This window comes from Shewanella sp. S1-49-MNA-CIBAN-0167 (assembly GCF_040310145.1).
Classification (GTDB): Bacteria; Pseudomonadota; Gammaproteobacteria; order Enterobacterales; family Shewanellaceae; genus Shewanella; species Shewanella psychromarinicola.
Map to the genome: position 1 here is coordinate 1 of NZ_JBEOPO010000017.1, position 97,104 is coordinate 97,104.

82 protein-coding genes, 1 tRNA gene, 2 pseudogenes and 1 riboswitch are annotated in these 97,104 nt (G+C 42.4%); of the genes and pseudogenes, 60 read left to right on the forward strand and 25 right to left on the reverse strand.

Going from position 1 to position 97,104, the window contains the following annotated elements; translation table 11 throughout:
• Positions 1–102: 102 nt before the first annotated feature.
• Positions 103–194, forward strand: a tRNA-Lys gene (locus AAEZ00_RS09590).
• A 502-nt stretch (positions 195–696) separates the two neighbouring features.
• On the forward strand, positions 697–1,848 hold the full coding sequence (locus AAEZ00_RS09595; protein ID WP_351074292.1) for a DcaP family trimeric outer membrane transporter: 1,152 nt from the start codon (positions 697–699) through the stop codon (positions 1,846–1,848).
• A gap of 69 nt (positions 1,849–1,917) precedes the next feature.
• Here the strand turns inward: AAEZ00_RS09595 and AAEZ00_RS09600 are convergent, their stop codons facing one another.
• From AAEZ00_RS09600 to acs, 3 genes are all read right to left on the reverse strand, one after another.
• Positions 1,918–2,178 (reverse strand): GrxA family glutaredoxin, encoded by a 261-nt coding sequence (locus AAEZ00_RS09600; RefSeq protein WP_101030581.1) that lies wholly within the window; start codon positions 2,176–2,178, stop codon positions 1,918–1,920.
• A gap of 79 nt (positions 2,179–2,257) precedes the next feature.
• Complete coding sequence (radD, locus tag AAEZ00_RS09605) at positions 2,258–3,991, reverse strand: DNA repair helicase RadD (RefSeq protein WP_124013793.1); 1,734 nt, start codon at positions 3,989–3,991, stop codon at positions 2,258–2,260.
• 286 nt (positions 3,992–4,277) lie between these two features.
• Positions 4,278–6,230: an acetate--CoA ligase gene (gene acs / locus AAEZ00_RS09610; RefSeq protein WP_124013792.1), complete on the reverse strand. Its 1,953-nt coding sequence runs from the start codon at positions 6,228–6,230 to the stop codon at positions 4,278–4,280.
• A 256-nt stretch (positions 6,231–6,486) separates the two neighbouring features.
• On the opposite strand from acs, the gene AAEZ00_RS09615 reads away from it, so the two are divergent.
• Together AAEZ00_RS09615 and AAEZ00_RS09620 are read left to right on the forward strand one after the other, a co-directional pair.
• Positions 6,487–9,909 (forward strand): hybrid sensor histidine kinase/response regulator, encoded by a 3,423-nt coding sequence (locus AAEZ00_RS09615; RefSeq protein WP_124013791.1) that lies wholly within the window; start codon positions 6,487–6,489, stop codon positions 9,907–9,909.
• Between the two features lie 281 nt (positions 9,910–10,190).
• The gene (locus AAEZ00_RS09620; protein WP_351088606.1) at positions 10,191–10,448 is read left to right on the forward strand and encodes a hypothetical protein; all 258 of its coding nucleotides are present in this window, start codon (positions 10,191–10,193) and stop codon (positions 10,446–10,448) included.
• 61 nt (positions 10,449–10,509) lie between these two features.
• Here AAEZ00_RS09620 and bioA read toward each other — a convergent pair whose 3' ends face one another.
• A complete protein-coding gene (bioA, locus tag AAEZ00_RS09625; protein ID WP_124013790.1) occupies positions 10,510–11,844 on the reverse strand; it encodes an adenosylmethionine--8-amino-7-oxononanoate transaminase in 1,335 nt (444 codons plus the stop codon).
• 114 nt (positions 11,845–11,958) lie between these two features.
• On the opposite strand from bioA, the gene bioB reads away from it, so the two are divergent.
• From bioB to bioD, 4 genes are read left to right on the forward strand one after another with little or no spacing between them, the layout of a single operon-like run.
• Positions 11,959–13,011, forward strand: a complete 1,053-nt coding sequence (gene bioB, locus AAEZ00_RS09630; protein WP_124013789.1) for a biotin synthase BioB — start codon at positions 11,959–11,961, stop codon at positions 13,009–13,011.
• 6 nt (positions 13,012–13,017) lie between these two features.
• Positions 13,018–14,214, forward strand: a complete 1,197-nt coding sequence (locus tag AAEZ00_RS09635; RefSeq protein WP_233768504.1) for an aminotransferase class I/II-fold pyridoxal phosphate-dependent enzyme — start codon at positions 13,018–13,020, stop codon at positions 14,212–14,214.
• A gap of 21 nt (positions 14,215–14,235) precedes the next feature.
• Positions 14,236–14,994 (forward strand): methyltransferase domain-containing protein, encoded by a 759-nt coding sequence (locus tag AAEZ00_RS09640; RefSeq protein WP_124013788.1) that lies wholly within the window; start codon positions 14,236–14,238, stop codon positions 14,992–14,994.
• Positions 14,995–15,001: 7 nt separating this feature from the next.
• Positions 15,002–15,706: a dethiobiotin synthase gene (bioD, locus tag AAEZ00_RS09645; protein ID WP_351074492.1), complete on the forward strand. Its 705-nt coding sequence runs from the start codon at positions 15,002–15,004 to the stop codon at positions 15,704–15,706.
• A gap of 233 nt (positions 15,707–15,939) precedes the next feature.
• On the opposite strand, the gene AAEZ00_RS09650 is transcribed toward bioD, so the two are convergent.
• The 3 genes from AAEZ00_RS09650 to AAEZ00_RS09660 all read right to left on the reverse strand — a co-directional run bounded on the left by AAEZ00_RS09650 (position 15,940) and on the right by AAEZ00_RS09660 (position 18,898).
• Positions 15,940–16,965 carry a GGDEF domain-containing protein gene (locus AAEZ00_RS09650; protein WP_351074299.1) on the reverse strand — a complete coding sequence of 342 codons (1,026 nt, stop codon included), beginning with the start codon at positions 16,963–16,965 and terminating at the stop codon, positions 15,940–15,942.
• Positions 16,966–17,119: 154 nt separating this feature from the next.
• The gene (locus AAEZ00_RS09655; protein WP_124013785.1) at positions 17,120–18,025 is read right to left on the reverse strand and encodes a hypothetical protein; all 906 of its coding nucleotides are present in this window, start codon (positions 18,023–18,025) and stop codon (positions 17,120–17,122) included.
• Between the two features lie 438 nt (positions 18,026–18,463).
• A complete protein-coding gene (locus AAEZ00_RS09660; protein ID WP_124013784.1) occupies positions 18,464–18,898 on the reverse strand; it encodes a MaoP family protein in 435 nt (144 codons plus the stop codon).
• Positions 18,899–19,006: 108 nt separating this feature from the next.
• Here AAEZ00_RS09660 and AAEZ00_RS09665 point away from each other — a divergent pair, with 108 nt between their 5' ends.
• Positions 19,007–19,861 carry a LysR family transcriptional regulator gene (locus tag AAEZ00_RS09665; RefSeq protein WP_124013783.1) on the forward strand — a complete coding sequence of 285 codons (855 nt, stop codon included), beginning with the start codon at positions 19,007–19,009 and terminating at the stop codon, positions 19,859–19,861.
• Between the two features lie 17 nt (positions 19,862–19,878).
• On the opposite strand, the gene AAEZ00_RS09670 is transcribed toward AAEZ00_RS09665, so the two are convergent.
• Positions 19,879–20,250: a diacylglycerol kinase gene (locus tag AAEZ00_RS09670; RefSeq protein ID WP_101030617.1), complete on the reverse strand. Its 372-nt coding sequence runs from the start codon at positions 20,248–20,250 to the stop codon at positions 19,879–19,881.
• 612 nt (positions 20,251–20,862) lie between these two features.
• On the opposite strand from AAEZ00_RS09670, the gene AAEZ00_RS09675 reads away from it, so the two are divergent.
• A complete protein-coding gene (locus AAEZ00_RS09675) occupies positions 20,863–21,711 on the forward strand; it encodes a DNA ligase (RefSeq protein ID WP_124013782.1) in 849 nt (282 codons plus the stop codon).
• A 148-nt stretch (positions 21,712–21,859) separates the two neighbouring features.
• Positions 21,860–22,345, forward strand: coding sequence for a low molecular weight protein-tyrosine-phosphatase (locus tag AAEZ00_RS09680; protein WP_124013781.1), 486 nt, complete (start codon positions 21,860–21,862; stop codon positions 22,343–22,345).
• Positions 22,346–22,421: 76 nt separating this feature from the next.
• Here AAEZ00_RS09680 and ylqF read toward each other — a convergent pair whose 3' ends face one another.
• Positions 22,422–23,363, reverse strand: a complete 942-nt coding sequence (gene ylqF, locus AAEZ00_RS09685) for a ribosome biogenesis GTPase YlqF (RefSeq protein WP_124013780.1) — start codon at positions 23,361–23,363, stop codon at positions 22,422–22,424.
• A 130-nt stretch (positions 23,364–23,493) separates the two neighbouring features.
• Positions 23,494–24,333 (reverse strand): isopenicillin N synthase family dioxygenase, encoded by an 840-nt coding sequence (locus AAEZ00_RS09690; protein WP_351088607.1) that lies wholly within the window; start codon positions 24,331–24,333, stop codon positions 23,494–23,496.
• 159 nt (positions 24,334–24,492) lie between these two features.
• On the opposite strand from AAEZ00_RS09690, the gene AAEZ00_RS09695 reads away from it, so the two are divergent.
• On the forward strand, positions 24,493–25,410 hold the full coding sequence (locus AAEZ00_RS09695; protein ID WP_124013778.1) for a bifunctional methionine sulfoxide reductase B/A protein: 918 nt from the start codon (positions 24,493–24,495) through the stop codon (positions 25,408–25,410).
• Between the two features lie 199 nt (positions 25,411–25,609).
• Here the strand turns inward: AAEZ00_RS09695 and rne are convergent, their stop codons facing one another.
• Entirely contained in the window at positions 25,610–28,990 is a 3,381-nt protein-coding gene (rne, locus tag AAEZ00_RS09700) for a ribonuclease E (protein WP_351074307.1), read from the reverse strand.
• Positions 28,991–29,618: 628 nt separating this feature from the next.
• On the opposite strand from rne, the gene rluC reads away from it, so the two are divergent.
• Together rluC and AAEZ00_RS09710 are read left to right on the forward strand one after the other, a co-directional pair.
• On the forward strand, positions 29,619–30,575 hold the full coding sequence (rluC, locus tag AAEZ00_RS09705) for a 23S rRNA pseudouridine(955/2504/2580) synthase RluC (RefSeq protein WP_101030639.1): 957 nt from the start codon (positions 29,619–29,621) through the stop codon (positions 30,573–30,575).
• A 31-nt stretch (positions 30,576–30,606) separates the two neighbouring features.
• The gene (locus tag AAEZ00_RS09710) at positions 30,607–31,260 is read left to right on the forward strand and encodes an HAD-IA family hydrolase (RefSeq protein WP_198554720.1); all 654 of its coding nucleotides are present in this window, start codon (positions 30,607–30,609) and stop codon (positions 31,258–31,260) included.
• 211 nt (positions 31,261–31,471) lie between these two features.
• Here the strand turns inward: AAEZ00_RS09710 and AAEZ00_RS09715 are convergent, their stop codons facing one another.
• Positions 31,472–32,080: a Maf family protein gene (locus AAEZ00_RS09715; RefSeq protein WP_101030642.1), complete on the reverse strand. Its 609-nt coding sequence runs from the start codon at positions 32,078–32,080 to the stop codon at positions 31,472–31,474.
• Between the two features lie 247 nt (positions 32,081–32,327).
• Here AAEZ00_RS09715 and yceD point away from each other — a divergent pair, with 247 nt between their 5' ends.
• From yceD to AAEZ00_RS09815, 20 genes are all read left to right on the forward strand, one after another.
• Positions 32,328–32,852, forward strand: coding sequence for a 23S rRNA accumulation protein YceD (yceD, locus tag AAEZ00_RS09720; protein ID WP_101030645.1), 525 nt, complete (start codon positions 32,328–32,330; stop codon positions 32,850–32,852).
• Between the two features lie 18 nt (positions 32,853–32,870).
• Positions 32,871–33,041, forward strand: a complete 171-nt coding sequence (gene rpmF / locus AAEZ00_RS09725; protein ID WP_101030648.1) for a 50S ribosomal protein L32 — start codon at positions 32,871–32,873, stop codon at positions 33,039–33,041.
• Between the two features lie 15 nt (positions 33,042–33,056).
• Positions 33,057–34,085 carry a phosphate acyltransferase PlsX gene (plsX, locus tag AAEZ00_RS09730; RefSeq protein WP_101030652.1) on the forward strand — a complete coding sequence of 343 codons (1,029 nt, stop codon included), beginning with the start codon at positions 33,057–33,059 and terminating at the stop codon, positions 34,083–34,085.
• 8 nt (positions 34,086–34,093) lie between these two features.
• Entirely contained in the window at positions 34,094–35,053 is a 960-nt protein-coding gene (locus AAEZ00_RS09735; RefSeq protein WP_351074312.1) for a beta-ketoacyl-ACP synthase III, read from the forward strand.
• A 34-nt stretch (positions 35,054–35,087) separates the two neighbouring features.
• Positions 35,088–36,014, forward strand: a complete 927-nt coding sequence (gene fabD / locus AAEZ00_RS09740; protein ID WP_101030658.1) for an ACP S-malonyltransferase — start codon at positions 35,088–35,090, stop codon at positions 36,012–36,014.
• 10 nt (positions 36,015–36,024) lie between these two features.
• Positions 36,025–36,771, forward strand: a complete 747-nt coding sequence (fabG, locus tag AAEZ00_RS09745; protein WP_335686273.1) for a 3-oxoacyl-ACP reductase FabG — start codon at positions 36,025–36,027, stop codon at positions 36,769–36,771.
• Between the two features lie 163 nt (positions 36,772–36,934).
• Positions 36,935–37,168: an acyl carrier protein gene (acpP, locus tag AAEZ00_RS09750; RefSeq protein ID WP_011496723.1), complete on the forward strand. Its 234-nt coding sequence runs from the start codon at positions 36,935–36,937 to the stop codon at positions 37,166–37,168.
• A 162-nt stretch (positions 37,169–37,330) separates the two neighbouring features.
• On the forward strand, positions 37,331–38,572 hold the full coding sequence (gene fabF / locus AAEZ00_RS09755) for a beta-ketoacyl-ACP synthase II (RefSeq protein ID WP_351074315.1): 1,242 nt from the start codon (positions 37,331–37,333) through the stop codon (positions 38,570–38,572).
• 119 nt (positions 38,573–38,691) lie between these two features.
• On the forward strand, positions 38,692–39,180 hold the full coding sequence (locus tag AAEZ00_RS09760; RefSeq protein ID WP_351088608.1) for an acyl-CoA thioesterase: 489 nt from the start codon (positions 38,692–38,694) through the stop codon (positions 39,178–39,180).
• Between the two features lie 16 nt (positions 39,181–39,196).
• Entirely contained in the window at positions 39,197–40,072 is an 876-nt protein-coding gene (locus tag AAEZ00_RS09765) for an NAD(P)-dependent oxidoreductase (protein WP_335686270.1), read from the forward strand.
• A 407-nt stretch (positions 40,073–40,479) separates the two neighbouring features.
• On the forward strand, positions 40,480–40,815 hold the full coding sequence (gene cctA / locus AAEZ00_RS09770; RefSeq protein WP_101030672.1) for a tetraheme c-type cytochrome CctA: 336 nt from the start codon (positions 40,480–40,482) through the stop codon (positions 40,813–40,815).
• A 608-nt stretch (positions 40,816–41,423) separates the two neighbouring features.
• A complete protein-coding gene (locus tag AAEZ00_RS09775; RefSeq protein WP_351088609.1) occupies positions 41,424–44,213 on the forward strand; it encodes a nitrate reductase in 2,790 nt (929 codons plus the stop codon).
• Positions 44,213–45,124, forward strand: a complete 912-nt coding sequence (gene cobA, locus AAEZ00_RS09780; protein WP_124013770.1) for a uroporphyrinogen-III C-methyltransferase — start codon at positions 44,213–44,215, stop codon at positions 45,122–45,124. The genes AAEZ00_RS09775 and cobA overlap by 1 nt, the downstream gene beginning before the upstream one ends.
• Entirely contained in the window at positions 45,117–46,295 is a 1,179-nt protein-coding gene (locus AAEZ00_RS09785; protein ID WP_351088610.1) for a glycosyl transferase, read from the forward strand. Before cobA ends, AAEZ00_RS09785 begins: the two co-directional genes overlap by 8 nt.
• Positions 46,283–46,975 (forward strand): ANTAR domain-containing response regulator, encoded by a 693-nt coding sequence (locus AAEZ00_RS09790; protein ID WP_351088611.1) that lies wholly within the window; start codon positions 46,283–46,285, stop codon positions 46,973–46,975. The genes AAEZ00_RS09785 and AAEZ00_RS09790 overlap by 13 nt, the downstream gene beginning before the upstream one ends.
• 224 nt (positions 46,976–47,199) lie before the next feature.
• The gene (gene nirB, locus AAEZ00_RS09795) at positions 47,200–49,803 is read left to right on the forward strand and encodes a nitrite reductase large subunit NirB (protein WP_351088612.1); all 2,604 of its coding nucleotides are present in this window, start codon (positions 47,200–47,202) and stop codon (positions 49,801–49,803) included.
• Entirely contained in the window at positions 49,800–50,126 is a 327-nt protein-coding gene (gene nirD, locus AAEZ00_RS09800) for a nitrite reductase small subunit NirD (RefSeq protein WP_351074327.1), read from the forward strand. The genes nirB and nirD overlap by 4 nt, the downstream gene beginning before the upstream one ends.
• An 11-nt stretch (positions 50,127–50,137) precedes the next feature.
• Positions 50,138–51,604 carry a NarK family nitrate/nitrite MFS transporter gene (locus AAEZ00_RS09805; protein ID WP_335686264.1) on the forward strand — a complete coding sequence of 489 codons (1,467 nt, stop codon included), beginning with the start codon at positions 50,138–50,140 and terminating at the stop codon, positions 51,602–51,604.
• Between the two features lie 101 nt (positions 51,605–51,705).
• A complete protein-coding gene (locus tag AAEZ00_RS09810; protein WP_351074330.1) occupies positions 51,706–53,493 on the forward strand; it encodes a bifunctional protein-serine/threonine kinase/phosphatase in 1,788 nt (595 codons plus the stop codon).
• Between the two features lie 595 nt (positions 53,494–54,088).
• Entirely contained in the window at positions 54,089–54,721 is a 633-nt protein-coding gene (locus AAEZ00_RS09815; protein ID WP_124013764.1) for a LuxR C-terminal-related transcriptional regulator, read from the forward strand.
• Between the two features lie 208 nt (positions 54,722–54,929).
• Here AAEZ00_RS09815 and AAEZ00_RS09820 read toward each other — a convergent pair whose 3' ends face one another.
• Positions 54,930–56,687 (reverse strand): M61 family metallopeptidase, encoded by a 1,758-nt coding sequence (locus AAEZ00_RS09820; RefSeq protein ID WP_351088613.1) that lies wholly within the window; start codon positions 56,685–56,687, stop codon positions 54,930–54,932.
• 204 nt (positions 56,688–56,891) lie between these two features.
• Here AAEZ00_RS09820 and hinT point away from each other — a divergent pair, with 204 nt between their 5' ends.
• The 11 genes from hinT to AAEZ00_RS09875 all read left to right on the forward strand — a co-directional run bounded on the left by hinT (position 56,892) and on the right by AAEZ00_RS09875 (position 65,469).
• Positions 56,892–57,245 (forward strand): purine nucleoside phosphoramidase, encoded by a 354-nt coding sequence (gene hinT / locus AAEZ00_RS09825; protein WP_101034643.1) that lies wholly within the window; start codon positions 56,892–56,894, stop codon positions 57,243–57,245.
• Positions 57,245–57,754: a PaaI family thioesterase gene (locus tag AAEZ00_RS09830; RefSeq protein WP_335686261.1), complete on the forward strand. Its 510-nt coding sequence runs from the start codon at positions 57,245–57,247 to the stop codon at positions 57,752–57,754. The genes hinT and AAEZ00_RS09830 overlap by 1 nt, the downstream gene beginning before the upstream one ends.
• Positions 57,751–58,218: a PaaI family thioesterase gene (locus tag AAEZ00_RS09835; protein WP_101030705.1), complete on the forward strand. Its 468-nt coding sequence runs from the start codon at positions 57,751–57,753 to the stop codon at positions 58,216–58,218. The genes AAEZ00_RS09830 and AAEZ00_RS09835 overlap by 4 nt, the downstream gene beginning before the upstream one ends.
• A 62-nt stretch (positions 58,219–58,280) precedes the next feature.
• Positions 58,281–58,673, forward strand: coding sequence for a YcfL family putative periplasmic lipoprotein (locus AAEZ00_RS09840; RefSeq protein ID WP_101030709.1), 393 nt, complete (start codon positions 58,281–58,283; stop codon positions 58,671–58,673).
• Positions 58,674–58,798: 125 nt separating this feature from the next.
• Positions 58,799–58,906: riboswitch (TPP riboswitch) on the forward strand.
• Between the two features lie 57 nt (positions 58,907–58,963).
• On the forward strand, positions 58,964–61,165 hold the full coding sequence (locus AAEZ00_RS09845) for a TonB-dependent receptor (RefSeq protein WP_351088614.1): 2,202 nt from the start codon (positions 58,964–58,966) through the stop codon (positions 61,163–61,165).
• 53 nt (positions 61,166–61,218) lie between these two features.
• Entirely contained in the window at positions 61,219–61,479 is a 261-nt protein-coding gene (locus tag AAEZ00_RS09850; protein WP_101030715.1) for a hypothetical protein, read from the forward strand.
• A 5-nt stretch (positions 61,480–61,484) separates the two neighbouring features.
• On the forward strand, positions 61,485–62,180 hold the full coding sequence (gene pnuC, locus AAEZ00_RS09855) for a nicotinamide riboside transporter PnuC (protein WP_351088615.1): 696 nt from the start codon (positions 61,485–61,487) through the stop codon (positions 62,178–62,180).
• A 36-nt stretch (positions 62,181–62,216) separates the two neighbouring features.
• Positions 62,217–63,215 (forward strand): phosphotransferase, encoded by a 999-nt coding sequence (locus AAEZ00_RS09860; protein WP_351088616.1) that lies wholly within the window; start codon positions 62,217–62,219, stop codon positions 63,213–63,215.
• Between the two features lie 50 nt (positions 63,216–63,265).
• Complete coding sequence (locus AAEZ00_RS09865) at positions 63,266–64,111, forward strand: DUF6279 family lipoprotein (protein WP_351074341.1); 846 nt, start codon at positions 63,266–63,268, stop codon at positions 64,109–64,111.
• A gap of 92 nt (positions 64,112–64,203) precedes the next feature.
• Complete coding sequence (locus tag AAEZ00_RS09870; protein ID WP_101030729.1) at positions 64,204–64,803, forward strand: HvfX family Cu-binding RiPP maturation protein; 600 nt, start codon at positions 64,204–64,206, stop codon at positions 64,801–64,803.
• 117 nt (positions 64,804–64,920) lie between these two features.
• On the forward strand, positions 64,921–65,469 hold the full coding sequence (locus tag AAEZ00_RS09875) for an NAD(P)H nitroreductase (protein WP_351074343.1): 549 nt from the start codon (positions 64,921–64,923) through the stop codon (positions 65,467–65,469).
• An 80-nt stretch (positions 65,470–65,549) separates the two neighbouring features.
• Here AAEZ00_RS09875 and AAEZ00_RS09880 read toward each other — a convergent pair whose 3' ends face one another.
• Both AAEZ00_RS09880 and AAEZ00_RS09885 read right to left on the reverse strand, forming a co-directional pair.
• The gene (locus AAEZ00_RS09880) at positions 65,550–65,750 is read right to left on the reverse strand and encodes a hypothetical protein (protein WP_101030736.1); all 201 of its coding nucleotides are present in this window, start codon (positions 65,748–65,750) and stop codon (positions 65,550–65,552) included.
• Between the two features lie 175 nt (positions 65,751–65,925).
• The gene (locus tag AAEZ00_RS09885) at positions 65,926–66,642 is read right to left on the reverse strand and encodes a glutathione S-transferase (RefSeq protein WP_351074345.1); all 717 of its coding nucleotides are present in this window, start codon (positions 66,640–66,642) and stop codon (positions 65,926–65,928) included.
• Between the two features lie 248 nt (positions 66,643–66,890).
• Between AAEZ00_RS09885 and trhO the strand changes: the two genes are divergently transcribed.
• The 4 genes from trhO to AAEZ00_RS09905 all read left to right on the forward strand — a co-directional run bounded on the left by trhO (position 66,891) and on the right by AAEZ00_RS09905 (position 71,771).
• The gene (gene trhO, locus AAEZ00_RS09890; protein ID WP_335686373.1) at positions 66,891–67,898 is read left to right on the forward strand and encodes an oxygen-dependent tRNA uridine(34) hydroxylase TrhO; all 1,008 of its coding nucleotides are present in this window, start codon (positions 66,891–66,893) and stop codon (positions 67,896–67,898) included.
• A gap of 609 nt (positions 67,899–68,507) precedes the next feature.
• Positions 68,508–69,914 (forward strand): molecular chaperone, encoded by a 1,407-nt coding sequence (gene yegD / locus AAEZ00_RS09895; protein ID WP_351074347.1) that lies wholly within the window; start codon positions 68,508–68,510, stop codon positions 69,912–69,914.
• Between the two features lie 307 nt (positions 69,915–70,221).
• The gene (locus tag AAEZ00_RS09900) at positions 70,222–70,689 is read left to right on the forward strand and encodes a CreA family protein (RefSeq protein WP_101030745.1); all 468 of its coding nucleotides are present in this window, start codon (positions 70,222–70,224) and stop codon (positions 70,687–70,689) included.
• A gap of 542 nt (positions 70,690–71,231) precedes the next feature.
• Positions 71,232–71,771, forward strand: a complete 540-nt coding sequence (locus AAEZ00_RS09905) for an N-acetyltransferase (RefSeq protein WP_101030748.1) — start codon at positions 71,232–71,234, stop codon at positions 71,769–71,771.
• 431 nt (positions 71,772–72,202) lie between these two features.
• Here the strand turns inward: AAEZ00_RS09905 and AAEZ00_RS09910 are convergent, their stop codons facing one another.
• Positions 72,203–73,117, reverse strand: coding sequence for an alpha/beta fold hydrolase (locus AAEZ00_RS09910; RefSeq protein WP_124013757.1), 915 nt, complete (start codon positions 73,115–73,117; stop codon positions 72,203–72,205).
• A 33-nt stretch (positions 73,118–73,150) separates the two neighbouring features.
• Complete coding sequence (locus AAEZ00_RS09915) at positions 73,151–74,107, reverse strand: alpha/beta fold hydrolase (protein WP_351074350.1); 957 nt, start codon at positions 74,105–74,107, stop codon at positions 73,151–73,153.
• 177 nt (positions 74,108–74,284) lie between these two features.
• On the opposite strand from AAEZ00_RS09915, the pseudogene AAEZ00_RS09920 reads away from it, so the two are divergent.
• A pseudogene (locus AAEZ00_RS09920) lies at positions 74,285–74,656 on the forward strand (transposase); the annotation flags it as partial.
• Between the two features lie 449 nt (positions 74,657–75,105).
• On the opposite strand, the gene AAEZ00_RS09925 reads toward AAEZ00_RS09920, so the two are convergent.
• Positions 75,106–76,029, reverse strand: coding sequence for a LysR family transcriptional regulator (locus AAEZ00_RS09925; RefSeq protein ID WP_124014290.1), 924 nt, complete (start codon positions 76,027–76,029; stop codon positions 75,106–75,108).
• Positions 76,030–76,144: 115 nt separating this feature from the next.
• Here AAEZ00_RS09925 and AAEZ00_RS09930 point away from each other — a divergent pair, with 115 nt between their 5' ends.
• Positions 76,145–76,786, forward strand: coding sequence for a LysE family translocator (locus tag AAEZ00_RS09930; protein ID WP_124014289.1), 642 nt, complete (start codon positions 76,145–76,147; stop codon positions 76,784–76,786).
• Between the two features lie 703 nt (positions 76,787–77,489).
• Here AAEZ00_RS09930 and AAEZ00_RS09935 read toward each other — a convergent pair.
• On the reverse strand, positions 77,490–78,866 hold the full coding sequence (locus tag AAEZ00_RS09935; protein WP_101030751.1) for an L-serine ammonia-lyase: 1,377 nt from the start codon (positions 78,864–78,866) through the stop codon (positions 77,490–77,492).
• A gap of 233 nt (positions 78,867–79,099) precedes the next feature.
• Between AAEZ00_RS09935 and nagZ the strand changes: the two genes are divergently transcribed.
• Positions 79,100–80,125 (forward strand): beta-N-acetylhexosaminidase, encoded by a 1,026-nt coding sequence (nagZ, locus tag AAEZ00_RS09940; protein ID WP_124014288.1) that lies wholly within the window; start codon positions 79,100–79,102, stop codon positions 80,123–80,125.
• Between the two features lie 128 nt (positions 80,126–80,253).
• On the opposite strand, the gene AAEZ00_RS09945 is transcribed toward nagZ, so the two are convergent.
• From AAEZ00_RS09945 to AAEZ00_RS09955, 3 genes are read right to left on the reverse strand one after another with little or no spacing between them, the layout of a single operon-like run.
• Positions 80,254–81,246 (reverse strand): peptidoglycan binding protein CsiV, encoded by a 993-nt coding sequence (locus AAEZ00_RS09945; RefSeq protein ID WP_101030757.1) that lies wholly within the window; start codon positions 81,244–81,246, stop codon positions 80,254–80,256.
• Complete coding sequence (gene mfd / locus AAEZ00_RS09950) at positions 81,236–84,772, reverse strand: transcription-repair coupling factor (protein WP_124014287.1); 3,537 nt, start codon at positions 84,770–84,772, stop codon at positions 81,236–81,238. Before mfd ends, AAEZ00_RS09945 begins: the two co-directional genes overlap by 11 nt.
• A gap of 52 nt (positions 84,773–84,824) precedes the next feature.
• The gene (locus tag AAEZ00_RS09955; protein ID WP_124014286.1) at positions 84,825–85,421 is read right to left on the reverse strand and encodes a hypothetical protein; all 597 of its coding nucleotides are present in this window, start codon (positions 85,419–85,421) and stop codon (positions 84,825–84,827) included.
• Positions 85,422–85,578: 157 nt separating this feature from the next.
• Between AAEZ00_RS09955 and AAEZ00_RS09960 the strand changes: the two genes are divergently transcribed.
• The 4 genes from AAEZ00_RS09960 (at position 85,579) to AAEZ00_RS09975 (ending at position 89,117) form a co-directional block, all read left to right on the forward strand.
• Positions 85,579–86,823 carry a lipoprotein-releasing ABC transporter permease subunit gene (locus AAEZ00_RS09960; protein WP_124014285.1) on the forward strand — a complete coding sequence of 415 codons (1,245 nt, stop codon included), beginning with the start codon at positions 85,579–85,581 and terminating at the stop codon, positions 86,821–86,823.
• The gene (gene lolD, locus AAEZ00_RS09965) at positions 86,823–87,545 is read left to right on the forward strand and encodes a lipoprotein-releasing ABC transporter ATP-binding protein LolD (protein ID WP_124014284.1); all 723 of its coding nucleotides are present in this window, start codon (positions 86,823–86,825) and stop codon (positions 87,543–87,545) included. Before AAEZ00_RS09960 ends, lolD begins: the two co-directional genes overlap by 1 nt.
• A complete protein-coding gene (gene lolE, locus AAEZ00_RS09970) occupies positions 87,545–88,786 on the forward strand; it encodes a lipoprotein-releasing ABC transporter permease subunit LolE (RefSeq protein ID WP_124014283.1) in 1,242 nt (413 codons plus the stop codon). The genes lolD and lolE overlap by 1 nt, the downstream gene beginning before the upstream one ends.
• A gap of 88 nt (positions 88,787–88,874) precedes the next feature.
• Entirely contained in the window at positions 88,875–89,117 is a 243-nt protein-coding gene (locus tag AAEZ00_RS09975; protein ID WP_351088617.1) for a DUF3624 domain-containing protein, read from the forward strand.
• Here AAEZ00_RS09975 and AAEZ00_RS09980 read toward each other — a convergent pair.
• Both AAEZ00_RS09980 and AAEZ00_RS09985 read right to left on the reverse strand, forming a co-directional pair.
• Positions 89,058–89,297 carry a siderophore-interacting protein gene (locus tag AAEZ00_RS09980; RefSeq protein WP_101030780.1) on the reverse strand — a complete coding sequence of 80 codons (240 nt, stop codon included), beginning with the start codon at positions 89,295–89,297 and terminating at the stop codon, positions 89,058–89,060. The genes AAEZ00_RS09975 and AAEZ00_RS09980 overlap by 60 nt on opposite strands.
• Positions 89,298–89,583: 286 nt before the next feature.
• The gene (locus AAEZ00_RS09985; RefSeq protein WP_101030783.1) at positions 89,584–90,093 is read right to left on the reverse strand and encodes a DUF2062 domain-containing protein; all 510 of its coding nucleotides are present in this window, start codon (positions 90,091–90,093) and stop codon (positions 89,584–89,586) included.
• A 76-nt stretch (positions 90,094–90,169) separates the two neighbouring features.
• Between AAEZ00_RS09985 and AAEZ00_RS09990 the strand changes: the two are divergent.
• The 4 genes and pseudogenes from AAEZ00_RS09990 to AAEZ00_RS10005 all read left to right on the forward strand — a co-directional run bounded on the left by AAEZ00_RS09990 (position 90,170) and on the right by AAEZ00_RS10005 (position 95,650).
• Positions 90,170–92,620, forward strand: a pseudogene (locus AAEZ00_RS09990) (DNA internalization-related competence protein ComEC/Rec2).
• A gap of 37 nt (positions 92,621–92,657) precedes the next feature.
• Positions 92,658–94,460, forward strand: coding sequence for a lipid A export permease/ATP-binding protein MsbA (gene msbA, locus AAEZ00_RS09995; RefSeq protein WP_124013875.1), 1,803 nt, complete (start codon positions 92,658–92,660; stop codon positions 94,458–94,460).
• A gap of 16 nt (positions 94,461–94,476) precedes the next feature.
• Positions 94,477–95,484, forward strand: a complete 1,008-nt coding sequence (gene lpxK, locus AAEZ00_RS10000; RefSeq protein ID WP_124013883.1) for a tetraacyldisaccharide 4'-kinase — start codon at positions 94,477–94,479, stop codon at positions 95,482–95,484.
• Entirely contained in the window at positions 95,474–95,650 is a 177-nt protein-coding gene (locus AAEZ00_RS10005; protein ID WP_101030794.1) for a Trm112 family protein, read from the forward strand. Before lpxK ends, AAEZ00_RS10005 begins: the two co-directional genes overlap by 11 nt.
• Before the next feature lie 456 nt (positions 95,651–96,106).
• On the opposite strand, the gene AAEZ00_RS10010 is transcribed toward AAEZ00_RS10005, so the two are convergent.
• Positions 96,107–96,991 (reverse strand): MBL fold metallo-hydrolase, encoded by an 885-nt coding sequence (locus tag AAEZ00_RS10010; RefSeq protein WP_124013874.1) that lies wholly within the window; start codon positions 96,989–96,991, stop codon positions 96,107–96,109.
• Positions 96,992–97,104: the final 113 nt, after the last annotated feature.

Below are 97,104 nucleotides of genomic sequence, written 5' to 3' on the forward strand. Positions count from 1 at the left end.
ACATCTCTCATAGGCTAAAACTAGCCATTAGTTCTACAGGCTTTTAAACGCCGACAGTTGGCTTTGTTCCAGTAAGAATAGCGGTTATTGCAAAACCAAGATGGGTCGTTAGCTCAGTACCTCTTTGTTAAATCAATAGCTGCAGTTGGCTTTTAACCCATTGGTCGAAGGTTCGGATCCTTCACGACCCACCACTTTTTTATATCTCCCCAATTTAAACGTCCAGATAATCCAACCATTCAACATCTCTCATAGGCTAAAACTAGCCATTAGTTCTACAGGCTTTTAAACGCCGACAGTTGGCTTTGTTCCAGTAAGAATAGCGGTTATTGCAAAACCAAGATGGGTCGTTAGCTCAGTTCCTCTTTGTTAAATCAATAGATACAGTTGGCTTATAATCCATGAGTCGAAGTTTCGGCCCCTTCCTTCACTACCCGCTATTTATTATTACTTCTGAGTTAATTCCTAAATAGCTGATTAAATTCAAATAAAACACTTTACATAATCAGCTGACTTTCTATATCTCTTTGTTGCATTTTTATATGCTTTTATCACACGCATAATGCAAATGTGTGGGCTTTGATTGTTAAGGTAATACTTGTTTACTTTTGTCTCATAGACTTATTGCTAATGTTGCATGCTTGTTAATTAGCTCATATTAATTAGGATTAGAACAATATAAATAGGGAGATAATAATGAAAAAACAAAAGATAAGTCTTTATGTTGCTGGCGCTTTATTGACTATGAGTGGGAGTGCTCAGGCGGCTACTGAAATGACTTTTGGTGGTTATATTAAAGCAGATGTGATGTTTAGTGATTATGGCAACGGGGCGCCTGACTCAGGTTCATTGTCTCGTCAGTTTTATGTGCCAGGCACTATTTACGGGACAACTGGAAATGGTAAGCAAGTTGTCGATTTTCAAGCTCGTGAGTCACGTTTTAATTTTAAAACCGTTACCGATGTTGAAGGGCATAAACTAACTGGTTTTATTGAACTGGATTTTTTGACACATACTGATGGTAACGAACGAGTTTCTAACAGCTATTCTCCACGCATACGTCATGCATTTATGAGTTATGACAATTGGACTGTAGGACAAACGTGGACTACTTTTCAAAATCCAGGCGCTTTACCTGAGAACTTAGACTTTGTTGGTGCGGCTGAAGGAACACCGTTTGTTAGACAATCACTACTTAGATATACCAGTGGTAATTGGCAATTCTCGATTGAAAATCCCGAAACGACAGTCACGCCATTAGGTGGTGGTGGTCGAATTACCAGTGGTAGTGGGGTTGTACCTGATGTTGTCGGTCGTTATAACTTTAGTACTGCAAATGGTTCTGCACTTTCGCTTGCTGCGATTGTAAGGCAAATAGATTTAGAGCAAGTTGTCGGTACTACCGTATACGATACCTCTGAGCTGGGCTATGGCGTCAGTTTTGCTGGTGTTATCCCTGTTGGTAAAGATGATCTTAAGTTTACGGCTACTTACGGTGAGGGACTAGGTCGTTACATGGCGCTAAATTATGCCAATGCAGGCGTACTTGATTCAAACGGTGAAATTCAAGCGATTAAATCCTTTGGTGGATTTGTGTCGTATCGTCACTGGTGGTCAGAGCAATGGCGTTCTAGTGTGACATTCTCAGGTTTTAGCGCAGATAATGATGTAGCCCTTACTGGTGGCTCAGTTAACAAAGAGGCCTATTCTAGCTATGTTAACTTATTGTTCTCACCTTCAAAGCCAGTGACATTTGGGGTTGAATATATGTATGCTTTGAATGAGCGTGAAGACGGTTTCGATGGTGACTTAAATCGCATTCTGTTTTCAGCGAAATATGCCATTTAGATTTAGCATTAGAGCGAATAATAACAAGGCAACCAAATAGGTTGCCTTGTTACTTTTAAGAAATAAAACTTAATTGAGTAGATTGTTTTGACGAATATAAGCTTCGAATTCGGTGCAACCACCAATAGGCTTTTCATCAATAAAGATTTGTGGAACGGTTTCTACTGTTTTACCTACACTTTTTGATAAATCAGCTTTAGTGATACCTTCAGCATGAATATCGATATATTTAAATTTGAAATCTTCACTTTGTGCGGCTAACTTTTCTGATAGTTCCACAGCACGAACGCAAAATGGACAAGCTGGGCGGCCAAAAATAACTACAAACATGGTGACTCCTGTTTAATGATATGGGCATTTTATACCATAAGTATTTTTCAAATGGTAATTCAACCCAATTAATTTTGTTTTAACTCATATCGATTTTATATTTGCCTTGATAGTCAAAAAATGAGTCGACTAAATCCCAGCGATGTTTATTTTTCTTCAACAATAATAAATCAGGTTTTCTAAATCGAGTTTGATCCGCCAATACATCTACTACCTTGTTATATTGAGGATGACGCAGGCCTGGAGTGCGAGTATGACTGAGAACAAACACCGCATAAAAAGCTTTACGTTGCGCAGGTGTCTCAAAGCTAAAAGTTTGTTTAAAATCATTACCTTCAATATCAATATATTGAATAAGTAACTTACTATCGTGGTCGTGCAACAACATTTGCTGACATTTAAATAAATGATGATGCTGTGCGTTAAGGACCTGCTTTAACCGTTTATCAGGATCTATCAAGGTTGATTGGCAGCTGTGGCAAATACGTGCTGCAATATCGTTTTCAGCCCCACAGTCAGGACAGGATTTTGATCTAAATCTAAAATCACACTGCTGTTGATCATTGATTAATCCTTGGCAGCGTCTGCCATAATGTTCGACAATATCGCCATCGCCATCAACAATCCCCCAAAAGGTATTGGCAAATTGACACACAGGACAATGCACTTGAACTGGTACTGATTTGCTATTGGGTTTTACTTGACCGACTTCTGGATAAAATAAATCATAGCCATTAGCGGCATAATCAATGATTAAGCAGTCTGTTTTATCCGGCGCCAAACGTAAACCTCGGCCAATCATTTGCTGGAATAAGCTAACTGAAGCAGTAGGTCGTAATATGGCGATAAGGTCAACATGAGGTGCATCGAAGCCTGTGGTTAACACGGCAACGTTAACAATGTACTTGAGTTGTTGGGCCTTAAAGCGTTCAATGATGTCATCACGTTCGACATGAGGTGTTTGAGCGGTAATTAATGCGGCATCATTATCTAAAAGATCCATTACTTCATTGGCATGCCTGACTGTGGCAGCAAAAATCAACACTCCTTTGCGGAGTTCGGCAAGTTGTTTTACTTGTTTGATAATAGCGGTGGTTGCTCGTCCTTGATGATGAAGCAAGGAGTCTATTTCTATTTGCGGATATTCGCCGCTGTCATGGGGGGCTAGTGCGCTAAAGTCATATTGGGCACTCAGCCCATCGAAAATAATCGGTTTGGTGAGGTATCCTTGGTTAATTAATGGCCGCATTGGGAGTTCAAAGATACATTTATCAAAAACGGGGGTGTCTGTATTGCCCACTTTCCCGTGGTAGTGGAGTCGATAAATCCAGCCTACACCAAGGCGATAAGGCGTGGCGGTTAACCCAAGTAGTTTGATATCGGGATTACGTGCTTTAAGGTGTGTGAGCAGTTGTTGATATTGGCTAGTTGACTCGTTACTGACTCGGTGGCACTCATCTATAATGACTAATGAAAACGGTTGTGTAAATTTTGTCAAAGCCCGAGCGGCAGATTGGACGCTGGCAACCACCGTTTTGCCATTGGCTTTTTTTTGATTTAATCCAGCAGAGTAAATATTTGCTTGTTGTGTGAGTAAGCCCACTTTTTGTGCATTTTGAGCGACTAATTCCTTTACGTGAGTTAATACCAGTACGTTGCCATTGGCAATACGCGCTAATTCGGCAATCACGATACTTTTACCCGCGCCAGTGGGAAGAACCAACACCGCTGATTGCTGGCTTTGCTTGAAATGAGCAATTGCAGCGTCGACGGAGTGTTGTTGATAATCACGTAAAGTGATTTTAACGGGCATGGGGGATGAGTCTTTCAATTTATCGATAGTATTAATCTGGTTTTTATAAAGCTTAACATAGCCAATGGCTGATATAACTATATTACATAAAGTGAATTGACTTTGACTGAAGTCGATAAACATACAACGGTGTTATATTGTGAACAGAAGATCAGTTACTTAGGAGACAGTAACGCAGACGGGATCTCATATTAAGTTTAAAAAAAAGCCCCTCTAATGAGGGGCGAAACGAGAAATTGGTCAGGATTTCTCAGGGTGGATAGATCAATGACAATGGTTGAAGCAATTACTCCGTTTTGTTCAAACGATATTCAATTAGCGTATCTATGACTGCTGGATCTGCCAATGTTGAAGAATCACCTAAGTTGGTTACTTCGTTAGCCGCAATTTTACGTAAGAATCGACGCATAATTTTGCCCGAACGCGTTTTAGGTAAACCACTGGCCCATTGGATAAGATCCGGTGTGGCAAGGGCACCAATTTCTTTACGTACCCATTGGCGTAACTCTTGACGTAATTCTTCAGTCGGTTCAACACCACGAGTCAAAGTGACATAAGCATAAATACCTTGGCCTTTGATGTCATGGGGATAACCTACCACGGCAGCCTCAGCAACGAGTTCATGGGACACTAACGCACTTTCAACTTCTGCGGTGCCTAAGCGATGTCCTGAAACGTTAATCACATCATCTACACGGCCCGTGATCCAATAGTAGCCATCTTCATCACGACGAGCACCATCACCGGTAAAATACATACCACGAAAGGTTTTGAAGTAGGTGAGGGCGAATCTGTCGTGATCACCAAAAACGGTGCGCATTTGTCCTGGCCACGAATCTAGGATAACTAAGTTACCTTCACCCGTCCCTTCTACAAGATCACCCATGTTATCAACCAGTGCCGGTTGTACACCAAAAAAGGGTCGCGTTGCGGAGCCAGGTTTTGTATCTGTTGCACCTGGTAGTGGACTGATTAAAATGCCACCCGTTTCAGTTTGCCACCAAGTATCGACGATTGGGCAGTTTGCATGGCCAACCACTTCATGGTACCAACGCCATGCTTCTGGGTTTATTGGTTCACCAACAGAGCCCATAATCCGCAATGAGTCACCTTTGTAACTGTTAAACGGTTCTTTACCTTCAGCCATTAATGCCCGAATTAAGGTTGGCGCGGTATAAAGAATATTGACGTTATGGCGGTCGATCATTTCACCTAATCGAGCAGGTGTAGGATGATTAGGTACGCCCTCATGAATTAATACCGTGGCGGCATTAGCAAAAGGACCATATACCATATAAGAATGGCCGGTAATCCAACCCACATCAGCGGTACACCAATATACTTCGTCAGCTTTATAGTCAAACACGTATTCATGTGTCATTGAGGCATACACCATATAACCGCCAGTGGTATGCAGCACACCTTTAGGATTACCAGTAGAGCCAGAGGTATAAAGCAAAAACAGCGGGTCTTCGGCATTCATTTCAGCTGGTATGCAATACTCTGAAGCGACTTCCATGAGTGAATGCCACCAAACATCTCGGCCTTCAACCCAATCTACGTCACCACCAGTTCGCTTAAATACAATGACCTTCTCGACGCAAGTTACATCAGGATTTGATATCGCTTCATCAACACTGCGTTTTAAAGGGATTTTACGACCAGCACGAACACCTTCGTCAGCGGTAATCAAGACTTTTGATTTACCGTCAATCACCCTTGCTGCAATCGAGTCTGGTGAAAAGCCGCCAAATACCACTGAATGAACTGCACCAATGCGCGCGCAAGCCAGCATGGCAACTGCAGCTTCAGGCACCATAGGCATGTAGATAGTGACGATATCGCCTTTATTTACCCCTTGGCTGCGCAGCGCGTTAGCAAACTTACAGACTTCGTTATGCAGTTCTGCATAAGTCAATTTGCGCTGTTCGTTGGCGTCATCGCCCTCCCAAATAATGGCCAGCTTATCGCCGTATTCTTCGAGGTGACGATCTAAACAATTGGCAGAGGCATTGAGCGTACCGTCATAAAACCAATTTATGGATAGGTTATGATCATCAAATGACGTTTTCTTGATTTTAGTATAAGGTTTAATCCAATCAATGCGTTTGCCGTGCTCTCTCCAGAAACCTTCTGGATTAACAATGGACTCCTGGTACATTTTCTTATATTGATCGTTATTAACCAGTGCGTTGTTCGCTATGTCGCTAGGAACTTTGTAAAGAGACTGCGAGCTCATAGGGCTTCCCTTTCTAAAAATGGCGTAGTTAAAGTATCATCTGCAACGGGCTGTTTGCACTATTAGACCTTGGTCTATTTTTAAAATATCCTTAATATTTAGTCTGTTGCACGTGTTAATATAACAAGGAAAGCTGCAGAGTTAGTCTATCATTTATAACAATTCTCTTATGTAGGTTGTTTTATGTTCAATACATGATGTTTTAGATAAAAATAAAACAGATTTTTAATAACAATAAAGTGATATCGGACGTTTCATGAACTTAACCTTAATCGTTGCCGTGATTGCGGTGTGTTATGTGTCTCTACTGTTTATTTTGGCATGGGGCGCAGAGCGGTGGTTTAGTAAAATAAACCAAAAAGTCCAAGTATGGATTTATGGACTCAGTTTAGCTGTGTATTGCTCTTCATGGAGTTTTTTAGGCACAGTAGGCCAGTCTGCCAATGATTTGTGGTCTTTTTTACCTATTTTTGTTGGCCCAATATTGGTGTTCACCCTTGGGTTTGGCATGCTACGAAAAATGGTCGTGGTGTCTAAAGCACAAAACATCACTTCAGTTGCCGACTTTATTGCCGCTCGTTATGGAAAGTCGCAATTGTTGGCTGCATTAGTCACCCTTATTGCATTATTTGGCATCATGCCATATATCGCCTTACAGCTTAAAGCGATGGTATTTAGTCTTAATTTATTCCAACCCGATGATAACCCGCTGAGTCCAGTGGCGGTGCCATTATTGATCACCATGTTGTTAGCCATTTTTGCCATTTTATTTGGTACTCGTAAATTAGATGCTACCGAACATAATCCTGGGATGATGGTGGCGATTGCATTTGAGTCATTGGTTAAACTCGCCGCATTTATCTCTGTTGGTGTCGTCATTAGTTTCGGTGTTTTTGATGGTTTTGGTGATATTTGGCAACAGGCATCTGATAAAGCATTAATTGAAAATAGTCATATTCGTTTAGAGTCGTTTCTCCCTGAGCTTTTTGTCGGTATGGCGGCATTTATGTGTATGCCAAGACAGTTCCATGTGATGGTGGTTGAGTGTGGTGGCGAACATGTGCTGAAAAAAGCCCGTTGGATTTTTCCGATTTATTTGGCTTTGTTTGGTCTATTTGTTGCGCCATTGGCGTTAGCTGGCAAAGTGATATTGGGTGATACTGTGTCAGCAGATACCTATGTCATCAACTTACCTCTGGTGCTCGACCAACCGATCTTAGCCGTTGTTGCATTGTTAGGCAGCTTGTCTGCGGCAACCGGAATGGTCATTGTGGCAGTGGTTACCATCAGCGTGATGGTCAGTAATGAATGGCTGGTGCCATTTTTACTGCGAACTGGGCAAATTAGAGAAAAGAACTTTAGTCAGTTTTCTCAATTATTGTTAAATGTACGCCGTTTATCCATAGTAGTGATTCTAGGTTTTGGTTATTTGAGTTATTTACTGTTTACCGACAGAGATTCACTTTCACATTTGGGGATGATGTCATTTGGCGCTTTTTCTCAATTAGCGCCTGCATTAGTTGGCGGTTTATATTGGAAGCATGGTAATCGATCCGGCGTCTATCTTGGTCTTGCTGTGGGCTTTAGTCTGTGGTGTTTTATTTTACTTCAAGGTGCCGGTGAAGCTCGTTTGATTGGTGGCGAGTTTGGTTTACTTAATTCGATAACCCCAAATGTTAGTGATACGTTGATCGCCTTGTTAGCGAATATCTTTTGTTATGTACTGGGTTCTATTTGGTTTAGAGCCGGCGTTGCAGAGCGTATTCAAGCGAGTAATTTTGTAAAGCCTTGGTCATCAAAGCAAGATTCTAAAAAACGTCAAGGGCCTATTTCGCAACAAGATTTATTAATTTTGGCCAGCCGGTTTGTGAGTCCCACTCGTGCTTATGAGAGCTTTAGCCGTTTTTCGGCTGATGCGGTTAAAAGTGATAGTTGGTACAAAACGGCCCCTGAAGAATTAATCGCCCACACCGAACACATGTTGTCGGGTGTTTTGGGCGCATCAAGTGCTTCATTAGTGATGGATTCTGTGCTGCAAGGCCGAGATTTGGGCCTTGATGAAGTCTTTAGTTTAGTTGATGAAGCATCGTCGAAAATTATTTTAAGTCAGGATATGTTGCGAGGCGCTATTGAACACGCTTACGAAGGCATGAGTGTGGTTGATAAAGATCTTAATTTAGTTGCGTGGAATTATCGCTATATAGAATTATATCAGTATCCAGAAGGATTTTTACAACAAGGTATGCCTATTGCTGACATTGTGCGGTTTAATGCTTCGCGCGGTTTTTGTGGTACGGGAGATATTGAAGATCAAGTCGCAGTGCGAGTACAGCATATGCGTAATGGCACCCCTCACACTTCAGAGCGTGAACGCCAAGATGGTAAGGTGATTAAAATTCAAGGTAACCCTATGCCTGACGGCGGTTTTGTGATGACTTTTACTGATATTACTCAATATCGTTTACAAGAAAAAGCCTTGCTGGAAGCCAATGAAACATTAGAAAGCCGCGTGCAAGAGCGAACCTATGAGCTGGCGATGTCAAACAGCGAATTACTTGAAGCCAAAGCACAGGAAGAGCTGGCTAACGCGTCTAAAACACGCTTTTTAGCAGCTGTGGGCCACGACTTAATGCAGCCATTAAATGCGGCTAGATTATTTACCGCCTCATTATCACAATATCCTAATCTGGATCTCGAAGCCCGCACGACATTAACCCATGTGAATAGTTCGTTGAAAATAGCTGGCGAGTTATTGACCGATTTATTAGATATCTCTAAGCTCGACTCGGGCATGGTGGAAGTTAATCGCCGCGATTTTGCCATTGCGGAGGTGATTAACGGTTTGTCGGTTGAATTTGATGCGATGGCAAGTGACAGTCAGATCTCTTTTTCGATGGTGCCCTCTACGGCGACCGTAAACTCAGATCCATCATTATTACGGCGTGTTTTGCAGAATTTTTTAACCAATGCTTACCGTTATGCTCGTGGCGGTAAAGTCTTATTCGGTTGCCGTCATCGAGGTGACTTTATCGAGATCCAAGTGTTAGATACTGGCTGTGGGATTAATGAGTTTGATATACAAGAAATTTTTAAAGAGTTTAAACGTCTAAATCATCCCAGTAGCCGTAATGTCAGTGGCTTGGGATTAGGATTAGCGATTGCCGATCGGATTAGCAAGGTACTTGATCATCAAATTCATGTGAGTTCGACCTTAGGTCATGGTTCGATATTCTCGATTTCCGTGCCAATAGGCAAAACGATAAGTCAAATAAGCAGTAAGCCTTTACCGACATTATTGCAGCCTTTAGCGGGAATTAAAGTCTTATGTATCGACAATGAAGAGGCGATTCTCGCGGGGCTAGAGTCGTTATTAAGCCGTTGGCAATGTGAAGTTATTTGTGCCAAAGATCTTGCCGATGCACGGATTAAATTAGGCCTTAAAGGCGTTGCTCCAGACATCATGTTAGCTGATTATCACTTAGATGATGACCAAAATGGTATTGATGCGATGAATGGCATCCGCAGCCGATATGGTGAGCATTTACCCGGGATCTTGATTACCGCTAATACCAACAAAGATTTGGTTGATGATGTCGAAAGACGCGGTTATCACTATATGGCGAAAATGGTTAAACCAGCCGCATTGCGGGCGTTAATTTCTAGTCTAGTTAAAAAGTAAACATTAGAATTATTCAATTATTTAGGCGTATCGTTTAGGCTTGCTATGATGATGGTACAAGGTAATAGCGTGTAGCTATACTTTTTTGAACGTTATTTTTCGGCTGGCAGTAACGCGAAACATTACAGTGTGCACCCAGTAATCATTTGACTACACAGACAAGATGCAGACTCACTTTAGATACAGTCTTTTGGCCTAAAGCAGCCTATATCTGTTACATGCCGAGTGTCCATATCTGACGTTTTTGTCAACATGGTCAAATAGGGTGCGGATATTGATTAGTGTCGCAGTTGCAAGTAAAAGATGAATTAGCTAGTGGAGAACGGGTGCATGTTTTGCGCGACAACGTCATTAAAAAGCCCTTTATTGGCACGATTGGATTTTTCGCTAAGTGGGGCGTAACTCACCCAAGGTGGGATAGTAAACAGTTATCAAACAGATCGTTAGCAAAAAATGGCAAGTTTGATATTGCATACTTAACACAACGCCATTTTTATCGATTCATCCCATCTCTTATCCCTCCGATTATCCCGAGTTGAGGTTAACTCCTTCTCTGATACAAACGTGTCTCATTGACAAAAATAATTTAGCTGAATGTGATTAACCGTGACTAATAAATTGAGCGGTTACTGGCGTAGCATCAATGCCTTTTACGACGGTGATCATCGCCGAAGTCAGCTTGCTTAATTGCGCTGCATTGATGGTGTAGGGCGGCATCAGATAAATATATTTATTAAACGGTCTTACCCAGACGCCCAGCTCAACAAAGGCTTGCTGTAATTGGGCTGTATTGACCGTATTGATCATTTCAATAATGCCAACAGCACCGAGCACACGGACATCGTTCACTTGAGGTAAATCAATCGCACTTGCGAGTTCTTGCTTGAGTTGGGTTTCAATGGCGTTAACTTGTTGTTGCCAGTCACCTTGAAGCAGTAAATCTAAACTGGCTGTTGCCGCGGCGCACGCTAATGGATTACCCATAAATGTGGGGCCGTGCATAAACACACCCGCAGGTGAGTCACTAATACCATTGGCAACTTCGTCACTGCACAGGGTGGCAGCAAGGCTGATATAGCCGCCGGTTAAGGCTTTACCCACACACATGATATCCGCCTCAATATTGGCATGCTCATAAGCAAACAGTTTGCCTGTGCGTCCAAATCCGGTGGCAATTTCATCTAAGATCAGTAGTACATGGTATTGATCGCACAGTTGACGAAGTTTAGTTAGATAAGCCGGGGAGTAAAAACGCATTCCGCCAGCGCCTTGCATGATGGGTTCGATAATCACGGCGGCAATATCATGGTGATGTTGAGCAAATGCAGCATCTAAAGCGAGTGAATCCGTTTGATTAAGCGGTTCATTAAACTTAGACGTTGGCGCAGGGATAAATACTTGTTTAGTCACATTATTGCCAAACATGGTGTGCATGCCACCGTCTGGATCGCATACGCTCATTGCGGCAAAGGTATCACCGTGATAACCGTTTTTCACGGTCATGATCTGTTGTTTTTGTGGTTGGTTTCGACCTTGCCAATATTGCAGTGCCATTTTTAATGCGACTTCTACCGCAATTGAGCCTGAATCGGCTAAGAATACTTTGGTTAAATTTGCGCTGGTCATCTGCACTAAACGTTTTGATGCTTCAATGGCGGGTTGGTGGGTTATTCCGCCAAACATCACATGACTAAGCTGTGAAAGCTGTTGTTGCATTGCAGCGACAATGGTCGGATGACTATACCCGTGCACACATGACCACCACGAACTTGTGCCATCAATGAGCACTTTGCCATTGTCTAAAATCAGCTCACAACCTTGAGCTGAAACCACCCCATATACAGGTAAAGACTGGGTCATAGAGGTGTAAGGGTGCCAAATATGTTGTGCATCGAAAGCGTAATCGATAGTGCTGTTTACGTCGGAAAGTGCCATAGTTATATGTGCTCGTTTTTTAACCGCTAGTAAAGCGTGAAGTGGCTACTGCGTTGACAGTTTACGGGCTCAGGGTATCCTAGCCAACATAAAATAAAAATAAAGGAATGCTCCATGTCGTTAGCTGAAGTTCGTCAGGATTGGAAAAAAGCACAAATTGAAGCATTGTTTGCGTTGCCTATGAATGATTTATTATTTAAAGCACACAGCATTCATCGAGAGATGTTTGACCCTAACGAAGTGCAGATCAGTCGTCTTTTATCGATTAAAACTGGTGCATGCCCTGAGGACTGTAAATATTGTCCACAAAGCGCGCGTTACGATACTGGCCTTGAAAAAGAACGTTTACTTGAAATTGAAAAAGTATTAACTGAGGCTAAAAGCGCTAAAGCTGCTGGTGCATCACGCTTTTGCATGGGCGCCGCTTGGCGTAACCCGCGAGACAAAGACATGCCATATTTAACTCAAATGGTACAAGATGTCCGTGCCTTAGGCATGGAAACTTGCATGACATTAGGCATGTTGTCGCCAGAACAAGCCAGCAAATTAGCCGATGCCGGTTTAGATTATTACAACCATAACCTGGATACTTCACCAGAATATTATGGCGAAGTTATCACCACTCGCACTTATCAAAGCCGCTTAGATACGCTGACAAATGTGCGAGCATCAGGGATGAAAGTTTGTTCGGGCGGGATTGTTGGCATGGGCGAAGACGCCACTGACCGTGCAGGTTTACTACAACAACTGGCTAATTTAGAACAACATCCAGATTCAGTGCCTATTAACATGTTAGTTAAAGTGGCTGGAACGCCGTTTGAAAATATTGATGATCTTGACCCACTTGTGTTTGTCCGCACAATTGCAGTGGCCCGTATTCTTATGCCTAAGTCGCGGGTGCGCTTGTCTGCAGGTCGTGAAAGCATGAGTGATGAACTGCAATCAATGTGTTTCTTTGCCGGTGCTAATTCAATTTTCTACGGTTGCAAGTTGTTGACGACGTCTAATCCTGAAGAAAATGATGACATGAGTTTATTTCGTCGTTTAGGGTTACATCCCGAACAAGGCCCACAAGCCAACATCGAAACCGACAGTGCCTTATTAGCCAAAGCCAGTGCTAAACAAGATAAGTCGACCAAGCAGTTTTTTGATGCAGCGGCGTTGTGATCTAATATGACGTTAATAGGCCAAACTGGCATGGGACAACATCCATTAACCCAGCGGATAAGTGATAAGCTGGCTGAGCAGCAGGCCGCGGGCCTTTTACGCCAACGACATGTGTCGGCAACCAAGCCACATGCGACAATTGATTTTAGCCATAATGATTATTTAGGCTTAGCCCATGAACCCGCTTTAGCCCAAGCACTTTATGCTGGAGCACAAGAGTTTGGTGTCGGCAGTCGGGCATCACCTCTTGTGAGTGGTTATGGCCAAGCCCATTTGGCACTCGAGCAGCGCCTATGTGAGATTACTGGCCATCAAGCTTGTATGCTATTTAGCTCAGGTTTTAGCGCCAACAGCGCGTTAATGAAAACCCTGTTTAGTGCCGACGATACGGTTATTGCCGACAAGTTGGTTCATGCCTCAGTCATCGATGGCTTAAAAGACAGTGGCAGTAATATTCGGCGTTTTCTACATAATGATATTAGTAGTGCAGCGCGCATTATTGCACGTAACCCTCATAGCGCTGTTGTTACCGAAAGTGTGTTTAGTATGGATGGAGACATCGCCCCCATTGCTGAACTTTCATCCTTATGTCAACAACATAACTCTTGGTTGATTGTCGATGATGCTCATGGTTTTGGGGTATTACCAAGCTCGTTTGTTAATGCCGATAAGGTCGATATTCAAGTGGTCACCTTTGGTAAAGCGCTAGGGTGTCAAGGCGCGGCCATTTTAGCCTCACAAGATGTGATTGATTATTTGGTCGCGACTTCTCGTGAATATATTTATTCAACTGCGTTGTCTCCGGCTAATGCTCATCTGGCATTAACCGCCATAAATTGGCAACAAGATCACCCACAGTTATTGGCACAATTAACGGCTAACATCGCGCTTTTCAGAGATCTTGCACAGAAGCAACAATTAGCCATAACGTCTTCGACCACGGCTATTCAGCCGATTATGATCGGTGATAATCATCGCGTGATGACAATTGCTCAACAGTTAACACAACACGGTTTTTTGGTTGGTGCGATCCGCTCACCAACGGTGCCCAAAGATCAGGCGCGTTTGCGGATTACCTTAAATGTACTGCATCAAGCCAGTGATATTCGTGCGCTCGTGAGCGCAGTGGCTCAGCTTATTGATCAACATGATGATAATACCTCGCGGCAAGCAGTATTAGCACCACCATCAGTGACTAAATAAATCGTATCTTTGAGAAACTCCATGACGTTAGATAATCCGGTTGCAAAAAAGTTTTCAATAGCCGCATCTCATTACAAGCAACATGATGTGTTGCAGCGCATGAGTGCTCAGCAATTGTTACAACAAGCGCATTTATTTGGCACCTTGCTTGATGTTGGAGCCGGCCCTGGTACATGTTTTAAAGCTTTTAATGAGGTAAAACAGGTTGTCGCCGTTGATATTGCTCATGGCATGCTTGCTCAACTTGTGCAACAACACCCCGATTATTTACCCCTTTGCAGTGACGCACAAGCATTGGGTTTACAAAGCGGATCCATTGACAGCATCTATTCCAATTTAGCCTTGCAGTGGTGCCAAACATTACCCAATGCGTTTTCTGAGTTTCATCGAGTATTACGACCCGGCGGCGAATGTCATCTTAGTGTGGTTGTTGATGGCAGCTTGGCTGAGCTAAAGCACTTAGGTTTTAGAGTAAACCAATTTGATTCCATATCAGTGCTTAAGGCGGCATTTATCTCATCTCAAACCACCACGAATGACTGGTATAGCGTTAATATTCACGTTAATAGTATCAGCATTTATTTTGATGATTTACGCAGCTTACTATATTCAATAAAAGGTGTTGGGGCGTCATTTGACCAACAAAGTACTGGCAAAGAACGTCTCGCACTCACCAAGCAACAATGGCAGCAACGGGTGGCGTTAGCAGAAACCCTACGCACCAATAAAGGGTTACCATTAACTTATCAAATTGCGTATATTCACGCGAAACGAGGCTGAAGCTATGCTGTATTTTGTGACAGGCACCGACACCGACAGTGGTAAAACGCTAATTTCAGCGGCATTGTTATCTAAAGCCCAAGGCAATAAATGTGGTTTTAAACCTATAGCATCAGGATGTGAACACACTGAAAATGGCTTGCGTAACCCAGATGCGATGATGTTAATTGCACAATCGAATATGGATTTTTCCTATCAAGTGGTTAATCCTATTTGCTTTGAACCGGCTATTGCACCGCACATTGCTGCCAAGCAAGCTAAACAAACATTAAGTGCACAAAGTGTGCTAGAGACTATGTATCACCCAGCGATGCAAAGCGCTGATTTTGTATTAATTGAAGGTGCTGGTGGCTGGCGTTTACCCTTGGGCAATGGCGAGTATTTGTCTGACACGATCACGTTACTGCAAGCCAAGCTGCTACAAGCGAGATTGACTCCAAATTCAGAGGCCACATCAGCCGTCGAAATTATTTTAGTCGTAGGGATGAAACTAGGTTGTTTAAACCATGCGTTATTAACTCAAGAAGCTGTGCTAGCAGATGGGTTAACGATAGCAGGATGGGTGGCGAATCAAATCGATGCTGATATGGCTTTTATTGACGACAATCTCGACAGCTTACAACAAATGATGCGCGGTCCATTTTTGGGCTATGTGCCTTACTTAACCGATCCCACAGCCGAAAATGCGGCGCATTATCTTAAATTACCATAGTAACCTCAATTCTGGATAATAAACGGTTATCAAACAGTCCTTTGTTCCGCGATCAAACTTGTACCGACCTACCATTGGCCTACTATTGACGGCTATCCACACGTGAAGATGCCTTGTTAGCAAAACAAATGGCAAGTTTGATATGAAATAGGTCGTTACACAGAATCTGTTACAGGGTTAATATTTGGATTGTAACGTACTCAATTCATCTATTAACCCGAGTTGAGGTTGTGTTAGTTTGCGATTGGCATCACGCGGTTACGACCTAAGCGTTTTGCTTCGTAAAGTAACGTATCTGTCGCTTCAATCAATTGAGATACATTTTGTTTTGGTTTCCATTCAGCCACGCCAAAAGAGGCGGTTATTGAATCGATGACTTTGTCATTGCGTCGGTCTTTGACACTGAGCTTCTCGAGCGCTCTGCGAATGGCTTCGGCAAGTTGTCTGGCGACTCTAAACTGACTGCTTGGCACAATGATGGCAAACTCTTCACCACCAAAGCGGTACAATTTAATTCCGTCGCGGCACGCTTCTTGGGTCCGTTTCGCAACCGTTTTCAGGACTAAATCGCCGAGTTGATGACCAAAATTATCGTTGAATATTTTAAAGTGATCAATATCAATCAAAATCAAGCAGGTACCTGCAGGATCTGAACTAATTTGCGCTTCAATATCATCGTTAAATGCGCGGCGATTTAATACATTGGTTAAGGCATCAAATAGCATGTCTTTTTCTGATTCTGCTAAACGTGTTTTGAGCGTATCTATTTCAGACTGGGCTTTTTGTAGTTGTTCAGTAAAACTCACGGTACTAGAACGGATGCTGGAAGACTCTTTAACGATATTTCTGACAATGCCGATAACTTGTTCAAGCGAGAAGCCTTGGTTTTCAAGGTTGCTTAATTTTTTAAAATCTTTATCAATTTGGGTTTGAAAGGTTTCGGTGTCTGAATTAGTGTCTTTGAGTGACTGAGATAATTCACATACCATCGCATCAAGATTTTTACGCATTTCACGTACATTGAGCTCAACCGGGTCCGCCACATGCTTACGATATAATAATTCACTGGTTACTGGTGAACAGGTTTGATTCTGTTTGACCGCAATATCTAACTCTTGGTTGAGTAACGGGTTCTGTTCGCCCACGTAAGCATACCAAAGCGCGTAGTTTGTCGGCGTGGTGGGTATTCTATATTTTAACATTAACGGAACTGCTTTTTTCAAATTGGCTGCAGCGGTTTGCAGTAGAGTGTTCGACATTAAGTGCCTCATGAACCGGGCTAAGAAAAGACTTTGAAAAAATCTACAATTGAGTTGAATATAACAAGAATAACGTGGTTTGTACTATGGCATTATCACGAGAGATGTCACAAAAAAAGCATCCTAAGATGCTTTTGGGGGGACTCGAGTGATATTAAAACACGTAAGAGACCGCAAACATTGGGCCGGTAAAGCTGTAATTAATATTGTAATCAAAAGTACGTTGTTCAATATTACCGACATTACGTGTCTTTTTGATAGTGACATCGACATCATAATAGTTGTAAGCCAGTTTTATTGACCAGTTATCACAAAATTTAGCTTCAACACCTAAACGGACATCGACTAATGATCCATCGACATCATCATATTTGAGGGCAAAATACTGTGCGTGTGCATCAAATGTCCAGCCAGGATAAAACTCGTAAGAGCCGTAAACACCAATGTCTGGTAATGGCGCCGTGAGCGTTTCGTCTACAACTTCTGGCGTGGCTACCGCATTGGTGCATAAACTGCTTAAGCTTGAATCTGGGACGCAAATACCGATAGTGCCTTTAAAGGCTGTTTCGATAAACATGGCATGTAAACCGACTGACACCCCAACTGCGTAATGAGTACCTTGCCAGATGTCATAACCATAACCAATGCGTAGAATATCAATATTGAGTTCGGTACTCAGTTTCGAGCCAGTTTCAATGAGGTAATCTTTGCCGTCAATATCTTCAAGGATAAAATCTTGCGATACTGTTTCTGTGTCTGCTTTGCGATCCAACGATTTCCAATCAATATAAATGCTATGACGTTGGTTGAAAGAGAAAGTAAATTCAAAGTAGGGTAAATATTGTTCTTCAGCTAGTAGAAGTTCATCTTCAAAATCAATTGGGAATGTCCCGCCTGTTTTAGGGCTTGTTGCGATGAAGTTTGAATCAGAATTAGCATAGAATATACCGATATCGAGGGTATAATTGTCAGTTGAGCTATCAGTTGATAGATCCGTCTCTGCCAAAGCGGCACGAGTACCGAATATCAATAACACTATACAAAAAAAAGATCTTATCATTGAAACTCCGCATTTATTTTTCTATATCACAGGATATACGTCTCATATAATGCTGCTGTCGAATTTATGACTTAATCTAATCTGCGCCGATAACTAAAATCAGGGCATCAAATACAGAGTTATAAACATTAAGTTAAATAAATGGGACAAATTCTTCAGTGGGTATACTAGCACTTTGTTACTAAATGTGAAGTATTTGTATAAGATTATTGCGCTAAATCATGTTTTCGGACGTAGTTTGATCTTAAAGGCATAAAATAATCGTTTCGGCGACAGAGTGAGATGTAGCGAGGGCGCCAGAGCATTGACGTTAACTGCGGTGAGTGACAATTATGTGACAAAACAAAAAAAGTAGAGCAATATATTGACTCTACTTTTTTGCTATTGTAGCGCAAATGTTAAAACTGTGAGAGGTTGCTTTAACCGTTAAAATAGGATTTATTCTGGCTCATCGGTGTCAGAAACATCCTCTTCAACATCGTCAAATTCAACTTCAATTTCAACTTTAGCGCTGGCTGGCGTGTTAATAGTCCCTAAAACCGCATAAAACGGTTTCCCTTTTGCTAGACGACAATACTTAGACCACAATAACTCCATTGGTGTTGTTGCGGGTAAAGTACCTTGTATAACGCTAATAAATTGGTCTTCGTCGACATTACGAGGTAATTGTGATCCATCGACTAAATTTTTCATTGCTTGACCATGTTGTTCAAGCAAGTCAGCCTCCTTGCTGGTAAAATCACCACAACGCTTAAATCCTTTTGGAAAATTTGCATCATCATAGAAACGTTTAGTCGATTGGAAACTGTTGCTGTGACCATTGGTGTTAGCATCAATACCCTGTTTAGCATTGATAAATGATTGCTCAGACATGGCTAATACCTTCTAGATTATGAGATATAAAGATTTGCAACTGGAGTATTGGCTAGTATTATCATTTTTTAAATCAAAATATTTTGTCCCTAATGGTAAACAATTTTTATGGATACAGATTTATTAAAAACCTTCTTAGAAGTGTCTCGCACTCGGCATTTTGGTAAAGCGGCTGAAAATCTTTACCTAACCCGAAGCGCTGTCAGTTTTAGGATAAAACAGCTAGAAAATATTTTGGGGATAGCGCTATTTGAACGTTTGCGTAACAATATTCAGCCAACCCCCGCAGGCGAAAGAATGCTTGGCCATGCTGAAGCGGTGCTTAATGCTTGGGAAAGAGCAAAACAAGATATTATTTTAAATCAGCAGCACAGTGCCCAGTTGGCTTTGTCTGCTGGGGATAATATTTGGGATGCGTTTTTACAAGGTTTGTTACAACCATTACATTTACGCTTGGAAGGCGTGGCCTTAAGAACTGATGTCTTGCCGGCATTGGTAATGACTCGCCAACTTATTGAGCGCACCTTAGACATTGCGATTACTTTCGATCCGCCAAAGCTTGATGGGGTCACATTAGTTAAGCTTGCTCAAATCAAATTGTATTTAGTGTCCAAACAACAGGGGATCACGCTTGATCAAACACCTTCTTTACCTTATATAAAAGTAGACTGGGGTACCGCGTTTAATATTACTCATGCTCAAGATTTTACTATGTTGCCGTTACCGGTATTGCATACAAGTTCTGCCCGTATGGCATTGGATTTTATTCTCAATAATGGTGGGTGCGCTTTTTTACCTGAAGCTCTCATTCGACCTTTTTTAGACAATGGCACCTTATATAACGTGGATGATGCACCATGTATCTATCGACATGTGTATGCGGCTTATTGGGCCAAAAATGAAAGAATTTCTTATATTGAACAAGCCATTTCAATTTTGAAAACTGATAAATGCGCTGATTAATCTTTGCTTGGCTGTTATTAAAACAGTAATGGCCAAATAATGATGCTCCAGGTGAGCGCGCACAATACTAAACTGATAAATACTGCTGCAGAAGCGATGTCTTTTGCCTGACCACTGAGAGGGTGGATCTCATCACCAATACGATCAACAACGGCTTCAATAGCTGAGTTCAACAATTCGACAATCAATACAATTAACACGGTCATGATAAGCAAAATACGCTCAGGTGTGCTGATGTTGATCAACAGTACAATGGGTAACATTATGCAAGCAAGCACGGTTTCTTGCCTAAATGCCGCTTCATTTTTCCACGCGGACATCAGACCTTTCATTGAAAATCCCGTAGCCCGAAAAACGCGTTTTAGACCGTGATTATTCTCTGGTTTCATTTTGTTAATTATCTTTTGGGTTTTATTTGCGTAGATTGTAACATTCCGTTCATATGCTTCCAGTAGTAATTTAATCTCAGTTCGGAATAATAAAAGGTTATCAAACAGCTCTTTGTCCTGGTATCTGCGTTGCATTGACTTGCAATAGGTACACTATTATCGCGTCAATCCGTTTTGTTAGTAAAGCAAATGACAAGTTTGATATGAATTAGGTGAAAGAGTTTGCGCTTAGCTTACCAACCCCACGTCTTAGCCTGAGTTGAGGTTGATTTAACCTTAATGATGTGTCGCAGGGAAAAGAAAACACCTATTTTAGTAAGTTCATGATGGCCTCATCACGGGTCAATGGGTATCAGAGTAGGCTGTAGCATTGATTGGATAATTCTGCTGTTTGTACTAGGCTTTAATATATTCAATTTAACAACGATAGGATCTCGATAAGTACGAATTTGTGGTTTTATCAAAGGTACGATTATGTATTAAAAGGTTTTTATTGGTATGACTTGGAAAGCGCTTTGTGGCCAATAAGTACAACTTATCGAGGATCAACATAATTTTTCAACGAAAGCGAAATAAACATTATATGGATTTAATTAAAAGCAAGGATTGCATATGCGTAGGATACCCACTCTTTTATTTTCGCTGATTGTTGCACTGTATTGTTTACCTACAAACAGTGAAGTTTTATCCACACCGCCCATTCAGTTAGCAACTCAATATCAACAAGACACAGTGGTGGCTGAGTATTTAGTGAGTGAAAAACTAGATGGCGTTCGAGGCTATTGGGATGGTAGTAACATGCTGACTCGTAGCGGCAGAAAAGTGGCTTTACCTGCGTCGTTTACTCTTGGCTTTCCTCATGTGGCCATTGACGGTGAACTATGGTTAGGTCGAAATCGTTTCGAGCAGATTTCTGCGTTGGTTCGACGTCAACAAGTACCCGATCAAGAATGGCAGGAGGTAAGGTTTATGATGTTTGACTTACCACAGCATCCAGGGCCCTTTAGTGAACGTTATTCTGCGATGAAAATGATGGTAGAACAAACCGCTTCCACTCATCTACAGGTTATTAAGCAGGAAACTGTGGCTTCAACCGAAGCACTGTTTACGATACTAGATGGCGTTGTTAATGCTGGTGGGGAAGGGTTAATGTTACATTATCAGCAAGCTCATTATGTAGTGGGGCGCAGTGAGTATATTATTAAACTAAAGCCCAAGTATGATGCTGAAGCTGTGGTGATTGGCCATACTCAAGGAAAAGGTAAGTATCGAGGTAAGCTGGGCGCTCTGGTGGTAAAAACGCCCGCGGGATTGGTGTTTAATGTTGGCAGTGGTCTAAGCGATAAACAACGAGAAAATCCACCCTTGGTGGGGTCGATAATTACTTATCAGTATCTAGGGTTTACTCAAAAAGGGACGCCAAGATTTGCCTCCTTTTTACGAGAAAGGCCGTCACAATAACATGTCATATTCATTCAACCACTGTGACATGTTGAGCCGCGAGTTAATGTAAAGCTCAAATGAACAAGGCTAAGTGATGAAAAATGCGCTTAAGGTATAGGCCCCAGAGTCAGTGATGAATTGAAACTGGAGATAATGGCGGTTATAAATGATGGATGATAAAGATCTTTTAAATGTAAACTCCGTCCTCTTTGTATGTATGGGCAATATTTGCCGTTCACCGACGGCAGAGGCGGTATTTAGGCAGCAAATAAAACACTACCCACTTCAGCTGGAAATCGATTCTGCTGGTACTATTGCCTATCATCAAGGTCATTCTCCTGACCGGCGCAGTATTATTGCTGGTAATAAGCGCGGACTTGATTTTTCGGGAATGAAAGCACGACAGGTGATAGACACCGACTTTGAACGATTTGATTTAATTCTAGCAGCAGATTTTGTTAATCTAGCTGATTTGACCGAACGATGTCCTGCCCATTTGCGTTATAAATTACAGTTGATGTTAAGCTTTGGTGATTCGTTAGTCGAAGAAGTACCGGATCCATATTATGGTGGTGAAAGAGGGTTTGAGATGGTTATCGATTTGCTAGAAGCCAGTTTAATGGCATTGGCGATAAAGCTAGCTTCACGTTGAAATATTATTGCGTCAGCAACGTTCTCTTCAATGACGAGGTCGACATTCAGTTGACGACCTAGTCCATTTATTGTGCTTAATCGTTATAACGTTTACCGGAGCGTTTAAGTTTCTCTTGTTCTATTTTCTGCTGTTTAATGAGTTCTTTCTCCGCTAATTTACGTGCAACTTCCTCTTTTTCTACTTCAGCCATCGCTGGGGTTTCAAGGCTTAATAGGCCGATTTTCCCTGAGCGGTATTCATGTAGTAATAGTTCAGATACTTTATGGTAATCAACTCGTGCGCCAGGGCGAAGTGCTCCGCGAGAACGACTGATAGCTTCAAGTAATTCGATATCGCTGGCTGGTAGCGATTGAAGCTTATAACGTTCGCAAATTTCGTCAGGATAGGCTTTAAGGAAATAGCCTGCAGCAAACATGGCCACATCTTCGTATTCCATTGCGGTATCTTTAATTGCACCAGTGACAGCAAGGCGATAGCTACTGGCTTCATTGTCCACTTTTGGCCATAAAATGCCCGGAGTATCCGACAGTACGATTCCGTTACGCAAGTTAATACGTTGCTGACGTCTTGTGACTGCAGGTTCATTACCTGTTTTGGCTATAGTGCGACCCGCTAAGGTATTAATAATCGTTGATTTACCGACGTTAGGTATGCCCATGATCATGGTGCGGATGTCTTTTTCCATGATGTCACGGTGTGGCACCAGCTTACGGCAAAGATCTGGAATGCTTCTTACCATAGCGGGTTGTAACGTTGTGATTGCTGATGCCTGAACGCCTTGTTCACGTTCTAAGTATTCAATCCACTGAGCCGTGACCTCAGGATCCGCTAAATCAGACTTATTGAGTAATTTAATACAGGGTCTATCACCACGTAGTTGTGACACCATTGGGTTTTCACTGCTGTAGGGAATACGTGCATCGAGCACTTCAATAACGAGATCCACTTGAGGCATTGCCTCCTCGATCTCTTTACGTGCTTTGTGCATGTGTCCTGGATACCACTGAATTGCCATGATGTTGCCTTATAAATCGGAAAATAAATACAATATATACAAAAGTGATATTCTACCTCGTTAGCCGATTAAATACATAAAAAAAGCGCCGGAAGGCGCTTAGTATCGTCGTAAAATGAAGTCTTAATGCTTAAATAAGGCCTAATTCCCGTAATCTTTCCTTTAAATAGCTGTCAGCAGTATAACGGTCTGATAACACCACTTCTGGATTGGGGTGCAAAAACAGCGGTAATGAGATCCGCGATTTAGTTTTGTCAGTCCCTTCAGGGTTTATCACTCTATGGGATGTTGATGGAAAATAGCCGCCAGATGCTTCTTGGAGCATGTCACCGATATTAATGATAATACTACCAAAATCACTAGGTACATCTATCCATTCACCTTCTTTGGTGAGAACTTGTAAGCCTGGTTCATTGGCAGCTGGCAACAGAGTGATCAAATTTATGTCTTCATGTGCAGCCGCTCTAATTGCGCCCATTTCCTCATCTCCTTTCATCGGAGGATAATGCAGAATACGCAACAATGTTTGTTGGCTCTTTGCGATCATGTCGGGCAATGGAATGCTATATTTAGCGGCGACTTCAGCTGGGGTATATTGTTCAATCCAACTCAGTAGTTCAGTTGCTAATGTATTTGCGTGTTCGTAGTAGGCAAGAATATTTGCTTTTAACGACTCAGGAATACTTCCCCTAGGATAGACATGATAATATTCTTTGATATCTTTTACGTTGTTGCCTTTGGCGGTTTCAGAAATCGATGCGGGAAAGAATCCATCGTGTGTTTCTGGTGTAAACAAAAAGTCATGTTTTTGTTCAGACTGAAAAAAGTTGTACCATTCTTGATAAATATCTTCGACAAGTTGCTTTTGAATAGGGTGGTTAGATAATACACCAAAGCCTGTTTGTTGAAGCGATTCAACAAAACGCTCAGCACTATCAGGTGCTAGGTAATCAATTGTATTTAGTTTCATTTTGTATTTCTTATTAGTGTGTTGACCCACCGCTAATGGTAACCTTAGTCACACTTTGTCGCAATTATTTGCGTGTCATCATATTATTTGATTGAACTGATGCCGCGGATTTCACGTATTCTTTATTTAAGCGACAAGTAAACTCAATGAGAGCAGACAATGAATAAACTAACCGAATTTGAACAGTACGTTATCGAGCAAAAGGGCACTGAACGTCCCTTTAGTGGCGAATTTGTCGATCATGATGCTCAAGGTGTGTATTTGTGTAAAAAATGCGATGCACCACTTTATAATAGTGAATATAAATTTAATGCACATTGTGGCTGGCCCGCATTTGATGATGAGATTGAGGGAGCCGTAAAGCATACACTCGATGCTGATGGTCATCGAACCGAAATTACCTGTGCCCAATGTGGTGGCCATTTAGGCCATGTATTTGAAGGTGAACACCTAACGGATAACAATATTCGTCATTGTGTGAATTCTGTGTCGATGATTTTTAAATCCTCTGATGAGTTAACTCAATCAAGTTTGGCAACGCCTTCTTACGAAAAAGCGACTTTTGGCGCGGGTTGCTTTTGGTGTGTTGAAGCCATTTTTGCTCAGCTTAATGGCGTGCAAAGTGCGACTTCAGGTTATTGTGGCGGTGATGCTAAAGATGCCAATTATGATGCGGTGTGTTCTGGTAAAACAGCACATGCAGAAGTCATTCATATTGAGTTCGATTCGGCCGTTATTCAATATGAAACACTGCTTAGCGTGTTATTTGAAAGCCACGACCCCACCACACTTAACCAACAGGGTAATGATAAAGGCCCACAGTATCGGTCGGTAATTTTTACTCATAACAGTGCTCAAATAGATGCCGCCAACCGATTTATTAATCGGTTAACGGAACAACAAGTTTGGTCTAGGCCGATAGTGACCGAAATCAGTGCGTTCGACACGTTTTACCCCGCTGAAAGCTATCACGATGACTACTTTGCTAAAAATGGGCAACAGCCTTACTGTCAGTTAGTCGTTAAGCCTAAATTTGATAAAGTCATGAGTAAATTTGCTGATAAACGTAAAGTATAAACCAATGGGTTTGTTGTGCTGAAAGAACGGGATAAACAGATAAAAAAAGGGGGCATTGATTATTCAATGGCCCTTTTTTTGTATTACAGTTATGTCCGGAAATGTGTTTACACTTTTAGGTCGAGACAATTTTTTCAATAAAAAAGCCATGCTTAGCATGGCTTAATCAACAATAGGGCTTAGTTAGCCCTATTTAGCGTTACTCTCCAGGGCGAGTCATATCAGCTGATGCACTGTTATTCATTGCTACTTTCGGAGCATTGGTTTCAGTTGCTTGTGCTTGATAAGTACGTCCTTGAGGTACGGCCTTCTGTTCACGGACATCTACGGTAGGTTTAGTCGTGTCAGATGACACCATAGAACCAAAGCGACTTGTTTTCACCGGTGCTTTTGCTGCTGTGGCGACATCAGCAGAAACGATTGCTGGCGCAACTTCTTTTGCCGCTGCCGGCTTAGCTTGACGGACAATAGCCGCAGGCTTAGCCGTCGGGGCTGATGCATTGGCTGCAACCGCTTTATCTTGTTTGCTGCTCACTGCAGTTGTTTTCTCTGTTTCTGCAGTATCGGCGACTGGCGCTTGTACAGCTGGAACAGCAACAGGCGTTTTAGCAACTTCAACGGCCGCTTTATCTTCGGCTACTTCAGGAGCTTTTACTACCGGAGGTGTTTGAGGTGCTTCCTCTTTAGCCTCTGGCTTGTCAGCAACAACAATCGTTGGCTCGACATCAGCCTTGGTCACTTCAGCCTTGTTAGCGTCAGTCTTCACCATTTCCACAGCCGTACTAACTGTTTCAACAACAGCCTCAGTAACAGGGGCATTATCCTGGGTTTGATTTCTGCTTAGCTCAGCGTCTAATTGCTTCTCTAGCTCATCATTAGGAGTGAAAACGGCTTGCTGCGTTGAACCGGATTCATCATCACGACGACGACGTTGACCAGCAGCACGTAGATGACGAGGACTGCGACGGCTTCGACGTTGACCTTCACGACCTTCAGCTTTGGTGTCATCGGTTTCATTTTCTGATGCGGTATCTTCAGTGTCAGTGCTTGACTCATCCGTTTCATTGGCAACATCAGCGTTAGCAACGACAGTTTCACTGTTAGTGTTAACGTCGGCTTCAATTGCTTCCGCTTTACCTTCAGCGACATCAGTCGTGTCGGTGTTAACTGGCTCAGTAGTCGTAACGTTTGTTACTTCAGTCGCTTGAGTGATAACGCTCTCTGCTGGTGTTTCAGTCGTTTGTTCAGTTTTCTCTTTACGAGGTTGACGACGACTACGCGGCGGTCTCGTTTCTGATGTTTTATCCTCAGATACTTTTGACTCTACGGCTATAGCTTCAGATGTTACTACATCGACTGATTGGTCACTTGATTCATTAACATCGGTTGCTGATAATGCTTCATTCTGTTCGCTTTCAATACGCACTTTACGACGTAAGTTACGACGCTGGCGACGTTCACGAGCAGCTTCTTGCTTTGGAGACTTTTCTGTAGTGACTTTACTGTCTGTTGCTTTAGTTTCTGTTGCTTTTGATTCTGTTACTTTGGTTTCATTGACTTGTAATGGCTTGTCAACTTTTTCATTTCTCGGCTTGTTTTTTGCGTTGTCGTCTTGACCTGTGTTTCTGCTATTACGTTCATTACGCTTATTTTGAGGACGAGCCTCTGTGCCTTCTTTTGATTTGTCGCTGTCATTGCGCTGACGGCGGCTATCATTACGACTGTCATTACGCTTGTCATTACGGTTAGTACTGTCGTTACGTGTGTCATTACGACGAGTGTTACGACGGTTACTCGTCGGCGCATTTTCTTTGGTTTGCGGTACCGCTTTGGTGCCTTTGACCTCAGCTTCATTAGCAGAAAACAAGGCACTAACCGCTGAGGCCATCCGAGCGAATAATCCTGGCTGACTAGGTGCTGCAGCCACAGGGGCGGTATTTACAGGTGTTACTTTTACAGCCGGTTTTGCGGTGTCTTCTGCTGCTTTTTGAGGGGCGGTGAAGCCTTTTAATGCAGGCTCTGGAGACGCTGCGCGCTCAAGTTTACGAGGCTCATACAGATTTGCGGCAGGTTGCTCAACACGCTTGTAGCTTGACTCAATGACTTCATCATCACTTTTGCGACGAACCATTCGGTAATCCGGAGTCTGCATGTGTGCATCAGGGATAATGTACACTTCAACTTGGTGGCGCTCTTCAGTAATACGGATCGTTTTACGTTTTTCATTTAATAAGAATGCCGCCACATCAACAGGCACAATGGCTTCTATTTGTGTGGTGTTTTCTTTAATGGCTTCTTCTTCCATTAAACGCAAAATAGACAGTGCTAAAGATTCGGTACTGCGAATAGTGCCTTGGCCATGACAACGTGGGCATATATGTGCCGCGGACTCTTCAAGTGAAGGGCGCAAACGTTGGCGTGACATTTCCATCAAACCAAATCGTGAAATACGGCCTAACTGCACGCGAGCTCGGTCATGGTGTACTGCATCACGTAAACGGTTTTCAACTTCACGCTGATGGCGTACTGGTGTCATATCGATAAAGTCGATAACCACCAAACCACCTAAGTCACGAAGACGTAATTGACGTGCAATTTCATCTGCTGCTTCTAGGTTGGTGTTTAAAGCTGTTTCTTCGATATCGCCGCCTTTTGTTGCGCGGGCAGAGTTAATATCGATAGAAGTTAATGCTTCAGTTGGGTCGATAACAATTGAGCCACCAGAAGGCAAGCGCACCTCACGTTGGAAAGCTGATTCAATTTGAGATTCGATTTGGAAGTGAGTAAATAGTGGCACTTCAGAATCGTATTGTTTCACGCGTTCAACAAAATCTGGGCGAACCAAACCAATATGCAGTTTAGCTTCTTCGAAAATGCGCGGGTGGTCGATAAGAATTTCGCCTACATCGCGACGTAAATAATCGCGAATTGCACGAACAATCACATTACTTTCTTGGTGAATTAAGAATGGAGCCGTTTTACTTTGAGCGGCTTCTTGAATCGCATCCCAGTGATGTTGAAGTACTTTTAAGTCCCACTTTAACTCTGTGGACTCTTTGCCTACTCCAGCAGTACGGACGATTAACCCCATACCGTTAGGCACTTCAAGTTCCGACATCGCCTCTTTAAGCTCGGTACGCTCATCACCTTCAATACGTCGTGAAATACCGCCAGCACGAGGGTTGTTTGGCATTAACACCAAATAAGAACCAGCAAGACTGATAAACGTCGTCAGTGCAGCACCTTTATTGCCACGTTCTTCTTTGTCGATTTGAACGATGACTTCTTGGCCTTCATGCACCACTTCTTTGATGTTAGGACGACCTTGGAATGAATAACCTTTAGGGAAATATTCGCGACCAATTTCTTTCAGGGGTAAAAAGCCGTGCCGATCTGCGCCGTAGTCAACAAAGGCTGCTTCAAGAGAGGGTTCTACGCGGGTGATTTTACCTTTATAGATATTTGATTTTTTCTGTTCGTGACCAGGACTTTCAATGTCTAAATCATACAGTTCTTGCCCATCAACTAGGGCTACGCGCAACTCTTCTGATTGAGTTGCATTAATTAACATACGTTTCATGATGACGTGATTCTTCTAAATGAGGTCATCAAACAAGACGATTTTTCTGCATTACGGGCCTGAATTAATCGGTATAACCTCACGGTTAGATCCAGGCAATTTAGGTGCTCATTACTGTAAAACGCAGTCTCTGCGTGTCGCATCCTATTTATGGCTTATTTTCTAATGTTTACAAAAACAAGGAATTGGTTGAGTTACAACCAACCCCATAAATTATGGTATTTTAATCCGTTAATGCCCAAGTCGAATCGGTTTGTTTGATAACAAGCTAAAATGTTGTTCGAATTTGGGGCGATTTACCACAGTTAAATTAAAATATTTATTGATTACTTACGGTTTAATTGTACAAACGGGTTTTGCCGTTTTTTTAGTAAATACAATTTGCAAATCAATGAGTTGCTACCGGTTAAGTTCATTTTTTTAACTGTTAGTGTTTCGCATTTGGTGAAAGTTGTGAACACTTTATCCACTGTTTACTCTCAACCTGTGGGCAAATATAGCAACAATCGTTATTTTCAGCAATCAAAAGCCAATATTCTTTCGTGTATTTATTTCAAGTCCGATGTGGCAATAGCCAAGCATTTACCAGATAAGGTACACTATTGGGGTTCCCACTATATGGCGCATCATGAATACTGAAACCACCCCCCAAGTTGAATACGTGACTATCGACGAAGATAATTTTGAACAACGAATCGATAATTTTTTGCTAACTAAATTAAAAGGTGTTCCCAAAAGCATGATTTATAGGATCGTGCGTAAAGGGGAAGTGCGGGTGAATAAAAAACGCATCAAGCCAGAATACAAATTGCAAATCGATGACATCGTTCGCATACCGCCGGTTCGAGTTGCAGAAAAAGATAATCGCAAAGCACCTTCGCCTAATTTATCTCGAGTGTCACAGCTCGAAGATCGCATTATCCACGAAGATAATCATTTAATTGTATTAAATAAGCCTGCCGGCATTGCGGTACATGGTGGTAGTGGTGTTGATTATGGTGTGATTGAGGGCTTACGCTCACTTCGTCCACAACAAAAGTATTTAGAGTTGGTGCATCGTTTAGATAAAGATACTTCTGGCGTCTTGCTTGTTGCTAAAAAACGCAGTGCATTAAAGCATTTGCATGAACAGTTACGCAGTAAAACCATGCAGAAAGATTATTTAGCCTTGGTGCGTGGCCAATGGCAAGCAAGTGATAAATCGGTCAAAGCGCCGTTGTTAAAAATCACCTTAAAGTCTGGCGAGCGTATTGTTCGAGTTAATAAAGAAGGTAAAGAGTCGGAAACGCGTTTCAAAATCATGCAGCGATACCAAGGGTGTACCTTGGTCAAAGCCAGTCCTGTGACTGGGCGTACTCATCAGATTAGGGTACATTGTCAATATGCGGGTCATTCTATTGCCTGTGATGATAAATACAGCGAGCAACAATTTGACGACAGCATGCGCGCATTAGGCTTAGATCGTCTGTTTTTACATGCGGCTGAGCTTAAGTTTACTCATCCTGAGAATAATGAAGTCACGCAAGTTAAGGCGCCTTTAGACCCAGTGTTACTTAGCACACTTGAAAAATTAAAAAGAATATAACATCCACAGCGGTGTGAAAATGAAGTAAGGAATGGTATTGAATATTCAACATAAAGCTTATGAACTGGTCATTTTTGATTGGGATGGCACGCTAATGGACACGATTGGTAAAATAGTGTCTTGCATGCAAAATGTAGCACAAGAACTCATTTTGCCTATCCCGTCTGAACAGCAAATAAGAGATGTCATAGGCTTATCTTTACCTAAAATTATGCCGATTTTATTTGCCGATCATCAAAACCATGAGCAAATTATTGATTGTTATCGTCGTCATCATGTTGCCAATGTGCACCCTACGCCTTTATTTGAGGGCGTTGAATCACTTATTCGCAGTTTACATGCTGGCGGTTATCAATTAGCGGTAGCGACGGGTAAAGGGCGAGAGGGTCTTGATAACGTATTGGCACGTACAGGCTTAGGCCAGTACTTTCATGCGACGCGCTGTGCCGATGACGCTGAAAGCAAACCGCATCCTGAGATGTTGTTTTCGTTATTGACTCATTTTGATGTTGCCGCAGATAGAGCCATTATGATTGGCGATTCAATCCATGACTTAACCATGGCCAAAAATGCTGGTATGGCGAGTATTGGTGTGAGTTATGGCGCCCATAATCAATCAAAATTGCAAGCGCTAAATCCGCGTGCGATTGTCGATAAGCCACTTGCGATACGTGATTATCTTTAACTATCTTGTGTTTATGATGATTGATAATTGAAATGCAGCAGCGTCGCACATAAGTGTTGCCGACGCTGTATTTCATTAACTTAAATAATTTTTAATTACCTCTGCGTTTATGCCCTGTCATTTTGTTAATCACTTACCTAATCATCCATCCTTATGCACAGAAATGTTAAATAATGCCGGTCAATATTTTAGACCAATATTATTTGATTGATCATTGAGGGGCTTGGCTTAGTACATCAACACCATGCTGTGCCAGTAAATCGATAAGCCTAATTAATGGCAGACCAATTAAAGTATTAGGATCATCACCTTCTAAGCGGCTAAAGAGTGCGATTCCCAACCCCTCTACTTTAAAACTACCTGCGCAATATAATGGTTGTTCTTTGTCGATGTAGTAGCGAATTTGCGCTTCTGTTAACGATTTAAAGTGCACTGTAAAAGGTTCAACACACGACAACATGCGTTGATTATCACAATTAAATACAGCTAGACCGGTATAAAAAGTGATTGCTTGACCAGAAGCCGCGCTTAATTGAGCAATAGCATTTTCGATGTTATTTGGCTTACCGATAATCTGACCATTAATCATCGCGACTTGATCTGAGCCAATAATTAATTGTGGCACGGATGTTTGATCAATTAAGTTCGCTCCGGCTAATGCTTTTTGTTCAGCTAACCGTTTGACTAATGCTAATGCTGTTTCATCTTTTGCAGCAGTTTCATCAACATCAGGGTTAACGCAGTTAAAAGGCAGCATTAATGTTTGTAATAATTGCTGACGAAAAGGTGAGGTTGATGCAAGTACTAGGTTGAATTTCATTGGCTTTTCTTCATTATTTTTAGGCTAATAACAGAATATTTGTCAGTTTACTGTATTCATCTAGGCAAATGGATCATTTTTATCGAGTAATGCTTGTGTGATGGAGTTGGGTTCGGTAAAATTTGCCAACTTTCAAACCTAATGCCGGATTAAAGAGTACCTAAAGTTCATTGTTAGGTGAGATTACCGTATTTTTACGGAAATTTTCTTTGACTCCAGCGTTTTCAAACTATAATATGCGCGCCTTATGCAAACAGTAAAGATACCGGTTTCAATTGATCCTATACGCGCAGCCTCTAGCGGCCTTCGTTATGAAGGTACCATTTTAGGTAAGCAACTAAAGCGATTAAGCGAGTTATGTACCGGCGACTGTTCCGACGTAGTTGTGTCGTTGGAATGTGGCGTCGATATACAGGGGATAGTCTACCTTCGCGGGAAGGCTGTGACGGAGCTCACTCTGCTATGTCAACGTTGTATGACACAAGTTACTACTGAGGTTACGGTCGACTTTTGTTTTAGTCCTTGTAAGACTGAGGCAGAAATCGATGAGCTCCCGGATGCGTATGACCCAATTGAGTGTAATGAGATTGGTGAATTACGTCTGCATCAATTGATTGAAGATGAATTGATAGTCGCTATGCCTATCATCCCGATGCACGATGATAATAATTGTAAGTCTGGATCGAAAGATGTAGTTGTAGGCGAGATCGAACCCGCTCATGAGGAGCGTGCAAATCCATTTGCAGTGTTAGAAAAACTGAAGAGCAAGTAATCGTAGGAGACAGGTCCAATGGCTGTACAAAAGAATAAAAAATCACGTTCAAAGCGTGGTATGCGTCGTTCACATGATTCATTGAGCACAGCTCAATTATCAGTAGACGCAACCAGCGGTGAATTACATCTACGTCACAACGTGACTGCTGATGGTTTTTACCGCGGTGTAAAGGTTATCAACAAGTAATTTGTTGCTAATCTAATGATAAATCTGACGCTTGCGTTAGATGCGATGGGGGGCGATCACGGCCCCCACGTGACAGTGCCTGCAGCCTTGCAGGCATTGAAATTTCACACATCTTTAAATATTATTTTGGTTGGCAATCAAACCGAAATAGAAAAATATCTACCTCAAGCTCACTCAACAGATCTATCCCGTATTGAAATAATCCATACCACTGAAGTCGTGACAATGTGCGATAAGCCCATTCATGCTTTGCGTTCACGTAAAAACAGTTCTATGAGAATTGCCCTTGAGCTCGTGCGCGACGGCAAAGCCGCTGCTTGCGTTAGTGCCGGTAACACGGGCGCATTAATGGCGATGGCTAAGGTGTTATTAAAAACCTTACCGGGTATTGATCGACCTGCACTTGTGTCTTGCTTACCTGCAATGACCGGAAAACCGGTTTATTTATTGGATTTAGGGGCTAATGTATCTTGTGACTCAGATACCTTATTCCAGTTTGCTATTATGGGGTCTGTATTATGTGAAGCTGTCCATAAGAAATCCCGTCCCAAAGTCGCTTTGCTTAATGTTGGCATTGAAGCGATTAAGGGTAACGACCAAGTTCAACAGGCCGGTCAAATTTTACAACATACCGAGCAAATTAATTATATTGGCTTTGTAGAAGGCGATGAAATTTACACAGGTAATGTGGATGTGATTGTTTGCGACGGATTTGTCGGCAATATTACCTTAAAGACTTCAGAAGGCATTGCAAAACTGTTAGTACACCAATTAAAACGCGGCTTAAATGACGGTTTTTTTGTTCGTTTACTCTCCAAACTCATCGCTCCTCGTATACAAGCTGTTCTCAGTAAGATGAACCCCGACCACTATAACGGTGCAAGTCTGATAGGATTGCGCGGAATAGTAGTAAAGAGTCATGGTAACGCGGATGAAGCTGCATTTTTACAAGCATTAAATTTAGCAGCAACAGAAGCAAAACGTCGTCTTCCTGAAATGATTAAAGATCGTTTGGAGTCGATTCTTTTAGACATCAATAGCTGATCTCATATATGCAAACAAAAATTCTCGGAACAGGTAGCTATCTACCTGTGCAAGTTCGTAGCAATCAAGATCTCGAAAAAATGGTTGAAACCACTGACCAATGGATTGTTGATCGAACCGGTATTTCTGAGCGGCGTATTGCTGCAACAGACGAATCGGTTTCAACAATGGGTTATCAAGCGGCATTAAAAGCGCTTGAAATGGCGGGGCTCGAAGCAAGTGATCTTGATATGATTGTTTGTGGAACCACAAGTGCCTCAAACGCATTTCCTGCTGCGGCATGCGAAATTCAAGCCTCATTAGGCGTCAAAAATATCCCTGCCTTTGATATTGCTGCCGCGTGTTCTGGTTTTATTTATGCTTTATCGGTTGCAAATCAATTTGTTAAAACCGGTGCCGCTAAAAAAGTACTGGTTATTGGTTCCGATGTGTTGTCGCGAATGTGTGATCCTTCTGACCGCTCCACTGTGATTTTGTTTGGTGATGGTGCGGGCGCTGCGATTATTGGTGCCAGTGATACTCCCGGTATCATTGCGACACATATTTATGCTGATGGGAGCCAGGGGGACTTATTAAAATGTTCTTTCCCACCTCGAGCGAATGAAAGTTCTGAAGCTGTCGGTTTTATGACGATGAAAGGTAACGATGTGTTTAAAGTGGCGGTAACTCAGTTGTCTAATGTGGTCACCGAAACCTTGCTCCTTAATAATGTCGATAAATCAGAAATTGACTGGTTAGTGCCACATCAAGCTAATTTCCGCATTATCAAGGCAACAGCAAAGAAACTTAACATGAGTTTAGACAAAGTCATTCTCACATTAGCTAAACACGGCAATACCTCTGCGGCATCAGTACCGATAGCGCTTGACGAAGCCGTTAGAGATGGCCGAATCCAGCGTGGACATTTATTACTACTCGAAGCATTTGGGGGTGGTTTTGCTTGGGGCAGTGCACTAATCCGTTTTTAATTTTGAAATTTATTTTTTATACAGGTAACCGTTGATGGAAAATGTTGCTTTTGTATTTCCTGGCCAAGGTTCACAGGCCGTAGGAATGTTAGCTGAATTGGCTCAAAATCATGTCATTATTGGGCAAACCTTTGCCCAAGCAAGTGATGCGTTAGGTTATGATTTATGGGATCTTGTTGCCAATGGCCCAGCTGAAACCTTAAATGAAACAGATAAAACCCAGCCTGCATTGCTCACGGCAAGCGTGGCTATCTGGCGCGCATATCAGGCATCGAACAAGCCCATGCCCTCATTACTTGCAGGCCACAGTCTTGGTGAATACTCTGCGTTAGTGTGCGGTGGTGTGATTGAATTTACTGATGCAGTTAAATTAGTTGAGCTTCGTGGTAAATTAATGCAACAAGCCGTTCCTGCTGGGTCTGGCGCGATGTATGCCATTATTGGCCTTGATGATGATGCTATTGCCAAAGTGTGTGCAGAGTCTGCTGAAGGCGGTGTGGTGAGCCCTGTTAACTACAATAGTCCCGGTCAAGTGGTTATCGCGGGTGAAAAAGCTGCGGTTGAACGCGCTGCTGCTGCATGTAAAGCTGCTGGTGCTAAAATGACAGTGGCATTGCCAGTGAGTGTGCCATCACATTGTGCGTTGATGAAGCCAGCAGCTGATGAATTAGCCAAAGCCTTAATGGAAGTGACATTCTCTGAGCCTATAATTAATGTTGTTAACAATGTTGATGTGGCAATGCCGACAAATGCCCAGGCCATTAAAGATGCTTTAGTGCGTCAATTGTATTGTCCAGTGCGTTGGCGTGAGTCGGTTGAATTTATGGCGACACAAGGTGTTACAAAATTAATAGAGTGTGGACCAGGGAAAGTATTAACCGGTTTAACAAAAAGAATTAATAAATCGATATCCGCTCAAGCGGTCAATGATGTTGCTTCATTTGCAGCATTAGTCGAATAAAGGAGTTGATATGAGCTTTAGCATTAATTTAGACGGCAAAGTTGCCTTGGTGACGGGGGCCAGTCGTGGCATTGGCCGAGCGATTGCTGAATCGTTAGTACAAGCCGGCGCGATGGTTATCGGAACGGCAACCAGTGAAAAAGGCGCTGCGGCGATCCAAGCATACTTGGGTGACAAAGGCTTTGGGATGGTGTTAAATGTCACTGATACTCAGTCAGTGGCTGATTTATATAGCCAGATCAAAGAAAAAACCGGTGAAGTTGATATTCTCATCAACAACGCAGGTATTACCCGTGATAATTTATTGATGCGGATGAAAGATGATGAATGGCAAGATATTATTGACACTAATTTGACATCACTATTTAAATTGTCTAAACCAGTAATGCGATCTATGATGAAAAAGCGTTTCGGACGTATTATCAGCATCGGTTCTGTTGTGGGTACAATGGGCAATGCAGGCCAAGTAAATTACTCGGCTGCCAAAGCGGGTTTGATTGGATTTACAAAATCTCTTGCAAGAGAGGTTGCATCTCGTCAAATAACAGTGAATGCTGTTGCACCTGGATTTATTCAGACAGATATGACAGATGAGCTGACAGTAGAGCAGCAACAAGCTATCATGTCGCAAGTTCCGATGGAACGATTAGGGCAAGCACAAGAAATTGCCAATGCAGTATTGTTTTTGGCCTCGGATTCAGCCGCTTATATCACAGGCGAAACATTGCATGTGAATGGCGGCATGTACATGGTTTAAGAGCGATAGGTAGGCAACTACCTTCATTTGAGTCAGTGTTAGTGACAATTCAATGTTATTTTTTGTGGTTAGACCACAAAATCTAAGCTTGCATTGTTATCTAATTCGAATAAACTACTCGCAATCTTACGCAAGTGCGTAATTTGAATAGGAAAGAAAACTAATGAGCAACATCGAAGAACGTGTAAAGAAAATCATCATCGAGCAACTTGGCGTTAAAGAAGAAGACGTTAAATCAGCTGCTTCTTTTGTAGACGATTTAGGCGCAGATTCTCTAGACACTGTTGAATTGGTTATGGCTCTAGAAGAAGAGTTTGACACCGAGATCCCTGACGAAGAAGCTGAAAAGATCACTACTGTTCAAGCAGCGATCGATTACGTTTCTAAGAATCAGTAATCAAGAATTCACAAAAACAGGCGGCATTTATGCCGCCTGTTTTTGTTTAAAGCATTTGTAAACGCTCGTTCCATTTAATTGCATTAGAACATCCTTCCTTATACTTCTTTAGCTATATCGCAATAATGGCATCGTGGCAGATTTTATTTAAAGGTGAATATCATGTCTAAACGTCGTGTCGTCATCACAGGTCTTGGCCTCGTGACTCCAGTAGGTAATGATGTCGAGTCTTGTTGGAATGCCTTACTGGCTGGTAAGAGTGGTATTGCTCCCATTACCAAATTTGATGCCAGTGGTTTTAATACTCGTTTCAGTGGCTCAGTAAAAGATTTTGACGTCGAACAATATTTAACGAAAAAAGATGCCCGTAAAATGGATTTATTTATCCAATATGGCATGGCTGCAGGTATTCAAGCAGTAAAAGACTCTGGCCTAGATATGAGCCAAGAAAATCCTGCTCGTGTGGGTGTTGCTATTGGTGCCGGTATGGGCGGCATGTGGTTAATCGAGCAAGGCCATTCGGCATTACTCAATGGCGGACCACGTAAGGTGTCGCCTTTTTTTGTGCCGAGCACCATTATTAATATGATCGCCGGCCACTTGTCAATTATGTACGGTATGACAGGGCCCAATTTTGCGGTTACCACGGCTTGTACTACCGGTGTGCATAACATTGGTTTTGCCGCTCGGACTATTGCTTATGGTGATGCTGATGTTATGGTCGCCGGTGGTGCTGAAGATGTCACTAGCCCATTAGGGGTTGCTGGTTTTAGTTCAGCTAAAGCATTATCTACTCGTAATGACGACCCAACAGCAGCAAGTCGCCCATGGGACAAAGACCGTGATGGTTTTGTTATTGGCGACGGTGCAGGTGTCATTGTGATGGAAGAGTACGAGCGAGCTAAAGCACGTGGCGCTAAAATTTACGGCGAGCTGGTTGGTTTTGGCATGAGTGGTGATGCATTCCACATGACATCACCACCGAGTGACGGCGCTGGTGCTGCGGCGGCTATGGTCAATGCCATTAACGATGCACAAATTGAAAAAGAACTAGTGGGCTATATCAATGCCCATGGCACATCAACGAATGCAGGTGATAAAGCCGAAGTGGCTGCGGTGAAATCTGTGTTTGGGCCACATGCCTATGATGTATTGGTGAGCTCGACCAAATCAATGACCGGTCATTTACTCGGTGCTGCAGGTGCTGTTGAAGCAATCATTACTTTGTTGGCATTACGTGATCAGCATGTTCCTCCTACTATTAATTTAGACAATCCTGATGAAGGTTGTGATTTAGATTTTGTCGCACACACTTCTCGTCGTCATCAATTTGATTACGCATTATGTAATTCATTTGGTTTTGGTGGCACCAACGGTTCATTATTGTTTAAAAAAATCAATTAATGATAGTGACATAGATAAAAAGCGCCGATGGCGCTTTTTTTGTATGTTTAAGCTTTTTTTGGATTAAGACAAAGTGTATCGTTAAGTTCCGATACATCCTGCGATGACTTGGAGGCTTTATGGCCGGTATAGATAGAAAGCTCACGTTACGTTTTTTGGCTGAGCCCGCAGATGTCAATTTCGGCGGTAAAGTACACGGCGGCGCCGTAATGAAATGGATCGATTTAGCGGCTTACGCTACCGCTGCAGGTTGGAGTGGTAAGTATTGTATTACCGTCTATGCAGGGGGTATTCGTTTTGTTAAACCCATTCACGTTGGCCATATTGTTGAGGTGACGGGTAAAGTGATTTATACCGGCAGCACATCTATGCATGTCGCAATTGATGTTAAGGCTGGCGATCCTAAAGATTCAGAGCGTTATCTCACGACCCATTGTATTGTGATTATGGTGGCGGTTGATGATGAAGGCAAACCCACCTCGGTACCTGAATGGATCCCAACGACAGCCGACGATATTCATTTACGTGATACAGCATTACGTTTAATGGACATGCGTAAGCGTATTGGCGCCGAAATGGAAGCTCACGTTAAACCTTCAGTAGTATAAATAAAAGGGGAAAATCATGGCTAAGGTAGCATTTATTGGATTAGGCGTTATGGGGTATCCTATGGCGGGACATTTAGTTAAACAAGGTCACGATTTGACCGTGTATAACCGAACGGCCAGTAAAGCTCAACAATGGGTTGAGCAGCATGGCGGTCGACGCGCGGATACACCAAAAGACGCGGCTAAAGGACAAGACATTGTGTTTACCTGTGTCGGTAATGATGATGATTTACGTCAAGTGGTATTGGGGGATCAAGGCGCCATTCACGGTATGCATGCAGGTGCTATTTTGGTCGACCATACCACAGCTTCAGCCGATGTCGCGCGCGACATTGCCGCCCAATTGACCCCACAAAATATTGGCTTTTTAGATGCGCCTGTTTCAGGTGGCCAAGCGGGAGCTGAAAATGGTGTGTTAACCGTGATGATGGGCGGTGAACAGGCTGATTTTGATACGGTTAAACCCGTTATTGATGCATATAGTCGCTGTGCTGAATTGCTTGGACCTGCAGGTTCGGGTCAGTTGACTAAAATGGTCAATCAAATTTGTATTGCGGGTGTGGTTCAAGGCTTAGCTGAAGGACTTCATTTTGCAAAGAGTGCGGGTTTAGATGGCTTAAAAGTCATTGAGGTCATCAGTAAAGGTGCTGCACAAAGTTGGCAGATGGAGAATCGTTATCAGACTATGTGGCAAGGTCAATATGATTTCGGCTTTGCTATCGATTGGATGCGAAAAGACTTAGGCATTGCCCTAGATGAAGCTCGCCGAAATGGTAGCCATTTACCTGTCGCGGCATTAGTTGATCAGTTTTATTCTGAAGTTCAGGCGATGAAAGGCAACCGTTGGGATACTTCTAGTTTACTCGCTCGTTTAGAAAAATCTCGCAGTTAATATCAACAAATCATTGTTATAAATGCGATAGCTCAAAGATAGCCTCAACATTAGTCGGGGCTTTTTATTGGCGACAATTCAACTTAAATTAACCATGACTACATTAGCTATTATTGGTAGCAAGTCGGTTTGTTGACTAAAAACCATTGCGTTACATGATGTGGCGCACATATTCAAAATGTTAACGCTGCTATTATTACCTAATCTAAATTAATTTTGCTTAAAGTAGATTGATTAGCTACGTTTATATTATCAGTTAATTTGCGATTGTTTTATGAATTGTTTTAATGAATTGTTTATAAACAAAGTTGTTGAGTAAACCCTTAAGTAAAGTGTCGTACTGCAGTGTGATGATCCGCGTCAGATAAAAAGAATGCGGGCACACACTAAAATTGGAGGAATGAAAAGTGAGCAATAAATTACTAAGTACATTGTTTGCGGCCGGTTTCGCGGTAATGATGATGTCTTCTGCATCATTTGCTGCTGATGAGACCCTCGCTGAGTTTCATGTTGAAATGGGTGGCTGTGAAAACTGTCACGCTGATGGAGAGCCATCATCAGATGGTGTATATGAATTTGAACAATGTCAAAGTTGTCATGGTTCTCTTGCTGAAATGGATGATAACCATAAGCCGCATGATGGTATGTTAATGTGTGCAGATTGCCACGCACCACATGACGCAAAAGTAGGCGAAGTACCAACGTGTGATACATGTCATGACGATGGCCGTACTGCAAAATAAGCTATCTTGATAGCTGAAAAATACCGACTTTATGTCGGTATTTTTGTTTCTATTCTCCTAATAACTGACTAAAACCTTACATCTGCCTGCATAAATAAGCCTAACTTAACCTCAATCCGGGATACGGGGTGGGGGGTGGGGTAAACCGATCGGGATCAGTCTATTTCAAGTCATAGATATAACTTGCCATTATTTTGCTTAGCGAGGCGATGAGGGAGGCTTGTTTACCCGTTTGGGCTAAAGCCTGATGAATTTATTCAGCAAAAGATAGACAGTGTTGCCACTCGACTTGCAGGCATTCCCATTGGTTACGCGTCTGCGTTGTATCAACTGACTAGAAAAAACTATTCCTACCTCAATATGCCTTGAGTTGATCATTTGCTTATAAGGGATGAAACAACAAGGTTATACCTCTTTATAGGTATTAAAATCCCTTTATTTTCAGATAGATGCGCAACAAAAGTGCGCAGGCCTGCACTTTTGTTGCACAAATATTGCTGTTATCAATCTAGACGGTTTTTATTTCTATTGTAAATCAGTAAGTTAATTTTTTGGCACAGCTTTCGCAGTAGTTTACTATGAAATAATCCAGGTGAAAGGGTAGATGTATGTCAAAGATCCAATCGAGTTGTGCTTATTGTGGTGTCGGGTGTGGCGTAAGCGTGTCACCGAACAAAGCGGATTGGACTGATATAAATACAGCTGATTTATCATTAGTGGGTGATATCAATCATCCTGCAAATTACGGTCATTTATGTGCTAAAGGTGAACGCTTACTCGACAGTTTAGATCAGCCCAATGTGCTACGTTATCCAAAATATCGTTCAGGTAAACCCCTTGATTGGAATAGTGCGAGCACCTTAATTGCTGATACTTTTGCACAAACCATTGCTGAGCATGGCCCCGGCTCTGTTGCCCTTTATCTTTCAGGGCAATTACTCACTGAAGATTATTATGTCGCGAATAAGTTCGCCAAAGGTTTTTTAAAAACGGCTAACATCGATACTAACTCTCGTTTATGTATGTCGTCAGCGGTGAGTGCAATGCAACGCGCTTTTGGTGAAGACGTGGTGCCAGGTTGCTTTGATGACCTAGAGCAAGCAGAAGTCATCGTGCTGGTGGGTGCTAACACTGCTTGGACTCATCCGGTGCTTTTTCAACGAATATTAGCGGCTAAAAAAACCAATAATGCCCATTTAGTGGTTATCGACCCGCTATCAACCGCGACAGCTAAACAAGCGGATTTACATTTAGCGATTACACCAGGTGCCGATTTAGCATTATTTCATGGCTTACTGGGTTATTTAGCCGATCAAAATTGTGTTGATCACACTTACATTGCAGCACACACCGAGGGTTTTGATTCTGTTGTGTCCGAGGCGCAACAATTAAGTGCCAATTTAGCCGAACTCGCAAACCAAGTCGGAGTATCTGTTACTCGTCTTACTGAGTTTTATCAATTAGTGGCGGCTCATAAAAAAGTACTTACCGCATCTTGTCAGGGAGTGAATCAATCAACTATAGGCACAGATACCACCAATGCGATGATTAACTGTCATCTTGCCTTAGGTCAAATTGGACAAATAGGCAGTGGTTTCTTTTCGTTAACCGGACAACCTAATGCTATGGGCGGCCGTGAAGTCGGTGGTTTAGCGAGCCAGTTAGCCTGTCATATGGGATTTTCAGCACCTGAACGTCAGCTATTAGCTGATTTCTGGCAAACCGACAGCGTAGCCGAACAAAAAGGCTTAGCAGCAGTAGAGATGTTTGATGCCCTTGCCGATGGCAAAATTAAAGCGATTTGGATTATGGGTACCAACCCAGTGGTGTCGTTACCTAATAGTGAAAAAATCGCCAAAGCCTTAGCCGATTGCCCCTTTGTAGTGGTATCTGAAATTAGCCCAGACTCAGATACCGCCAAGCTTGCTGATGTGTTATTGCCAGCGCAAGGTTGGTCAGAAAAATGCGGTACTGTTACCAACAGTGAACGCACCATTACCCGCCAGCGTGGGTTTATTACCCCCAAAGGTCAAGCTAAAGCTGATTGGTGGGCTATGAGCCAAGTGGCCAAAAAAATGGGCTTTCACGGATTTGATTTTGATGATAACGCCAGTGTTTTCAACGAATTTGCCGCCATGTCTGCTCGAGTAAAACAGCAGTTTCCTAACAAAGTATTTGATTTAACTGGCTTAGCCGACTTATCAAAAAGGCAATATGATGCGTTACTGCCAACACAATGGCCTATTGCTTCTGCTACGCAAATAGGCCAGCGAGGCGGACGAGTTTTCAGTGATGGTGTGTTTGCCACTGCAAGTGGTAAAGCGCAATTTGTCGCGCCAGCGCCTGTTAATCCATCAGAGCAGTCGTTAACCAACAACACACTGTTATTAAACAGCTGCCGTAGTCGCGATCAGTGGCATACCATGACTCGCACCGGACATATCGCCAGTTTACGCGCCAGCATTCCTGAGCCTGTTATTCATTTACATTCATCACAGTTGCAAAAATTCTCCTTAACCGAAGGTGGTTTTGTACGAATTCAATCAGCACTGACCCCGCACTCAATGGATACCAATGCGACCATATTATCGTCAGCCTTCACTGTGGCACGCGCCGTTGTCGATGACGATATGCCAGCCAATGTGGCATTGATGTCGATGCATTGGTCGGCGCAGTTCTCTATGACCAAAGGGGTGAATCAGGCGTTAGATGCCCGTGTTGATCCAATATCAAAGCAACCAGGATTTAAGTGTCAACCAGTGATATTAAGCCCCGTTCTACTTGCGCTGCAAGGTGTTGTTTTTGGTCAACACGACTCTTCTGCTCACGGGCTATGCTGGCAAGTTGCACAAACGCTGGAGAACGGAGTGTGTCATCACATTGGTTTTACAGATACCAACGACGGTTTTGCCTACCAAGCGACAGCCTATTCACTTAAATGGACCTTAACGGTAGATGGCCAGCCTTTATATATCCAATGCAATATGGATAAAGGATTACTTAAGGCATTAAAAGTGTTGTCTCACACTCAAGTGAATGTGGGCTTAAATCAGATGAATACGTTTATTGGCAAGCCTGTCGACAAGCCGTTAATGAAGTTGCTACATCAGCAAATTAAAGCCGGTAATAGCCCGTTAATCTGTGCTTGTACAGGGGTAACCGAAGCGAGCATTAACGACGAAATCAATCAACAATTTAACGACCAAGTGATGGGTGACGGTTTAGCCAACATCAGTTTTCAACAGGCATTAGATAGCACTCAATCATTATTAGGTTGCGGGCGTCAATGTGGCAGTTGTCACAGTGAAGTAAAGCAGTGTGCCAAGCAAAGTTGGCTGGATGCATTATCGTACACCGAAATTGAACATCAACATGCAGTAGAAGAGGACGTTGCCTAATGAATAGCGTAGATGCAATGATAAAAGGTCATCAGCCAATTAACTCTTTAGGCTGTCTTACTGATGGATTACCTACAAGCGAACTGCAAGCTGGCGAAGTCGCCATTGTTGGCGCAGGTTGTGGTCAATTGGATTTGATGACCATTAAGGCGGCGCGGATTGTTGCTCAAGCCGATGCACTCGTGTTTGACAGCCTTGTTAGCAGCGATATTTTAACCTTAGTGACGCCATCTTGTCAGCGCCACTTTGTCGGTAAACGTTGCGGCCAGCCCAGTGTTAATCAAGAAGATATTAATGCGTTATTACTGAGCTTGGCACAGCAAGGGTTTAAAGTGGTGCGCTTAAAAGGCGGAGACCCGCATATTTTCGGTCGCGGCTCAGAAGAGGCGCTTTACTTGGCTCAGCAGGGGATCCGTTCGCAGTTTATTGCCGGTGTTACCGCCGCGTTAGGTTGTGCTTCTAGCACAGGTATTCCACTGACGTTTCGTGGTATGGCTCGAAGTGTCACCCTGATCACCGGCACAAAAATGACCGATGCAGATAATGCAAATGCTCCTACGCAGTGGCAAGCATTGCTCACAGCACAGTCCACCTTAGTTTTTTATATGGGTAAAGAACAAGCGGCAAGCATCTCACTCGGGTTACTCGATACCCAATGCGCCGCTAACTTGCCGGTGGCTTTTGTTACCAATGGCGGTAGACCAAACCAAATTGTGACTTATGCAACCGTTGACTCTATGGCTGATGCTGCGTTGACTATTAAGGACTCTGGGCCAACATTAATCATTATTGGTGAAGTGGTCAGTGTCGGCCAACAGCTTAGTGCTTTACTCGACGATATTGATTTTGTTTCACCACAGCCAGAGTCACAACCACATTCTGAATATGAATGCGAGGTGCTATATGCCTAAAATTGGTGAGTTAACCCTGACATCAGTCGATGAATTTGATTTTAGGTTATTGATCAAAGCCTTGGGTAAGGGCGAAAAAGGCTCGCGGACGTTAACATTTGCTGAGGCCAGCTTATTACTTGAAGGTTTTGCTAAAGGAAAAGCCACCCGGGTACAGATGGCGAGTGCCATGATGTTAATGCGCGTTCGTGGTGAAACCACAGAAGAAGTTGCTGGGATGGTCGCAGGGCTACGTCATACATTAGATACTGGTTGGGGGACATTGGCGGTTGATATTGACTGGCCTGTGTATGCGGGTAAGCGTGAGCAGTTACCGTGGTTATTGTTGGTGGCTAAACTACTGGCAAGCCAAGGTGTGCGTGTAATGTTGCATGGCGACAGCCAAGCTTTACCCCATCGCCGCCATGTTGAATCTTGCTTAGCGGCAGTCAATATTGCTTGTTGTACTACACCACAAAGCGCTAATGCAGCCTTGCTATCCGATAACATTGTTTATGTATGTGCGGGTGATTTAGCACCAGTGTTAGATGAGTGCCGCCAGTTGCATCAAGAATTGGGTCTTCGTAGCCTTATTCAAACTGCAGCGCGGTGTATCAACCCAACTAATGCAGCGATCAGTCTGCGTAGCTACTTTCACCCCGGGTTAGATTATCTGCACCAAGGCATATGCGAAATCTTATTTGCAAAAGGTGAATACCATACCGGCAGTGTCGCGATTTTTAAAGGTTTACAAGGCGAAACAGAATGTAATCCAAGAGTGTCGACCACGATGACTGTCGTCAACGGACAAGCAAACACTATAGTGGTATCGAGCTTATCGATCCCCACATTATTAGAAGGTTTTTCTGGTGCGAAAGTGGGCCAAGCTGAATTGTCTAGCGACATTCTTGCGCTGTTATGGCGCGAACAACAGCCTTTTTCAGTCAATAAACTCACAGAATTAATGTCGCGCACCATGATCGAGCAAGCGCTTAGCAGTATTCAGGCTACTTTGGCTGCGTTGCTGCTATTACTGAGCCACCAATCAGCTGCGATAGATTCAATTAACGCAACGGCGATTACAGCAGCGCAAGCCGTCAGTTTGAGTCAACAATGTTGGGCAAACCGTTTTAGTACAACAGATAATCCACTAGATCAATGGCGGAACAAGGAGTGGTTATGCGCAGTTTAATCCTTTGCGATCAGAGCTTTGCGGCTGTACCTGTGGCCGATTGTGATCTGGTGCAGTATCAGACTTGTTTGGCGGCGTTTGGGCATGTCACTGTATTGACTTCGGTAAGCCAAGTTGAGCAACAATTACATCAACAAACATTTGATACCTTGTTGGTATTAACCGAGACATTACACAGTCAAATTCAGGGGCTGATCCAGCGTACATTAACGAGTAAACCTATGGTGATCGTTGTCAATGCCAAAACATGGCAACAGGCAGCGTTAACCGATTTGCTTGATTGTGGGCGCATCACTTTTATTCCGGATATGCTGACCGTTAACCGTTTAACCAGCGTGATCAGTTTAGCCCAAGCGCGTTTTAATGCCGCCAGTAAAACCTTAGCCGAATTTAAAAAGTTAGATGATGAAATTCGCAGTATAAAACTGCTCAGCCAAGCAAAGTTGATTGTAATGCAACAAGGGTTTGATGAAGCCAAAGCACACCACATTATTCAACAACAAGCGATGCAAAAAGGCTTGTCGGTGGCACAAATGTCGGCACAAATTATTGCAGTTGTCAGCAAGCAAAATACTTCGTTAGCAGTCGATACTTTAGCGGTGAACAATGATGGTGCGCCTCATTTTGGTGCGATTATCCCTAAGGCGGACATATTATCGTCTCAGCACAAAGGCTGCTAAGTTTTAATTATATATTAATCAAGTGATTATGGTTTTTTTGTTTGTTGGCATAGAGCCTGCAACATCACAGTATGATACTGAAAGTCGATAATGGTTTTTTAAACCATTAATGTTCAAACAATAAAATTTAAAAAATCGGAATAGTAACAGGCAATGGCGCCAACTCTTTAAGCGGAGTTGGCGCCATTTTGTTTTTTACGGTCCATGGCATGAAGGAGCAGGATATGGCAGTCTCAAAACCCAAGTTAGTGGTGGTCGGTAATGGCATGGTAGGTCATCACTTTATTGAGCAATTGTGTAGTTTAGGGCTCAATAAAACGTTTGATGTGCATGTGTTTGGTGAAGAACCCCGTCCAGCCTATGATCGAGTGCAATTATCAAAATATTTTGAGACCGGTAGCGCCGATCCGTTAATGTTAACCAGTGCGCAAGACTATCAAGATTGGGGCATTTCGCTGCACTTAAATACCCCGATCACCGCGGTTGATATTGCCGCTAAAACGGTCACGAGTGCCCAAGGGGGCAATTACCATTATGATCGACTCGTACTGGCAACCGGATCATTTCCGTTTGTGCCGCCTATTCAAGGTAACGATCGCGCTCAGTGTTTAGTGTATCGCACCATTGAAGATCTTGAAGCTATCCAAGCTGCAGCCCAAAACAGTCACGTTGGGGTTGTTGTGGGCGGCGGATTATTAGGCTTAGAAGCCGCTAATGCCATGAAACAACTTGGGGTGAAAACCCACGTTGTTGAGTTTGCGCCACAATTGATGCCCGTTCAGCTAAATGACAAAGCCGGTGATTTATTGTGTAGCAAAATTGAACAACTCGGCGTGAGCGTGCATACCTCAAAAGCCACCACCGCGATTATCGACGGTGAAACGGCATTACATCGAATGACCTTTAATGATGAGTCTTATCTTGAAACTGACATGATTGTCTTTTCAGCGGGTATTCGTCCACAAGATTCATTAGCACGGGTTTCAAATATCAATATTGGTGAACGTGGCGGCATTGAAATTGACAATTACTGTTTAACCTCTGCGCCAGATGTTTATGCCATTGGAGAATGTGCATTATGGCAGCAAAAAATATTTGGGTTAGTGGCCCCAGGTTATCAAATGGCGCGGGTTGTGGCTGCTCATCTTGGCTCATTAACATCAACTAGCGTTTCTCAGTCATTTACCGGCGCAGACATGAGCACCAAATTGAAATTGCTGGGTGTTGACGTGGCCGCTATTGGCGCAAGCCGTGGTTTTGAAAATGCACAATTTGTTGAGTTATCTGATAACCAGGCGGGAATTTATAAAAAGTTATGGTTAGATGAAACCGGTAAATATTTAAAAGGTGCGGTATTAATTGGCGATAACAGCGATTACAGCCGCTTGCTCGATGCTTATTTATCACAAGATGAGATTGAAGGCTCCGCGGTTGAATTATTGCTTGCCGGTGCTGAAAACGAAGCAGATTTAAAAGACTCCTCTATTGTGTGTTCTTGTCATCAAGTGACTAAAGGCGACATTGTTGAGTCTGTAACAGCAGGCAAGCATAAAATAGCTGACATCAAGTCATGTACTCGCGCTGCATCAGGTTGTGGCGGCTGTGCGCCGTTAGTGCAAAAAATTATAGATCAAACATTACAAGCCGCTGGGTTCGATTATAATGCCGGTATTTGCGCCCATTTCGATCACGACAGACAAGCGTTATATCACCTTTGCCAAGTCGAGGGCATCAGTGATTTTGATACTTTAATGACACAACATGGCAAGCCATCAGCAAGTGGTCACACTTATGGTTGTGATATTTGTAAGCCAGCAGCGGCATCTATCTTTGCCAGCTTACAAAACCAGTATGTGCTCAATCAAGACCGCGGTCATGTGCAGCTGCAAGACACCAATGATGCCTACTTAGGTAACATCCAAAAAGACGGCACTTACTCTGTTGTGCCGCGGGTTGCAGGGGGCGAAATTACTCCGACTAAACTTATCGCCATGGGCCAAATCGCCCAAGAATATGATCTGTATACCAAAATAACCGGTGGCCAGCGCATTGATATGTTTGGTGCAACGCTATCGCAGTTACCTGAAATTTGGCAAAAACTCATTGATGCTGGTTTTGAAACTGGCCATGCCTACGGCAAGTCTCTGCGAACGGTTAAGTCTTGTGTTGGCAGTACTTGGTGCCGTTATGGAGTACAAGACGCGGTTGGTTTCGCTATCGATTTAGAAAATCGTTACAAAGGCTTGCGCAGTCCGCATAAATTGAAATTTGCGGTATCGGGTTGTACCCGTGAGTGCGCAGAAGCCCAAAGCAAAGACATCGGTATAATCGCAACCGATAAAGGATGGAATCTGTATGTTGCTGGCAATGGCGGCATGCGTCCGCGTCATGGTGATTTGTTTGCCACCGATTTGTCCACCCAAGACCTGTATAAATACATCGACCGTATTTTGATGTTCTATGTCAAAACCGCAGACAAATTACAGCGCACCTCAACCTGGATGGACGCTTTAGAAGGGGGGGTAGATTACTTAAAATCGGTAGTTATTGATGATGCGCTTGGGATTAATGCCGCGCTAGAACAACAAATGGATCATATCGCTGCCACATACCAATGTGAGTGGAAAACCAGCCTTGAGCAACCTGCTTTTTTGGCGCGTTTTAATGAGTTTGTTAACCCAAATGATGCCCCCGCAACAGATGCCAATGCTTATCAGCGTATTCGGGAACAGCGTTTCCCTAACATTAACGATGCGGGGGCAGGCTCGATTGCCATTAAAGAGATTACTGACGATGTCGAACAAGCCCAAGTGGAGGAATTAGCATGATTTGGATTAATGTGTGCACTGAAGCAAGTATGCCAAAAGGCACGGGAATAGCCGCTTGGGTTGCCGGGCGTGCAGTGGCTATTTTTAACTTAGGTAAAGACGGTTTATTTGCCCTTGATAATATCGATCCTGCTAGTGGTGTGAGTTTGTTAGCCAGAGGATTGATTTGTGAAATTGATGGTGAGCTGTGTGTGGCTTCGCCGCTTTATAAACAGCATTACCGTTTGGATTCGGGGCGTTGTATTGAAAATAATGATCTAGTGGTTAAATCATTTGAAATTAAAACTGAGCAAGGCAATATTTTTGTCTTGGCTCAGGCATAAAGGGGTCCAATATGAGCGCTGAAAAATTTAACCTATTTTCATTTCACGGCAAGATGAAAATCATGCATTTAAGCTGGATGGCCTTTTTTATTACTTTTGTGGTGTGGTTTAACGCTGCCCCGTTAGTCAGCGTGATTGCCGACAGTTTAGGGCTGACGACATCACAGATTAAAACCTTATTGATCCTCAACGTGGCATTAACGATTCCGGCGCGGATCATCATCGGCATGGTTACCGATAAATATGGCCCAAGGATCACCTATTCTGCCTTGTTGGGGATTTGTTCTATACCTTGTTTTATGTTTGCCGTAGCTGATACTTTTGAGCAACTCGCCTTAGCGCGTTTTCTAATTGGTTTTATTGGTGCTGGCTTTGTGGTGGGTATTCGTATGGTAAGCGAATGGTTTCCAGCAAAAGAGCTCGGCACTGCAGAAGGTATTTATGGCGGTTGGGGTAACTTTGGTTCTGCCGCGGCAGCCTTTACATTACCCGCAGTAGCGCTTGCTTTTGGTGGTCCTGACGGCTGGCGTTATGCCATTGGGGTTACCGGTTTAATGAGCTTGTTGTTTGCGTTTGTGTATTATTTTAATGTCACTGATACGCCAAAAGGGTCAACCTACTTTAAGCCCAAAAAAGGCGGCGGTTTAGAAGTCACCAGTAAAAGTGATTTTGTATTGCTGATCCTGATGAAAGTGCCTATGTATGCCACGCTGGCATTGTTGGGTTGGAAGTTATCACCTGCTGGCGTGAGTATGTTTACTCAAGAGACAACTTATCTCATTTACCTTGGCTTAGTGGTGGTGTTCTTGTTCGATTTTTACCAAACCTATCAAGTGAACAAACACTTATATTCAATAGAGGTACCAGAGTTTGAACGGTATCAATTTAAGCAAGTTGCGGTATTAAATGTGCTGTATTTCACTACATTTGGATCTGAGTTAGCTGTTGTGTCTATGTTACCGTTATTTTTTGCCGAAACGTTTGAGCTGGGGATGGCGCAAGCCGGTATGTTGGCATCCAGCTATGCCTTTATGAACTTAATGTCTCGTCCTGGTGGTGGCTGGTTAAGTGACAGGTTTGGTCGTAAAACGACTTTATTAATCCTCACCGCAGGCTTGGCTATCGGTTATTTATCGGTGGCACAAATTGATTCATCATGGTCATTACCAATGGCGGTTACCGTTGTAATGGCATGTTCATTCTTTGTCCAAGGTGGTGAAGGTGCGGTATTTGCTGCAGTGCCGCTGATTAAACGTCGTTTAACAGGCCAAATAGCCGGCATGACAGGGGCTTATGGTAATGTTGGCGCGGTATTTTTCTTAACGGTGTACTCGATAGTCTCTACTCAAGTGTTTTTCTACGTGATTGCAGTCAGTGCCGTATTTGGCTTTGTGACATTATTTTTTATGAAAGAACCCAAAGGTCATATTGCTGAAGTGAATGAAAATGGCGAAGTGACATTAATCAGTGTCAGCTAGTGGTGCTTAAGTAAGTAGTTGCAACCCGCTGCCATTAAAGCTCAAATAGCTTGTGTTCAAGCGGTTTAAGTAAAGCGGTTAATCAAAAAAACGAGGGTTATATGGCTTCAGAGTCATTACAACAAGCGCTTGATCGTACAGAAGATACGCTTCCTTTTGCCGCAACCTTGCAGCTTGTTGTTGGCCAAGCTTCCGACAAAGGCCGTAAATCACAAAATGAAGATGCGATAGGTATTCGTATTCCTTCAGGTATGCCATTAATGACTAAGGGCGTTGTGAGTGTGATCAGCGATGGCGTTAGCACTGCGGAGGGGGGAGCACATGCTTCTGCTATTAGTGTGAGTAATTTTTTAGCCGATTATTATTCCACTCCTGAGACCTGGAGCGTGCAAAAATCTAGTACTAAAGTATTAACCGCATTGAATCGTTGGTTGTATGGACTCGGGCAAGATTATCGGGATGCCAGACGCGGCTTTGTGTGTACCTTTAGTGCGCTGGTGTTTAAGTCTTGTTCTGTGCATATGCTGCATGTGGGTGATTCACGGATTTACCGTTTTCGCGATGGAGAGTTACTACAATTAAGCCATGATCATAGCACCAATATTAACTCATCAAGCCAATACCTTACCCGTGCATTGGGGATGGACGTTAAATTAGATGTTGATTACAAAACCTTATCGGTCGACGTCGGTGACCTGTATTTATTGACTACCGATGGGGTTCATGATCTATTAACTGAGTTTGAGATACATAAAAAATTAACTACCTTTAGTCAACAGCATCAGCAATTAACGGATGATACATGTGAACAGTTTTGCCAAAAATTAATTAGAAAGGCTTTCGATTTAGGCAGTAAAGACAATCTAAGTGCGCAGCTATTAAGTGTTAGTCAATTACCCAAACAAGCTATCGATGATGTGTATCACTGTTTATCACAGCAACCATTTCCGCCCCCCTTAAGCGTTGGTATGAAACTCGATGGTTATCAGGTGACCCATATCATTCATCAATCACAGCGTAGCCAAGTCTATCGGGTGGTGAATGAGCAAGGTCAAAATTTTTGTATGAAAACCCCCTCGATTAATTACATAGACGATGCCGCTTATATAGAGCGATTTATGTTAGAAAGTTGGACCGGTCAACGGATTAATAGTGCCCATGTGGTCAAGGTGGTCGAGCAGCACAAAACTAAATCGGCACTGTATTATTTAACTGAGTTCTTAAGCGGAATGAGCCTTGCAGAGTGGTTAACGCAACATAAAAAAGCACCTGTGGAAGATGTGTTACTGCTGCTTAAACAAATCGAATTAGGGGTTAGGGCATTTCATCGTCGTGAAACCCTGCATCAAGATTTAAAGCCCGACAATATTTTTATTACCCGAAATGGAGTGGTAAAAATTATTGATTTTGGTTCTTGTTATATTAAAGGCATTGCTGAAATCAGCAGTCCGTTAACCCGATACACTATTTTGGGTACGGCAGATTACACGGCTCCAGAAGTGGTGCTTGGCTATCAAGTCGATGGCCGTGCTGATTTATTTTCACTTGCCGTGATTGCCTTTGAAATGTTGGCCGGGCAATTACCTTTTAAAGGCAAATTAGAAAAGTGTCGTAATCGACAGGACTTTTTACGTTTAGAATACGTTAGCGTGCATCTATTAAACCCAATGGTGCCAGAGTGGATCGATTTAGCATTAAAAAAAGCACTCAATATTGAACCGAGTTTACGTCAAGGGGATACCTGTGAATTACTTCATCAATTAACGACTGCCAGAGTTAATCACACAGCAAAAGATTTTATTCCCATTATTGCCCGCAATCCTGTACGTTTTTGGCAAGTGATTTCAATCGTGTTGTTTTTATGCTTGCTAGTGCGTTTGTTTAATTAACCATCCTGCACAATAAAACATTCTTATTATATGGCATTATCACATGGGATTATTACATGGAATAATAATGAGTTACGGGTTGGAATAGATGTATTTTTAACTTTCGATATACACTTTCTCCCGATCCTATTTAATCTCGAATCAGTCTACGTTACCTATATTTAACTTATTGTTATTTAGAACTTTAGAACTTTAGATGTTTAATGCCTATCCTCCTATCCTCCTATCCTTATAGCTTTGCTTTAGCTAAGATATAAGTGATGTTGATGAGTTAGCTTTAATAGGTAATCAAGCCAATATAAATAAACTCGGTAGCAAGAATCAGTTTATTTCCACTCAATCAGGCTTTCATCATGTGGAATGACTTAATCCGTTTGGCTCAGACTGCTGCAGATAACACTGCTAATGTCACCCAATTTGCGACGGTAACTCTGTTGCTGTTGTTCAAGGCGTGTAGTACAAAAGGCTAACTAAGGGCGCGTAAGCACCCTTTAGGCTAATTGTTATACAGTAATCCACTTGTTAGACTCATTCACATTGATACGGACTTAGTTTCAATATATCACTGCTATTCATACCATTTGGAGTGTTTGGAATGTTTAAAGTCGAAAATTGGATGATCGTATCGCGGTCACAGTTGTTAATTGATTTACTCGATTCTCGCTGGCCACAAGAGTTTCTGGTTAAATTAGCTAAAGCCCAACCAAGTAACATGTCGAAACTATTGTCTACACAAACCAATTCAATGGTTATTTTCGATTTAGCAACGATTGATCTTCAACAAGCATATCAACTACAGCGCGTTATTGAGCGTGAGTATTTTGGTGTGCGTACTGTGTTTATAAATTTCCCAAAACAGGTTGATGCAACATTTTTAATTCATCCATCGACCACCACCGGCGTGTTTTATACCAATGCGAGTTTAGCTGATGTTAGTGCTGGGTTGAATGAAATTATCAAAGGTCGTAGCGTGATCCCTCAAGATTTATCTCAATCATTAATGGGTATGGATAATGAAGATGAAAGCGATCAACTGACTATTCGTGAGCGTGAGGTATTACAAACGTTATTGTCTGGTAGCACCAATCTTGATATTGCGAATCAACTCTTTGTTAGTGAATCAACTATTAAGACTCATCTATATCGCGCGTTCCGTAAGATTGGTGTTTCTAGCCGAGGGCAAGCCATTGCTTGGGCACAAACTCACATGCATGAGGTAAGAGTGTGATATCTCGGCAAAGTCGTCAAAGAATATCAAGCAAAAACACTTGAAGATGCTCAAGGCAATAGTTTGTTGGCTAATTCCCGCTGCATGGCCATATAGTTAATACGATGGGTGTGATATATATTTATCGAAGATAAAGCTAAAGAGTGACAAAAAAAGGATATCAAATTGATATCCTTTTTTTGTCACTCTTAGATCCGAATGCTCGGTGTTAACTAAACCATAGTGCCATTTTATTCGGTTGCTCAATCGTGAGTGAAACTGTGTCTAAAGCGGCGGCACAAATGGGCAGTTGTCCTTGCATCAGTTCATCACGCCTAAACCAATGTAGCTTGAGTTGCTCGCCGACGGGCAAGCTTTGCAATTGCTGTTCAAATTGGCTGGTCACTAACAAGTTATCGGCTGCAATCAATAAATCACCCGCACTTAAGCCCGCTTGGTGTGCCGGACTGTATTGGTTCACACTTAATACTTTTAAACCGAATGACTCTGCTTTTGTTTTAGCGCCAAAGCCAATATTAAAGCCTTTTGCATCACCGCCACCTAAATCCGCACTGCCTTCACTTGCACGTAGCGTCATGGCCACCCCAACTTGGGCCAGCAACTCTTTTAAGGGGATATCATGAGTGTTGTTTAAATAAGCAAATAAATCATCACATGGGCGATCCAGTATGGTTTCAACAATTCGTTGATGACTGAGTGGATCGGTACCAATTTCGGTTAAGCCATATTGTTGCCAAAGTTGACGCATTACATCATCTAAACTGTTACGCCCCTGAGTTTCAGTGCGAATGGTTAAATCTAAAAACAACCCAAAGAGCGCGCCTTTGGTGTAATAGCTGACAATGGCATTGGCGGCATTTTCATCTTGTTTATAAAACTTGGTCCATACATTAAAACTTGATTGCTTTAAGGTTTGCTTAAAACGACCTTGACCTCGATATACGCGAGTCATAATTTGGCTAAGCAGGGTAAGGTAACCGGCTTGATCAATACAGTGAGACTTAAAGGTGATTAAATCATCGTAATATGAAGTAATGCCCTCATAAGCCCATAACTGCTCAGTGTAAGACTCTTGGGATAAATCAAACGGGGTAAATTCAGCTGGTTTAATGCGTTTTACATTCCATGAGTGGAAGTATTCATGGCTGCACAGTGATAAATAAGTGCGGTAGCCTTTATCTACTGGCGCATCTAATGACTGTGGCAAATCATTACGGGAACACATTAGCGCAGTTGACGCTTTATGTTCTAAGCCACCAAAACCATTATCCAACACAGTGGTCATAAACACATAGCGTTTAAAGGGCGCTGGAGTGCCAAACAGATTGATTTCGTATTCACAAATAGCGCTAAGATCTTTGGCTAAACGGGCCATGTTGGCTCGGTGTTTACCACTTAATACGATATCGTGGGGAACACCTGCTGCGAAAAAGGTCTCGATGGTGAGTTCGCCCATTTCAACTGGATGATCGATTAAGTCATCATAGTTTTGTGCGCTAAAATCACCAAAGCCAAATTGATCACCTGTGGTTCTGGTCATACTGGTGGCCAGAGTCCAATGAGCCAATTCTGTGAGTGCCGGCTTAGCAATAGTGACGCTATGGGGTTGTGGCTCAAGCCCTTTTGCCGCTAAAAACACACTGCTGCCATTAAAGAAACCGTGGTTGGTGTCAAGATGAGCCGTTCTAACGGATAAATCCCAAGCGTAGATTTGGTAACATAAGCTAATATCACTACCTTGGTTGTTTAATTGCCAAGTTTGCTTGTCTAATTGAGTGACACTCAGCGGTAGTTGGTTTTCTTTGGCATCGATGTTAATGATATTTTTAGCAAAATCTCGGATCATGTAGCTGCCAGGTAACCATGCCGGTAAATAGAAAACTTGAAATGGGTTTGCGCTTGTTAGCGTTAGGGTGACTTCAAATAGGTGTGCTTTGGGATCGATCGCATGAATATGGTAATGCATAAAGAATTCCGAATGAGTAGGTGAGTCACAATCAAAACGATTGAGCTATAATCTACAATGCTGCCAAAAATGCTGACGTTAAGCAAACGAATCGCATTTTGAGTAAAAGATTGGCTATAAACCTAGTTTTTACTGGAGTGATAGATCAAAGAGTTGATAGTATTATCAATAGCAACAATGCAGTTATTTAATGAGGGCACCCAAATGGCCGAAGAAACCATCTTTAGCAAAATTATTCGACGTGAAATTCCAGCTGATATTTTATATCAAGATGAGTTAGTCACTGCATTTCGGGATATTGCACCGCAAGCACCGACCCATATTCTCATCATTCCTAACCATTTAATCAGCACCACTAATGAGGTTAAAGCCTCTGATGAAAAAGCATTAGGGCGGATGATAACGGTTGCATCCAAACTTGCCGATGAAGCGGGGATTGCACAAGACGGTTATCGGTTAATCATGAATTGCAACAAACATGGTGGCCAAGAGGTTTATCATATTCATATGCATCTTTTGGGTGGTAAACCATTAGGCCCAATGCTGAGTTGTGGATAATGAAAATTAACAGTGATTTTTTTCCGTTAACCGAAGTCGCAAGGCGTTTTGTAAACCAATTAGCTCAATGTCGTCGTTTAGGATTAACCGTGCAAGAAGCCAGTGAGCATCATGTGCAGATTGAGTTGCCTTATAGCGAAGATATTATTGGTTATCCAGATACTGGGGTTATTCACGGCGGAGTGATCACCACACTCATTGATACCGCATGCGGCACTGCAGTTGTGTGCGCCATATTGAAAAAATACCAATCGTTAGAATTGTCACCGACGTTGGATTTACGGGTGGATTATATGAAACCTGCTGAACCTCATAAATCGGTTTATGCCTTTGCTGAATGTTACCGGCTCTCATCCACTGTGGCTTTTACCCGTGCGATTGCTTATCAAGACAGTATTGATGAACCTATCGCTCATGCTGTGGGTTCATTTATGCGCATTAGTCCAGAAATGGTCGGTGAAGAGTTTCGTCAAGCGTTAATGGGGAATTTACCTGAGGTTAAACCATGATTGATCAAACCAACGAAAGTACACCGGCGCGTTTAGATGTTCAAGATGTGGTGAAACGCGCCATTGAACTGAACGACTATAGTTATCTACTTGAAAAAGTACCATATTCACAATTTATTGGTATGTCGGTGGCCCGTTTTGGTGATGAGATGGTGTTTAGACTGCCCGCCAAAGATGACAATATTGGTAATCCTATTTTGCCGGCTATACACGGAGGGGTGCTTGCTGGGTTTATGGAAATGTCCGCTATTGTGCAGCTAATGGTATTTATGCAAGCCAAGAAAGTGCCTAAAATTGTCGATTTTTCAATTGATTATTTACGCGCAGGTTTGCATCAAGATACCTTTGCTGAATGTAAAATTACCCGTCAAGGTCGTCGGGTGGCAAATGTAAGCATGAACTGCTGGCAAACCAACCGAAAGCAACTTATTGCCACAGCACGAGCTCATTTTTTATTGGATTAGCCATGCCTTAAATCTTTATTAAGCCACGGCTTTAATTGCATCGGTTTTGAGAGGGATATTGTATGAAACTAGCTTCATTATGGTTTATCGCGACAACATTGCTACTGAGTGCCTGCGCGCATAATACCGCGGGCATCGCAGTGGACTCTGCGGGGCAAGTGAGGGTTGATAACTCATCGTTTGCTAATGAGGTCGCTGTGGTGGATATTTCAGCTATTATGATCGCTGATTTAATTAAAGCTTCAGCCTTAATTCAAAGTCAATCGAGTACTGACTTGCGCCTACAATATAAATTCACTTGGTTTGATGCCAGTGGATTGACGGTTGAAGATGAAGCAAGCAGTTGGAAGTCGATTAAATTACATGGCAAGCAGCAGTTACAAGTCAGTGCGGTTGCCCCCAATGCGCAAGCGACACGATTTGAGATTTATGTACGTGAAACCTTCTCTTATTAATATCATCGCGACGTTATTGAAGAGGTTTACGTGATGTGACCAAGCCTGGTAGTTAATAAATTGCATCGTTACGTTATCAAATTGTATTGTAGCGAGTGTAATCATACAGGAGTTAGTTTATAATCGTGATCGCCAAGGGGTGTTCAGTAAAACCTGAACTGAGATGTCTGTATGACGAACCCTTAGAACCTGATCCGGCTTATACCGGCGTAGGAATGGGCCACACTATCGTTAGGTGCACCTCTTATTCTCTACTCTTGCCGGATCTCAAAATAATCATTTGAGGTCCTATGTTCACGATAAATCCTACTACGTTACACCAGACTCCCATAGCATTAGCTGTTTTTGCAGCGTTAAGCTCGCCGATTGTTATGGCTAAAACTGCTGATATCGAAAGCGTCACCCCCGAATATGAAAAAATGGAAGTCATTATTGTTAATGCTGATTTTAGTAATATCAGTCTTGATAAAATGCCCTCTAGCGTGACCGTCATTGACGCTCAACAACTTGAAGATGAAGGCGCACAACATTTCGAAGATGTGCTTAACTCTATCGCTAACTTTAATTGGTCCGGCGGCAGCTCTCGTCCTAAATATTTTCAAATTCGCGGCGTTGGTGAGCAAGAACAATATCAAGGCGCACCTAACTCATCAGTTGGTTTTGTGGTCGATGACATCGACTTATCTGGCCTTGGTATGGTGTCGAGCATGTACGACATGCAGCAGGTGGAAGTCTTACGTGGTCCACAAGGCACCCAATATGGTGCCAACGCGTTAGCCGGATTAATTTACTTAAAAAGCAATGACCCCACTGAATCGTTTGAGCATGGTGCAAAAGTCAGCTTAGGTGATGATAATCTTGCTACTCTTTCTGGTTTCAGCTCCGGTCCGCTAAATGATTCAGGCAAATTGCTCTATCGAGTATCGTTAGAGCAACATAACCAAAACGGCTATCGTGACAACCTTTATCTTAATCGCGACGATACCAATGAACGTGACGAGTTAACTGCCAGAGCTAAATTACGTTGGTATGCTACTGACGATCTGCAAGTTGATTTAACCTTGTTACATGCAAATTTTGATAATGGCTATGATGTGTGGACATTGGATAATAATCGCAGCAACACCTTAACCGACCAACCCGGCATCGATACCCAAAAAACCACAGGGGCTGGGATTAAGTTTATTTATACTGGTGTGCAAACATTTGACTTCACCTCGTTAACCTCATTCGCGCAAACCAACCACCATAATGGTTATGATGGCGATTGGGCTAATTCCGATTATTGGGCAAGTAAAGCTTGTACGGCTTATGATGCCGATGGTGTCGTTAATGGTACCGAACCTTGTGTTTATGATTATACCTGGGATAAAGAGGGTGACCGCAAAACCTTAACTCAAGAGTTTCGTCTATCATCAAAAAATGGCGGACGAATTTTGGCAGATAGCACCGACTGGTTAGTGGGTGTGTATGCGATGAATTTGAAAGAAGATAATGACTTATATTCAGAATACAACACTTATCCAGATGAAGTGCTGCAGTCAAGTTACGATGCGACCAACTATGCAGTATTTGGTCAGTTAGACAGTCATTTAGGCGATGATTATTTATTGTCTACAGGATTGCGATTAGAGCGTCGTGATAGTGATTACAGTGACAGTAATAAGGATGGTTTTGCCCCGTCAGAAGATATGTGGGGGGGCCATATTGCATTATCAAAAGTTATTAATGCGGACCATAATGCCTATGTTCGTATCGCCCGGGGTTATAAAGCGGGTGGATTTAATATGACATTACCTGCCCAATTGTCTGACAAGAAAGAGTTCGATACTGAGATCCTATATAACTATGAAGTGGGATTAAAGTCGAGTTGGTTTGACGGTGAAGTTGATTCTACAGTGGCGCTATTTTATATGGATCGCCAAGATCAACAAGTGGCTGCGTCTTTACAAGACCCTGATAGCCCGCAGCGATTTATTCTTTTTACCGAAAACGCTGGCAGTTCAAAAAACTACGGCGCAGAGCTTGATGCAAAATGGTACTTAACTGAAAATATTGAATTTTATGGTAGCTTTGGTTGGTTGGAAACCGAATATGGCCAATATCAATACAGTGATAAATACGGTTCTACCATTGATTTGTCGGGTCGTGAACTGGCCCATTCTCCTAATGTCACTTACAGTGCGGGCATGACGTATGTCGCTGACTCTGGTTGGTTCGCCAACGTTAATGCCAGTGGTAAAAGCCAGTTTTATTATTCGGACAGCAATGAGTCCCAGTCAGAAGCCTATACCATTTATAACGCACGTCTAGGTTATGAAACGCCGACGTGGTCAGCTTATTTATGGGGCCGCAATTTGTTTGATGAACAATATGGCGTGCGTGGTTTTTACTTTGGCAACGAGCCAGATCAAGACTGGGCAGACAAGCAATACATTCGTTATGGTGATCCGCGCCAATTAGGTGTGACGCTAGAAATCCAATTTATGTAATAGCTTATAGCCGCTGTAACCTCGGTTGCAGTGGTTTTTATTAAGGAATAGCAATGAAGTTAACTGCAGAAATCAGCATGTATCCGTTTAATGAAAATTATCTCGATCCGATCCAATGGTTTATCGGCAGAGTGGATAGTTATGACAATATTCAACGAGTCACTAATGCGATGGCAACACAAGTGTGTGGTGAGTATGGCGATGTTATGTCGATGCTAGCCGTTGAAATGCAGGCCGCTCACCAAAAATGGGGCAAGGCCGTTTTTGTGTGTAAATTTATTGGTGGTGAGCTCAACCTTGCTCATAGCGAATAACCACAATGAGTGAGTTACTCTCAACAATACAGCAAGTTTTAGGAGAGGCGTCATTAATGACGTTCTGGGAAGCCATTGCCGTTATGCTGGCACTGGCTTACTTAATTCTTGCTATGCGGACCAATATTTGGTGTTGGTCTGCGGCATTTATTAGCACCGCCATTTATACGGTATTGTTTTGGAATGTGTCTTTGTTAATGGAGTCGGTACTCAATATCTATTATATGGGCATGGCGGTGTATGGTTATTGGCTGTGGTTACATGTGCCGTCCTCGCAGCAGCTAAATCAGCATAATAGTGCTCAGCACAATATAGAGAGCCATCAACTTAACATTACCAGTTGGTCGTGGAGTACTCATGCTGTTGTCATCGGCGTCACATCTTCGGTGTCTTTACTGGTGGGGTATGTTATGGCTAATCATACCTCTGCAGCATTTCCCTATATCGACGCGGCAACCACTTGTTTTGCGGTAGTGACAACCTATTTAGTGGCAAAAAAAGTACTGGAGAATTGGCTCTATTGGGTCGTCATTGATTTTGTGTCTATTTACCTTTATTTCCAAAAAGGCTTGATGTTGACATCAGGTCTGTTTGTTTTATACGTCGCGATGGCGGTTGGGGGTTACATTATGTGGCGCAAGAAATATTATCATCATATTATACAGCAAGATAACGTTGCCCAAGACGTGGTTGGTGTATAGCCAATAACAATACAATCTCCTTAGAGTAAATATTTGATGTCCCAACCCTTGTTATCACTACCTAACAATGTGCTTGAAATGATGCAACAAATGATGCCAGTAGCATTGTTTCACAGACTCAACGCACAATGTACTGCAATATCGTTCCTCAACACCGGGATCAGCAATGTTAATATTAAGTTATCTTGCGATGACGGCGATAAGGTATTGAGAGTTAATCAACCCCACAGTACTTGGTGCGATAGGGCGCTTGAAGTCGAATGTTGGCAAGCCGCGATGACTGCTAACATTGCACCTGCATTAATTTGGGTCAGTGATGATAAAAAAGTGTATTTAAGTGAGTTTATTGATCAACCCGACATAGACTGGTCGATATTTTCCGCAATGCACAGTAATGCATCTATCCAGCAGGAAACAAATAAACCTGTTTTAGCCGTTGATGCTGTCCCTTTGTTAAGCGTATTATTGAGTACACTTAGTGCGTTACCAGTGCCTCGTACCAGTATTACCGTGAGTGTGCAATGGCAACAATATGCGCATCAATTAGATTCTTTAAGTACCACGCAAACCGAACCACAATGGCATCATGCTTGGCAGCAATTGTTACGCTTAAATGGATTTGTTCAGCATTGGTTATCGCAGTTAGAAGCGTGTGTTTTGTTGCCCGTTTTTTGTCATCGAGATTTAACCCCGCACAATTTACTTCTTGGCGGCAGCGTATCGCATCAGCTATTAAGCATTGATTATGAATATGCGGTGGCCAGTCATCCGTTATTCGATTTAGCCAGCGTGATAGCCAGTCATCAACTATCGACAACCCAAGTGAGTCAATTAATTGATAACGTGATTATCCAATATTGCCAAATATCGAGCCTCACAGATGTTGCGGCGGCTAAAGCTGCGTTACCTGCTGCAATAAATTGTTTTTGGCTATTCTCAGCGATGTGGGCATTATTAATGGCAGCTAAAGAACCGCACAAATCTACACAATACTTACAATACTTTACAAAGTATTTTACATTAATCACTTGCTAATATGCTCTGATAAAGTACAAATAAGGTAAATTTCGATAAGGGAATTATCTGTGTCTAAAAAATTGATCGTCCTACTGTTAAGTAGCCTATTATTTGTCGGCTGTTCCACTAAAATAAGCTATTTCTTTTTGGATTGGGCGATAGAGTGGGAGGTTGAAGAATACGTAGACTTAACCTCAGAGCAGCAAGACAAATTTGATATTATTATTGAATCGTTTTTAGTCTGGCATCGCCAACAAGAATTACCCCGTTATCGTGATCAACTGTCTTTATTATCGACATTAACGAATCAACAAACCATGACCCCAGAGCTATGGCTTAAACAAGTGTCAATGGCGAAGGCCCATTGGTCCCGAATTTTCGATTTTGTTATGCCTGATCTGTTACCTATTTTGGCGAGCTTATCTGATGAACAAGTTGATCAGGTACTGACGCAGCTAAAAAAAGAACAAAAAGAATTAATCGAAGAATACGCCGGCAAAGATAAAGCCGAGTTGATAATCGACTCAGACAAAAGAATCGCAAAAAAATTATCAGAATGGACCGGTGATATAACGGATGCGCAAAAAGACATCATTCATCAAGCTAATACGCAACGTTTAGCTACCTTGGATATGTGGCTTGAGTATCGTCATGAATGGTTAAGCCAATTTGAACAAGCGATGAAACGCCGTCAGCAAACTGATTATTTTACCCAACAAATGAGATTATTAATGATCTCGCCAGATGAACTTAAATCTGAGGTGTATCGCGATAATGTTACCGAAAATACCCGTAAATTTGGTTCAATGTTAATTGCGCTTAATCAAACGTTTAGTCAAAAACAACGTAAGCACTTCGACAAAAAATTAGCAGAATTAGTAGAAGATTTAACTGAATTACACTTAGACAAATAATACATATTTATAGCTGTTAATCGCATAAGCTGAAATATTTTTAATCTTCAGCGGGTCTATTACTACAACAACGATTTCAGCCTGGGTTATTTATGCAGACACTAAGTAGATTATATCAACAGTTTTTAAATGTGATTAAACATACAGAAGGCTTTGCTCCATTAGCGTTAAGGATTTATTTAGCACCAGTGTTAATGCAGGCTGGTTATAACAAATTATCACATTTTGAAGACACAGCCGCTTGGTTTGGTAATCCAGATTGGGGGTTAGGCTTACCGATGCCTGAAGTGATGACTGCTCTGGCTGCAGGCACAGAGTTGTTTGGTGGTTTTTTACTGTTAATTGGTTTGGCGACACGTATTGTGGCACTGCCGATGATGGCAACCATGGTGGTAGCCGCTTTTGCGGTGCACTTACCTAATGGCTGGTTAGCTATTGCCGATGCAAGTTCGTGGTTAGCCAATGAGCAAGTGTTGGCTTCAGCGGAAAAACTGTCTGCAGCAAAAGCGATTTTACAACAGCATGGTAATTATGAATGGTTAACCAGTTCAGGTAATTTCGTTATTCTCAATAATGGTATTGAGTTTGCCATTACCTACTTGATCATGCTATTTGCCATCTTTGCGCTGGGCGGCGGTCGTTACACCAGTGTCGATTATTTTATTTCTCGTCGTTATTTAAACAATACTTAAGCGATATTTTCCTCAACAGGTGTTAACACAGATGATGTAAAGTTTTGAAAATAACCCACCAATTAAGTGGGTTATTTGTTAACATTAGCATCAGAACTCATCTAGAAGGACCGTATCTTGGACGCAACACAACTGCTACTAACCCGCCAATCAACTCCACGTCTTATTGCCCCTGCGCCGAATGCTGAGCAACTTACATTGTTACTCGATTCTGCAGCTAGAGTACCCGATCATGGTGCCTTGACCCCATGGGAGTTTATTATCGCAATCGATGAAGGTTTGGCTAAACTGGCGAATATTTTTGTTGATGCAGCTAAAAAAAAGGGTGCCGATGATGCTTTTTTAGCTAAAGTTGGCAATATGCCTTATCGCGCACCTATGGTGATTACTGTGGTCGCTAAAACGCAAGCACATAATAACGTTCCCGCTTTAGAGCAGCACATTGCAGCCGGTTGTGCGACGATGGCCATGCAGCAAGCTGCATTTTCGATTGGGCTTGGTGCAGTATGGCGTACAGGCGATTTTGCTTTTGATGCTAACGTTCATCAACAATTAGGTTTGTCGGCACAAGACCAAATAGTGGGCTTTTTATATGTAGGCACACCAGCGGTAACGGCGCCAACAAAGCCATTAAAAAAGGGTCGTCAATTCGCTCGCTATTTATAAGCGGGAGCAACAGATAATATAAGCCTTAATTTAGCCTCGTGGCTCGCTGATGCTGGGATGGTTAAATAGGGCTAGGGCGTCTATTCGTAGAATTCAAGTGGGATTATGTTCTGATAAACATAATAGCCTAATGGTCCCATCAATAAACTGAGCATCGACCAGACAAAACGTTGAGCATTTCCGATAGGTGCTTTCGACATTAAGGCTCGATAGCAAAAGTGAATATGTAAAATTAGTAATGCGATAAGCATTATGACTAACGTAATATCCATATTATCCATGTCATGTTCCTTTGCGTTCTAGCAATGACTTATTTAAGTGTAAACTTAAAATCTCAATTTGCAGTAAAAATAATAGTAATCCATGTTATTAAACGGCTATTTACTGCTAACATCTTTAATCTACTTTAAAAATTAACGGATTAATAGTCTGTAAACTACTAAATATTAATAATTTTTAATTGTTGCACAAAGGTATTAGTTGTCCATCATCATTTATTGAATGTTTGAGCTGAATCCCATTTCGTTGGGGTAACCACAATGGATATTTGTGCATGGTCACGTTAAATAACGGACTATTCATTAGCGTTGCTAACCAAACTCTCACTTTAGGAGATTGGTTGTTGTTAAACCATATCGGCTCAACATTAGCAAATTGGCGAATAAATGGAAAAATAGCAAAGTCAGCTAATGTGACGGTATCTGTGCATAAAAACCGATGTTGATTTAAGCAGGTTTCTAGACGTTGTATAAAGTTTTCTGCTTGTTGTCGATACCAGAGTTGACTGTATTCGGGGTATCTGTCGGCATACTTATATTTATCTAACCACGGTTTAAATTCAATATCGTTAGCATTAATGAGCGATTCTGTTGCTGGCTTATCTAACCAATATTGCAGTGACTGATACTCGGCTGGGGTTAAGTAGTTGGTTTCAGGTGCTGGGTGCTCAGTTAATGCAAAGCGCATAATATCAATACTTTCACTGATCACTTGGTTATCTGTCGTGACAAGTACTGGTACTGTGCCTTTGGCCGAAATGGCTAACATCTCTGCGGGTTTATGTTTAAGTTCAATTTCACGCACTAACGGATTAAGTTGGCTCAAATGAAGGCTAATACGTGCCCGCATGGCATAAGGACAGCGACGAAAGGTGTACAAAATAGCAGAATTCATTAGGGATCATATCAAATTAAGTCTGGCTAATAGAGTAACGCTTTTAAGGCCTGAATCCCAAAATAAAATGCTCACAACAAAGTAAAAAGGTGCGTCGGATTGTTTTAGTATTTTTTTGAGTGTGACTTAGGTATACTTGCGGCCGTTTTTTTTGAGTCTGTGCACAGTGTGCCGGCCATATTATATGCACTGGAAATTAAGTTCCAGCCAGCGGAGTTTCAACAGTTATGCAAGAAGCTAAACAAGACATGATCCAACAAACATCTCAACCCCAAATTGCCGTATGCGCATTATATAAATTTGTCGCCTTACCTCATTTCGAGGCTGTTCGTCAGCCATTGCTCACAGTCATGGAACAAAACGACATCAAAGGTACCTTGTTACTTGCCCAAGAAGGGATCAATGGCACTGTTGCTGGCACCCAATCCGCCATTGAGAATTTGTTGGTCTGGTTAGACACACAACCAGGTTTAAATAACATCGTCACCAAGCTGTCTTTTGATGATGAAATGCCATTTTATCGTACTAAAGTAAAACTTAAAAAAGAAATTGTGACTATGGGTGTTCAAGGTATAGACCCGCGTAAAGTCGTTGGCACTTATGTTAAGCCCAAAGACTGGAATGCACTGATTTCAGATCCTGAAGTGGTATTGGTTGATACCCGTAATGATTATGAAGTGAAGATTGGTACCTTTAAAAATGCGCTTAATCCCGTAACAGAGACTTTCCGTGAGTTCCCTGAGTACGTCAAACAAAACTTAGATCCTGCCAAGCATAAAAAAGTGGCCATGTTTTGTACCGGTGGTATTCGTTGTGAGAAATCAACCGCCTATTTAAAAGAGCAGGGCTTTGATGAGGTGTATCATCTTGAAGGTGGCATTTTAAAATATCTTGAAGAGGTGGATCAACAGCAAAGCTTATGGGAAGGTGAATGCTTTGTGTTTGACAACCGTGTGGCCGTTAATCACAGCCTTGAAAAAGGCCAATACGATCAGTGTAATGCTTGTCGTATGCCAATAACGGAAGCTGAAAAGCAATCTGAAGCTTATGTTCAAGGTGTGAGTTGCCCTCATTGCATCGATAACATTCCTCAAGAACAACGTCAGCGATTTATTGAGCGTGAGCGTCAAGTACAATTAGCTAAGCAACGCGGTGAAGCGCATATTGGCAGTGATGTAAAGCAAGTCATAGATGCACGTCGTCAGCAAAAAGAAGCTCAACGTAAAACACAAGAAAAAGCCAACAGCAAAGGCTAACTTGATGAGTTAACTCATTAGCAGCAAAAAACCCATCAGGACACGATGGGTTTTTTCGTTTTTGGTGAAGTGAGAGCGGCATTAACATCGTAATCAATTTGCAACCGCGGCAGTTTTTTTGCTCTTGGGCTAAGCCATTGCATGATAAATCATTCTCTAATGGTTGATTATTGACTAACGCTAACGTCACGGTTTATTTATCCAGCATCAATTTGATAGGGTCAACACTTACCGAACCGGCTTAAGTTAAGCACAATAGCGGATCTAAATATGACTAAAAAATCCACGGCACATGTTTATCGTTGGCTTAGTGTAACCCTTGCTTTAAATGATAACCAAGATATCGCGATGTCGGGAATAAGATTATTTTTAGCTGCCGATGCCATTTAATCTTCTAGAACATTGGTATGCAACATATTGAATAAACGATATTTAACTAAAATTATTACTGGGGATATATGCTGTAAAGCTTATATTATGAGGTTTTTACGCCTGAATGAGTTATTCCTCATTGTGTCCCCTTGGATAAAACACGATAAATGGTTCAGCTAACATGATTATTATGTTATTTTGGGCGCTTTTTTAAATTGAACGACTGAAGGTAAGCCAATGTTTGTTGGATTTGATTACGGCAGTGCTAACTGTGCGATAGGGGTGATGGTTGATAATGCGGTGGCATTATTGCCATTATCAGCGCACTCAGATTTTATGCCGTCAACCTTGTACGCGATGGATCGCGAGCTGATCGCTGAAGCAGTGTATTGGGGCTTACCTGAAAATTTACAAGCGCAGTATTCTCATTTGCGCAGTTCGCAATTAATGCGAGCAAAACAAATGCGCCATGAACTTGATTTGTCGCCTAATGAACAAGCCGTGTTTGTTGGTCAAGCTGCGATTGATGCCTATTTAGACATGCCTGAAGAAGGTTTTTATGTCCGTTCGCCAAAATCCTTTTTAGGCGCCAATGGCCTGCGAGCAGAGCAGATTGCCTTATTTGAAGACATCGTTACCTTGATGATGATGCATGTTAAAACCCTAGCCGATCAGGCATTAAACGCCAAATCGCTTACGTCTGCCAGCCATGCCGTGATAGGTCGACCGGTTAATTTTCAAGGTATAGGTGGCGAAGACAATAACCTGCAAGCTGAAGCCATTTTACGCCTTGCAGCAATTCGCTCTGGCTTCACTGATGTGAGGTTTTTATTTGAACCATTAGCCGCTGGCATGGACTTTGAGTCAAATCTTAACCATGACAATACCGTTTTAGTGGTTGATGTGGGCGGCGGTACGACAGACTGTTCTGTGGTGAAAATGGGTCCATCATACATTGCGCAACAAGATCGAAGCCTAGACTGCTTTGGCCATTCTGGCCAACGCATCGGTGGCAACGATTTAGATATTGCGCTTGCGATGAGCGGATTGATGCCAAGCTTTGGGGCAGACACGTTAATGATTAACGGTAAACCTATGCCAAGAACCCCTTTTTGGAACGCGGTTGCCGTCAATGATATTAGTGCTCAGCGTGACTTTGTTAGTTTACCTTCCCGTAAGCTCGTCGAGCAGTTAATAAAAGAAGCACAACAACCAGACTTATTAGTTCGTTTACAAAAAGTACAAAAAAATCAAATGAGTTATCAAGTTGTACGCCAAGCTGAAGCCGCTAAAATCAGTTTGTCGGACAATGAGACTATTCAATGTTCATTAGATTTTATTGAAAAAGAGCTGTTTGTACCATTAACGGCAGCGCAGTTTGAGCAAGCTATCAATGAACCTTTAGCTAAAGTTGAAGCGTTAATGAAACAAGCCATGAAAACGGCTATCACCAAAGCGGAGCAACAAGATTGCGATATGCCAACCACTCCTGATATTGTGTATGTAACAGGCGGTACGGCGCGTAGCCCGGCTATATACGATAAAATTGCTAGTGTGTATCCCAATGCCAAAGTGGTGGTGGGCGATCATTTTGGCTCGGTAACTGCGGGCTTAACACGTTGTGCTCAAAGTGCATTTAACTAAGTCGAAGTGCAGTTAACGCATAAAGGTTGACCATTATGCTAAAAAAGAGAATGTTAACAAGCATACTGAGTCAGCAACGAGCTTGGTCAATAGGTTACAATGATAACCATAATGCCGAACGCAATATGAGCTAGCATGGTGCTCAGCGGTGGTGGCGCTAATATCGGCAAAGTCAGTTTAGGCCTATTTATTATGAAGGAATATAATGAAAGACATACCATTAATGTATGCCCTTAATTGCCTAACAACATTTTTTAAACCAGCCTCTTTTGACGATAATTAACTTCCAATATTACAAGGTTTACTGATGAAAAAAATACTCACTGCGTTATGTTTAACTGCACTTCTTACTGCTTGTTCTGACAACGAAGTTGGTGATGTTTCACTTGGAATGTTTACTACGCAAGATATAAAATTAAACATTTTAAAGGATGATATTGTCTCTGGTGTAACGTGTCACATCGCCTCAATAGAAGAAAACCTGAGTTTTTCAGATCCAAGTGATAGCTCTATCTCTTGCAGGCAAACAGGGGAAATTACCAAAGATATGATTGCACAAATAGATAAGAGTAAATCAGGTGAAGTGGTATTTAAAAAATCAAAAAGTATCTTTTTCAAAACGATGAAAATTAGAAGAATATTTGATGCTGACAATCAAACGTTAATGTATGTATCTTACTCTACTAAAGAAACATCAGGAAGTTTCAAACACAGCCTTTCGACTGTTCCACTCTGGGGAACCAAGGCATATGTTGAGCCAACACCAGCTCAATAATGACAAGGGCGGCCCTCAGGCTCAGGCTCAGGGCGCTTGCACGGATTATCTGCTGTCCCGTCATACTGAAGGTGGCATGGTAAGATGCACGGGAAAATGCATGGAAAGAACCTATTAATTCAGTGGATTGAGTCAGCTAATGTTGATATTTAACCAGCAATGCAAAATAGTTACATAGCTGGTTTGTAGCGATAACTTGGATTCAAATAATAAGTGCAGAGGTTTATTAAATATCATATTTCGTCTGGGTAATATGGCAACAATATAAACTCATTTATGGATTACTCTGCACGATCAAGAGACCGCCATCTTATCGTTAACTCAAAAATCCATGGTATTGCTTCATCTGCGGCTAATGGTGTTGAATAACAAAATTGTTGTAAACGGCACAAAATACTGGTAAAGGCTTAGCATTATTATTCTAAGTCGTTTCTGTCACAAAGTGGGTTAGGGGGGCTTAACCCATTTTTAGCTCTCTATTTATATAAAAGTAAGTTCACAGGTCGATTTTAACTAACTTACGAAGATTCAAAGGGTTATTAATGCTTAGATTTGAACACTGTAATGTCAAAACTTGTACTAATGAATTACTCGCCTTGGGTCAGGGCGACATGAAAATGTGGTACATTTTTGATTGGTTAGATAAACACGAGGAATTACAAAACGGGACTCAAGCAGAAATAATTAAACTTTATGTAAATGATGAATTGGTAGGGTACAGTCTTTTTGAAAACTTTGAAGCCCGTGCTGACAAAAACACTTGTCATCAAGGTGTGACCTATAAAGAATTGGGTATTATTCACTTCGTAACAGTCATAGAGCATCGTAATAAAGGTTATGCTACGTTGTTGGCCAATGCTTTGTATAAAAATATTATTGAACCAATGTTGGCACGTTATAATGATTTTCATGTTTACGTCATAGCGACTGGTCGAGCTGTCCCATTAATGGAACGGACTGATATCCCTTCAAAATACCTAATCAAGCAATTTTATTCCGATTTATCGTTTAAAGAGAAAGTGGTCAATTACCTAAGAAAACAAGAACAAAATGCATTGAATGCAGTTCCTTGTGAAATTTAAAATAAAAAGCTAACAAGTTAATCTAAATTCACCAGACTTATCATAATGCGAATAGTGAGTGTTAGAGCTTAGGCACTCACAAGCTTCTGTTCAGGTACGATTTAGGGTGACCACTCTAAACTTAGGCTATGGCCTGCGGCCACTAACGTCGTGGGGCTTCACCCACACCAGACCAAAAGGAAACCAACGGCTGTTCCCTCTTTACTCTTTATAAAAGAGTTAGCCCAGCTGCCCCGCAACATGTTTGGTCTGGGTTTTGCCACTATACTGACCCTGATTGTGGTACCTATGCTTAATCGGATGCTGCATAAATTGGACGTGCCGGGTTGAAGTCCGTCAGTAAAAAAAGGGGATCCACTAAAGTGGCTCCCCTTATATTTTTAGACATCAGGCCTATCAATTAGATAGCAAGAAACAAAATTTTTGTTGCTTTAATTAGCACTCAGCCAATTAGAAATCTTTTGATTCACCAGATCAGGCGAAGACTGCATAAACCAGTGACCGCCAGGTACAACTTCAACTTGTCCCTTATTCTGCTCTTGTAGCTGCTTTTCCCAGCTTTTAGCATGGAACCAGACTTTTTTATCCTTGCCGTAAATGAAAAGGAAAGGCGTGCCATAATCTTTTATTTCTGTCGCCTTTGTTGTATTTTTCGTTAATACAGATTTCCACAAATGCCAGTACGGATAGGTCATACGGGGATCTGTTCGCAAATCCGCGATTGTTTTATTAGGGTCTACATCTTCAATTTTTAAAATGTTATCAGCAGTATATAATGCCAACTTTTCTCCTAAAAATTCAGGTAAAGTCCAAGCAACAGCAAGTGCAAAGGTGTATTTAACATTGATGGTTGGTCGTTTCTCTTCGCCAAAGCTGCCGATATCAAAGAGTACCAGGCTATCTACTAAGTCATTTTTCTTCAGATACTGAGACGCATAAACCGCGCCCCAGTCGTGAGCCAGAACGGTGACCTTGTCTTTATTTAAACCTCTAATAAAGGCGTTCATAATCATTCGGATCTGTTTTATATTGTAATGAGGTCTTTCCCCATTATCTTCTAACTCGAACCCCGGAAGGGTGAATCGAGCAATCGAATAATCATCTTTTAAATATTCAACCTGTTTGTCCCAAAGCTCCAAACTGTCAGGGTAACCATGGATGAACACTAAGGTCTCTTCACCTTCACCATCAAATTTCACTTCAAGGTTTTTTACTATTTCAGGCAGTTTTTTCTGAAATTCCGCATCAGGCATAGGACCCGTAAATGCAAATGTGTAAATGAGGTAGAGAACGGGAGAAAGTACAACGAGTACAATCAACAATAATCTAATTATAATTTTTTTCATGTGTATCCTTTGATAGACAAATTGAATTGAACCCTATTTATACTTAGCTAAATGAGTAAGCAAGTGGCCTGTTAGTTCTTGATATTTTTCCTGGATAATCCAGTGGCCGGCATCCATTTCGATGAATTGATAGTCAGCTTCAACGTAATTTCTGGTGTCATCAACGCCGGAACGCTTAAGCGCATGATCTTTATTTCCCCAAATAAACGTAACTGGCACGTTAACTTTGCCAACATCTAAACCGTTTGTGAATACAGGGAAATTGGCACGATACCAGTTGATGGCACTGGTCAGGGCTTTCTCCTGACCAAGAATACCAACGTAGTGTTCAATTTCTGCTGCGTCATGCTGCGTCCAAATAGATCTTAAACGCTCATAGTCACTTTTCGCCATCATGAATTCAGGTAAGATCGGTTTCTGAAAGAAACGGATGTAGGCACTCGCTTCATACTGTGTTGTATCTTCCCGGTACGCTTTACCAAAAGCATCAATATGAGGCACCGAAATCGCGGCATAGCTGATAACGCGATCAGGATTTTCTGCGGCAACCTGCCAACCTACCGCTGCGCCCCAGTCATGGCCAATTAAATGAAATGCTTCTAATTCGAGCTGGTCAGCAATCGCAATAACATCTGAAGTCAGGTATTTCAATTGGTATTGTTCAACGTCATCTGGTCGAGATCCAGCGCTGTAACCACGCTGATTGGGTGCAATGGCATAATATCCATTTGCAGTGAGTTCATCCATGAATGAGTCCCACATCACCGCCGACTCAGGGAATCCGTGGAGTAATATAACCGGTGTCCCCGTTTTGTCTCCGCGGATATCAACGGCAAAACTAAGGCCATTCGCTTCAATGGTAGTGTAGCTTTGCGGGTCTGTTGCAGGAAGGTCACCTTTTGCGATGTCAGTGGCATAAAACATGACGCCAGCCAATACACATACAGATACAGCCGCCAGGCTTAAGAGCGTTTTTTTTATTTTACTCATCAGTAGTTCCTTTGATAATATCTATTTTTTAGAGTAATAACTCTAATATTTAGAACAATAACTCTAATGTTAATGCAGTGAAACAAATTTTGATTGATTATGTGAAGTTGTCCCAGCTTAGGAAATTAAAAATTAAATATGGCCACCTAATTAAATATGGCCACCCAAGATTGTTGCACCAGCATTCAACGCCGAATACACTCAGCGATAAAAGGTGAACAACCAGCAGAGTTATTGCCTTTTGTGGGGAATGAGCGTCAGGATATGCCTAAAGGTTTAATGTTTAGTGTAAAAGACTATATTGTGCTAGTTGAAGATACAGGCAGGATTATTCGAGAGGATAAACGTGGCGCCATTAGTGCAAGTCGCCAAGCTATTCTTAATAGACTGAATATTCCTGCTGAAAACTGGTTAAAAATCACCACAGAGTTTGGGGTATTATTCAAAGGTGCTGTAGGGGCTTTGCCTGCATTAACAGACTATTGCGAACATTTAGACCGAAAACGACGACAAGGCGCAGCCAACTGCCTGCGCTGGTTGTGCGCCTAAGCAATCATGTCTTAATCCCACAAAACCATCTTCCACTTGATTGATATCAAGCTTTTCTGCTGCGTTAAATCGACCATATTACTGATGGATTGGCTATCGATTGCTAATTTGTTGAATCATCTTGTTGAATCATCCTGTTGAATTTGCTCATTGTGAAAATGATAAAAGGTGATCGCAACTCAAATAGGAAGAGGTTATGTTGTTACTTCAAAAAATGGGTGGCTATGTATTTTTGTATTTTTTCCGCCCACAAATGTGCCAAGGTGTGTAAATCATTTATGCCCCAAAGTAGCTTAGAGTAGCAGCTCAATAACAATATGCTCATCTCGGTTTGCCATATATTTTCTCAAGTGATGAAAGGGATATACACCAAGATAGTGCAAGAGTATCTTGGTGCGACGTGGAGTATTTAAGAGATTAAACTGTAAAAAATATTTGAATTAACACGCTTAATCAGACTTAATGACAAGTAAATTCTGTTTCATAAAATCAATAAAAACGCGGTTTTTATTCGGCATGTATTTACTTTGCACATACTGCAAACAAATATCACCGTGATAATTACCCTGTAACTGCCAATCTTCCAATAGCGGAATGAGTGTCCCCGCTTCAATACCCTGCTGTGCGATATAATCCGGCAAACCACCAACACCAAAACCCTGTTCAATGGCATCACAACGCATTTCACTGTGATTAATCAAGTATGCTCCAGTTACGTGCACAGTCGCTTGTTGATTTTCATTGCTAAATCGCCAACGGTTGTCGGCCGTGTTTTCGCCTAAACAAAGGCATGATAGATATTTTAAGTCATCGGGGTGTGTTGGCAAATCATGGTTGGCGAGGAAATCAGGGCTGGCACATAATACCTGTTCAACGCGACCAATTTTAACATTGACCAATGCTTCAATGGGATTGTCATTAATATGAATCAAAAAATCAACACCATCATGAATGGGATCTAAAACACGGTCGGTCACTTTTAAATGCAACTGAATATCTGGATAGCATTTTAAAAATTCAATAAAGAGCGGTCGTAATACTCTACTCGCTAGCGATTTTGGTGCTGCGACTCTCAATAATCCACTCACCGTCGATGTTGTAGAGGTACTGGCATTAACCGCTTGCTCTGCAGACTCAACCATCTGTTTACAATAATCAAAAGTGATTTTCCCTGACTCCGTCAAAGCCAGTTGTCGCGTAGTGCGCTGTAATAGTTTGATGCCTAATGCATCTTCTAACCTGCTTATCTGACGGCTCACAGCTGAGGGTGTCACCCCCAGTTTTCTGGCTGCTTTACTAAAGTTCCCCTGCTCAACCACAGTGACAAAAATCGCCATGTCGGGCAACAAAGGGATTATTTTATTTGTGTCCACTAAGCACAAGTCCTTTTACAAATTGGTGTATTGTTTTAAATCTCTCACAAATTAACATGACTGCAGAGTAATAAATACGTTGCTGTAAGCATATTTTAAATAATGAGAGGTAAATATGGAGCTGTTAATAAATACTTATATGGCAGAAATTATTACGGTGAGCACCATTGCTATTTTTATGGCGGTGTTACCCGGGGCTGATTTTGTGATGGTGACCCGTACGAGTATTTACAATGGTCGTTTGGCAGGTTTATATACTAGTTTAGGTATGGCTTTATCTGTTTGTATACACGCCAGTTATTCAATTGCAGGATTAGCCGTCGTGATTGCAAATTCGGCATGGTTATTCAATTTAATTAAATACTTAGGAGCCGCTTATCTTATTTATATTGCTTGGCAGTTATTAACAACACGCGCGCTTTTAAATGCAGATCAAAACAATAAAACGGTTAATATTTCACCCTTTGCAGCGGTACGTTTAGGCTTTACCTGCAATATATTAAACCCTAAAACATCGATCTTTTTCTTAAGTATTTTTACTCAAGTGGTGTCACTAGATACTCCACTAATAATGCAGATAGGTTATGGCTTGATCATTATGTTGGCACATTTTATCTGGTACATCGGGGTTGTTTTACTGTTATCACACCCAAATATACTGCCTCTATTCAATCAGCATAAACAAAAAATTGATAAAGTTGCAGGATTTATATTGATGCTTATTGCGATAAAACTCATCTTAGTGAGTTCTATTTAAGTATGATTAGCTTTACCCGATGAGTGGTGATCGGGCGTTTTAGGCACTTCCCCAAATAGGCTGAGGGTCAGTTCTTTCTTTTTGCCTTTCTCAATAATTAGCGCCTGTTCTAAGGCGATATATGGACTCTGTAGAGATATACTGAATTTAACCACAGACTTAGAGGTTAATATAACTGCGCATAACGCATGTTATGCGCAATAGGGTGAGGGTATCAGCTAGATCCCTTCACTACCCCTAAACAATCTAATGTGTATTACTATCGACTAAAACAATAACCCTATCAAGGATCTGTCCAGAAATGCGTTACGTTCGATTGCAGCTAGAAACCGCAATCGCATCTCAGCGAAGAACTCGATTGTCAAACATTGGCTTGATGATGGGGGTGATAGGGTTGACGCAGTTTACAACGTTGTTGTCATTTTAATGATTTTCTACAATGGCAGAATGCTGTCTGTAGTTCAATTCAGTTTACCGCTATTTTGTTCACCAAAAAAGGGTATCTATCAACTCGATAATAGTGCGCTACACTCATTTGGTGGCTTGGATAATTGCGCACGAATATTGGTTAAATAGCAGGTTTAAAATAGTAGGGTTGAATGAGTCACTTAGTGCGCTTAAATTTTCATTTAATAGATACAAAAAATGCCTGTTAGAGTGACTAACAGGCATTTCACATTACGCGATTAAATTAATGCGTTAATTAACACTCGACGATATTCACCGCAAGACCACCTTTCGCGGTTTCTTTGTATTTGCTGCGCATATCTTTACCGGTATCCATCATGGTTTTGATGACTTTATCCAGTGAGACTTTATGGTTACCATCGCCGCGAAGCGCCATACGTGATGCGTTAATCGCCTTTACTGCACCCATAGCATTACGCTCAATACAAGGGACTTGCACTAAGCCGCCAACGGGATCACAGGTTAAGCCTAAGTTATGTTCCATGCCAATTTCAGCGGCGTTTTCAACATGTTCTACTGTTCCGCCCATAATTTCAGTCAACGCCCCAGCAGCCATTGAACAGGCTACGCCCACTTCGCCTTGACAGCCCACTTCAGCGCCAGAAATTGAGGCATTTTTCTTGTACAAAATGCCAATAGCGGCTGCGGTTAATAAATAACGGCAACACACATCAATATCAACTTCTTGCACAAACTTGTCGTAGTAACACAATACAGCGGGGATAATCCCTGCTGCCCCGTTTGTTGGGGCTGTCACGACTCGATCGCCTGCAGCATTTTGCTCGTTAACCGATAAGGCAAATAAATCAACCCAGTCCATTGCAGTCAGTGGGTCGATATTATTACGGCCTTCAGCTTTTAAACGGCGGTAAAGCGCTGGTGCGCGACGACGTAATTTTAGTCCACCAGGTAAAATACCTTCTTTCTGATAACCGCGTTCGACGCAGTTTTTCATCGTTTGCCAAATTTTCCACAAACCTTGTTTTACTTCATCTTCCGATGCAATACTCTGCTCGTTGGCCATCATTAAAGACGAAATACTTAAGCCATTGTCACAACAAAGTTGCAGTAATTGCAATGCACTATTGAAGTCATAAGGTGCTTGTTCAATGGGTGTCGCCGGAGAAGCATTTCGTTGAGTAATTTCATCTTCATCGAGAATAAAGCCGCCGCCAACAGAGTAATAGGTACGCTGGTAAATACATTCGCCTTTAGACAAGGCGAATAAGGTCATGGCATTGGCATGTGCAGGTAAGGTTTTGCGTCTGTGGAAGGTGACCCCTGCTTCACGGGTAAATGTCAACTGACGTCCATCTGCGAGGGTCAACTTTTGACTGGTCGATACTGTCTCTAAAATGGCATCGATAGCTTCGGTATCAACGGTTTCAGGGTCTTGACCCATTAAGCCTAAAACCACTGCTTTACCTGTACCGTGGCCTTTACCTGTTTGGCCTAGTGAGCCAAACAATTCTGTTCGTAATTCATCAATTTGATCCAATAAATTAATATCTGCGACATGCTGGATAAAAATTTTACCGGCCTTCATCGGGCCCACTGTATGTGAACTAGAGGGACCGATACCAATTTTGAACATGTCAAATACGCTAATCATGTGATTGAACCCTTGCTGAGTCGTTTATTGTTTTAGTTATAAGTGAGTATAATCGTCAAATGTAATGTTGGCGGTTTATCTCTTATTGTCACTAGAGTATCCCACAGATTAATCAATGACAGTTCATTAGATTTTTTTATGCATTATTTTCACATTAGCCAACCTTATACTTGATGTGTAATGTGACTTGATTAACTTGACGCAATAGTCAGCTGTATATTTAGGGGAAAGGTTTGAGCTATTTAATGATGGATCTTGCAGGTTTAACCATATCTGCGCTAGAAGCTGAGCAGTTACAGCATCCACAGGTGGGTGGGATTATACTCTTTAGTCGAAACTTTGAAAATAAAAGTCAATTAATTGAGCTGGTTAAGGATGTTCGCCATATTTGCCCTGGTTTATTAATTGCGGTTGATCATGAAGGTGGCCGGGTTCAGCGTTTTCGTGAGGGTTTTAGCTTAATTCCTGCTATGGGTGATATTTTACCTGCAGCTAAAGGCGACTTAACATTAGCTAAACAATGGGCAAAAGAGTGTGGTTTTCTAATGGCAATAGAGCTGTTGGCCTGTGATATAGATTTGAGTTTTGCACCTGTCTTAGACGTAAATGGTATAAGTGAAGTGATCGGTAAACGCAGTTTTAGTGCGCTTGCTGAGGAAGTTAGTGCATTGGCAGAACACTTTATTATCGGCATGAATGAGGCCGGTATGGCTGCCGTGGGTAAACATTTTCCGGGTCATGGCAGTGTTGCCGCCGATTCCCATGTTGCGATGCCTGTTGATCCGCGCAGTAAAGAGCAAGTGGAAGCTTTTGATATGCTCCCGTTTAAACAGCTTATAGACCAAAAACACCTGCAAGGCGTGATGCCCGCACATGTTGTTTATTCCAATATTGACCCCAACCCTGCTGGTTTTTCGACCTATTGGTTACAGACTATTTTACGCCAACAATTAGGATTTGATGGGGTGATTTTTTCTGATGATTTAGGCATGAAAGGCGCTAGTTTTGCTGGTGATTACCTTGGACGAGCTAAAGCGGCATTGGATGCTGGCTGTAACATGATTTTGGTGTGCAATGATCCGGTTGGCGTTAACGCCTTATTAACGGAGTTTGATTGGCCCATGGCGGAGCCTACACATACCGCATTATCGCTAACAGGTAATAGCGCGCAAACCTTACAGGCACTTGAGCAGCAAACGCGTTGGCAAACCGCGCAGCAATTGGCGATCGATATCACTCGAATTGCACAGTTAACCTAGCATAATGAGCTCGAGCACCATGAAGACTAGCAACCTGAGAAAAGGGTGTTAACCATAAAATAAGCTAGGCTATGAATCAAAAAACCGGATCATATGATCCGGTTTTTTAGTCTTGAGTGCGTCAGCGGTTAACCGGTATAAGGTACCGGTTGGCTGGCGGAAGAACGCTCTGTTAAATCAATAGGTTTAATATTAGTGGGTTGGGCCATTTTACGAATTTGCATCACGATACCCAGTTGCGGATGATCAAAGTAATGGATCTCACCACTGCGAACTCGACGGTTTTGGATCAGCGGAATGCTTTCTAAGTAAGGTGCCAGTTGTTTCTTACCTTCAATATCTAACGCTGCATACTCATTAAATGCCAATGGACTCGATTCAACCATTTTCTGGGTGGGTTTACGCAAAGCCAAATTACTTTCAATATAAAGGTAATGACTGAGATAAATGTTAATCGAGCCGTCTAATTCCCATACGGGGTTAATCTTTGGCGCTTCATAAAAGTCACCTAAGGCACTTAAGTCTGTGCTAGGCATAGTTTCTGTTTGAGATGGTTTTTTGACACTTAAGCCATGATATTCAAAACTTTTTGAGAAATCCTTACCGCCATAAATACGTATTGGCTTAGCACGTCGGCGAGACTGCATATTTTGTTGCCAGGTTAAATGTACTAGGCTTTTAACATAAGGCTCGCGTTGGATAGTTCGGATTATGTCACTAAATTTACTTTGGCTCTGAGCCAGCAGTAATGGTCCTTGACCTAAGTGAGCCGTTTGTGGCTTGCTTGCTGCGACATCAAAGGGCACTTGGCTTGGGTGCGTTGCCGTACTTTTACTGATGTTAGGATCATTACAGTTACTGGCGTCATTGGTCCAGTCGGTTGAAGTACAACCCTTTAAGCCAACTGAAACCCCAGTTATGTCGGTACTGATCACTGGCGTAATGATATCCACAGTGTCTTTGCTGAGTTTGGGCGGCGTGGCATTGAGCCATTTTTCAACTGATGGTTGTTGGCGTTCAAATACAAACACTTCAACTTCAAACCATGATTCTGCATGGGCTGACACGCTGTGGGATAGCGCTATGATAGCGGCGATAGCAATCGCAATTTTACGAAGCACTATTTGTCTCCAAAATTTGATGTTTAGCGAACTGTTCAAGCAAGGTGTTGATTAACTCAAGACGCTCTTTGCTTGTCTCAGCAGGAATGTTGAACTTTAACTTATTTGGCCCGTCCATTCGATAGATTTGTGGTTGGTTTTGCAACAAACCAATAATAAACATCGGATCGACGTGATTTTCCTGACCAAATTCGACGCTGCCACCCTTGGCGTGCATTTCAATTTTGGTAATACCCAGTGCTGTTGCTTGATGTTTGTACAGTGTCATCGCCATTAAATTGCGCGTGGGTTGAGGTAACATACCAAAGCGGTCAATAAATTCGACTTTAAGCTCATCAAGCATAGCGTCGCTTTCGCAGTTAGCGATACGCTTATATAATGATAAGCGCATATTGACGTCACTGACGTAATCTTCTGGTAATAACGCCGGAATACGTAAATCAATTTCTGCTTTGGCGCTCATCATGTAGGCTAACGAAGGCTCTTTACCTTCTTTGAGGGCTTTTACGGCAGAGTCAAGCATTTCCATATACAAGCTGAAACCAATTTTTGAGATGTGGCCACTTTGTTCATCGCCCAGTAATTCACCCGCACCACGAATTTCTAAATCTTGGGTGGCCAGTAAAAAACCTGCGCCAAGATCTTCAAGCGCACTAATGGCTTCAAGACGTTTACGTGCATCAGAAGTCATACGCTTAGGATGTGGTGTCATCATATAAGCATAGGCTTGGTGGTGCGAGCGTCCAACCCGACCTCGAAGCTGGTGAAGCTGCGCTAAACCTAACATGTCGGCGCGGTCGATAATGATGGTATTGGCACTGGGCACATCGATACCCGTTTCAATAATGGTGGTACAGACCAGTACGTTAAAACGTTGATGATAAAAATCGGACATGACTTTTTCAAGATCGCGTTCGCGCATTTGCCCATGGGCTGCCACGACGCGGGCTTCTGGAATTAAGTCGCGAATGTTTTGCGCCGTTTTATCAATGGTTTCAACATTATTGTGTAGATAATACACTTGGCCGCCACGCAAAATTTCACGCAAGATAGCTTCTCGTGCAGTGGCTTTATCATATTCACGCACAAAGGTTTTTACGGCTAAACGTTTAGCCGGTGGGGTGGCGATAATGGATAAATCACGCATACCCGACATGGCCATATTTAAGGTCCGCGGGATAGGCGTGGCTGTGAGGGTTAAAATGTCGACATGGGCCCGTAGCGCTTTAATCTTTTCTTTTTGACGTACACCAAAGCGGTGTTCTTCGTCGATAACCAATAAACCGAGGTTGTCGAAGTTAGCTTCTGATGACAGTAACTTATGGGTGCCGATAACAATATCAACTTTGCCTTCAGCGAGTTGCTGGACCACACTGCTTTGCTCTTTGGCGGTTCTAAAGCGTGACATCACTTCAATCACGATAGGCCAATCGGCAAAACGGTCTTTAAAATTTTCGTAGTGTTGTTGGGCAAGCAAGGTGGTTGGTACTAACACCACCACTTGTTTACCGGCATTAACCGCGACAAATGCTGCGCGCATGGCCACTTCGGTTTTACCAAAGCCAACATCACCACAGACTAAGCGGTCCATGGCTAACGGCGCTTGCATGTCTTCAAGCACCGCATGAATGGCGCTTTCTTGATCGACAGTCTCTTCAAATGGGAAGCCTTGACTGAATTGGGCATATTCTTGTTCATCGATGCTCATTGCCTCGCCAGGACGTGCTTGGCGACGGGCGTAAACATCGAGCAGCTCCGCGGCCACATCTCTAATGCGCTCTATAGCTTTGTTCTTGGCTTTGGTCCACGTTTCGTTACCCAGCTTGTTGAGATGAGTATTACCGTCGCCACTGGCATTGTAGCGGCTGATAAGATGCAGTGATGACACTGGTACATACAGCTTGTCACCACCGGAATATTCCAGTTTTAAATATTCAGCGATTAAACCGCCGGTATCGAGGGTTTCTAATCCTTGGTATAACGCTACACCGTGTTCAAGATGCACAATAGGTTGGCCGACTTTAAGTTCAGCTAAATTTTTGACTAACACATCTGAGCTAACTTGCTTTTGTTTTTCGCGGCGGCGATGTTGCGAAATACGTTGACCAAACAGTTCGGTTTCACAAATGATACTCACAGCACCTTTTGCGGTGTCGGTTAGCACACAACCCCGCGCTAAAGGTGACACGATTAAGCCAATACTGTCTTTGGCGGCAAAGTAGTCGTTAAGATGAGCAAACTGTTTGGGGTTAATGCCAATCTTAGCAAACAAGTCTAACAAGGCTTCTCGGCGGCCTTCAGATTCAGCACTGAATAGGAGCTGTGGGTGTTGTTGACCATATTCTTGTAACGCAATCAGTGGCTGCTTTAATTTATGGTTGGCATTGATGTCGGGCAGCGTTTCAACGTTGGCGATAAGGGCCTGTGCTGGTAGGGCGACTTCTGCTAGCGGCTCACCGGCATTATTAGTGTCGGTGGCACTATATTGCTGCAGTAATTGAGTACGATTAAAGGATTTAAATGCCGCAAATAATTCATCATTAAGCAGGTAAAGCTCTTTGGGCGCCAACAAGGGTCTTAGTGGATCGACGCGTCGGTCTTCGTAGCGCACATTGACTTCATGCAAATGGGATAAGCTGGCTTTTTCAATATCGCCTATGGTGATGAGTTGACTGTTTTGTGGCAAGTAATCAAATAGGCTGGCAGTGTCATCGAAAAACAGCGGTAAATAGTTTTCAATGCCTGCAGGCATTAGATTACGACTGACAAGTTGATAAACCGATTCGGCTTCTTTTGAAATGATTTCAAAACGGCGACGATAGCGTTGCCTAAAGCCTTCAATGGCATGGCTGTCGGTCGGAAATTCTTTGGCTGGCAACATACGGATGGCATCACGTGCCATGCCTGAACGCTGAGTATCAACATCAAAAAAGCGGATTGATTCTACTTCATCATCAAACAGTTCTATGCGTAATGGTTGTGAAGAGCCAGTCGGGAAAATATCAATAATGGAGCCACGAATGGCAAACTCGCCATGTTCGTATACTTGGTCGACTAGATGATAACCTGTGTCAGTTAAATGTTGCCTAGCCTGTTGTAAGCCGTAAGTGTCGCCTTTTTTTAACACCATAACATTGGCGGTCATAAACGACTTTGGCGGTAATCGCACCATTAAGGTGTTTACTGGCACGATAACCACATTATGTTGGCTTTGATTGATATTGGCCAACGTTTCAAGTCGCTGTGAAATCAGGTCTTGATGTGGCGAGAAGCTATCGTAGGGCAAGGTTTCACGGTCGGGAAACAAACACACATTCACATTGATGTGGTTTAACAAATAACTCAGCTCCACCTCAAGTGACAAGGCGCTGGGCGTGTCATGGGTGACGATAATACTGGTGCCAGCATGGTTATTAATTAAATTGGCCAGGGTGATGGCTTGCGAGACCCCACCCAAGGTTGCCAAAGTTTGCGTTTGTTGGCCTTTTTTTACACTCGGCGGCGTGAGTACACTATATAAATTCATTAAAATCTTTTTCAGTTCCGTTTGCGATCAAGTCTTATAATAAGGCGAGGCTTCAGCTACGCTGTTTATCGATATTCTGCTTACGTTTTTTGAGCATTTTTTGCTGTACATTCAAACTTGCTCTGACTAATTGCTCAATATCATCTTCAAGTATTTGGCTAAATTCAAGTTCACAACGCCAAGAAGGTGTATCTGCAGTGTCATTTGTTGCTGCTGTACAGGTTCTAATTTGGCAAATACACAATAATGCGACTAACTCAGTATGCAAATAGATGTGGGTTTTAACGAACTCATTTGCGATTAACGGTCGTGTTGAGATAATGCTGATCCCACTACCGCCGAATTGATCGCCAGTAAATAACTCACCATCCTGAACTTCTTTTTCAAGCACATGTTGTAATACTAAATCGACCTTGCGTGATTGTAATTTTAAAAAGTCGACCACGGCTTTGGCATCATTATCTAGGTGGCGCAATTGCAACAGGCAGCTTGCTTCAAGACTTTTGACTTCTGTGAGCAGTTTTAAACCAACCGATTGCATGTCGCGTAGCTCATCATCAGTGGGTAAAGCGTGGCTTGGATCCCACGAAGTTAAGTACACATTAAAGTTGTGAGGCACATTAAAATAAGAATTGCTGTCAGGTATCAAGGTTTGCCTCTTTATTTATCACACTAATAGCCCTATTATCGTGCCCAACTTAATGATTTAGCAAGTCATACACGCTGGCTTGTTGTTTTCATAGTGTCATTTAGCCTGATTGTCTGACTAATACGCCCAAATGGGCGCACAGGATTAGTATTTTTTTATGAATTTAGGATTTTCATTTTTTATCGGCTACCGTTATTGGCGAGCCCGAAAAGCGAATGCTTTTGCCTCTTTTATTACCTTTTTTGCTGTATCGGGTATTTTTTTAGGGGTGACGGCATTGATCGTCGTCAGTTCGGTGATGAATGGATTAGAAGGCCAGCTAAAAAACCGTATTTTAGGTGCGGTGCCGCAGATGACCTTGATCAGTGACATGGGATTTAGAGATTGGCAGCAAAGTACCCAAAGTCTGTTGGCGGATAAATATTTATTACAAAATATTCGTGGCATTGTGCCAAGTGCGACAACCCAGGCCATGATCCAATCGAGCAGTAACATTCATGCCATTCAAATGTATGGGGTATATCCTGAACTTGAGCAATCCTTGTCGAGTATTGCGTCTCATACTTATTCTGATGCGTTTTCAACGTTACAAGCGGGGCAGTATTCAATTGTACTTGGCGTTGATCTTGCCCGAAAACTAGACGTGAGAGCGGGTGATAAGGTTAGGGTGTTAAGCGGTGATGGTGTGGTGTATTCGCCGATGGGCCCCGTGCCTAGCCAACGTAAGTTTACCGTTGCCGGTGTTTTTGAAATGGGCTCGCAAGTCGATTCTAGCGTGGCGTATGTGCATTATAAAGATGCGCGTAAATTGATGCGTAAAGACAGCAATACCATTAATGAACTGCGAGTGTATTTGAACGATCCTTTTTCTGCACCTGCGTTAGCGCCAAAAGTGGTTGCTGGATTTGCTAAGCAAAACATTGACATTCAAACGCGTGATTGGCGCCAAGATTTTGGCCATTTATTTGCGGCGGTCAAGATGGAAAAAAATATGATGTCATTGATGCTCAGTTTAATTGTGGCCGTGGCTGCATTTAATATTGTCTCAGCATTGGTGATGATGGTGGTCGATAAAACCACCGATGTTGCGGTGTTAAAAACCCAAGGGTTAACCACCACCTCGGTGATGACGATTTTTATTGTGCAAGGCTCGCTTAATGCGCTGTTAGGCTTAATGCTTGGCGCGATTGCGGGCATAGTGTTAACGCTTAATTTGAATGAAATATTAACCACTTTTGGTATTTCTATATTGGGCGTAGGTCAGACTCTGCCGGTGCAATTGTCATTAGCGCAATTGAGTTTTATTATTTTAGGCACCTTATTTATTACCTTATTTGCCACCCTTTATCCCGCGTTGTCCGCCGCAAGGGTTCAACCTGCTACAGCTTTGAGATACGAATAATGAGTCAGACACAACAAGCGTTATTACAGGTTCAACATGTCAGCAAGCACTATCATGATGGTGAAGTGACTACCCAAGTACTGTCGGGTGTTGATTTAACCGTTTATAAGGGCGAACAGTTGGCCATTGTAGGCAGTTCCGGTTCGGGTAAAAGTACCCTTTTACACATTATGGGGACCTTAGATATGCCCTCATCTGGTTCTGTATTGTTAGACGGTGAAGATTTATACCAATTGTCTAGTGCTCGTCAGGCACAAGTGCGTAATCAAGATTTGGGTTTTATTTATCAGTTTCATCATCTGTTGCCTGAGTTTACCGCGATTGAAAACGTCGCGATGCCTGCGTTTATTCAAGGCAGGGATAAAAACCAAGCCTTGATAGACGCTAAAAACTTACTTGAGCGTGTTGGACTAGGCCATCGTTTACACCATATCCCGGCGCAATTATCGGGCGGTGAACGTCAACGTGTTGCAATAGCAAGAGCATTGATAAACAAACCAAAGTTGGTATTAGCCGATGAACCCACGGGGAATTTAGACGCCAGCAGTGGTGATAATGTTTATCTGATGATCCGCGAGTTGGCGCAGCAGTTTGGTACCGCGTTTGTGGTGGTAACCCATGATCATAAATTAGCCGCGAAAATGGATCGCCAACTCACCATGAAAGACGGGGTGTTGCAGGTGGCGAGTTCAGTCACTACTGTGCCTGTAGGACAAGTTTAATGAGTAAGTGGTTACCGTTAACAATTGGCTGGCGTTTTTTTCGCGCCAGGCAGTCGAATGGCTTTATCGGCTTTATTTCATTTGCGTCTACTGCGGGTATTGCCTTAGGTGTTGGCGTGTTGATTGTGGTGCTATCGGCCATGAATGGTTTTGAAAAAGAGTTACAAGACCGCTTATTAGGCGTGGTCTCTCATGGTGAACTCGTTGGCGTTAATCAACCTATTGCCGATTGGCATGAAATTGCACAAAGTGCGGCCAAAATACCGCAAATTACAGGTACGGCTCCGTTTGTTCGTTTACAAGGTTTAGTACAAAAACCCGATGGTTTTCAAGGGTTAGTTGTCAATGGTGTTGATATTGAGTATGAGTCCGATGTGTCGAGTATTGCTGATTATATGTCTGCCGAGACTTGGCAGACATTAGCTGGTGATGAAAATAACATTGTCCTTGGCCGCAGTTTATTGACTAAATTGGGCTTAAAAGTGGGTGATACTCTGGCGATGTATACGCCAGATGCGAATAACCGTAAGTTAACGTCGGCCAAGAGTCATCGCTTTGTTGTCTCAGGTGTGTACACCTTGGGTGGTGAGATTGAGTCAACTCAAGCTTATGTGTCGCTTGATTATTTAGCCGATTTACTCGAGCTGGGCTCCGCGGTTTCTGGGGTACGAATTCAAGTCAATAATGTCTTTCATGCGGCGAGTATCACTCGTGATTTAGGTTTTGCCCAAGAGCAGTATTTATACATTAATGATTGGACTCGTAGCCAAGGGCATTTGTATCAAGATATTCAGCTTGTTCGTTTAGTTATGTATTTGGTATTAGCCTTAGTGATAGCCGTGGCCTGTTTTAATATTGTGTCTACCTTAGTGATGGCCGTACGTGATAAAGCCTCTGAAATTGCCATTTTAATGACCATGGGGCTTCATCGCGGCGCCATTATGGCCATTTTTATTATGCAAGGTGCTTTAAATGGGCTGATGGGATGTAGCATTGGTGGTGTGTTGGGTGTTGTGGTTGCTTATTATTTAAGTGATATTGCATCTGGAATAGAGCAGTTATTGGGTATTCAGCTCTTGGCATCAGATATTTATTTTATTGATTTTTTACCGTCGCAATTGCATGCTCAAGATGTGGTCTTGGTGCTGGTGATGGGATTAGTGATGAGTTTAGTGGCAACCATTTACCCTGCGTGGAAAGCAACCAAAATAGCGCCTGCCACCGCATTAGCGGGCAGATAGCTTATACAGAGATGAGCAAACATGGGTTAACTCGATTGTCAAAATACGCGTTTAAGCACCTTAGTGATGGCTTATAAGGATGGGGGTTATGCCTTGTAACCAATGCACTGATTCGGTTTTTAAACAAAAAATTGGTCGTTGTAAACGCTGCATGTGGCAGTTAACGCTACTGAGTTTAGTTACGTGGCCACTTTGGTGGTATTGCTATGCCGATACGCCCAAAACAGTCGAATCCATCGCGCTACTTTTTTTTGCTTTTAGCTTTAGTGGCTTACTTGCCCTGCACTTGATTGTATGGACCTACCGTACCCTGACTCAACAGGAACCATAAGCTAGCTGGCCCGCCATTAATCACCACAGTACCACCCATTTTAGCTGATTGAGTCCAATCAGTGGCTGGGCCTCCATGTCTATTGATAACAATATCCAAACTAAGTTGGCCACGTTTTGGATCAAATTCCCTAATGGTGTATGAACGTTTAATGGCAGTATTAGGGTCGGTTAACGATATCGTTAGTGCTGTTTCTGCGGCTTGTAGTGGTCACACTTTTACATAACTTCCTTGCTGATCGGCAAGGACGTCGACCCGCAACTCGCCATGAAGCACTCAGCTGTGTAGATAAGGGTTGACTTGGATGATGTTGTTTATAGAGGTTAATTTGGCGGGTAATTTTTAGATATTGGGTTTTTCCCATTTTGCAAAGTTGATGGCGAAAAATGTAAATCAATACCTTTAGCATATTATTAAGGCCGCAGAAGCGGCCTTAATGAGAGTAAATGAGTCAATCTGTTGGAGACTATTGTCCTTTACGCTTTTGCCATTTAAATAAGATTGAATAGCGCCACATGCTTTTAATGACAACGTAGCCAATTAATGCCGACACAATGCCCAAGGCTAAACTGCCGATTAAAAAAGGTGGGCCTATGGTCGATAAAGACGCTTCAATCCATGCCCAGGTGGCTTCAAAATGAAATTCCTGCGCTTTATGTCCGAGAATTCTGGTTCCCAACAGATAAGCACCATAAAACATAATGGGCATAGTAAACGGATTCGTCACCCACACTAGGGCGACAGCAACGGGAAGGTTGACGTTAAACAGAATGGCAAATCCTGCAGCAACCACCATTTGAAATGGCAAAGGGAGCCAAGCCACAAATAGCCCTACAGCAAAGGCCCCTGGGGCCGATTTGCGATTTAACACCCATAGGTTGGGCTTGTGCAATAGTTTGCCAAACACCCGTAAATACTTATGCTCACGGAGTGTTTCTGCTTTTGGCATAAATCTTTGTATTAATTTTTTTGGCATATTTGTCGATTAATGTCTTTACTAATTCATTATGAATCGATTTATCTATGGCTTTTGCGCCTGTTCTTTATCAGCGATGTTATGGCCTTCGCTGGTACCTATAGGATGGTTACCTATTTTATTCTTGGCTATGGTTCTTTGCCTTCGCAAAGGGCCGCTTATGGCTGGTTGCTTATTCGCAGTCATTTGGCTAAGCCTGTTATTTCATTGTTTGTTTATGCATCAATATGCTGAAAAATCCCAACAAATTGAGTTTAAGGCGCAGATAGTATCACTAGTTAGCCAAAACCGCGACTGGATTAGTTTCGATGTGCGCGTTATTAATCAAGCTGATCAATACGCTTTTTTTGAGGCGTTGGCGCTTAATAATGTGCAGCGATACTACCGATTAACATGGCAAAAGCCAGATAAAATTGTTATTGGCCAGACATGGTTATTTAGTGCCAAGGTCAAAGGGATCTCAAGCATCCAAAACCAAGGTGGTTTTAATCAACAAAAGCAGTTCATTAGTCAGCATATTATCGCTAAAGGTCGTGTTAAACGAGCCGAACTGCTCAGTCACAGTATGTCTGTGCGTCAACAGGTTATTGATGCATTGTCACCCACCTTGGCACAATTTGCTCAGGAGGATATTTTACAAGCGTTGATTTTTGGAGATAAAAGCGGTTTAAGCGCAATACGATGGCAGCAGTTGCGTCAGACGGGAGCAGGGCATCTTGTTGCAATTTCGGGCTTACACTTATCGGTCGTTTTTGGTTTGTTTTACGCCATAATGATCGGGCTGAGTCGTTATGCTTTTTCTTGGCAACATTTAGGTAAAATTCAACTCGCAATGGTGATTGCTGCATTATTCACTTTTGGTTATGGCTACTTATCTGGTTTTGCTGTTGCCACGCAACGTGCATTATTGATGCTATTTTTGTTACTCATATTCAGCTTGATTAAACAATTTAGCCACCATTGGGATCGGCTCGTATATGCATTGTTTTTTGTGCTGTTGGTCGATCCCTTTGCGTCGCTCGGTGCTGGGCTATGGTTGTCGTTTGGGGCTTTGGTGATCATTTTATTGGCGGTAAAATCCACCACTGTAGATTAACAACCTATGTTGGGCTCTGATCACGTTAATCAAAGTATCGATGTTCCTAAATTTGATATGACCGAACGATGCATACAAAAAGCTAAACAGGTAAAGGATAAGATACTGCATGGACTGAGTGTGTTGTGGTCCATTCAATGGCGTTTAGCGCTGTTCCTAGGTGGTTTGCAAGGCATATTATTTGGTGGAATTTCACCTCATAGTATTTGGTTAAATATGTTGCTAGTACCTTGGTTTAGTCTAGTGGTTATTCCGTTAACAATACTGAGTTTTTGCCTTTGGTTAGTGGCATTGTGTGTCATGTGGTTATTGGGCATAGATCTTGTTTCACTGCAAAGCCTTGGCTTGATGATATTTCAGTGGGCTAATATAAGTCTTGAGCCATTTGCGTGGTTATTACAGCTGAGCGATCATTTGCCGTTAAAACAGCTTGCGTTAACTGAACAGGAACTGGCGGGATTACTGTTTGTTTTTTTTGCAATTATCTTGTTGATGTTTCGGGGTTATGTGCCTAACAACCGTAAACTGGCTTTTCGCCTTTTGGTTGCCGTGCTCATGCTACCAATCATCGTGAGCAAGTTGGTGACTCACCAGATATTGTTTCCGCCATCGTCATCATCACGTTCAGCACCATGGCAACTTCATGTCATTGATGTGGCTCAAGGTATGGCGGTGGTTTTGCAACAAGGTCAACATGGGATTATTTATGACACTGGGGCAGCATATGGCGATTTTAGCTATGCGCAGCGTGCAATATTGCCTTTTCTGGCGAGCAAAGGCATCAGGTATATTGATTATATCGTGGTGAGCCATGATGATAATGATCATGCTGGTGGATTGAATGTGTTGCTAGATAAATTTCCGCAGGCGACATTAATAGCCGATTTTTTAACCTCAGCCTCAACCTTGCCTGAGTCATCACCCGCAGTGCAAGCTTGTGAAGGTGAGTTACATTGGCGTGGCGTGCAGTTAACTTTCATCAGTAATCATTTAACGACCAAGAGTAATGATAATAACCAATCATGCGTGGTTAAGCTGTCTGATGGCCAGTCTTCGGTATTGTTAACTGGAGACATTGAAGCCCCTAGAGAACAGGCATTAGTCGCCGCGAATGTTGATATTCAAGCCGATATCTTATTAGTTCCACACCATGGTAGCCGAACATCTTCTACCCCGGCGTTTATCGATAACGTTAATCCTCGATTAGCCATTTTTACTGCTGGTTTTTCTAACCAATATGGCTTTCCTAAATTGGATATTTTGACCAGGTATCAACAGCGAGACTGCAAAATATTACAGACGGGCCATGTGGGCCAAATTAGCATCAATTTCACTCATAATGATTACTACGTCACCACTTATCGGCAAAAAATGGCCCCATTTTGGTATAACCGTTTGTTTAGGTTTGGTGAGTCACTTAAAGCAGAGTAGAATATCACTTATGTTTGCTAGTTAAGTATTGGATTCAATGTCAGCATCACCTAAAAATGAAATATGGATCGTTTTCAAACGTTTGATGGCCTATATAGTCCCAATGAAAGCCATGTTTATTATGGCTGTTCTAGGCCTTATTACCTATGGCGCAGTCGATGCGGCGTTTATTGCATTTATTAAGCCTTTTATTGATGAAGGTTTCAGCCAAACTCCAGCGATAGCTGCTGGTGTCGACTTACCGACACATGGTGGGTTTAACGCCAATAAAGACATTATGTTAATGGCTCCTATTGCGGTTATTGTCATGTTCAGCATACGTGGCGTGGCTAACTTTGTGTCGACCTATTGTGTCTCATTCATGAGTGCACAGCTCATCATGGATATGCGCCAACAAGTTTTTGAACATTATCTGCGTTTACCCGTGAGTTATATCGACCGCGAAAATAGTGGTAATTTGATTTCACGTGTCACGTACGATACTGAACAAATTGCTCGTGCATCCGGTAGTGCGTTGATTTCAATTGTCCGTGACAGCATGACCGCGATCGGTATGTTAGGCATTATGTTCTACTATTCGTGGAAATTATCATTATGCATATTGGTGATAGGCCCAATTATGGGCGTTGTGATCAGTATTGTCAGTAAGCGTTTTCGTAAGGTTTCTAAGCAAATTCAATCTGCAATGGGCGGCGTTACCGCAACCACTGAACAGATGATTAAAGGCCATAAAAACGTGTTGGTGTTTGGTGGCCAAAAAACAGAGGTTGCTCGTTTTTATAAAGTTAACGACCAAAACCGGTATCAAAATATGAAGCTAGCGGTGGCTCAATCAATTAGCCAACCGCTCATTATGGTGATTGGATCTTTTGCTCTGGCTTTTGTACTGTATGCCGCCACTTGGGAGAGCATGAGAACGGATTTAACCGCTGGAACGTTTGCGGCTATTTTAGGTGCCATGTTAGCCATGCTTCAACCGATTAAAAACTTAACCCGTGTTAATGCCGAATTTCAACGAGGCATTGCCGCCTGCACGACAGTGTTTGAATTATTAGACACAGAACCAGAGCCAGATACGGGTGAGTTTAGTATTGATCGTGTTCAAGGTAAGCTGACATTTGAAAATGTCACGTTTACTTATCCAGGCCAAGAAAAGTCCGCCTTAAACAGTATTGATTTTGAAGTTAAACCGGGTAAAACCATTGCATTAGTCGGGCGTTCTGGCTCTGGTAAGTCGACCATCGCCAGTTTGATTACCCGTTTTTATAGTGGCTTGTCAACCGGTGATATCCGCCTTGATGACACCAGCATTTACGATTACCAGTTAAAATCATTACGTAATCAAGTGGCTTTAGTGTCACAGCAAGTGACCTTATTTAATGACACTATTGCTAATAATATTGCCTATGCTTACCCAGGCGAAGTGACTCGAGAGCAGATTGTCCATGCCGCTGAACTGGCTTATGCGATGGAATTTATTGATACCTTGCCACTGGGATTAGACACCCAAGTGGGTGAAAACGGGGTGTTACTTTCAGGCGGTCAACGTCAACGTCTTGCCATTGCTCGTGCTATGTTACGTGATGCGCCAGTGTTAATTTTAGATGAAGCCACATCGGCTTTGGATACCGAGTCTGAAAAAGCGATTCAAAAAGGCCTCGATAATCTTCGACATAACCGTACATCGATTGTGATTGCCCATCGTTTATCCACCATAGAAAGCGCCGATGAAATTTTGGTTATTGATCAAGGTCGAGTTGTTGAACGTGGTAATCACAGTGAATTAATTGCCCAAGCAGGTATTTACGCCAACCTTTACCAGATGCAGTTTAGCCAATAATGATCGGGTGTTTGTGATGCAACAGCTTATTCAGCGCATTTGGTATCAAGGGCACTCAGCCAAGTGGTTATTATTGCCGTTATCTGGGTTGTTTTGGTTAATATCCTCTATTCGGCGAGGACTGTTTAGGTGTGGGCTTAAACAGGTGCAAGTGTTGCCGGTGCCTGTGATTGTGGTGGGCAATATTACTGCTGGAGGCAGCGGTAAAACCCCAACAGTGATTTATTTAATCGAGTTATTACGCCAACATGGCTATAAACCAGGTGTGATAAGCCGAGGTTATGGGGTTAATATTGACGGTGTTGTTGCCGTTAACATCAATGCCAAAGCAAGTGATGTTGGTGATGAACCCGCTATGATAGTCGCTCGCACTTATGTGCCTATGGTTGTAGGCGCCAACAGAATTGCTGCGGCACAGACGTTATTAGTTGATTTTGATGTGGATGTTATTATCAGTGACGACGGCCTACAGCATTATGCGTTAGGGCGTGATATCGAAATTGCCTTAGTCGATGGTGAGCGACGTTATGGTAATCACTGTTTGTTGCCTGCAGGGCCTTTGCGAGAAGGTTTAGGGCGTTTAAGCTCGGTTGATTTTGTGATCAATAATGGCGGGCCAGCTCAAGATGATGAAGTGTTGATGACACTTGCTCCTGCACCTCTTTGTCAGGTCGATACTAGCCTACATGATGAATTAACTCAGCAGCACAGTATTGTTGCTATGGCGGGTATTGGTAATCCGCAACGCTTCTTTAATAGTATTAGTCGGTTAGGCTATAAAGTAGTAAAAACCGTTGAGTTTTCAGACCATCAGGCTTTTGATGAAAAGCAATTAAGTGAGTTATCTGTGCAACATTCATTATTAATGACTGAAAAAGATGCGGTTAAATGTCGCGATTTTGCACAATCAAACTGGTGGTATTTACCTGTAAATGCGAAGCTTAACTCAGAATTTGATCACGCATTGTTGAGCCAATTACAGCAAGTGGCTCAAACTAAAAAAGGACTGTCTCATGGCATTTGATAAAAAATTACTCGAAATTGTGGCCTGCCCGGTATGTAAAGGTAAGCTAGAATATGACAAAGAGTCGCAACAACTGATCTGCAAGTTTGATAAGTTAGCCTATCCTATTACCGAAGGTATTCCGGTATTATTGGAAAATCGTGCAACAGCTTTGGTGACAGAATAACGTACAAGCTGAGTCATTGAGTATTCAGTCATTAATGCGCCCTCAGGGGCGCTTTTTTTGTCTAAAATGGGTGGCAAATATCGATAAACAACAATATTTGTTGGTCTTTATACATAGCTTATATCTCGATATTGGACCCAATAAGAGGGGGTTAACTAAGCCATTCATTGTTATCGCTTAGTGGGTGGGGAAGCAATATGAAAAAAGTGCAGCAATTTTAGCATCCTGGCAATGGTTCAATTATTTCGCTAGACCTTTTCTAAATATTAGCAGCAAAAATGCAAAGCCAGTCTATTGGGGGTTGTAGCATTTCAGGCCAGCACCTTTAACGATTACAGAATGGATATCTCGTCGTAGAAGACCTTGATGCTGAAAAGAAAAAGCTTGCCTATAAGCGCAAGCTTTTTTTGTAAACAGAGGGGGATATTTGCTGATAAGCTGAGTTAAGATGCAAATTTAAGGTTTTGTGGCTAAATCTTGGTATAAGGTCTCAATCCACTTATCGGCAGAGATAAACTCCCAGCCCCAATTGGCGTACTTGGGCGGTACACCCTGTTTTTTGATGGTGGCTAAATCGTGACCCATTTCTATTTCACCCCGCATCCAATTAATGCTGTCATCAAGCATATGCTTAAATGTTAACAATGCATTTTTATCGCCTAACGCACCATGACCAGGGATCACTTTGGTCTTGTTGTCCAAACGATTTAATATCATGCTGACGTTTTCCCGATAACCGGTCACTGAACCTCCAGCCGCTAAATCGATGTAGGGAAAACGATCTTTAAAGTATAAATCGCCCATGTGAATAATATTGGCCTTTTCCCAAATAACCACACTATCACCATCAGTATGACCAGGACCTAGGTGGATGACCTCTAACGTATCTTGGTTAAAATGAATTGAGATGTTTTCTGCATAAGTGATAACAGGTAATGCTGACGCGGGTGAACGGCTATCAGCTTTGAGGCGTTTGAGGACATTGTGATGCGCTAAGATAGTGCCTTTTTCACCAAAATGGGCATTGCCGCCAGTATGATCGCCATGATAATGAGTATTGACAATGTATTTGGGCACCCCGGGTTGAATTTGCTTGAGTGCTGCAGTAATTTTATCTGCTAAAGGCGCAAATTGGTCATCAATGATCAATATGCCGTCTTCCCCAGCTGAAACGCCAATATTGCCACCGGCGCCGATAAACATATAAGTATTATTGTCTAGTTTTTGGGATTTAATCATCACATCACTGAATTTATTATCAGCAACAGCTAATGTTTGGGTTAACGCGAGCATAGTTAACGCACTGAGGCCGATAATTTGACGTTGAAATCTTAGTTTCATGACTATCCCTTTATTGCTGTCATTGTGATTATTTATCATGCCTATGCATCTGAGTCAGTTTTGGCTTATTCTTATAGTATAAATCAAGACTAGAAGTGAGATTTGCTATGAAA

What these genes read in the sequence shown, in the direction of transcription:
- AAEZ00_RS09595 (WP_351074292.1), top strand. Translation starts at nt 697, where the DNA reads ATGAAAAAACAAAAGATAAGTCTTTATGTTGCTGGCGCTTTATTGACT.
- AAEZ00_RS09600 (WP_101030581.1), bottom strand. Translation starts at nt 2,178, where the DNA reads ATGTTTGTAGTTATTTTTGGCCGCCCAGCTTGTCCATTTTGCGTTCGT.
- radD (WP_124013793.1), bottom strand. Translation starts at nt 3,991, where the DNA reads ATGCCCGTTAAAATCACTTTACGTGATTATCAACAACACTCCGTCGAC.
- acs (WP_124013792.1), bottom strand. Translation starts at nt 6,230, where the DNA reads ATGAGCTCGCAGTCTCTTTACAAAGTTCCTAGCGACATAGCGAACAAC.
- AAEZ00_RS09615 (WP_124013791.1), top strand. Translation starts at nt 6,487, where the DNA reads ATGAACTTAACCTTAATCGTTGCCGTGATTGCGGTGTGTTATGTGTCT.
- bioA (WP_124013790.1), bottom strand. Translation starts at nt 11,844, where the DNA reads ATGGCACTTTCCGACGTAAACAGCACTATCGATTACGCTTTCGATGCA.
- bioB (WP_124013789.1), top strand. Translation starts at nt 11,959, where the DNA reads ATGTCGTTAGCTGAAGTTCGTCAGGATTGGAAAAAAGCACAAATTGAA.
- AAEZ00_RS09635 (WP_233768504.1), top strand. Translation starts at nt 13,018, where the DNA reads ATGACGTTAATAGGCCAAACTGGCATGGGACAACATCCATTAACCCAG.
- AAEZ00_RS09640 (WP_124013788.1), top strand. Translation starts at nt 14,236, where the DNA reads ATGACGTTAGATAATCCGGTTGCAAAAAAGTTTTCAATAGCCGCATCT.
- AAEZ00_RS09650 (WP_351074299.1), bottom strand. Translation starts at nt 16,965, where the DNA reads ATGTCGAACACTCTACTGCAAACCGCTGCAGCCAATTTGAAAAAAGCA.
- AAEZ00_RS09655 (WP_124013785.1), bottom strand. Translation starts at nt 18,025, where the DNA reads ATGATAAGATCTTTTTTTTGTATAGTGTTATTGATATTCGGTACTCGT.
- AAEZ00_RS09660 (WP_124013784.1), bottom strand. Translation starts at nt 18,898, where the DNA reads ATGTCTGAGCAATCATTTATCAATGCTAAACAGGGTATTGATGCTAAC.
- AAEZ00_RS09665 (WP_124013783.1), top strand. Translation starts at nt 19,007, where the DNA reads ATGGATACAGATTTATTAAAAACCTTCTTAGAAGTGTCTCGCACTCGG.
- AAEZ00_RS09670 (WP_101030617.1), bottom strand. Translation starts at nt 20,250, where the DNA reads ATGAAACCAGAGAATAATCACGGTCTAAAACGCGTTTTTCGGGCTACG.
- AAEZ00_RS09675 (WP_124013782.1), top strand. Translation starts at nt 20,863, where the DNA reads ATGCGTAGGATACCCACTCTTTTATTTTCGCTGATTGTTGCACTGTAT.
- AAEZ00_RS09680 (WP_124013781.1), top strand. Translation starts at nt 21,860, where the DNA reads ATGATGGATGATAAAGATCTTTTAAATGTAAACTCCGTCCTCTTTGTA.
- ylqF (WP_124013780.1), bottom strand. Translation starts at nt 23,363, where the DNA reads ATGGCAATTCAGTGGTATCCAGGACACATGCACAAAGCACGTAAAGAG.
- AAEZ00_RS09690 (WP_351088607.1), bottom strand. Translation starts at nt 24,333, where the DNA reads ATGAAACTAAATACAATTGATTACCTAGCACCTGATAGTGCTGAGCGT.
- AAEZ00_RS09695 (WP_124013778.1), top strand. Translation starts at nt 24,493, where the DNA reads ATGAATAAACTAACCGAATTTGAACAGTACGTTATCGAGCAAAAGGGC.
- rne (WP_351074307.1), bottom strand. Translation starts at nt 28,990, where the DNA reads ATGAAACGTATGTTAATTAATGCAACTCAATCAGAAGAGTTGCGCGTA.
- rluC (WP_101030639.1), top strand. Translation starts at nt 29,619, where the DNA reads ATGAATACTGAAACCACCCCCCAAGTTGAATACGTGACTATCGACGAA.
- AAEZ00_RS09710 (WP_198554720.1), top strand. Translation starts at nt 30,607, where the DNA reads ATGGTATTGAATATTCAACATAAAGCTTATGAACTGGTCATTTTTGAT.
- AAEZ00_RS09715 (WP_101030642.1), bottom strand. Translation starts at nt 32,080, where the DNA reads ATGAAATTCAACCTAGTACTTGCATCAACCTCACCTTTTCGTCAGCAA.
- yceD (WP_101030645.1), top strand. Translation starts at nt 32,328, where the DNA reads ATGCAAACAGTAAAGATACCGGTTTCAATTGATCCTATACGCGCAGCC.
- rpmF (WP_101030648.1), top strand. Translation starts at nt 32,871, where the DNA reads ATGGCTGTACAAAAGAATAAAAAATCACGTTCAAAGCGTGGTATGCGT.
- plsX (WP_101030652.1), top strand. Translation starts at nt 33,057, where the DNA reads ATGATAAATCTGACGCTTGCGTTAGATGCGATGGGGGGCGATCACGGC.
- AAEZ00_RS09735 (WP_351074312.1), top strand. Translation starts at nt 34,094, where the DNA reads ATGCAAACAAAAATTCTCGGAACAGGTAGCTATCTACCTGTGCAAGTT.
- fabD (WP_101030658.1), top strand. Translation starts at nt 35,088, where the DNA reads ATGGAAAATGTTGCTTTTGTATTTCCTGGCCAAGGTTCACAGGCCGTA.
- fabG (WP_335686273.1), top strand. Translation starts at nt 36,025, where the DNA reads ATGAGCTTTAGCATTAATTTAGACGGCAAAGTTGCCTTGGTGACGGGG.
- acpP (WP_011496723.1), top strand. Translation starts at nt 36,935, where the DNA reads ATGAGCAACATCGAAGAACGTGTAAAGAAAATCATCATCGAGCAACTT.
- fabF (WP_351074315.1), top strand. Translation starts at nt 37,331, where the DNA reads ATGTCTAAACGTCGTGTCGTCATCACAGGTCTTGGCCTCGTGACTCCA.
- AAEZ00_RS09760 (WP_351088608.1), top strand. Translation starts at nt 38,692, where the DNA reads ATGGCCGGTATAGATAGAAAGCTCACGTTACGTTTTTTGGCTGAGCCC.
- AAEZ00_RS09765 (WP_335686270.1), top strand. Translation starts at nt 39,197, where the DNA reads ATGGCTAAGGTAGCATTTATTGGATTAGGCGTTATGGGGTATCCTATG.
- AAEZ00_RS09775 (WP_351088609.1), top strand. Translation starts at nt 41,424, where the DNA reads ATGTCAAAGATCCAATCGAGTTGTGCTTATTGTGGTGTCGGGTGTGGC.
- cobA (WP_124013770.1), top strand. Translation starts at nt 44,213, where the DNA reads ATGAATAGCGTAGATGCAATGATAAAAGGTCATCAGCCAATTAACTCT.
- AAEZ00_RS09785 (WP_351088610.1), top strand. Translation starts at nt 45,117, where the DNA reads ATGCCTAAAATTGGTGAGTTAACCCTGACATCAGTCGATGAATTTGAT.
- AAEZ00_RS09790 (WP_351088611.1), top strand. Translation starts at nt 46,283, where the DNA reads ATGCGCAGTTTAATCCTTTGCGATCAGAGCTTTGCGGCTGTACCTGTG.
- nirB (WP_351088612.1), top strand. Translation starts at nt 47,200, where the DNA reads ATGGCAGTCTCAAAACCCAAGTTAGTGGTGGTCGGTAATGGCATGGTA.
- nirD (WP_351074327.1), top strand. Translation starts at nt 49,800, where the DNA reads ATGATTTGGATTAATGTGTGCACTGAAGCAAGTATGCCAAAAGGCACG.
- AAEZ00_RS09805 (WP_335686264.1), top strand. Translation starts at nt 50,138, where the DNA reads ATGAGCGCTGAAAAATTTAACCTATTTTCATTTCACGGCAAGATGAAA.
- AAEZ00_RS09810 (WP_351074330.1), top strand. Translation starts at nt 51,706, where the DNA reads ATGGCTTCAGAGTCATTACAACAAGCGCTTGATCGTACAGAAGATACG.
- AAEZ00_RS09815 (WP_124013764.1), top strand. Translation starts at nt 54,089, where the DNA reads ATGTTTAAAGTCGAAAATTGGATGATCGTATCGCGGTCACAGTTGTTA.
- AAEZ00_RS09820 (WP_351088613.1), bottom strand. Translation starts at nt 56,687, where the DNA reads ATGCATTACCATATTCATGCGATCGATCCCAAAGCACACCTATTTGAA.
- hinT (WP_101034643.1), top strand. Translation starts at nt 56,892, where the DNA reads ATGGCCGAAGAAACCATCTTTAGCAAAATTATTCGACGTGAAATTCCA.
- AAEZ00_RS09830 (WP_335686261.1), top strand. Translation starts at nt 57,245, where the DNA reads ATGAAAATTAACAGTGATTTTTTTCCGTTAACCGAAGTCGCAAGGCGT.
- AAEZ00_RS09835 (WP_101030705.1), top strand. Translation starts at nt 57,751, where the DNA reads ATGATTGATCAAACCAACGAAAGTACACCGGCGCGTTTAGATGTTCAA.
- AAEZ00_RS09840 (WP_101030709.1), top strand. Translation starts at nt 58,281, where the DNA reads ATGAAACTAGCTTCATTATGGTTTATCGCGACAACATTGCTACTGAGT.
- AAEZ00_RS09845 (WP_351088614.1), top strand. Translation starts at nt 58,964, where the DNA reads ATGTTCACGATAAATCCTACTACGTTACACCAGACTCCCATAGCATTA.
- AAEZ00_RS09850 (WP_101030715.1), top strand. Translation starts at nt 61,219, where the DNA reads ATGAAGTTAACTGCAGAAATCAGCATGTATCCGTTTAATGAAAATTAT.
- pnuC (WP_351088615.1), top strand. Translation starts at nt 61,485, where the DNA reads ATGAGTGAGTTACTCTCAACAATACAGCAAGTTTTAGGAGAGGCGTCA.
- AAEZ00_RS09860 (WP_351088616.1), top strand. Translation starts at nt 62,217, where the DNA reads ATGTCCCAACCCTTGTTATCACTACCTAACAATGTGCTTGAAATGATG.
- AAEZ00_RS09870 (WP_101030729.1), top strand. Translation starts at nt 64,204, where the DNA reads ATGCAGACACTAAGTAGATTATATCAACAGTTTTTAAATGTGATTAAA.
- AAEZ00_RS09880 (WP_101030736.1), bottom strand. Translation starts at nt 65,750, where the DNA reads ATGGATAATATGGATATTACGTTAGTCATAATGCTTATCGCATTACTA.
- AAEZ00_RS09885 (WP_351074345.1), bottom strand. Translation starts at nt 66,642, where the DNA reads ATGAATTCTGCTATTTTGTACACCTTTCGTCGCTGTCCTTATGCCATG.
- trhO (WP_335686373.1), top strand. Translation starts at nt 66,891, where the DNA reads ATGATCCAACAAACATCTCAACCCCAAATTGCCGTATGCGCATTATAT.
- yegD (WP_351074347.1), top strand. Translation starts at nt 68,508, where the DNA reads ATGTTTGTTGGATTTGATTACGGCAGTGCTAACTGTGCGATAGGGGTG.
- AAEZ00_RS09900 (WP_101030745.1), top strand. Translation starts at nt 70,222, where the DNA reads ATGAAAAAAATACTCACTGCGTTATGTTTAACTGCACTTCTTACTGCT.
- AAEZ00_RS09905 (WP_101030748.1), top strand. Translation starts at nt 71,232, where the DNA reads ATGCTTAGATTTGAACACTGTAATGTCAAAACTTGTACTAATGAATTA.
- AAEZ00_RS09910 (WP_124013757.1), bottom strand. Translation starts at nt 73,117, where the DNA reads ATGAAAAAAATTATAATTAGATTATTGTTGATTGTACTCGTTGTACTT.
- AAEZ00_RS09915 (WP_351074350.1), bottom strand. Translation starts at nt 74,107, where the DNA reads ATGAGTAAAATAAAAAAAACGCTCTTAAGCCTGGCGGCTGTATCTGTA.
- AAEZ00_RS09930 (WP_124014289.1), top strand. Translation starts at nt 76,145, where the DNA reads ATGGAGCTGTTAATAAATACTTATATGGCAGAAATTATTACGGTGAGC.
- AAEZ00_RS09935 (WP_101030751.1), bottom strand. Translation starts at nt 78,866, where the DNA reads ATGATTAGCGTATTTGACATGTTCAAAATTGGTATCGGTCCCTCTAGT.
- mfd (WP_124014287.1), bottom strand. Translation starts at nt 84,772, where the DNA reads ATGAATTTATATAGTGTACTCACGCCGCCGAGTGTAAAAAAAGGCCAA.
- AAEZ00_RS09960 (WP_124014285.1), top strand. Translation starts at nt 85,579, where the DNA reads ATGAATTTAGGATTTTCATTTTTTATCGGCTACCGTTATTGGCGAGCC.
- lolD (WP_124014284.1), top strand. Translation starts at nt 86,823, where the DNA reads ATGAGTCAGACACAACAAGCGTTATTACAGGTTCAACATGTCAGCAAG.
- lolE (WP_124014283.1), top strand. Translation starts at nt 87,545, where the DNA reads ATGAGTAAGTGGTTACCGTTAACAATTGGCTGGCGTTTTTTTCGCGCC.
- AAEZ00_RS09975 (WP_351088617.1), top strand. Translation starts at nt 88,875, where the DNA reads ATGCCTTGTAACCAATGCACTGATTCGGTTTTTAAACAAAAAATTGGT.
- AAEZ00_RS09985 (WP_101030783.1), bottom strand. Translation starts at nt 90,093, where the DNA reads ATGCCAAAAAAATTAATACAAAGATTTATGCCAAAAGCAGAAACACTC.
- msbA (WP_124013875.1), top strand. Translation starts at nt 92,658, where the DNA reads ATGTCAGCATCACCTAAAAATGAAATATGGATCGTTTTCAAACGTTTG.
- lpxK (WP_124013883.1), top strand. Translation starts at nt 94,477, where the DNA reads ATGCAACAGCTTATTCAGCGCATTTGGTATCAAGGGCACTCAGCCAAG.
- AAEZ00_RS10005 (WP_101030794.1), top strand. Translation starts at nt 95,474, where the DNA reads ATGGCATTTGATAAAAAATTACTCGAAATTGTGGCCTGCCCGGTATGT.
- AAEZ00_RS10010 (WP_124013874.1), bottom strand. Translation starts at nt 96,991, where the DNA reads ATGAAACTAAGATTTCAACGTCAAATTATCGGCCTCAGTGCGTTAACT.